This is a genomic window from Nonomuraea polychroma, assembly GCF_004011505.1.
Taxonomy (GTDB): domain Bacteria; phylum Actinomycetota; class Actinomycetes; order Streptosporangiales; family Streptosporangiaceae; genus Nonomuraea; species Nonomuraea polychroma.
This window is the reverse complement of the sequence record NZ_SAUN01000001.1, coordinates 5113508-5228302: the sequence shown is the minus strand read 5'-3', so window position 1 is coordinate 5228302 and position 114795 is coordinate 5113508. Positions and strand designations below refer to the sequence as shown.

At 70.1% G+C, this 114795-nt stretch carries 99 protein-coding genes (2 of these 99 only partly in view); 62 read left to right on the top strand and 37 right to left on the bottom strand.

From position 1 onward, the window contains the following. A protein-coding gene (gene tal / locus EDD27_RS23850; protein ID WP_127934351.1) for a transaldolase crosses the window boundary here: on the bottom strand, positions 1 to 940 show its 5' portion. 152 nt of this gene lie to the left of the window's left edge; the window shows 940 of its 1092 coding nt (coding positions 1-940); it begins with the start codon at positions 938 to 940; its stop codon lies off the left edge, out of view. Positions 941 to 947: 7 nt separating this feature from the next. Continuing rightward, the gene (gene tkt / locus EDD27_RS23845; protein ID WP_277750747.1) at positions 948 to 3041 is read right to left on the bottom strand and encodes a transketolase; all 2094 of its coding nucleotides are present in this window, start codon (positions 3039 to 3041) and stop codon (positions 948 to 950) included. Positions 3042 to 3314: 273 nt separating this feature from the next. Between tkt and EDD27_RS23840 the strand changes: the two genes are divergently transcribed. Next, positions 3315 to 4259: a heme o synthase gene (locus EDD27_RS23840; protein ID WP_127934349.1), complete on the top strand. Its 945-nt coding sequence runs from the start codon at positions 3315 to 3317 to the stop codon at positions 4257 to 4259. Positions 4260 to 4404: 145 nt separating this feature from the next. After that, on the top strand, positions 4405 to 5598 hold the full coding sequence (locus EDD27_RS23835; RefSeq protein WP_127934348.1) for a PrsW family intramembrane metalloprotease: 1194 nt from the start codon (positions 4405 to 4407) through the stop codon (positions 5596 to 5598). On the opposite strand, the gene EDD27_RS23830 is transcribed toward EDD27_RS23835, so the two are convergent. After that, the gene (locus EDD27_RS23830; protein WP_241564216.1) at positions 5574 to 6260 is read right to left on the bottom strand and encodes a SanA/YdcF family protein; all 687 of its coding nucleotides are present in this window, start codon (positions 6258 to 6260) and stop codon (positions 5574 to 5576) included. The two genes, EDD27_RS23835 and EDD27_RS23830, sit on opposite strands and share 25 nt — an antisense overlap. 92 nt (positions 6261 to 6352) lie before the next feature. Continuing rightward, positions 6353 to 7333, bottom strand: a complete 981-nt coding sequence (locus EDD27_RS23825; protein ID WP_127934346.1) for a COX15/CtaA family protein — start codon at positions 7331 to 7333, stop codon at positions 6353 to 6355. 97 nt (positions 7334 to 7430) lie between these two features. Here EDD27_RS23825 and EDD27_RS23820 point away from each other — a divergent pair, with 97 nt between their 5' ends. The 8 genes from EDD27_RS23820 (at position 7431) to EDD27_RS23785 (ending at position 14975) form a co-directional block, all read left to right on the top strand. Further along, entirely contained in the window at positions 7431 to 8573 is a 1143-nt protein-coding gene (locus EDD27_RS23820; protein WP_127934345.1) for an NAD(P)/FAD-dependent oxidoreductase, read from the top strand. Further along, a complete protein-coding gene (locus EDD27_RS23815) occupies positions 8570 to 8821 on the top strand; it encodes a (2Fe-2S)-binding protein (RefSeq protein WP_127934344.1) in 252 nt (83 codons plus the stop codon). Before EDD27_RS23820 ends, EDD27_RS23815 begins: the two co-directional genes overlap by 4 nt. Then, positions 8818 to 10302, top strand: coding sequence for an FAD/NAD(P)-dependent oxidoreductase (locus EDD27_RS23810; protein ID WP_127934343.1), 1485 nt, complete (start codon positions 8818 to 8820; stop codon positions 10300 to 10302). The genes EDD27_RS23815 and EDD27_RS23810 overlap by 4 nt, the downstream gene beginning before the upstream one ends. A gap of 24 nt (positions 10303 to 10326) precedes the next feature. After that, positions 10327 to 11220, top strand: coding sequence for a dihydrodipicolinate synthase family protein (locus tag EDD27_RS23805; RefSeq protein WP_206641625.1), 894 nt, complete (start codon positions 10327 to 10329; stop codon positions 11218 to 11220). After that, positions 11217 to 12218, top strand: a complete 1002-nt coding sequence (locus tag EDD27_RS23800) for a proline racemase family protein (RefSeq protein ID WP_127934341.1) — start codon at positions 11217 to 11219, stop codon at positions 12216 to 12218. The genes EDD27_RS23805 and EDD27_RS23800 overlap by 4 nt, the downstream gene beginning before the upstream one ends. Before the next feature lie 64 nt (positions 12219 to 12282). After that, the gene (locus EDD27_RS23795; RefSeq protein ID WP_127934340.1) at positions 12283 to 13251 is read left to right on the top strand and encodes a proline racemase family protein; all 969 of its coding nucleotides are present in this window, start codon (positions 12283 to 12285) and stop codon (positions 13249 to 13251) included. After that, a complete protein-coding gene (locus EDD27_RS23790) occupies positions 13248 to 14294 on the top strand; it encodes an ornithine cyclodeaminase family protein (RefSeq protein WP_127934339.1) in 1047 nt (348 codons plus the stop codon). Before EDD27_RS23795 ends, EDD27_RS23790 begins: the two co-directional genes overlap by 4 nt. A 12-nt stretch (positions 14295 to 14306) precedes the next feature. Further along, on the top strand, positions 14307 to 14975 hold the full coding sequence (locus EDD27_RS23785; protein WP_127934338.1) for a GntR family transcriptional regulator: 669 nt from the start codon (positions 14307 to 14309) through the stop codon (positions 14973 to 14975). A 318-nt stretch (positions 14976 to 15293) separates the two neighbouring features. Here the strand turns inward: EDD27_RS23785 and EDD27_RS23780 are convergent, their stop codons facing one another. After that, positions 15294 to 16208: an EamA family transporter gene (locus EDD27_RS23780; protein ID WP_127934337.1), complete on the bottom strand. Its 915-nt coding sequence runs from the start codon at positions 16206 to 16208 to the stop codon at positions 15294 to 15296. Between the two features lie 97 nt (positions 16209 to 16305). Here EDD27_RS23780 and EDD27_RS23775 point away from each other — a divergent pair, with 97 nt between their 5' ends. Next, positions 16306 to 17511, top strand: a complete 1206-nt coding sequence (locus EDD27_RS23775) for an MFS transporter (protein WP_127934336.1) — start codon at positions 16306 to 16308, stop codon at positions 17509 to 17511. A 22-nt stretch (positions 17512 to 17533) separates the two neighbouring features. Here the strand turns inward: EDD27_RS23775 and EDD27_RS23770 are convergent, their stop codons facing one another. Then, positions 17534 to 18301: an ABC transporter permease gene (locus tag EDD27_RS23770; protein ID WP_127934335.1), complete on the bottom strand. Its 768-nt coding sequence runs from the start codon at positions 18299 to 18301 to the stop codon at positions 17534 to 17536. Then, positions 18298 to 19206, bottom strand: coding sequence for an ABC transporter ATP-binding protein (locus tag EDD27_RS23765; RefSeq protein ID WP_127934334.1), 909 nt, complete (start codon positions 19204 to 19206; stop codon positions 18298 to 18300). Before EDD27_RS23765 ends, EDD27_RS23770 begins: the two co-directional genes overlap by 4 nt. 168 nt (positions 19207 to 19374) lie before the next feature. Here EDD27_RS23765 and EDD27_RS23760 point away from each other — a divergent pair, with 168 nt between their 5' ends. The 12 genes from EDD27_RS23760 (at position 19375) to EDD27_RS23705 (ending at position 32693) form a co-directional block, all read left to right on the top strand. Continuing rightward, positions 19375 to 20151: a VOC family protein gene (locus tag EDD27_RS23760; RefSeq protein ID WP_127934333.1), complete on the top strand. Its 777-nt coding sequence runs from the start codon at positions 19375 to 19377 to the stop codon at positions 20149 to 20151. Between the two features lie 95 nt (positions 20152 to 20246). Next, complete coding sequence (locus EDD27_RS23755; RefSeq protein WP_127934332.1) at positions 20247 to 21482, top strand: multidrug effflux MFS transporter; 1236 nt, start codon at positions 20247 to 20249, stop codon at positions 21480 to 21482. A gap of 90 nt (positions 21483 to 21572) precedes the next feature. Then, a complete protein-coding gene (locus tag EDD27_RS23750; RefSeq protein ID WP_127940906.1) occupies positions 21573 to 22271 on the top strand; it encodes a helix-turn-helix transcriptional regulator in 699 nt (232 codons plus the stop codon). Beyond that, entirely contained in the window at positions 22268 to 23680 is a 1413-nt protein-coding gene (gene sufB, locus EDD27_RS23745; protein ID WP_127934331.1) for a Fe-S cluster assembly protein SufB, read from the top strand. The genes EDD27_RS23750 and sufB overlap by 4 nt, the downstream gene beginning before the upstream one ends. Beyond that, positions 23680 to 24801, top strand: coding sequence for a Fe-S cluster assembly protein SufD (sufD, locus tag EDD27_RS23740; RefSeq protein ID WP_127934330.1), 1122 nt, complete (start codon positions 23680 to 23682; stop codon positions 24799 to 24801). The genes sufB and sufD overlap by 1 nt, the downstream gene beginning before the upstream one ends. After that, entirely contained in the window at positions 24798 to 25115 is a 318-nt protein-coding gene (locus EDD27_RS23735; RefSeq protein WP_127934329.1) for a Rieske (2Fe-2S) protein, read from the top strand. The genes sufD and EDD27_RS23735 overlap by 4 nt, the downstream gene beginning before the upstream one ends. A 6-nt stretch (positions 25116 to 25121) precedes the next feature. Beyond that, positions 25122 to 25868, top strand: a complete 747-nt coding sequence (gene sufC, locus EDD27_RS23730) for a Fe-S cluster assembly ATPase SufC (protein WP_127934328.1) — start codon at positions 25122 to 25124, stop codon at positions 25866 to 25868. After that, positions 25865 to 27121 (top strand): cysteine desulfurase, encoded by a 1257-nt coding sequence (locus EDD27_RS23725; RefSeq protein WP_127934327.1) that lies wholly within the window; start codon positions 25865 to 25867, stop codon positions 27119 to 27121. The genes sufC and EDD27_RS23725 overlap by 4 nt, the downstream gene beginning before the upstream one ends. 2 nt (positions 27122 to 27123) lie before the next feature. Further along, positions 27124 to 27564: a Fe-S cluster assembly sulfur transfer protein SufU gene (gene sufU, locus EDD27_RS23720; RefSeq protein WP_127934326.1), complete on the top strand. Its 441-nt coding sequence runs from the start codon at positions 27124 to 27126 to the stop codon at positions 27562 to 27564. A gap of 56 nt (positions 27565 to 27620) precedes the next feature. Then, on the top strand, positions 27621 to 27920 hold the full coding sequence (locus EDD27_RS23715) for a metal-sulfur cluster assembly factor (protein WP_241564838.1): 300 nt from the start codon (positions 27621 to 27623) through the stop codon (positions 27918 to 27920). A 306-nt stretch (positions 27921 to 28226) separates the two neighbouring features. Then, on the top strand, positions 28227 to 30071 hold the full coding sequence (locus EDD27_RS23710; RefSeq protein ID WP_241564215.1) for a DEAD/DEAH box helicase: 1845 nt from the start codon (positions 28227 to 28229) through the stop codon (positions 30069 to 30071). Between the two features lie 207 nt (positions 30072 to 30278). Continuing rightward, positions 30279 to 32693, top strand: coding sequence for a glycoside hydrolase family 2 protein (locus tag EDD27_RS23705; protein WP_127934324.1), 2415 nt, complete (start codon positions 30279 to 30281; stop codon positions 32691 to 32693). A 216-nt stretch (positions 32694 to 32909) separates the two neighbouring features. On the opposite strand, the gene EDD27_RS23700 is transcribed toward EDD27_RS23705, so the two are convergent. From EDD27_RS23700 to EDD27_RS23675, 6 genes are all read right to left on the bottom strand, one after another. Continuing rightward, positions 32910 to 33110, bottom strand: a complete 201-nt coding sequence (locus EDD27_RS23700) for a hypothetical protein (RefSeq protein WP_127934323.1) — start codon at positions 33108 to 33110, stop codon at positions 32910 to 32912. Positions 33111 to 33114: 4 nt separating this feature from the next. Continuing rightward, complete coding sequence (locus tag EDD27_RS23695) at positions 33115 to 34071, bottom strand: carbohydrate ABC transporter permease (protein ID WP_127934322.1); 957 nt, start codon at positions 34069 to 34071, stop codon at positions 33115 to 33117. After that, the gene (locus EDD27_RS23690; RefSeq protein WP_127934321.1) at positions 34071 to 34982 is read right to left on the bottom strand and encodes a carbohydrate ABC transporter permease; all 912 of its coding nucleotides are present in this window, start codon (positions 34980 to 34982) and stop codon (positions 34071 to 34073) included. The genes EDD27_RS23695 and EDD27_RS23690 overlap by 1 nt, the downstream gene beginning before the upstream one ends. Positions 34983 to 35038: 56 nt before the next feature. Continuing rightward, positions 35039 to 36265 (bottom strand): extracellular solute-binding protein, encoded by a 1227-nt coding sequence (locus EDD27_RS23685; RefSeq protein ID WP_164903764.1) that lies wholly within the window; start codon positions 36263 to 36265, stop codon positions 35039 to 35041. Positions 36266 to 36508: 243 nt separating this feature from the next. Continuing rightward, entirely contained in the window at positions 36509 to 37525 is a 1017-nt protein-coding gene (locus tag EDD27_RS23680; protein WP_127934319.1) for a LacI family DNA-binding transcriptional regulator, read from the bottom strand. 36 nt (positions 37526 to 37561) lie between these two features. Next, the gene (locus tag EDD27_RS23675) at positions 37562 to 37921 is read right to left on the bottom strand and encodes a transposase (protein ID WP_164903763.1); all 360 of its coding nucleotides are present in this window, start codon (positions 37919 to 37921) and stop codon (positions 37562 to 37564) included. A 129-nt stretch (positions 37922 to 38050) separates the two neighbouring features. On the opposite strand from EDD27_RS23675, the gene EDD27_RS23670 reads away from it, so the two are divergent. Both EDD27_RS23670 and hisG read left to right on the top strand, forming a co-directional pair. Further along, a complete protein-coding gene (locus EDD27_RS23670; RefSeq protein ID WP_020547470.1) occupies positions 38051 to 38314 on the top strand; it encodes a phosphoribosyl-ATP diphosphatase in 264 nt (87 codons plus the stop codon). Positions 38315 to 38373: 59 nt separating this feature from the next. Then, entirely contained in the window at positions 38374 to 39219 is an 846-nt protein-coding gene (gene hisG / locus EDD27_RS23665) for an ATP phosphoribosyltransferase (RefSeq protein WP_127934317.1), read from the top strand. 46 nt (positions 39220 to 39265) lie between these two features. On the opposite strand, the gene EDD27_RS23660 is transcribed toward hisG, so the two are convergent. Together EDD27_RS23660 and EDD27_RS23655 are read right to left on the bottom strand one after the other, a co-directional pair. Next, complete coding sequence (locus EDD27_RS23660; protein WP_127934316.1) at positions 39266 to 40582, bottom strand: aminotransferase class V-fold PLP-dependent enzyme; 1317 nt, start codon at positions 40580 to 40582, stop codon at positions 39266 to 39268. Between the two features lie 55 nt (positions 40583 to 40637). Continuing rightward, complete coding sequence (locus tag EDD27_RS23655) at positions 40638 to 41666, bottom strand: EAL domain-containing protein (RefSeq protein WP_127934315.1); 1029 nt, start codon at positions 41664 to 41666, stop codon at positions 40638 to 40640. A gap of 145 nt (positions 41667 to 41811) precedes the next feature. On the opposite strand from EDD27_RS23655, the gene EDD27_RS23650 reads away from it, so the two are divergent. The 14 genes from EDD27_RS23650 to EDD27_RS23585 all read left to right on the top strand — a co-directional run bounded on the left by EDD27_RS23650 (position 41812) and on the right by EDD27_RS23585 (position 57656). After that, complete coding sequence (locus EDD27_RS23650; RefSeq protein WP_127934314.1) at positions 41812 to 42483, top strand: acVLRF1 family peptidyl-tRNA hydrolase; 672 nt, start codon at positions 41812 to 41814, stop codon at positions 42481 to 42483. Positions 42484 to 42582: 99 nt separating this feature from the next. Next, positions 42583 to 43194 carry a Uma2 family endonuclease gene (locus tag EDD27_RS23645; protein ID WP_127934313.1) on the top strand — a complete coding sequence of 204 codons (612 nt, stop codon included), beginning with the start codon at positions 42583 to 42585 and terminating at the stop codon, positions 43192 to 43194. Positions 43195 to 43415: 221 nt separating this feature from the next. After that, entirely contained in the window at positions 43416 to 44435 is a 1020-nt protein-coding gene (locus EDD27_RS23640; RefSeq protein WP_127934312.1) for a LacI family DNA-binding transcriptional regulator, read from the top strand. A gap of 90 nt (positions 44436 to 44525) precedes the next feature. Then, positions 44526 to 45185: a DUF1961 family protein gene (locus EDD27_RS23635; protein WP_206641624.1), complete on the top strand. Its 660-nt coding sequence runs from the start codon at positions 44526 to 44528 to the stop codon at positions 45183 to 45185. Positions 45186 to 45309: 124 nt separating this feature from the next. Continuing rightward, positions 45310 to 45939: a YesL family protein gene (locus EDD27_RS23630; RefSeq protein WP_241564214.1), complete on the top strand. Its 630-nt coding sequence runs from the start codon at positions 45310 to 45312 to the stop codon at positions 45937 to 45939. Between the two features lie 20 nt (positions 45940 to 45959). After that, complete coding sequence (locus EDD27_RS23625; RefSeq protein WP_241564213.1) at positions 45960 to 47495, top strand: extracellular solute-binding protein; 1536 nt, start codon at positions 45960 to 45962, stop codon at positions 47493 to 47495. A 50-nt stretch (positions 47496 to 47545) separates the two neighbouring features. Beyond that, complete coding sequence (locus EDD27_RS23620) at positions 47546 to 48508, top strand: ABC transporter permease (protein WP_241564212.1); 963 nt, start codon at positions 47546 to 47548, stop codon at positions 48506 to 48508. Between the two features lie 8 nt (positions 48509 to 48516). Beyond that, a complete protein-coding gene (locus EDD27_RS23615) occupies positions 48517 to 49392 on the top strand; it encodes a carbohydrate ABC transporter permease (RefSeq protein ID WP_127934309.1) in 876 nt (291 codons plus the stop codon). Next, positions 49389 to 50009: a rhamnogalacturonan acetylesterase gene (locus EDD27_RS23610; RefSeq protein ID WP_127934308.1), complete on the top strand. Its 621-nt coding sequence runs from the start codon at positions 49389 to 49391 to the stop codon at positions 50007 to 50009. The genes EDD27_RS23615 and EDD27_RS23610 overlap by 4 nt, the downstream gene beginning before the upstream one ends. Further along, positions 50006 to 52588, top strand: coding sequence for an exo-rhamnogalacturonan lyase family protein (locus EDD27_RS23605; protein WP_127934307.1), 2583 nt, complete (start codon positions 50006 to 50008; stop codon positions 52586 to 52588). Before EDD27_RS23610 ends, EDD27_RS23605 begins: the two co-directional genes overlap by 4 nt. A 112-nt stretch (positions 52589 to 52700) precedes the next feature. Further along, a complete protein-coding gene (locus tag EDD27_RS23600) occupies positions 52701 to 54299 on the top strand; it encodes an ABC-F family ATP-binding cassette domain-containing protein (protein WP_127934306.1) in 1599 nt (532 codons plus the stop codon). Positions 54300 to 54412: 113 nt separating this feature from the next. After that, a complete protein-coding gene (locus tag EDD27_RS23595) occupies positions 54413 to 54628 on the top strand; it encodes a helix-turn-helix domain-containing protein (RefSeq protein ID WP_020547488.1) in 216 nt (71 codons plus the stop codon). 124 nt (positions 54629 to 54752) lie between these two features. Next, on the top strand, positions 54753 to 55574 hold the full coding sequence (locus EDD27_RS23590; protein WP_127934305.1) for an enoyl-CoA hydratase/isomerase family protein: 822 nt from the start codon (positions 54753 to 54755) through the stop codon (positions 55572 to 55574). A gap of 195 nt (positions 55575 to 55769) precedes the next feature. Beyond that, the gene (locus EDD27_RS23585) at positions 55770 to 57656 is read left to right on the top strand and encodes an ABC transporter ATP-binding protein (protein WP_127934304.1); all 1887 of its coding nucleotides are present in this window, start codon (positions 55770 to 55772) and stop codon (positions 57654 to 57656) included. On the opposite strand, the gene EDD27_RS23580 is transcribed toward EDD27_RS23585, so the two are convergent. Beyond that, on the bottom strand, positions 57628 to 58509 hold the full coding sequence (locus tag EDD27_RS23580) for a sulfotransferase family protein (protein ID WP_127934303.1): 882 nt from the start codon (positions 58507 to 58509) through the stop codon (positions 57628 to 57630). The two genes, EDD27_RS23585 and EDD27_RS23580, sit on opposite strands and share 29 nt — an antisense overlap. 180 nt (positions 58510 to 58689) lie before the next feature. Between EDD27_RS23580 and EDD27_RS23575 the strand changes: the two genes are divergently transcribed. Both EDD27_RS23575 and EDD27_RS23570 read left to right on the top strand, forming a co-directional pair. Further along, on the top strand, positions 58690 to 59583 hold the full coding sequence (locus EDD27_RS23575) for a S66 peptidase family protein (RefSeq protein ID WP_127934302.1): 894 nt from the start codon (positions 58690 to 58692) through the stop codon (positions 59581 to 59583). Positions 59584 to 59616: 33 nt separating this feature from the next. Continuing rightward, complete coding sequence (locus EDD27_RS23570) at positions 59617 to 60525, top strand: hypothetical protein (protein WP_241564211.1); 909 nt, start codon at positions 59617 to 59619, stop codon at positions 60523 to 60525. A gap of 12 nt (positions 60526 to 60537) precedes the next feature. Here EDD27_RS23570 and EDD27_RS23565 read toward each other — a convergent pair whose 3' ends face one another. Further along, positions 60538 to 62841 carry an ATP-binding cassette domain-containing protein gene (locus tag EDD27_RS23565; RefSeq protein ID WP_127934301.1) on the bottom strand — a complete coding sequence of 768 codons (2304 nt, stop codon included), beginning with the start codon at positions 62839 to 62841 and terminating at the stop codon, positions 60538 to 60540. A gap of 168 nt (positions 62842 to 63009) precedes the next feature. On the opposite strand from EDD27_RS23565, the gene EDD27_RS23560 reads away from it, so the two are divergent. The 3 genes from EDD27_RS23560 to EDD27_RS23550 are packed head-to-tail and all read left to right on the top strand — an operon-like array spanning position 63010 to position 65426. Next, positions 63010 to 64059 carry a glycerophosphodiester phosphodiesterase family protein gene (locus tag EDD27_RS23560; RefSeq protein ID WP_127934300.1) on the top strand — a complete coding sequence of 350 codons (1050 nt, stop codon included), beginning with the start codon at positions 63010 to 63012 and terminating at the stop codon, positions 64057 to 64059. A 33-nt stretch (positions 64060 to 64092) separates the two neighbouring features. Continuing rightward, positions 64093 to 64488, top strand: coding sequence for a hypothetical protein (locus EDD27_RS23555; protein WP_127934299.1), 396 nt, complete (start codon positions 64093 to 64095; stop codon positions 64486 to 64488). Then, the gene (locus tag EDD27_RS23550; RefSeq protein WP_127934298.1) at positions 64485 to 65426 is read left to right on the top strand and encodes a PstS family phosphate ABC transporter substrate-binding protein; all 942 of its coding nucleotides are present in this window, start codon (positions 64485 to 64487) and stop codon (positions 65424 to 65426) included. The genes EDD27_RS23555 and EDD27_RS23550 overlap by 4 nt, the downstream gene beginning before the upstream one ends. Before the next feature lie 6 nt (positions 65427 to 65432). Here EDD27_RS23550 and EDD27_RS23545 read toward each other — a convergent pair whose 3' ends face one another. Then, positions 65433 to 66596: a pyridoxal phosphate-dependent aminotransferase gene (locus EDD27_RS23545; protein ID WP_206641623.1), complete on the bottom strand. Its 1164-nt coding sequence runs from the start codon at positions 66594 to 66596 to the stop codon at positions 65433 to 65435. Between the two features lie 505 nt (positions 66597 to 67101). On the opposite strand from EDD27_RS23545, the gene EDD27_RS23540 reads away from it, so the two are divergent. The 3 genes from EDD27_RS23540 to EDD27_RS55760 all read left to right on the top strand — a co-directional run bounded on the left by EDD27_RS23540 (position 67102) and on the right by EDD27_RS55760 (position 73549). Next, positions 67102 to 69441 (top strand): lantibiotic dehydratase family protein, encoded by a 2340-nt coding sequence (locus EDD27_RS23540; protein WP_127934297.1) that lies wholly within the window; start codon positions 67102 to 67104, stop codon positions 69439 to 69441. 410 nt (positions 69442 to 69851) lie between these two features. Next, positions 69852 to 71603: an ABC transporter ATP-binding protein gene (locus EDD27_RS23535; protein WP_206641622.1), complete on the top strand. Its 1752-nt coding sequence runs from the start codon at positions 69852 to 69854 to the stop codon at positions 71601 to 71603. Next, on the top strand, positions 71603 to 73549 hold the full coding sequence (locus tag EDD27_RS55760) for an ABC transporter ATP-binding protein (protein ID WP_206641621.1): 1947 nt from the start codon (positions 71603 to 71605) through the stop codon (positions 73547 to 73549). The genes EDD27_RS23535 and EDD27_RS55760 overlap by 1 nt, the downstream gene beginning before the upstream one ends. An 8-nt stretch (positions 73550 to 73557) precedes the next feature. Here EDD27_RS55760 and EDD27_RS23525 read toward each other — a convergent pair whose 3' ends face one another. Together EDD27_RS23525 and EDD27_RS54530 are read right to left on the bottom strand one after the other, a co-directional pair. Continuing rightward, positions 73558 to 73878 carry a hypothetical protein gene (locus tag EDD27_RS23525; RefSeq protein ID WP_127934296.1) on the bottom strand — a complete coding sequence of 107 codons (321 nt, stop codon included), beginning with the start codon at positions 73876 to 73878 and terminating at the stop codon, positions 73558 to 73560. After that, entirely contained in the window at positions 73879 to 74028 is a 150-nt protein-coding gene (locus tag EDD27_RS54530) for a hypothetical protein (protein WP_164903762.1), read from the bottom strand. It lies immediately after the preceding gene. Positions 74029 to 74176: 148 nt separating this feature from the next. Here EDD27_RS54530 and EDD27_RS23520 point away from each other — a divergent pair, with 148 nt between their 5' ends. The 5 genes from EDD27_RS23520 to EDD27_RS57900 all read left to right on the top strand — a co-directional run bounded on the left by EDD27_RS23520 (position 74177) and on the right by EDD27_RS57900 (position 83479). Next, on the top strand, positions 74177 to 75073 hold the full coding sequence (locus EDD27_RS23520) for an NAD-dependent protein deacetylase (protein ID WP_338324661.1): 897 nt from the start codon (positions 74177 to 74179) through the stop codon (positions 75071 to 75073). Positions 75074 to 75078: 5 nt separating this feature from the next. Beyond that, positions 75079 to 75456, top strand: a complete 378-nt coding sequence (locus EDD27_RS23515) for a YchJ family protein (protein ID WP_127934295.1) — start codon at positions 75079 to 75081, stop codon at positions 75454 to 75456. Positions 75457 to 75756: 300 nt separating this feature from the next. Beyond that, positions 75757 to 76224, top strand: a complete 468-nt coding sequence (locus EDD27_RS55750; RefSeq protein WP_241564210.1) for a hypothetical protein — start codon at positions 75757 to 75759, stop codon at positions 76222 to 76224. A gap of 79 nt (positions 76225 to 76303) precedes the next feature. Next, complete coding sequence (locus EDD27_RS55745; protein ID WP_206641618.1) at positions 76304 to 76483, top strand: hypothetical protein; 180 nt, start codon at positions 76304 to 76306, stop codon at positions 76481 to 76483. Positions 76484 to 76873: 390 nt separating this feature from the next. Next, positions 76874 to 83479, top strand: coding sequence for an RHS repeat-associated core domain-containing protein (locus EDD27_RS57900; RefSeq protein ID WP_127934294.1), 6606 nt, complete (start codon positions 76874 to 76876; stop codon positions 83477 to 83479). 35 nt (positions 83480 to 83514) lie between these two features. Here the strand turns inward: EDD27_RS57900 and EDD27_RS23500 are convergent, their stop codons facing one another. The 6 genes from EDD27_RS23500 to EDD27_RS23475 all read right to left on the bottom strand — a co-directional run bounded on the left by EDD27_RS23500 (position 83515) and on the right by EDD27_RS23475 (position 89257). Further along, positions 83515 to 83949, bottom strand: coding sequence for a hypothetical protein (locus EDD27_RS23500; protein ID WP_127934293.1), 435 nt, complete (start codon positions 83947 to 83949; stop codon positions 83515 to 83517). Between the two features lie 331 nt (positions 83950 to 84280). Next, the gene (locus EDD27_RS23495) at positions 84281 to 85114 is read right to left on the bottom strand and encodes an SAM-dependent methyltransferase (RefSeq protein WP_127934292.1); all 834 of its coding nucleotides are present in this window, start codon (positions 85112 to 85114) and stop codon (positions 84281 to 84283) included. A gap of 102 nt (positions 85115 to 85216) precedes the next feature. Next, positions 85217 to 86212 (bottom strand): LacI family DNA-binding transcriptional regulator, encoded by a 996-nt coding sequence (locus tag EDD27_RS23490; protein ID WP_127934291.1) that lies wholly within the window; start codon positions 86210 to 86212, stop codon positions 85217 to 85219. Then, positions 86209 to 87072 carry a carbohydrate ABC transporter permease gene (locus EDD27_RS23485; protein ID WP_127934290.1) on the bottom strand — a complete coding sequence of 288 codons (864 nt, stop codon included), beginning with the start codon at positions 87070 to 87072 and terminating at the stop codon, positions 86209 to 86211. Before EDD27_RS23485 ends, EDD27_RS23490 begins: the two co-directional genes overlap by 4 nt. Further along, positions 87072 to 87944 (bottom strand): carbohydrate ABC transporter permease, encoded by an 873-nt coding sequence (locus EDD27_RS23480; protein WP_127934289.1) that lies wholly within the window; start codon positions 87942 to 87944, stop codon positions 87072 to 87074. The genes EDD27_RS23485 and EDD27_RS23480 overlap by 1 nt, the downstream gene beginning before the upstream one ends. Continuing rightward, entirely contained in the window at positions 87941 to 89257 is a 1317-nt protein-coding gene (locus tag EDD27_RS23475) for an ABC transporter substrate-binding protein (protein WP_127934288.1), read from the bottom strand. The genes EDD27_RS23480 and EDD27_RS23475 overlap by 4 nt, the downstream gene beginning before the upstream one ends. 182 nt (positions 89258 to 89439) lie before the next feature. Here EDD27_RS23475 and EDD27_RS23470 point away from each other — a divergent pair, with 182 nt between their 5' ends. The 5 genes from EDD27_RS23470 to EDD27_RS23450 are packed head-to-tail and all read left to right on the top strand — an operon-like array spanning position 89440 to position 94911. After that, positions 89440 to 91467 (top strand): beta-galactosidase, encoded by a 2028-nt coding sequence (locus tag EDD27_RS23470; RefSeq protein ID WP_127934287.1) that lies wholly within the window; start codon positions 89440 to 89442, stop codon positions 91465 to 91467. Next, positions 91437 to 92537 (top strand): glycoside hydrolase family 53 protein, encoded by a 1101-nt coding sequence (locus EDD27_RS23465; RefSeq protein ID WP_127934286.1) that lies wholly within the window; start codon positions 91437 to 91439, stop codon positions 92535 to 92537. Before EDD27_RS23470 ends, EDD27_RS23465 begins: the two co-directional genes overlap by 31 nt. A gap of 34 nt (positions 92538 to 92571) precedes the next feature. After that, on the top strand, positions 92572 to 93222 hold the full coding sequence (locus tag EDD27_RS23460; RefSeq protein WP_127934285.1) for a nitroreductase family protein: 651 nt from the start codon (positions 92572 to 92574) through the stop codon (positions 93220 to 93222). Continuing rightward, positions 93128 to 94039, top strand: coding sequence for a uroporphyrinogen decarboxylase family protein (locus EDD27_RS23455; protein ID WP_206641617.1), 912 nt, complete (start codon positions 93128 to 93130; stop codon positions 94037 to 94039). The genes EDD27_RS23460 and EDD27_RS23455 overlap by 95 nt, the downstream gene beginning before the upstream one ends. 41 nt (positions 94040 to 94080) lie before the next feature. Then, positions 94081 to 94911, top strand: coding sequence for an SAM-dependent methyltransferase (locus EDD27_RS23450; RefSeq protein ID WP_127934284.1), 831 nt, complete (start codon positions 94081 to 94083; stop codon positions 94909 to 94911). 156 nt (positions 94912 to 95067) lie between these two features. Here the strand turns inward: EDD27_RS23450 and EDD27_RS23445 are convergent, their stop codons facing one another. From EDD27_RS23445 to EDD27_RS23430, 4 genes are read right to left on the bottom strand one after another with little or no spacing between them, the layout of a single operon-like run. Further along, positions 95068 to 96459, bottom strand: coding sequence for a GH1 family beta-glucosidase (locus EDD27_RS23445; RefSeq protein WP_127934283.1), 1392 nt, complete (start codon positions 96457 to 96459; stop codon positions 95068 to 95070). Next, positions 96456 to 98771: an alpha-xylosidase gene (yicI, locus tag EDD27_RS23440; RefSeq protein ID WP_127934282.1), complete on the bottom strand. Its 2316-nt coding sequence runs from the start codon at positions 98769 to 98771 to the stop codon at positions 96456 to 96458. Before yicI ends, EDD27_RS23445 begins: the two co-directional genes overlap by 4 nt. Before the next feature lie 26 nt (positions 98772 to 98797). Next, entirely contained in the window at positions 98798 to 100798 is a 2001-nt protein-coding gene (locus EDD27_RS23435) for a beta-galactosidase (RefSeq protein WP_127934281.1), read from the bottom strand. Beyond that, complete coding sequence (locus EDD27_RS23430; protein ID WP_127934280.1) at positions 100795 to 101814, bottom strand: LacI family DNA-binding transcriptional regulator; 1020 nt, start codon at positions 101812 to 101814, stop codon at positions 100795 to 100797. The genes EDD27_RS23435 and EDD27_RS23430 overlap by 4 nt, the downstream gene beginning before the upstream one ends. 111 nt (positions 101815 to 101925) lie before the next feature. Between EDD27_RS23430 and EDD27_RS23425 the strand changes: the two genes are divergently transcribed. Then, entirely contained in the window at positions 101926 to 104331 is a 2406-nt protein-coding gene (locus tag EDD27_RS23425) for a beta-galactosidase (RefSeq protein ID WP_241564209.1), read from the top strand. A 53-nt stretch (positions 104332 to 104384) separates the two neighbouring features. Here the strand turns inward: EDD27_RS23425 and EDD27_RS23420 are convergent, their stop codons facing one another. Beyond that, positions 104385 to 105806, bottom strand: coding sequence for a glycoside hydrolase family 62 protein (locus EDD27_RS23420; RefSeq protein ID WP_206641616.1), 1422 nt, complete (start codon positions 105804 to 105806; stop codon positions 104385 to 104387). Between the two features lie 221 nt (positions 105807 to 106027). Here EDD27_RS23420 and EDD27_RS23415 point away from each other — a divergent pair, with 221 nt between their 5' ends. Beyond that, positions 106028 to 107287: an SGNH/GDSL hydrolase family protein gene (locus EDD27_RS23415; RefSeq protein WP_127934278.1), complete on the top strand. Its 1260-nt coding sequence runs from the start codon at positions 106028 to 106030 to the stop codon at positions 107285 to 107287. Here EDD27_RS23415 and EDD27_RS23410 read toward each other — a convergent pair. From EDD27_RS23410 to EDD27_RS23400, 3 genes are all read right to left on the bottom strand, one after another. After that, positions 107284 to 108486, bottom strand: a complete 1203-nt coding sequence (locus tag EDD27_RS23410) for a hypothetical protein (protein ID WP_127934277.1) — start codon at positions 108484 to 108486, stop codon at positions 107284 to 107286. The genes EDD27_RS23415 and EDD27_RS23410 overlap by 4 nt on opposite strands. A 125-nt stretch (positions 108487 to 108611) precedes the next feature. Further along, positions 108612 to 109826: a PP2C family protein-serine/threonine phosphatase gene (locus tag EDD27_RS23405; protein WP_206641615.1), complete on the bottom strand. Its 1215-nt coding sequence runs from the start codon at positions 109824 to 109826 to the stop codon at positions 108612 to 108614. Between the two features lie 75 nt (positions 109827 to 109901). Next, positions 109902 to 111674, bottom strand: coding sequence for an aldehyde ferredoxin oxidoreductase C-terminal domain-containing protein (locus EDD27_RS23400; RefSeq protein WP_127934275.1), 1773 nt, complete (start codon positions 111672 to 111674; stop codon positions 109902 to 109904). A gap of 82 nt (positions 111675 to 111756) precedes the next feature. Here EDD27_RS23400 and EDD27_RS56850 point away from each other — a divergent pair, with 82 nt between their 5' ends. Together EDD27_RS56850 and EDD27_RS23395 are read left to right on the top strand one after the other, a co-directional pair. After that, complete coding sequence (locus tag EDD27_RS56850; RefSeq protein ID WP_241564208.1) at positions 111757 to 111888, top strand: DUF6203 family protein; 132 nt, start codon at positions 111757 to 111759, stop codon at positions 111886 to 111888. A gap of 58 nt (positions 111889 to 111946) precedes the next feature. After that, the gene (locus EDD27_RS23395) at positions 111947 to 112717 is read left to right on the top strand and encodes an SDR family oxidoreductase (RefSeq protein ID WP_127934274.1); all 771 of its coding nucleotides are present in this window, start codon (positions 111947 to 111949) and stop codon (positions 112715 to 112717) included. A 12-nt stretch (positions 112718 to 112729) separates the two neighbouring features. Here the strand turns inward: EDD27_RS23395 and EDD27_RS23390 are convergent, their stop codons facing one another. After that, entirely contained in the window at positions 112730 to 112990 is a 261-nt protein-coding gene (locus EDD27_RS23390; protein WP_127934273.1) for a hypothetical protein, read from the bottom strand. After that, a complete protein-coding gene (locus EDD27_RS23385) occupies positions 112987 to 113796 on the bottom strand; it encodes a phytanoyl-CoA dioxygenase family protein (RefSeq protein WP_206641614.1) in 810 nt (269 codons plus the stop codon). The genes EDD27_RS23390 and EDD27_RS23385 overlap by 4 nt, the downstream gene beginning before the upstream one ends. A gap of 83 nt (positions 113797 to 113879) precedes the next feature. On the opposite strand from EDD27_RS23385, the gene EDD27_RS23380 reads away from it, so the two are divergent. Continuing rightward, positions 113880 to 114656 (top strand): AraC family transcriptional regulator, encoded by a 777-nt coding sequence (locus tag EDD27_RS23380; RefSeq protein WP_127934272.1) that lies wholly within the window; start codon positions 113880 to 113882, stop codon positions 114654 to 114656. A gap of 10 nt (positions 114657 to 114666) precedes the next feature. Here EDD27_RS23380 and EDD27_RS23375 read toward each other — a convergent pair whose 3' ends face one another. Next, positions 114667 to 114795, bottom strand: the 3' end of a protein-coding gene (locus tag EDD27_RS23375) for a LamG-like jellyroll fold domain-containing protein (RefSeq protein WP_127934271.1). 1731 nt of this gene lie beyond the right edge of the window; the window shows 129 of its 1860 coding nt (coding positions 1732-1860); the start codon falls outside the window, past its right edge; the stop codon is at positions 114667 to 114669.

Below are 114795 nucleotides of genomic sequence, written 5' to 3'. Positions count from 1 at the left end.
AGAACGGCCGGATGGTGTCACCGGTGATGTTGGCGTGGTCGGCGGTCGAGTCGAGCGTCTTCTCCGGCATCGTGTTGACGGTGCCGGGGGCGACGAGCTGGTCGACGTAGAGCGTGTCGGGGTATTCCGGGTTCTTCACACCGGTCGAGGCCCACAGCGGGCGCTGCGGCCGGGCGCCGGCCGAGCGCAGCCGCTGCCACCGCTCGGTGTTCATGACGTCCTCGTACGCCGCGTACGCCAGCCGCGCGTTGGCCACGCCCGCCTGGCCGTTCAGCTCCGGCTTGCCCAGCTTGTCCAGCCGCTTGTCGATCTCGGTGTCGACCCGGCTGACGAAGAACGAGGCCACCGACTCGATCGTGGCCAGGTTGAGCCCCTTGGCCTGCGCGGCCTCCAGGCCGGCGAGCCAGGCGTCCATGACCGCGCGGTAACGCTCCAGCGAGAAGATCAGCGTGACGTTGACGCTGATGCCCTCGGAGATGGCCTGCGTGATCGCCGGCAGGCCCTCCAGGGTCGCCGGGATCTTGATGAACAGGTTGGGCCGGTCCACCATCCACCACAGCGCCCGGGCCTCGGCCACGGTCTTCTCGCTCTCGTGGGCCAGACGCGGGTCCACCTCCAGCGACACGCGGCCGTCCACGCCGCCGGTGGCATCGAAGACGGGGCGCAGCACGTCACAGGCCCAGCGGATGTCGTAGGCCGTGATCGCGCGCACGGCCTCGTCCACACTGACGCCGCGGATCGCCAGGTCGTGCAGCTGTTGGTCGTAGGCGTCGCCCTTGCTGAGCGCGCCGGCGAAGATCGTCGGGTTTGAGGTGACCCCGACGACGTTCTTCTCCCTGATCAGCTGCTCCAGGTTGCCGCTGCGCAGTCGCTCACGGCTGATGTCGTCGAGCCAGATGGCCACGCCCTGGCCGGACAGCTTGTTGAGGATCTCGCTCATGTCTACTTCAGTTTCCCGTCGTCTCGCCTTTTTCCTGACCAAGCTTGGCCAGGCTCGCATGTGCCGCCGCCGCCACGCGCTCGGGCGTCAGCCCGAACTGCTCGTACACAGTCTTGTACGGGGCGGACGCACCGAAGTGTTCGAGGCTGACCACCTCGCCGCATTCGCCGACGAACTGGTGCCAGCCGAGCGCGACGCCCGCCTCGACCGCGACCCGAGCCCTGATCGACGACGGCAGGACGGTCTGCCTGTATGCGGAATCCTGCCCGTTGAACCACTCCACACACGGCATGGAGACGACTCGCGTGGGGATGCCCTGCCCCTCGAGCAGCTCACGGCCCGCCACGGCGATCTCCACCTCGCTGCCGGTGGCGATGATGATGACCCTGGGCTGGCCGTCGGACGCCTCACGCAGCACGTAGCCGCCGCGGGCCACGCCGTCGGCGCTGGTGCCCTCGTACACCGGCAGGTTCTGCCGGGTCAGCGCGAGCGCGGCGGGCCGGTCCTTGTGCTGGAGCACGGCCTTCCACGCGTACGCGGTCTCGTTGGCGTCAGCGGGGCGCACCACGTCGAGGCCCGGGATCGCGCGCAGCGCCCACAGGTGCTCGATCGGCTGGTGGGTGGGGCCGTCCTCGCCCAGGCCGATGGAGTCGTGCGTCCACACGTAGGTGACCGGCAGCTTCATCAGCGCGGCGAGACGCACCGCCGGGCGCATGTAGTCGGAGAAGACGAGGAACGTGCCGCCGTACGGGCGGGTGCCGCCGTGCAGGGCGATGCCGTTGAGAATGGCGCCCATGGCGTGCTCGCGGATGCCGAAGTGCAGCGTGCGGCCGTAACGGTTACCGGGGAACTCCTTGGTCTGGTATTCCTCCGGGATGAAGGACGGCTCGCCCTTCATCGTGGTGTTGTTGGACTCGGCCAGGTCGGCCGAGCCGCCCCACAGCTCGGGCAGCACCGGCGCCAGCGCGCTCAGCACCTCGCCCGACGCCTTGCGCGTGGCCATCGACGCGCCCGCCTCGAACGACGGCAGCGCCCGGTACCAGCCGTTCGGCAGCTCGCGGTGGGAGATGCGGTCGAGCTCCTCGGCGCGCTCGGGGTTGGCCAGGCGCCATTCGGCGTAGCCCTTCTCCCACTCGGCGTGCGTGGCGCGGCCGCGCTGGGCCACCTCGCGGGCGTGCGCGAGCACGCCGGCCGGCACGTCGAAGGTCTTGGCCGGGTCCATGCCCAGGACTTCCTTGGTGGCGGCGACCTCCGCCTCGCCCAGGGCCGAACCGTGGATCTTGCCGGTGTTGCGCTTGTTGGGGGCGGGCCAGCCGATGATCGTGCGCAGCCGGATGAACGACGGCCGGTCGGTCTCGGCCTTGGCCGCCTCCAGCGCGTCGTAGAGAGCCTGCACGTCCTCGTGGTAGTTGTCGCCGGCGGTCCAGTCGACGCTCTCCGTGTGCCAGCCGTAGGCCTCGTAGCGCTTGACCACGTCCTCGGACTTGGCGATCAGCGTGTCGTCCTCGATGGAGATGTGGTTGTCGTCCCACACGACGATGAGGTTGCCGAGCTTCTGGTGGCCGGCGAGGGAACTGGCCTCGTGGCTGATGCCCTCCTCGATGTCGCCGTCGCTGACGAAGCACCAGATGTGGTGGTCGAACGGCGAGGCGCCGAGCTCGGCGTCGGGGTCGAAAAGGCCGCGCTCGCGGCGGGCGGCCATCGCCATGCCGACCGCGTTGCCCAGGCCCTGGCCGAGCGGACCCGTCGTGGTCTCGACACCCGCGGTGTGGCCGTACTCGGGGTGGCCGGGGGTGAGGCTGTCCCACTGGCGCAGCCGCCTGAGGTCGTCGAGGGTCAGCCCGTAGCCGGAAAGGTAGAGCTGGATATAGAGCGTCAGGCTGGTGTGGCCGCACGACAACACGAAACGGTCCCGGCCGATCCAGTTGGGATCGGTGGGGTCATGGCGCATCACACGCTGGAACAGCAAGTATGCGGCGGGGGCCAGGCTCATGGCGGTGCCGGGATGACCCGAGCCCGCCTTCTCCACTGCGTCCATCGCCAGGGCTCGGATGACGTCGACCGCCTGCTTGTCCAGGTCGGTCCAGTCAAGGGCTGGCACGAGTTCGGTGCTCAAGTGCTCGATCTCCGGAATCTAGTTGTCATTGGTCACGCCGGTTGGCTATCCCGCCCACACGGACCCTAACCGAGTGGAGGCGGCGATCAATTCCATATCCACCCGCGCGTGTCCATGTATGGCGCAAGCCCCCCATTGGCCGGACCGGCTCACCCTGCGACTACAGTTTGTTGGGTTCGCAGAGGCGTCACCGGCGCCTACCCATGGATCCGCTCTTATCAGAGGTTACGCGTTGACTCCGCACAGGCTGGAAGCGCCTTGACGGTGCTGACCAACAGGCAGGCGACGGCGCCATCTCCGCAGGTGGAGGCGCCGCGCTCGATCGGCATGATCGTCAAGGCCTACATCGCGCTCACCAAGCCGCGGATCATCGAGCTGCTGCTGATCACCACGCTGCCGGTGATGTTCCTCGCGGCCGGCGGCCTGCCACCGCTGTGGACGTCCATCTCGGTCATGGTGTTCGGCACCCTCTCGGCGGGCAGCGCCAACGCGCTCAACTGCTACGTGGACCGCGACATCGACCAGAAGATGCGCCGCACCCGCCGCCGCCCGCTGGCCAGGCACCAGGTGTCGCCGAGGGGAGCGCTGATCTTCGGGATCGTGCTCGGCGTGCTGTCCACGGTCGGGTTGTGGGTCACCACCAACTGGCTGGCGGCCCTGCTGTCCACCGGGGCGATCCTGTTCTACGTGCTGGTTTACTCGATGATCCTCAAGCGGCGCACGGCCCAGAACATCGTGTGGGGCGGCATCGCGGGCTGCATGCCGGTGATGATCGGCTGGGCGGGCATCACCGAGCGGCTGGACTGGGCGCCGCTGGTGCTGTTCGGGGTGGTGTTCTTCTGGACGCCCCCGCACACCTGGACGCTGGCCATGCGCTACAAGGAGGACTACGCGGCGGCCAAGGTGCCGATGTTGCCGGTCGTGGCCACCGAGCGGCGGGTCATCCTGGAGTCCATCGCCTACACGTGGGCGACGGTGCTGTGCTCGCTGTTGTTGTGGCCGGTGGCGAACACCACGCTGTTCTACCCGGTCGTGGCGGCCGCGCTGGGCGTGATGTGCCTGTGGGAGGTGCACCGCCTGCTGGCCCGGCTCAACGCCGGCAAGACGGGCGTCGATCTGCGGCCCATGCGCTTCTTCCACTGGTCCAACGCCTACCTGGCGCTGCTCTTCCTCGCCGTCGCCATCGACCCGCTGCTGGCCTGATCGCCGCTCTCGGCCACCCCGAGACCGGCACCGGGTCCGGCCTTAGAATCAGTGGTGAAGGCAGTGCACAACGTTCATGTCTGGACGGTGACAGTGGGTATCCTGCGGCACGGTCCCCGGCACTCTGATCCGTTAAAGTCACCCCATGGCGTCCCGTGATCCACGCTGGGTGTTGAAGGACCGCCCCTCGTTCGCGTTGATCACAGGGCTGGTCCTCACCGGCATCTGCGCGCTGGTCTCCTTCTCGTTCGACGTGCTCAACGGCGAGCCGGTGCAGTTCTTCATCGCGCTCACGCTGGCGCTGGCGCCCGTGCCGCTGCTGCTGGCCGCCGTGCTGGCGCTGGACCGGATGGAGCCGGAGCCGCGCAGCAACCTGATCTTCGCCTTCGCGTGGGGCGCGGGCGTCGCGGTGCTGGTCGCGGGGGTGGTCAACTCGCTCAACCTGCACTACATCATGGACACCGTCAAGCTGTCGGAGGACAACGCCCGCAACATCGCGGCCACGTTCGGCGCTCCCGTGGTCGAGGAGACGATGAAGGGCCTGGTGCTGATCGGGCTGCTCAGGTTCCGCAGGGCCGAGCTGGACGGGCCGACGGACGGCATCATCTACGCCAGCATGGTCGGCCTCGGCTTCGCCATGAGCGAGAACGTCAGCTACTACCTCGCCGCGCTCAACTCCGAGTTGGGCGTCAAAGGGCTGGCGGTCACCGTGGTGCTGCGCGGGATCTTGTCGCCGCTGGCGCATCCGCTGTTCAGCTCCATGATCGGGGTCGGCGTCGCCTACGCCGCCCAGCGCAGCGGCTCCGAGCGGGTCTTCTACATCCTGGCCGGCTGGTCGGGCGCGATGGTCCTGCACGGCCTGTGGAACGGCCTGGCCTCCTACGGCGGCTTCCCCGGGCTCGTGGTGGCCTACCTGACGCTGCTCATGGTGCTGATCGTGCTCATCGGCGTGGTGTTCCAGGACCGGCGGCGCATCGTCGCGCTCATCCAGCGTTATCTCCCGCCGTACGAGCCGACCAAGCTCGTCAACGAGGCCGACATCTACATGTTGTCGGCGTTCTCCCGCCGCCGCCAGGCCAGGCAGTGGGCCAAGGCCCACGGCGGCAAGCGCGGGTTGCGCGCGATGCGCGACTACCAGCTGGCCGCCACCGAGCTGGGGCTGCTGCACGAGCGGGCGGCCCGCCACATGGTCGACGAGCAGACCTTCCACGAGGAGCAGCGGGCCCTGCTGGAGTGCATGAGCACCGCCAGGGCCGACTTCCCGGTGCCCGCGGTGCACGCCGAGTCGGTCGCTCGCGGCACCCCGCCGCCCGGCTACGCCCCCGGCGCGCCCGGCTGACTCAGAATGCGGGTGAGGGAGACCTCACGCGGCCCGGGGAAGACGGGATCGGAGTGCAGGATCTTCGCGTCGGCGAACGCCTTGGCGGTGGCGAACAGCTCGCGGGCGGCGTACACGTAGGTGGGCCCGGGCAGCCGGCGGGCCGAGTCGTCACCCACCCCGAAGGTCTCCAGCCCGGCCGTGCGGCACAACGTCACGGCCCTGGGCAGGTGGAACTCCTGCGTGACCACGGTCACCCGCTCGGCACCGAACACCTTGCGCGCCCGCACGCACGAGTCCCACGTGTCGAACCCGGCGTAGTCCAGCACCATCACGGCGTCGGGCACGCCCCTGGCGCGCAGGTAGTCGCGCATGGCGGTCGGCTCGTCGTAGTCCTTGCGGCTGTTGTCGCCCGACAGCAGCAACGCCCGCACCTTGCCGGCGCGGTAGAGCTCGGCGGCGATGTCCAGCCTGCGGGCCAGCATCAGGGTCGGCTGGTCGGCGTACAGGCCGGCGCCGAGCACCAGGGCCGCCTGCGTCTCGGGCACCCGTGCGGGCCACGCCGCCGGAGCTCGGCCCTCGGCCGCGACCCGGTGCCCCGAACTGCTGAGCCAGGCCCACGTCATGGGCACGAGGGCGAGCACGCTGAGCGCCACCAGCCCCTGGTACGTCCGGCGCAGCACCTTCCGAGAGGGGCGGACTTTTCCTAACAAAGCGCACCCCTCTGAGGGCGGGGGAGTGGCGGACCTTTCACCACACACCCTGGCATATCCGCTCAGACGGTGGCGGGCACTTCGGTGGGGGAGTGGGGTGCGGGCACCGGGTCGCGGGTGCGCAGCGAGGTCACCACCCGGAGGACGGCGATCCAGACCAGAGTGGAGCCGAGCACGTGCAGGAGGACCAGGGCGGCGGGCACGGCAAGGAAATATTGCGTGTAGCCGATCACGCCCTGCAGCAGCTCCACCGCGAACAGCGCCAGCGCAGCCCGCCGGGCCGGCCGGGTCGAGTCGCTCACGTGCACGGCGAACAACAACGCGAACGTCAGCCCCACGACGACGTAGGCGATGTCGGCGTGCAACCGCGCCACAGCCTCGATGTCGAGATCGAAGCGCGAGGCCATCACATCGCCGGAGTGCGGACCCGTGCCGGTCACCACCACACCGGCCACCAGCAACGCGAACACCGCGGCCACCAGCACGTGGCCGAGCCTGCGGACGTCGCGGTGCACGACCCGCCGGGCCGGGCCGTCGCCCTCGCCTGCGCGGGCGTACAACATCCAGCACGCGGCGATCAGGCCGATCGAGACGAGGAAGTGCATGCCGACCGTGAAGGGGTTGAGCATGGTGCTGACCACCAGCCCGCCCCACAGCGCCTGGACCACGACGCCCGCCGGCTGCAGCAGGGCCAGCCCCACCAGGGACCTGCGGCGCGGCACCATCCGCCACGCCGCGATCACGCACGCCGCCCCCACGGCCAGCACCAGGAACGTGACCAGCCGGTTGCCGAACTCGACGAGCATGTTGAGCATCGACACCTCGGGGTGCGGCACCGGGATGAAGCTGTCAGGCGTGCACCTCGGCCAGGTCGGGCACCCCAGCCCCGAACCCGTCACTCGCACGCCCGCGCCGGTCACCGCGATGCCCGCGTTGACCACCACGGACGCCATCGCCCAGCCCCGCATCGCCTGCGTGGTCGGCGCCCAGAAGGAGAACAGACGGCGCACGAGAGCGTTGGGGTGGTCGGTGGGTAGCTTCACGTCATCGATGGTACGGGCCGGTACGGTCGGTCCCGCCACTGGGAACGGGCTTCTCAACCCGCTTAGGTATGTGACATATTACTGATGGGAGGTGGGGATGTCCGACGTCATCGTCGTGGGCGCCGGCGTGGTCGGGGCGGCCTGCGCCTACTACGCCGCGCGGGCGGGGCTCGACGTGACCGTGGTCGACCGCGGACCCGTCGCCGGCGGCACGACCGGCTCAGGCGAGGGCAACGTGCTGGTGTCGGACAAGGAGCCCGGGCCCGAGCTGGAGCTGGCGGTGCTGTCCAACCGGCTCTGGCGCACGCTGGCCGGGCACGGCGGGTTCGAGTTCGAGGCCAAGGGCGGGCTCGTCGTCGCCGAGACCCCCGAGATCCAGCGGCAGCTCGCCGAGCTCGCCGCCAAGCAGGACGTCGAGCACGCCGTCGTGCCGGGCGACGCGCTGCGCGACTACGAGCCGCACCTGGCGCAGGGGCTGGCCGGCGGCGTTTTCTACCCGCAGGACGCCCAGGTCCAGCCCATGCTGGCCGCCGCCGCCCTTCTCAAGCACGGCGCGGACAAGTACGGCCGGGGCACGCTCCGGCTGCGTCTGGGGGCCGAGGTGACCGGATTCATCCGGTCGGGGGAGCGCGTGACCGGCGTGCGGACCACGCAGGGGGACGTGCTCGGCGGCGCGGTGATCAACGCGGCCGGCACCTGGGGCGGTGAGATCGCCGCGCTGGCAGGGGTGCGGCTGCCGGTCCTGCCCCGGCGCGGGTTCATCCTCGTCACGGAGCCGCTGCCCGAGCCGCTGATCCGGCACAAGGTCTACACAGCCGCCTACGTCACGAACGTGGCCAGCGACTCGGCGGGGTTGGAGACGTCGGCCGTGGTCGAGGGCACGGTGGCGGGGACGGTGCTGATCGGGGCGAGCAGGGAGCGGGTCGGGTTCGACCGGACGACCTCGGTCCCGGTGCTCGCCCGGCTGGCGGCGCAGGCGGTCGCGCTCTTCCCGGTGCTGCGGGGCGTGCGGGCCATCAGGTCCTACTGCGGGTTCCGGCCGTACTGCCCCGATCACCTGCCCGTCATCGGTCCCGATCCGCGGGCGCCCGGCCTGTATCACGCGTGCGGGCACGAGGGCGCCGGCATCGGGCTCGCCCCGGCCACCGGCCACCTGCTCGCCCAGGTCCTCACCGGCGCCCAGCCGGACCTGGACCTGAGCCCCTTCCGCCCGGACCGCTTCCCCGAGGAGGTTTCTTGACCGTCCGCCCGTTCTCCATCACGGTCGACGGCCGGTCCGTGCCGGTCGTGCCCGGCCAGACGATCGGCGCGGCGCTGCACGCGGCCGGGATCCGGGCCTGGCGCACCACCCGGTTCGGCGCGCGGCCCCGCGGGCTGTTCTGCGGGATCGGGGTGTGCTTCGACTGCCTCGTCTCGGTCAACGGGCAGGCGCCGGAACGTGCCTGCCTGGCCGAGGCGGCGCCAGGGGACGAGGTGACGACCTCATGACATATGACCTCGTGGTCGTCGGCGGCGGGCCCGCCGGCGTGGCCGGCGCGCTCACGGCGGCGCTGGCCGGGCTGCGGGTGGCGCTCCTGGACTCGTCGGCGCGGCTCGGCGGCCAGTACTTCCGCCACACCGCCGTCCCCGGGCGCACGCCGGGGCTGGAGCGGTTCCTGCGGCAGGCGCACGCCCTGAGCGACCGGGCCGAGGTGCTGTCGCGGCACCAGGTGTGGAGTGTGAGTCGCGAGCCCGGGGGCGATCTGCTCGTGCACGCCGGCTCCCCGGACGGGCAGGCGGTCGCCGTGCGGGGACGGCGGCTGCTGATCGCCACCGGCGCGTACGACCGGCCGCTGCCGTTCCCCGGCTGGGACCTGCCCGGCGTGCTCACCGCCGGGGGCGCGCAGGCGCTGCTCAAGGGCGACGGCGTGGTGGCGGGCAGGCGGATCGTCGTCTCGGGCACCGGGCCGTTCCTGCTGCCCGTGGCGACCGGGCTGGCCGCGGCCGGGGCGAAGGTGCTCGGCGTCTTCGAGGCGGGCGGCGCGCTCGGGCTGGCCAGGCATCCGCTGCTCGCCCTCGGCAAGGCCGCCGAGGCCGGCGGGTACGCGCTGAGCCTCGCCCGGCACCGGGTGCCGTACCTGACACGCCACGCGGTGGTCGCGGCCCACGGGGAGCGCGAGGTGGAGGCCGTCACCGTGGCCCGCCTCGACAAGCAGTGGAACGTTCTCGCCACCCGGGTCGTCGAGTGCGACACCGTGGCGGCAGGCTACGGGTTCGTGCCGCAGATCGATGTGGGCGTGCAGCTCGGCTGCGGGACCCGGCACGACGTGGACGGCAGCCCCGTCCTGGAGGCCGACGCCGCCCAGCGCACCACCGTGCCCGGGGTGTGGGCGGCAGGCGAGCCCACCGGCGTGGGGGGATGGCGGCTGGCCGAACTCGAGGGCCGCATCGCCGGCCGCTCCGTCGTCGCGGACGCCCGCCGGAGCACATCTGGTGCGGCGGGGGTCGAGGTGGCGGCGGGGGAGGTCGCCGGGGTGTTGTCGCGGCGGCGGGATCGGTGGCGGGCGTTCGGCGCTGCCTTGCACCGGGCGTACCCCGTCCAGCCCGGCTGGCAAGGGTGGTTGCGCGACGACACGCTGGTGTGCCGCTGCGAGGAGGTGCCGCTGGCGCGCATCCGGGAGGCGCAGGAGCTCGGCGCCACCGACGCGCGCTCCATCAAGCTGCTCGCCCGGCCCGGCATGGGCTGGTGCCAGGGCCGCATCTGCGGGTACGCCGTCGCCTGCCTGGCCGGCGAGCCGCAGCAACCGCCTCGCCGCCCCATCGCCCAGCCCATCACCCTCGGCGCCCTCAGCGAGGCCGCCGAACCCGGCGACGACCTCACCACGAGCGGCCCCGGCAATCCCGACGACCTGGCCACGAGCGGCCCCGGCAATCCCGACGACCTGGCCACGAGCCGTGCCGACAAACCCGACGATCCCCTCGCACACTGAAAGACCCGACATGGAGGACTCCTGATGGAACATCGCAGCAAGCCATGGCACGGCGTCATGGTCGCCACCGCGCTGCCCCTGCGCGACGACCTGTCCGTCGACTTCGACGGCTACGCCGCGCACTGCCGCTGGCTGGTCGAGAACGGCTGCGACGGCGTCGTGCCCAACGGGTCGCTCGGCGAATACCAGACGCTCACCCCGCAGGAGCGCGCCCGGGTGATCGAGACGGCGGTCGAGGTCGTCGGTGCCCCGAACGTGATGGCCGGAGCGGGCGCGTACGGCGCCGCCGAGTCGCGCCGCTGGGCCGAGCAGGCCGCCGAGGCGGGCTGCGGCTCGGTCCTCCTGCTGCCGCCCAACGCCTACCGGGCCGACGAGCGGGCGGTCTTCGCGCACTACCGCGAGGTCGCCAAGGCCGGGGTGCCGATCGTGGCCTACAACAACCCGTACGACACCAAGGTCGACCTGACCCCCGCGCTGCTGGCCAGGCTGCACGAGGAGGGCCTGATCGTGGCGGTGAAGGAGTTCAGCGGAGACCCGCGGCGCGCGTACGAGATCGCCGAGCTCGCCCCCGAGCTGGACTTGCTGATCGGCTCCGACGACGTGCTGCTGGAGCTGGCCGTGGCCGGGGCGGTGGGCTGGATCGCCGGCTACCCCAACGCCCTGCCGGCCTCCAACGTGGCGCTCTACCGCGCCGCGGTCGCCGGCGACCTCGCCACCGCGCTGCCCCTTTACAGGAAGCTGCACCCTCTGCTGCGCTGGGACTCCAAGACGGAGTTCGTCCAGGCCATCAAGCTGTCCATGGACCTCGCCGGCCGGTACGGCGGCCCGTGCAGGCAGCCCAGGCAGCCGCTCACCGACGAGCAGGCCGCCGTCGTGCGCGCCGCGACCGAGAAGGCATTGGCAGAAGGGTTGAGATGAGGACCAAACGGGTTTTCCACGCCGTCGACTCCCACACCGAGGGCATGCCCACCCGCGTGATCACCGGTGGGGTGGGCGTGATCCCCGGCGCCACCATGGCCGAGCGGCGCGTTTACTTCCGCGACAACCTCGACCACATCCGCACCCTGCTGATGACCGAGCCGCGCGGCCACGCCGCCATGAGCGGCGCCATCCTGCAGCCGCCCACCCGGCCGGACGCGGACTTCGGCGTGCTGTTCATCGAGGTGTCCGGGCTGCTGCCGATGTGCGGGCACGGCACGATCGGCGTGGCCACCGTGCTCGTCGAGACCGGCATGGTCGAGGTCGTCGAGCCGGTCACCACCGTGCGCCTGGAGGTCCCGGCCGGGCTGGTCGAGGTGGACGTGGCCGTCGAGGACGGCATGGCCATGTCGGTGACGCTGCGCAACGTGCCCTCCTACAGCGACCGGCTCGACGCCGTCGTCGCCGTGCCCGGGTTCGGGGACATCCGGTACGACCTCGCGTACGGCGGCAACTTCTACGCGATCGTCGACCTCGACGCCTACGGACTGCCCTTCGACCGCAAGGCCAAGAACGAGATCATCGCCGCCGGCCTCGCCACCATGGAGGCGATCAACGCCGCCGACCAGCCCGTGCACCGCGAGGACGACCGCATCCGGGGCTGCCACCACGTCTACTTCACCGCCCCCGGCTCCGACGCGCACCACTCGCGGCACGCCATGGCCATCCACCCCGGCTGGTTCGACCGCTCCCCGTGCGGCACGGGCACCAGCGCCCGCATGGCCCAGCTGCACGCCCGTGGCGAGCTGCCGCTCGGCCGGGACTTCGTCAACGAGTCGTTCATCGGCACCCACTTCGTCGGCCGGCTCCTGGAGGAGACCACCGTGGGCGGCGCGCCGGCGGTCGTGCCGTCGATCACCGGCCGCGCCTGGATCACCGGCACCGCCCAGTACTTCCTGGATCCGCGTGACCCGTTCCCCGCGGGGTTCGAACTGTGAGCGAGCGCAGCGAGTGAACCAATCAACACAGCACTTTGGTCATGGTTCCGGCGGAGCCGGGACCATGACCATTACCACTGTCGACTACCACACGGGCGGTGAGCCGTTCAGGATCGTCACTGGAGGCGTGGCCGAGATCCCCGGCGCGGACGTGCCGGCCCGAAGGTCCGCCGCCATGGAGGACTTCGACGACGTGCGGCGGCTGTTGTGCCACGAGCCGCGTGGCCACGCCGACATGTACGGCTGCTTCCTGGTCCCGCCGAACGACCCCGGCGCCCGCTTCGGCGCGCTCTTCTGGCACAAGGACGGCTTCTCGACCGCGTGCGGGCACGGCACGATCGCGCTGGGCGCGTACGCGGTGCAGGAGGGCCTTGTCGAGGCGGACCCGGACGGCGACACGGACGTGGTGATCGACGTGCCGTCCGGGCGGGTCACGGCCCGCGTGCGCAGCTCCGGCGGGCGGGTGCGGGGAGTCACGTTCGTCAGCGTGCCGTCGTACGTGGTGGCGCGTGACGTGGCGGCCGGCGGCGTCAAGGTCGACGTGGCGTGGGGCGGCGCCGTCTACGCGTCCGTCCCGGCCGGGGCGCTGGGGCTGTCGGTGGAGCCACGGCACCTGACGGCGCTGATCGAGCACGCCCGGCGCATCAAGGCGGACCTGGCCGGCCACCCGGCCTCCCGGCATCCTTCCGACGAGCGGCTGTCCGGCGTCTACGGGGTGATCTTCTACGACGCGCTGCCGGACGTGGACGGCATAACGCATCAGCGGAACGTGACGGTGTTCGCCGACGGGGAGGTCGACCGGTCGCCCTGCGGGTCCGGCACGGCGGCCCGGCTCGCGCTGCTGCACGACTCCGGGCTGCGCGGGACGCTGGTCCACAGCAGCATCGTCGGCAGCGTCTTCCGGGCTCGCGTGGCCGGCGTGGCCGAGGAAGGGGTCCTGCCGGAGATCGAAGGCATGGCGTACCGGACCGGGCGGCATACCTTCGAGCTGGATCCGGAGGATCCGATGGGAACGGGGTTCACGCTGCGATGACCGATGCTCTGCCGTATCTCGACGCCGCCACCCTGGAGCGGCTGCTGCCCGTGGAGCGGGCCGTGGGGATCCTGGAGGACGCGCTGCGGGCCGGACTCGACCCGGAGGCCACGCCGCAGCGGCCCGTCGTGGACGTGCCCGCCGGGCAACTGCTCCTGATGCCCGCCGCCGCCGGGCGGTATGTCGGGGTGAAGGCCGTCACCATCGCGCCCGGCAACCCTGAGCGGGGGTTGCCCCGGATCCAGGGGACGTATCTGCTGCTGGACGGCGACACGCTCGCGCCGCTGGCCGCCATGGACGGCATCGCCATCACCTCCCTGCGCACCCCGGCCGTCTCCGCCCTGGCGGTCCGCCATCTGGCCGATCCGCAGGGCGGGAAGCTGGTGGTGTTCGGGAGCGGGCCGCAGGCGTGGGGGCACGTGCTGGCGTTGCGCGAGGTCCGGCCCGTCACCGAGGTGACGATCATCGCTCGCGACCTGGGCCGCGCCGAGTCCCTCGCCGCCCGCTGCCGCACCCTCGGCCTCCCGTCCCGCGCTCTGGCTTCCACCCTCGAGCCGCATGCGGCCGGTGGCTCGGCACCCGTCGGCCGACGGCGCCAGCAGCCCCTCTCATCACACGAGCCCGCTGCCGCCGCCCACCCCGTTTCCGGAGCCGCCGCCGTGGGGCAGGCGGTGGCCGAGGCCGACCTCATCGTGTGCTGCACGACCGCCAGAGAACCCTTGTTCCCCGGTAAGCTCGCCCGCGACGGCGTCACCGTCGTCGCCGTGGGCTCGCACGAGCCCGGCGCCCGCGAGCTCGACGACGACCTCATCGCCCGCGCCACCGTGGTCGTCGAGGCCAGGACGGCCGCGCTGGCGGAGGCCGGGGATGTGATCATCCCGATCCACCACGGTACGATCACCACTGGTCATCTCGCCGGGAACCTCGCCGAGCTGATCGCCGGGCAGGTGGTCGCCGGCCCGGGGCCGCGCGTGTTCAAGAGCACGGGCATGGCGTGGGAAGACCTCGTGATCGCGGCCGCCGCGTACGAGGCGTGGATTTAGGAGGATGGCCGGATGCCTGCCGAGGACCGGCTCGACCTGCCGATGGTGGGGGAGCGTCAGAGCCTGCGCGAGCAGGTGGCGCACGCGTTGCGCGCGGCGCTGATCACCGGAGAGATGCGGCCCGGGGTGGTCTACTCCGCGCCGGTGCTGGCCGCCCAGTTCGGCGTCTCGGCCACGCCCGTCCGCGAGGCCATGCTCGACCTGGCCAAGGAGGGCCTGGTCGAGGCGGTGCGCAACAAGGGCTTCCGGGTGACCGAGCTGTCCGACCGCGACCTCGACGAGCTCACCGAGATCCGCCAGCTCATCGAGGTGCCCACGGTGGCGCGGCTTGCCGACAGCTCGCGGGCGGAGGAGTTCGAGCGGCTCAGGCCCATCGCCGAGGAGATCGTCTCGGCCGGCGAACGCGGCGACCTGCTCGCGTACGTCGACGCCGACCTGCGCTTCCACGTCGAGCTGCTGTCCCTGTGCGGCAACGCCCACCTCGTCGAGGTCGTCCGCGACCTGCGTACCAGGGCCAGGCTCTACGGCCTGTCGCAGTTGTCCGAGCGCGGCGCGCTGGGCGACTCGGCCAGGGAGCACCTGGCGCTGCTCGACGCGCTCAAGAGCGGCGACGGCGCGGCCGTCGCGCACATCATGGACGAGCACATCGGACACGTGCGCGGCATCTGGGCCGAGCACTGACTTCCGACATTCGGGGATCGAGCACCCGCCGATGGAGGTACCCTCGATGCGGGCCGGTCGAGCGACGCAGACCCGGACTCAGACGCTGACCGTAGTCGCAGTCGTCCGACGGCCGTAGGCCGCCCCGTGGCCCCTCCACCGCGCCGGACCGGCCACGCATGCACGCCGGAGATCCGGCGAGGGACGGCATCAAGCCTGGTCCAGCGGAACCCCGCACTCCGCTGACCTTCCGCGGGCTCGGCACACCCCGCCCACCGAGCCGAGCCCTCCGCCGCGCGCCCCGAGAGACCCCATCCCTGGGCGCGCGGCGGAACCTCTCTACTGCTTGCTCTTCCTGGTCGAGCCCAGGCTGGCGGCCACGATGCACACGATCGCCGCCCACTGCTGCACGTGCAGGATCTCACCGAGCAGCAACAACCCGATCATGGCCGCCACCGCCGGCTCCAGGCTCATCAGGATGCCGAACACGTGCTTGGGCATGCGCCGCAGCGCCTGCAGCTCCAGCGAGTACGGGATCACCGACGACAACAACCCCACGCCCAGCCCGATCAGCAGCAGCTCCGGCTGCAACAGGTCGGCTCCGCCCGTCGTGACCCCGACCGGAGCGATCACCACGGCCGACACGATCATCGCGAACGTCAGCCCGCTCGTGCCGGGAAACCGCTGCCCGGCCGCCGAGGACAGCAGGATGTAAGCGGCCCAGCAGACACCGGCCACCATCGCGAACCCGATGCCGGCCCAGCTCACGGTGGCGGACTCGCCCCACGGGGCGAGCAGCACCACGCCGGCTCCGGCCAGCCCCACCCACAGCAGGTCGATCCTGCGCCGCGAGGCCGCCACGGCCACGCCCAGCGGCCCGAGGAACTCGATCGCCACCGCGATGCCCATCGGCAGCCTCGACAGCGCCTCGTAGAACGACAGGTTCATGACGGCCAGTGTCACGCCGAAGGCGATCCCCACCGCCCAGTCGCGCCAGGCCAGCCCCTTCAGCCTGGGCCTGACGAAAGCCCCCATCAGCAGCGCCCCGGCCGCGATGCGCAGGAACACCACGGCGCTCGGCGGCAACGCCGCGAACAGCTCCTTGGCGAATCCGGCGCCGAGCTGCACCGAGAAGATCGCCAGCACCACCAGTGACGACGGCGGGATCGAGTCGGCGGCCGCCCGCAGCACATTCCCCGGCCTGGGCAGGCCGGAGCCGCGATCGAAGGGATCGTCCAGGGCGAAGGCGGTCATGGAGCTCCTCGGAGAAACATCAGATGTCGGGTGAATGGCGCCGACCGCTAGAGCTTACTGATGGCGGGTGACATTCCTGGATTTAGGGTGGTGCTACATGGAAGCCCCCGCCGCCCCCGTGAGCCTCGCCCGGCCTCCGCTGGGCCTGTCCGTCGCCTCGTTCGTCAGCAGCTTCGACCGCTTCGCCGTGAGCCCCATGCTCGTGATGATCGCCGCCGACCTGCGTGTCCCGCTGTCGGCGTCGGTGGCCGCCGCCAGCGGCTACTACCTGGCGTACGGGCTGACGCAGCCGCTGTGGGGCATGCTGTCGGACCGGTTCGGCCGGGTGCGGGTGATGCGCGGCGCGCTGCTGGGCGCGGCGCTGGCGGGGCTGGTGTCGGCGCTGATGCCGGTGCTGGGAGCGCTGGTGGCGGCGAGGGTCGTGGCGGGCGCCTGCTTCGGCGCGGTGATCCCGACGGGCCTGACGTACGTGGGCGACACGGTCCAGCCCTCGGTACGCCAGCGCGCCCTGACGGACCTCATGGGCGCCGCCGCGCTCGGCACGGCCCTGGCCACGGGGCTCGGCGGTGCGCTGGCAGGGCTGGTGGACTGGCGGGCGGCGTTCATCGTGCCGGCCGCCTGCGCCCTCGTCTGCGCGCTGGCCCTGCGCTCGCTGCCCGAGCCGCCCCGGCTCGGCGGGCGCGGCGGGCCCGGTATGGCACGCTACCTGGGCATGGTGCTCGGGCAACGCTGGGCCCTGCTCGTCTTCGCGCTGGCGTTCACCGAGGGCGCGATCATGCTCGGCGCCATGCCGTTCCTGGCCACCGCGCTGGAGCACTCGGGGATCGCGGCGGCGGTGGCGGGCCTGGGCATCACCGCGTACGGGCTGGGGTTGTGGGGGCTCACGAAGGTGGTCAAGCGGTTGTCGGGGCGCTGGCCCGTGCCCGTGCTGATGGCCGTGGGCGGTGCGCAGATGTGCGCGGGGTTCGCGCTCGTGGCCGTGCACGTCAGCATGGTGACGGTCGCCGTCACCGCGCTGCTGCTCGGCGGCGGCTGGTCGTTCCTGCACTCCTCGCTGCAGACCTGGGCCACGTCGGTGGTGCCGGAGGCCAGGGGGACGACGATCGCGTTCTTCGCCTCGGCGTTGTTCGTGGGCAGCGCGATCGCGTCATGGGTGGCCGGGCCGCTGGCCGAGGACGGCCGGTACACGCTGCTGTTCGGGGTGGCCGCGGCCGCCGTGATCCCGCTGACGGCGGTGGCCGCGCTCACCCGCCGCCGCTACGGCGCGCTCCACACCGAGCGCCCCCAGCCCCAGCCCGAGTGACGCCGCGTCGCTCCCCGTCGGGTCACTCCCAGCGGAACGTGCGCGAGACCAGCGCCAGCGACAAGACGGCCCAGCCGGCGAGCACGGCCAGCGAGCCGAGCGGCAGCGCCACACCCTGGGCGAGCACCGAGCGCAGGCCGCCGGTGAGCGCCGAGATGGGCAGCAGCTCCAGCACCGGCCGCACTCCCGCGGGGAACTTCGACAGCGGGAAGATCACCCCGCCCGCCCCCAGCAACACCAGGTAGACCAGGTTGGCCCCGGCCAGCGTCGCCTCCGCCCGCAGCGTGCCCGCCATGAGCAGCGCGAGCCCGCTGAAGGCCGCCGTCCCCAGCACGATCAGCAGGGCCGCGCCCAGGAACGACCCCTGCGGCCGCCACCCCAGCGCCAGCCCCACCGCCACGATCAACACGACCTGGATGCCCTCCACGGCCACCACGGCCGTGGTCTTGGCCAGCATGAGCCCGGCCCTGGACAGCGGCGTCGCACCCAGCCGCTTCAGCACGCCGTAGCGGCGCTCGAAGCCCGTCGCGATGGCCTGCCCGGTGAAGGCCGTGGACATGACCGCCAGCGCCAGCACGCCGGGGGCCAGGAAGTCGATCCGCCGCCCGCCGCCGACGTCGATCAGCGGCGCCAGTGAGAAGCCCACCAGCAGCAGCACCGGGATGATCAGCGTGAGCAGCAGCTGCTCGCCGTTGCGCAACATCGCGCGGATCTCCGCGCCCGCCTGCGCCAGCACCATGCGGCCGAACGGTGCCGCGCCGGGTGCGGGGGTGAAGTCGAGTGCGGTCATCGCAGCTCCCTGCCGGTCAGCTCGAGGAAGATGTCCTCGAGGGTGCGCCGTTCGATGCGCAGGTCGTCGGCCGTGACGCCCTCGGACGCGCACCAGGCCGTCACCGTGGCCAGCAGCTCCGGACCCACCAGGCCCTCGATGATGTAGTGGCCGGCGGGCGACTCCTTGGCCGCGCTGCCCGCCGGGAGCGCGTTGAGCAGCTCCTCCAGCGCCAGCCCCGGCCGCGCGCGGAATCTGAGCTGCCGCTCCGCGCCGGTCAGCGAGGCAGGCGTGCCCTCGGCCACCACCCGCCCCCTGTCGATGATCACCACGTGGTCGGCCAGTCGCTCGGCCTCGTCCATGTGATGCGTGGTCAGCACCACCGACACGCCCGCGGCGCGCAGCTGGCCCACCAGCTCCCAGCAGGCGTGCCTGGCCTGGGGGTCCAGCCCGGCGGTCGGCTCGTCGAGGAACACCAGCTCGGGCCGACCGATCACGGCCGCGGCCAGCGACAGCCGCTGCTGCTGCCCGCCCGACAGCCGCCGGTACGGGGTCCGCGCGTGATCGACCAGCCCCAGCCGTGTCAGCAGGGCCTGGGCGTCGAGGGGGTGGGCGTAGAAGCGGGCGACCAGGCGCAGCCACTCGCCGCAGCGCATCGCCGGCGGCACCCCGCCCGCCTGGAGCATGATCCCCACCCGGGGCCGCAGCTCGGGCCGCTGGGGCGCCAGCCCCAGCACCTTCACCGTGCCGGAGTCGGCCGTGCGGAATCCCTCGCAGATCTCGACCGTGGTCGTCTTGCCGGCGCCGTTGGGGCCGAGGACGGCGGTCACCGCGCCGCGCTCGGCACGGAGCGTGAGGCCGTCGAGGGCGGTGGCGCCGCCGTAACGTTTGACCAGGTCGACGATCTCGACGGCTGGGGATTCCATGACCACGAGTGTAGGGACTACGCCAGGCGGTCCGGGCCACAGGTGAGCACAGGCGCGGCATTCGGGGAACACGACCGGATATGGACAGGTCTTGACCCGCTCGTTCCTCGGAAACAGTCGGCCGGGGGTGAGAGTCTGACGATGAGCCCCACGTCATAGGAGGTTGCAATGGCGCAACGCAGTGGGTATGACCCCGGAGTCCCCTGCTGGGTGGACCTGTCCAGCACCGACGTCGGCGGATCCGCCCGGTTCTACAGCGAGATCTTCGGCTGGCAGGCCGAGATGGTCGACGACCCGGCGGCCGGCGGCTACGGCATGTTCACCTACGAGGGCAAGAAGGTCGCCGGAGTGGGACCGGTCATGGGCGAGGGGATGCCCTCGTCCTGGAACACGTACATGGCGACCGACGACATCACCGCGCTCGCCGAGCGGATCAAGAACGCCGGCGGCACCGTCGTCATGGAGCCGATGCAGGTCTTCGAGGAAGGCAGCATGACCGTCTTCCGCGCTCCCGACGGCTCCCACGCGGCCGCCTGGCAGGCGGCGAACCATCACGGCGCGGAGCTGGTCAACGAGCCGGTCTCGTTCTGCTGGAACGAGCTGATCACGCGCGACCCGGCGGCCGCCGAGCGCTTCTACTCCGAGGTCTTCGGCTGGCGGCCGGAGCTGCTGGAGATGGGCGGCGTCAAATACACCGAGTGGCACGCGGGCGAGCCGGCCATCGCGGGCATGATGGAGATGGCTTCCGACTACCCGCCGGACACTCCCTCGTTCTGGATGACCTACTTCGCGGTGGACGACCTCGGCGCCACCACCGCGGCGGCCGAGCGGCTGGGCGCGCAGGTGCTCGTCCGGGCGATGGACGCGCCGCCCGGTCCGTTCTCGATGTTGATCGACCCGCAGGGCGCGGTCTTCTCCGCCATCCAGCTCAACGAGCCCGAATGAAATATCTGATAACCGGGAATTAGGAGGACCGAATCCTGGTTTGATTCTCTCGGCCCTCGTGGGCCACCTGGTCTGCGAGGAGAGGGGATTCGCGCATGTCCGTGGCAGAAGCCACGTCCGTCGTCGTCGTTCCGAAGCAGAAGAGCCGTCGGGGATTATTGCTGGTCATCCTCGGTGCGCTGTCGGCGATCGGGCCGCTCTCCATCGACATGTACCTCCCGGCGCTGCCCGCCATCACCTCCGAGATGCTCAGCGCGCCCGCCCAGGTGCAGCTCACGCTCACCGCCTGCCTCATCGGCGTGTCGGTCGGCCAGGTCATCGCCGGTCCGGTCAGCGACGTGCGAGGGCGGCGCATGCCGCTGATCGTGGGCGTGGCCGGGTTCATGGTCGCCTCACTGCTGTGCGCGTTCGCGCCGTCGGTGCCCATGCTCATCGCCTTCCGGCTGCTGCAGGGCATCCTGGGCGGCGCGGCCCTGGTCATCGTGCGCGCCGTCGTGCGCGACCTGTACGACGGCGCCGCCATCGCCCGCATCTTCGCCACGCTCATGCTGGTCAGCGGCCTGGCGCCGATCCTGGCGCCGATCGCCGGGGCGCAGCTGCTGGCGTTCACGTCCTGGCGGGGCGTGTTCGTGGCGCTCAGCCTCGCGGGCCTGGTGCTGCTGCTGGCCGTGCTGGCGGGAGTGCGGGAGACGCTGCCCGCGCAGGAGCGTGAGAGCGGCGGGCTCAAGCACACCGCCCGCACGTTCTGGCAGCTGCTGCGCGACCGCGCGTTCATGGGCTACGCGCTCACCGGCGGCCTGGCGTTCTCGGCGATGTTCGGCTACATCGCCGGCTCGCCGTTCGTGCTGCAGGAGGTCTACGGCGCCACGCCGCAGCAATATTCGCTCATCTTCGGGCTCAACGCCTTCGGCCTGACCGCCATGGCGCAGGTCGGCGGCCGGCTGTCGGGCCGGGTGCCGCCGGTCGCGCTGGTCATGACCGGGCTGGTCACCGCACTGACCGGGGCGGGGCTGCTCATGGGCGCCGCGCTCACCGGGCTCGGCCTGTGGGGCATCGTGGGCGGCTTGTTCGTCATCATGCTCGGCCAGGGCCTGGTGCTCCCCGGCACGGGCGCGCTGGCGCTGGGCTCGCAGCCGGCTCAGGTGGCCGGCAGCGCCTCCGCCCTGCTCGGCGTGCTGCAGTTCGCGCTCGGTGCCCTGGCGGCCCCGCTGGTCGGCCTGGCCGGTTCGGGTACCGCCGTGCCCATGGCGACCGTCATGCTGGGACTCATCGCCTGCTCGGTGGTGATCTTCGCCGTGCTGGCCCGGCCGCCGGCAAGTCAAGTTAGGTAAGGCTACCCTGCGTGACAAATTCCATCCCCGAGCTGCTCAGAACCGTTTGGATGCGGGAAGGAATTACGGCACACTGATGTTGTGAAAAACATGCCCATGATGGAGCCAGGTCACGAGCGCGGGACGCGTGCCCGCGTGGCCCGGCTGATTCTTGAGCATGGTCCCGTCGCGGCCGCCGCCCTGGGCGAGCGGCTCGGGCTCACGCCCGCCGCCGTGCGACGTCACCTCGACGCGCTGGTGGCCGACGGGATGATCGAGCCTCGCATGGTGCGCCCGCGCGGTCAGCGCGGACGCGGGCGGCCGGCCAAGCTGTTCGCCATCACCGACGCGGGGCGCAGTGCCTTCGAGCACGCCTATGACGACCTGGCCGGGAGCGCGCTGCGCTTTCTGGCCGAGCGCATGGGACAGGAAGCGGTGACCGACTTCGCTCGCGCGCAGGTGCTCGGCCTGCTCAAGCGGCTGGATCCGGTCATGCGGACGGTGCCGGCGGATCAGCGCGTTCAAGTGCTGGCGCAGGCGCTGTCGGCGGAGGGCTATGCCGCCTCGGCCAGCAAGGCCAAGTCGGGCGGCGACCAGCTCTGCCAGCATCACTGCCCGGTGGCCCACGTAGCAGCGGAGTTCCCGCAGCTCTGCGAGGCCGAGACGGAGGCGTTCGCGCAACTGCTCGGCACACCGGTGCAGCGCCTGGCCACGATCGCACACGGCGACGGGGTCTGCACGACGCACGTAAGCCCACAGAAGCTGGGTGAATCCGCACATAGAGACAAGAGCAAGGAGACCGGAAGGTGACTGTCACCGACCGCCCGGAGCTGGAAGGCCTCGGGAATTACAAGTTCGGCTGGGCCGACCCGGATGCCGCGGGCGCGGCGGCCAAGCGTGGCCTGTCCGAGGAGGTCGTTCGCAACATCTCCGCTCTCAAGAACGAGCCGGAGTGGATGCTTGACCTTCGCCTGAAGGGCCTCCGCCTGTTCGACAGGAAGCCGCTGCCCACCTGGGGCTCTGACCTCAGCGGCATCGATTTCGACAACATCAAGTACTTCGTGCGCTCGACCGAGAAGCAGGCCGCTTCCTGGGACGAGCTGCCCGCCGACATCAAGAACACCTATGACAAGCTTGGCATCCCCGAGGCGGAGAAGCAGCGCCTCATCGCCGGTGTCGCGGCTCAGTACGAGTCCGAGGTGGTCTACCACAAGATCCGTGAGGACCTCGAGGAGAAGGGCGTCATCTTCCTCGACACCGACACGGGCCTGAAGGAGCACCCGGAGATCTTCCAGGAGTACTTCGGGTCGGTCATCCCGGTGGGCGACAACAAGTTCGCCGCGCTCAACACCGCCGTGTGGTCCGGTGGCTCGTTCATCTACGTGCCGCCGAACGTCGAGGTCGAGATCCCGCTGCAGGCCTACTTCCGGATCAACACCGAGAACATGGGCCAGTTCGAGCGGACCCTGATCATCGTGGACGAAAACTCCTACGTCCACTACGTCGAGGGCTGCACCGCGCCGATCTACTCCTCCGACTCGCTGCACAGCGCCGTCGTTGAGATCATCGTGAAGAAGAACGCCCGCTGCCGTTACACGACCATCCAGAACTGGTCGAACAACGTCTACAACCTGGTCACCAAGCGCGCCGTGGCCTACGAGGGCGCGACCATGGAGTGGATCGACGGCAACATCGGCTCCAAGGTCACGATGAAGTACCCGGCCGTCTACCTCATGGGCGAGCACGCCAAGGGCGAGACGCTGAGCGTCGCGTTCGCGGGCGAGGGTCAGCACCAGGACGCCGGCTCGAAGATGGTGCACCTGGCGCCGAACACGAGCTCCAGCGTGATCTCCAAGTCGGTGGCGCGCGGCGGCGGCCGCACCTCCTACCGCGGTCTCGTGCAGATCGAGGAGGGCGCGCACGGCAGCGCCAGCACCGTCAAGTGCGACGCACTGCTGGTCGACCAGATCAGCCGCTCCGACACCTACCCCTACGTCGACGTCCGCGAGGACGACGTCAGGATGGGTCACGAGGCGACGGTCTCCAAGGTCAGCGAGGACCAGCTGTTCTACCTCATGAGCCGCGGGCTCGATGAGGACGAGGCGATGGCGATGATCGTGCGCGGCTTCGTGGAGCCGATCGCGCGTGAGCTGCCGATGGAATACGCGCTCGAGCTCAACCGGCTGATCGAGCTGCAGATGGAAGGAGCCGTCGGCTGATGGGCCTGAACGAGAAGCCCTTGTCGACCCTGCACGAGAAGGCGTCGTTCGACCTCGGTGACTTCGAGGTCCCGACCGGGCGCGAGGAGTCGTGGCGTTTCACGCCGCTCTCGCGCCTGAAGGGCCTGCACAACGGCAAGGCCGAGCCCGTGGGCCACGTGCGCCTGGACGTCGACGCGGCGCCCGAGGTCACCGTGGAGACGGTCGGCCGCGACGACGCCCGCCTCGGCAAGGCGTTCGCGCCGACCGACCGGGTGAGCGCCCAGGCGTGGCACAGCTTCGAGAAGGCCACCGTGATCACGGTGCCCCGCGAGGCCGTCACGTCCAAGCACACCGTCCTGACGCTGACCGGGTCCGGCGACGGCGCCTCCTACGGCCACATCGTGGTCAAGGTGGAGCCGATGGCCGAGGCCGTGATCGTGCTCGACCACAGGGGCAGCGCCGTCTACGCCGACAACATCGAGTTCGCCGTCGGCGACGGCGCCTCGCTCAGGGTCGTCAGCCTGCAGGACTGGGACGACGACGCGGTCCACGTCTCGCACCACCACGCCCAGCTGGCCAAGGACGCGACGTTCCGCAGCTTCGCGGTGACGCTCGGCGGCGACCTCGTACGCCTGTCGCCCAACGTGACCTACACCGCCCCCGGCGGCGACGCCGACATGTCGGGCGTCTACTTCGCGGATGCCGGGCAGCACCTGGAGCACCGCCTGCTGGTCGACCACTCGCAGCCGAACTGTAAGAGCAACGTCGACTACCGCGGCGCGCTGCAGGGTGAGGACGCGCACGCCGTCTGGATCGGCGACGTGATCATCAGGGTCGAGGCCGAGGGCACCGACACCTACGAGCTCAACCGCAATCTCATCCTCACCGACGGCGCCCGCGCCGACTCGGTGCCCAACCTGGAGATCCTCACCGGCGAGGTCGCCGGCGCCGGCCACGCCTCCGCCTCCGGCCGCCTCGACGACGAGCACATCTTCTACCTGCAGGCCCGCGGCATCCCCTACGACGAGGCCCGTCGCCTGGTCGTCAAGGGCTTCCTCGGCCAGCTCATCGAGAAGATCGAGGTCGAGGAGATCCGCGAGCGCGTGCTCACCGCAGTGGAGGCGGAGCTCACGCGATGAGTTTCCAGAAGGTCTGCAAGCTCGATGACATCCCTGACCAGGGGGCCATCGGGGTCGAGGTCGGGGACACGCCGGTCGCGCTCGTCCGCAAGGGCGATGAGGTCTTCGCCCTGCACGACGTCTGCTCCCACGCCGAGGTGAAGCTCAGCGAGGGCGAGCTCTACGACGGCACGCTGGAGTGCTGGCTGCACGGCTCGTGCTTCGACGTCCGCACCGGCAAGCCGACCGGACCACCTGCGACCAAGCCCGTGAACGTCTACACAGTCAAGATCGACGGCGATGACGTCCTCGTCTCGCTCTCGAAGGAGTCATAACACACCATGTCCACCCTAGAGATCCGCGACCTGCACGTCGCCGTCGAGGACAAGGAAATCCTGCGCGGCGTCAACCTGACCGTGGCGGCCGGGCAGACCCACGCCATCATGGGCCCCAACGGCTCGGGCAAGTCGACGCTCGCCTACGCCATCGCCGGCCACCCCAAGTACACGATCACCAGCGGCAAGGTGCTGCTGGACGGCGTGGACCTGCTGGAGCTGTCGGTCGACGAGCGGGCCCGCGCGGGCCTGTTCCTCGCCATGCAGTACCCGGTCGAGGTCCCCGGCGTGTCGGTGTCGAACTTCCTGCGCTCGGCCGTCACCGCCGTCCGCGGCGAGGCGCCCAAGCTGCGTGAGTTCGCCAAGGACCTGAAGAACGGCATGGACGCGCTGTCCATCGACTCCGCCTTCGCCCAGCGCAACCTCAACGAGGGTTTCTCCGGCGGCGAGAAGAAGCGCCACGAGATCCTCCAGATGGAGCTGCTCAAGCCGAAGATCGCCGTGCTCGACGAGACCGACTCCGGCCTCGACGTGGACGCGCTGCGCGTGGTGTCGGAGGGCATCAACCGCTTCCGCGCCTCCGGCGAGACCGGCGTTCTGCTGATCACGCACTACACGCGCATCCTGCGGTACGTGAAGCCGGACTTCGTGCACGTCTTCGCCGCCGGCAGGATCGTCGAGGAGGGCGGCCCCGAACTGGCCGAGAAGCTCGAGGCCGAGGGCTACGAGCAGTACACGAAGGCGTCTGCATGACTTCCATCAGCTTCGATGTGGAGAAGATCAGGAAGGACTTCCCGGTCTTCTCCCGCGAGCTGCCCGACGGGCGCCCGCTCGTCTACCTGGACTCGGGCAACTCCTCGCAGAAGCCCGAGCTGGTCATCGAGACCATGCGGGAGCACCTGGCGATGCACTACAGCAACGTCGGGCGGGCCATGCACGTGCTCGGGGCCGAGTCGACCGAGGCGTACGAGGGCGCCCGCGACAAGATCGCCGGCTTCGTCGGCACGTCGTCGCGTGACGAGGTGATCTTCACCAAGAACGCCTCCGAGGCGCTCAACCTGGTCGCGTACTCGTTCGGCAACCCGGCCAACACCGATCCGCGCTTCACGCTCGGGCCGGGCGACGAGATCGTCATCTCCGAGATGGAGCACCACTCCAACATCGTGCCGTGGCAGATGCTCTCGCAGCGCACCGGTGCGACGCTGAAGTGGTTCGGCGTCACCGACGACGGCCGGCTGGACCTGTCGGACGACGTGATCACCGAGCGGACGAAGATCGTCTCGGTCGCCCACCAGTCCAACGTGCTCGGCACCGTCAACCCGGTCGCCGAGCTGGCCAGGCGGGCGCACGCGGTAGGGGCGCTCATCATGCTGGACGCCTCCCAGTCCGTGCCGCACCACCCGGTGAACGTCACCGAGCTGGGCGCCGACTTCGTGGCCTTCACCGGGCACAAGATGGTCGGCCCGTCCGGCATCGGCGTGCTCTGGGGGCGGGCCGAGCTGCTGGAGGCCATGCCCCCGTTCCTGGGCGGCGGCGAGATGATCGAGGCGGTCTGGATGGACCGCTCGACGTACGCGCCGGTGCCGCACAAGTTCGAGGCCGGCACGCCGCCGATCGTCGAGGCCATCGGGCTCGGCGCGGCCGTGGACTACCTCACCGGGATCGGCATGGAGGCCGTCGAGGCGCACGAGCGCGAGCTGACGGCCTACGCGCTGGAGGCCCTGCGCGACGTTCCCACCCTGCGTGTCATCGGCCCCGAGACGCTGGAGGGGCGTGGCGGGACGGTGTCGTTCACGCTGGAGGGCATCCACCCGCACGACGTCGGGCAGATCCTGGACGACCAGTTCGGCGTCGCCGTACGCGTGGGGCACCACTGCGCGCGGCCGCTGCACCTGCGCTTCGGAATACCGGCGACCACGCGGGCGTCGTTCTACCTGTACAACACCACGGGCGAGATCGACGCCCTGGTGCGCGGCCTGCATCACGTTCAGAAGGTGTTCGCATAGCCATGATCGGCGAGTCGATGTACCAGGAGCTGATCCTGGAGCACTACAAGCACCCGCAGGGGCGGGGGCTTCGTGAGCCGTACGACGCCGAGGTTCACCACGTGAACCCCACGTGCGGCGACGAGATCACGCTCAGGGTCAAGGTGGGCGACGCCGGCAAGATCCTGGACGTCTCCTATGACGGACAGGGCTGTTCGATCAGCCAGGCCGCCGCCTCGGTGCTGCACGAGCTGGCCACCGGCTCGACGGTCGAGGAATCGCTCTCGGTGGTCGACGAGTTCACCCGGCTCATGCAGGGCAGGGGACAGGTGGAGGCCGACGAGGACGTGCTCGGTGACGCGGTCGCGTTCTCGGGTGTGGCCAAGTTCCCGGCGCGTGTCAAATGCGCGTTGCTTTCTTGGATGGCCTACAAGGACGCTGTTGTGAGGAGTTCAGCCCAGTGAGTAAGCCAGTGGAGACTCCGACCGACCTCGACGGTGAGACCACCGTCGAGGAGGTCATGGAGGCGCTCAAGGACGTCGTCGACCCCGAGCTCGGCATCAACGTCGTCGACCTGGGCCTGATCTACGGGCTCAACCTCGACCCCGCCGACGGCGGGCGGCCCGTGGCCACCATCGACATGACGCTGACCAGCGCGGCCTGCCCGCTGACCGACGTCATCGAGGACCAGGCCCACTCGGCGCTGGACGGCATGGTGTCCGACGTGAAGATCAACTGGGTCTGGCTGCCGCCGTGGGGCCCGGACAAGATCACCGATGAAGGTCGCGAGCAGCTTCGTATGCTAGGATTCAACGTCTGATCTTTTGTGCTGTAACGGCTGACGTCAGACGTCAGCCGCTTCAGCGTGCCATCGAGGGTTTCGGAAGGTCCGGGCCCATCCGGGAAATATCCGATAACATCCCGGCGTTGGAACAGATGCACCTAACGTCTCATTGCGCGTCTCGCGCCACTGCGGTCGGCGCCCCGGGTGTATCCCCCCCATGTGAGTGACCCGCTCCGATGGCGGGTGCCATGAACCCCTGTGCGGCGTGCGCCGCACCTCTTGGCTCGTCCTTTCGCAGAAGTGACGTGCCACTTCGACGGAAAGGCACGATCTTTCGTGACCATGCTTGACGCTGTCATGCCCTCGCTCGACGAGAGCACCTCCGACTCGCCGATCGAGGCGGCCCAGATCCCGGGCCTGTCCGAGTTCGAGCTGCTGGGCCTGCCCAAGCCGCTCGTGACCGGACTGGCCAGGCAGGGCATCGACAGCCCCTTCCCCATCCAGAGCGCGACGATTCCCGACGTCCTCGCCGGCAACGACGTGCTCGGCCGCGGCCAGACCGGCTCCGGCAAGACCCTCGCGTTCGGGCTGCCCACCATGGCCCGCATCGCCGGCGTCAAGCCCGCCCCCGGCCGGCCCCGCGCCATGATCCTCGTGCCGACCCGTGAGCTCGCCCTGCAGGTCCACGACGCCCTCGAACCCCTCGGCCGCGGCCTCGGGCTGCGCATGAAGGTCGTCGTGGGCGGCATGTCCATGGGCAAGCAGATCGAGGCGCTGCGGCGCGGCGTCGACGTCGTCATCGCCACCCCCGGCCGGCTCGGCGACCTCATCCGGCAGGGTGAGTGCTCGCTGTCCAACATCGAGGTGAGCGTGCTCGACGAGGCCGACCACATGTGCGACCTCGGCTTCTTCCCCGTCGTCACCGAGCTGCTCGCCCAGACGCCGAGCGGCGGCCAGCGGCTGCTGTTCTCCGCCACGCTCGACGGCGACGTCGACAAGCTGGTGAAGCGCTTCCTCACCAACCCGATCACCCACTCCGTGGCGCCCGCGACCTCGCCGGTCGACACCATGGAGCACCACGTGATGCAGGTCACGCGCGACGACAAGTTCGACGTCATCGCCGAGATCGCCAATCGCGAGGGCCGCACCATCATCTTCGTCAAGACCCAGCACGGCGTGGACCGGCTGTGCAAGCAGCTGGCCCGGGTCGGCGTCAAGGCCGGCGGCCTGCACGGCGGCAAGCGCCAGAACCAGCGCACCCGCATCCTCGCCGAGTTCCGTGAGGGCTCCGTCAACGTGCTGGTCTGCACCGACGTCGCGGCACGCGGCATCCACGTCGACAACATCAGCCTGGTGCTGCACGTGGACCCGCCGCAGGACCACAAGAGCTACCTGCACCGGGGCGGCCGTACGGCCCGCGCCGGTGAGAAGGGCACCGTCGTCACGCTGGTGCTGCCCAACGAGCGCCGCTCGACCGACGCCCTCACCCGGCGCGCCGGGATCCACCCGTTCCGCCTGAAGGCCACCCCCGGGAACCCGCGGGTCGCCGAGGTGACGGGCGCCCGCACGCCCAGCGGCGAGGCCATCCCGGTCTGGGAGCCGGACGTCCGCAAGCCGCTGCGGCCCCGCCGCGAAGGCGGTCACGGGGGTTCGGAGCGCCGCGGTCGCCGTGGCGGCCGACGGGACTTCGACGGCGACCGCCGCCCGCGCCGCCACGACGAGGGCGAGCGGCCCTTCGGCGGCGGACGGCGGCACGCCGAAGGCGAGCGGCCGTCCGGCAATGCGCAGGAGCCTCGGACGTTCGGCAACACGCAAGAGCCGCGGACGCTCAGTGACGACCGCCGCCGCGACGGCCGGCCGCGCGGCGGATACCGCTCCGACGACCGCCCGTTCCGGCAGGACGACCGTGGCCAGCGGGGTGGCGGATTCCGCTCCGACGACCGCGGCGGCCGCTTCGGCTCCGACCGTAGCCGCCCGGCCGAGCACGACCGCGGCGGTTACCGATCCGACGACCGCGCCCCGCGCGACGGCTACCGTTCCGGCGACAGTGGTGGCTACCGCTCGGGTGACAGTGGTGGCTACCGGTCGGGTGACGGCTACCGCTCCGGCGCCGGCCGTGGCGACGACCGGGCCAACGGTGGCGGATTCCGCCGCAACCAGGGCCAGGGCCGCCGCTTCGAGCGCTGACCCGGTCCGGCCCGCTCCGCTGCGGCGCCGTCACTGATCGACAACCTGCCCGCCGTACCTCGTCCATCGCGAGGTGCGGCGGGCAGTCGCGTTTACGGGCTGAACCGATATGAATCGGTTCAGTAATTCGGGTGCCGGACGCTGTAAGAGGGGAATAGGTGCTGATATCTTGCCTATTGCCTCAATCGACGTCCGGAGAGTTGTTTCATGGGCTTTCAGCGCGCCTTGCATGAGTCATGGACCGTCCAGGCGGTAGACGGCGAGGTGAGCGCCGGAGCTCGGCCCGCCCCTGTGCCCGCCACTGTGCCCGGGTGTGTGCACACCGACCTGCTCGCCGCCGGTCTCATCCCCGACCCCTACCTCGACGACAACGAGGACGGACTGGCCTGGATCGGCCGCACCGCCTGGCGCTACGAGAGCGTCTTCGACTGGTCGCCGACCGGACACGAGCGGACCGACCTGGTCTGCGAAGGGCTCGACACGGTGGCGCTGATCGAGCTGAACGGCAGCCGGGTGGGCGAGACGGCCAACATGCACCGGTCATACCGCTTCGACGTCCGGAATCTCCTGCGAGAGGGACAGAACCGGTTAAGAATCACGTTCACCTCGCCGTACGAATACGCCGAAAGGCTCCGAGAAGAGCTGGGGGAGCGGCCCGGGGCGTACGCGGAGCCGTACCAGTTCATCAGGAAGATGGCCTGCAACTTCGGCTGGGACTGGGGGCCGACGCTGGTCACGTCCGGGATCTGGCGGCCGATCGGCCTGCACGCCTGGAGCGGGGCCAGGATCGCCGACGTGCGGCCGCTGGTCACCCTCGGGGACGGTGCGGCCAGGATCGACGTGCACGTCCGGGTGGAGAAGACCGGATCCGCCGAGGTGACCGCGGCGATCAAGGGCGTGTCGGGACACGCCGTGATCCCCGAGGGCCGCAGCGAGGCCGTGATCACGCTGGAGGTCCCGGAGCCGGAGCTGTGGTGGCCGAGAGGGTACGGCGAGCAGGCGCTCTACGAGCTCGAGGTGACGGCCGGCGACGACGTGTGGCGCCGGGAGATCGGGCTCCGCGAGGTGCGGTTGCGTACCGAGGACGGCGCGTTCACCTTGGCCGTCAACGGCGTCGACGTGTTCGTCAGAGGGGTCAACTGGATCCCCGACGACTGCTTCCCCGCCAGAGTGGACCGTGACCGCTACGCCGCCAGGCTCGCCCAGGCGTGCGAGGCCGGCGTCAACCTGGTCCGGGTGTGGGGCGGCGGCCTGTACGAGAGCGAGGATTTCTACGACCTGTGCGACCGGCTCGGGCTGCTGGTCTGGCAGGACTTCCCGTTCGCCTGCGCCGCCTACCCCGAGGAGGACCCGATCGGGGCGGAGGTGGAGGCCGAGGCCCGCGAGCAGGTCGCCCGGCTGAGCTCGCACCCGAGCCTGGTCCTGTGGTGCGGCAACAACGAGAACATCGAGGGGTACGCCGACTGGGGCTGGCAGGAATCACTCCAGGGACGCAGCTGGGGAGGCGGCTTCTACCTGGAGACGCTCCCGCGTGTCGTCGCCGAGCTGGACCCCACCCGCCCGTACTGGCCCGGCAGCCCTTACTCGGGCTCGATGGACCTGCCGCCCAACGACCCCGGCCACGGCACCATGCACATCTGGGACGTGTGGAACCAGCGGGCCTACACCGTCTACCGCGACTACCGGCCCCGCATGGCCGCCGAATTCGGCTTCCAGGGGCCCGCCGCGTACGCCACCATCCGCAGGGCGATCAGCGACGAGCCGCTGCTGCCCGACTCCCGCGGCGTGCTGCACCACCAGAAGGCGATCGACGGCAATCTCAAGCTGGCCGCCGGGCTCAAGCCGCACTTCCCCGTGCCCGAGACCTTCGACGACTGGCACTACCTCACCCAGGTGAACCAGGCGCGCGCCATCCAGCTCGGGGTGGAGCACTTCAGGGCCCTGTGGCCACACTGCGCGGGCAGCGTCGTGTGGCAGCTCAACGACTGCTGGCCGGTCACCTCATGGTCGGCCGTGGACGGGGACGGCAGGAAGAAACCGCTGTTCCACGCGCTGCGCAGGGCCTACGCCGACCGGCTGCTGACCGTGCAGCCGCGTGACGGCGGCCTGGCACTGGTCGCCGTCAACGACACCGGCCGCCCGTGGCGGGCATCGGCGCGGGCCGTACGGCACGGCTTCGACGGCGCCGCGCTCGCGACGCAGGACCTCGCCCTCGACGTGCCGCCACGTACGGCCGTCACCGTGCCGCTGGCCCCGTCCGTCGCCGAGCCGGGCGACCCGCTGACCGAGCTGATCGCGGTAGAGACGGGTGGCCGGGAGGTGGGGCGGGCGCTGTGGTTCTTCGCGCCCGACAAGGATCTGCACCTGCCCGAGCCGGGCTACGACACGGCGACGGAGCCGGCGCCGGAGGGCCTGCGGCTGACGGTCACCGCCCGTACGCTCCTGCGTGACCTGGCCGTCTTCCCCGACCGGCTGGACCCGGACGCGCAGGTCGACGACCAGCTCGTCACGCTGCTGCCGGGCGAGCGGGCCGAGTTCCTGATCCGCACGGCCGGCCTGGACGAGCGGGCCCTGGTCCGCGCGCCGGTGCTGCGCTGCGTCAACGATGTGGTGGTGAGGTGAGATGCGCCGTTACGGGTTGAGCGGGGGTTCACCGGGGCCGCCCACGAGGCGGTGATCCGCCACCTCGTGGCCGGGCTCACAGGGCCTGACCGAGCCCGGCTATCCCTGCGACTACAAGGGACGGCACTGGGACAGGGCCGGGCTGCGTGACTTCTACGCCCCGTGGCGGGCGGTGGCCGATCGGGGCGTGCCCGTCCACGTCGGCGAGTTCGGCTGCTACGAGCACACGCCGAACGCCGTCGCGCTGCGCTGGCTGTCCGACGTGCTCGGCGTGTTCGCCTCCTGCGGCTGGGGTTGTGCGTTGTGGCAGTTCGACGGGCCGTTCGAGGTGATCGGGCACCGGCGGCCCGGCGCGCGCTTGGAGGAGCTCGACGGGTTCCTGGTGGACAGGGCCTCCTCGAACTGCTCCAGGCGCACCGGGTCAGCCCTTCAGGCCGCTGAGCGCGATGCCTTTGGTGAAGTACTTCTGGAAGATCAGGAAGAAGACGATCGTCGGAACCGACGCGAGCAGCCCGCCCGCCATGATCGCGCCTTGGTGGTCAGGCCCCCCGAAGTAGGAGTTGAGCCTGGCCAGCGCGACGGGGATGTTCGCCATCTCGTCGCTCTGCACGATGATGAGCGGCCAGAGGAAGTTGTTCCACTCCGCCAGCACGATGAAGATCGACATCGCGGCGAGTGCCGGCCGCAGCAGTGGCAGCACGATCCTCCACCAGATCCGCCACTCCCCGGCGCCGTCCACCCTGGCCGCCTGGATCAGTTCGTTCGGTATCGACTGCAGGAACTGCACCAGGAAGAACAGCACGAACGCCTTGGCCAGCGCCGGGACGATGTAGGCCGCGTAGCTGTCCAGCCAGCCCAGGTTCCGCATGATCACGTAGTTCGGGATCAGCGTGGTCTGCCAGGGCACCATCATCGAGGCGATGATCAACAGGAAGATGGTCCTGCGTCCCTTGATGTCGTGCTTGGCGATCACGTACGCGGCCAGCGAGCAGATCAGCAGCGACCCGACGGTGATGCTGGTCGTGATGACGATGCTGTTGAACATGAACCGCCAGAACCCGAAGTCCACCTGGTAACGCTGGAAGATGCCCTGCAGGTGGCCGGGATTGATCGCTTGGGCGCTCCACTCCGGGTCGTAGAAGTTGGCGAACGTGGGTGACTCCGGCACGAACGACGGCGGCGTCCTGGCCAGCTCCCTCGGTGGTTTGAACACCGTGATGAGCAGCCAGTAGAACGGCGCGATCATCGTCAGTGCCAGCAAGTAGAACGGCAGGCGCAGCAAATGCCCGTTGATCCGGGCGCGCCGGCCGCCGCCGGTGTCCTTGCTGTGCGGGGACTGCTGGACCGGGGCGATCGTGTCCATGGGGGCGACGGCCATCACAGCTCCTTCATGGCGCGGCCCACGCGCAGGTTGATGAGGCTGAGCACGAAGATGATCAGGAAGAGCACCCACGCGATCGCGGAGGCGTAGCCCAGCCTGAAGTGGGTGAAGCCCTGGTCGTAGAGATAGGGGACGATCATCAGGCCCGAGTCGAGCACGCCGCCGATGGTGTTGGCGCCCTGACTGAAGACGATGTAGACGGCCTCGAACACCTGGAAGGCGCCGATCAGGCCGGTCACCACCACGTACGTGGTGACGGGGCGCAGCAGTGGCAGCGTGATGTGGCGGAACTGCCGCCAGGTGGAGGCGCCGTCGATCTTGGCGGCCTCGTAGTACTCCTGGGGGATCGAGCCGAGCCCGGCCACGTACAGCACCATGCCGTAGCCCATGCCGCCCCACACCGACATCAGCACCAGGATCGGGATCGTCAGGCCCGGGGTGGCCAGCCAGGCGACGGCATTGCCGCCGAGCCAGTCCACGATCGTGTTGGCCAGGCCGACGTCGCTGGGGTACAGAACCCACTTCCACATCAGCATGAGCGCGATGGAGGAGGTCACCGAGGGCAGGAAGAACACGGTGCGCATGATCCTGTGCAGCCAGCCGGTGCCGTTGAACGCCAGTGCCAGGCCCAGCGACAGCAGCGTGCCGAGCACGACCGATCCGACCACGTACAGGGCGGTGTTGCCCAGCGCGTGGCGGAACCTGGCATCCGACGCCAGCTGTACGAAGTTGTCCACACCGGTGAACGCCGCGGGATTGATCCCGTCGAACTTGGTGAAGCTCAGGTAGAGCGAGTTGGCCAGCGGCCAGAGCAGGAACCCCGCGAACAAGGCGAGGAACGGCAGCAGCATCGCGTACGAGGTGCCGTAGCGGCGCAGCCTGCCGCGCAGGGGGATGGGGGAGGCCATGTCAGACTCCTGGATCAGGGGCCGGGACCGGGCCACGCCGGTCCCGGCGGGGGCGACTATCCGGCGTTGCGCTCCATGATCTTGGCGGCTTCCGCCAGCGCGGTCTTGACGTCCGCCTTGCCGAGGATCGCCGACTGGAGCTGCTTGGTCACGTCCGGCGCGCTCTCGTCCCAGCCGGGGCAGCCCGGCGCGGCCTTGCCGGCCTTGATCGCGGCCTCGAACACCTGGGCCTGCTCAGGAGTGAACACCGAGCCGTTCACGATCTTGTCGGGGCGCGGCGGGATGTAGGAGATGTTCCGCTTTCTGGCCTCGTCCGCGATCGCGGTGATGGCTTCGTCGCTGTACATGAACGTGACGAAGTCCGTGCTCGTCTGGACGTACTTGCTGAAGGAGGTCACGCCGATGGCCCGGCCGCCGATGAACGTGGTCGGCCCGGCGGGGCCCGCGGGGATCGTGGTCATCGCCCACTTGCCCTTCAGCTTGGGCTTGTTGACGTCGAGGCCCTTGGCGATCCAGTTGCCCGCCACCACCATCGCGGTGCCGGTGTCCAGCGCGTCGGCGCCCTCCACGGTGGCGGTGGGCGCGCCGTGCTCGCGATAGAGGTCCACCCAGTACTTCAGCGCCTGCTCGGCCTGCGGGGTGTTGAGCGAGGGCTTGCAGTCGGCGGTGTAGAAGGAGCCGCCCGCCTGGTAGAGGTAGTTGAAGTAGCCGATCCAGTCGAGGTTGCCCCAGTCCTGGCTGTAGGGCTTCTTGACCCCGGCGGCCTTGAGCTTGCCGATGGCCGCGGTCAGCTCCTCCCAGGTCTTGGGCGGCTCGACCTTGGCCTGCTCCAGCAGGTCGGTGCGGTAGTAGAGGGCGAGGGTCGACATGTCCAGCGGCACGCCGTACACCGAGCCGTCGGGGGAGATGGCCGACTCCCACTGGGCGGGCAGGGCCTGTGCCTTGAGCGAGTCGGCGCCGTGCTTGCGCAGGTCCACCATGGCGCCCCTGGCGCCGAACTGGATGGTCCACGTCATGCCGCCGGAGATGATGTCGGGTCCGTTGCGGCTGGTGGCCGCCGCCAGCAGCTTGGCGTACGCGTCGGACCACGACAGGGTCTGTACCTTGACCGTCACGTTCGGGTGCTTCTGCTTATAGAGGTCGGCGGCCTTCTGGAAGGTCGCGGTCTCGTCGTCACCGCCGGTGGACCAGAAGGACAGGGTCACGGGGGCGTTGGTGTTCTGGTCCGCCTGCTGGGTCGGCGTCTGGCCGCTGGTGGCGCAGGCCGCGCTCAGAACCGCCAACAGGACCGTGCTGCAAGCTGCCATTGTTCGTCGCATGGGGCCATCCGATCTATCGGTCGGATGGGCGCCTTCGGGGGGCGTGCGGATGTGCGAGGGCATCCCACGACCGGCGCCCACATTCATATGTGTAGGGATCTCACCACTTAAACGGGTAAGTTACAATAGGTCGACGACAACGTTGTCAGGAGGTTTCCGCTCCACACGGCTCTGACCTGTAGGGAAGCGGCCCATGAAACGGTTCGGTCACATCCGCGCGGGAGCGGTGCTGCCCCGGGGCAGCAGGCTCGCCGGCGGCCCCTCCAGGCTCCCCGTCTCCCCGCTTTCGATCAGCCTGAGCAGGGTCTGCGCGGCGTGCGCGCCGCCGGCGGGGATGTCCCGGGTCACCGCGGTCAGCGACGGCCGCACCACCTGGGAGAGCGGCGAGTCGTCCCAGGCCACGATCGACAGCTCGGCGGGGACGTCGAGGCGCATCTCCTGGGCGACCGACAGGCCCGCCACCGCCATGATGTCGTTGTCGTAGACGATCGCGCTGGGCCTGGCCCGAGAGCTGAGCAGCCGCCGGGTCGCCCGGGCCCCCTGCTCGCCCGTGTAGTCGGTGTGGACGATCGGATGCTCGGTCACGCCCGACTCGGCGCAGATCTCCGCGAACGCCTCGTCCCTGATCCTCGTGTGCAGCAGCGCCGGCAGCCCGGCCACCCTGGCGATGTGCCGGTGGCCGAGCGCCGCGAGATACTCGATCACCTCGCGCAACACGACCACCTCGTCCGACCACACCGCCGGCAGCGAGCCGGTGCCCGACGGGTGCCCGGTCACGACCGCAGGCATGCCGAGCTGCTCGACCACCGGGATACGGGGATCGTCGTCATGCAGGTCGACCAGGATCGCGCCGTCCACCCTGCCCTCGCCCCACCAGCGCCGGTAGACGGCGATCTCGGCCTCGTGGTCGGGCACCACTTGGAGCATCAGCGCGCACGAGCTGGCCGCCAGCTCGCCCTCGATGCCGCTGATCAGCTCCATGAAGAACGGCTCCACGCCGAGGAAGCGCGCGGGACGGCAGAGCACCAGGCCGATGGCGTCGGCCCGGGCGCCGCTGAGCGAGCGCGCGGCGACGTTCGGCCGCCAGCCGATCTCCTGCGCGATCGCCTGGATGCGGGCCCTGGTCTCCTCCGAGACACCGGGCAAGCCGTTCAGCGCGTACGAGACCGCGCCCTTGGACACGCCGGCCCGCTTGGCGATGTCGGCGATCGTCGGCCTTTTCACCCGGCGCCCCTTCCCTGAAACTTTCGCTGAACCGTATCAGCGACATGATGACAGAATTCTTGTCCGATTCGTCCTGAAGGAGTGATCTTGCCGGAAGGTGAAGGCCTGCGAGGGATCCAGCGCCTGCGCGTGCCCTGACCCGCACGTGTGGACCCAGCCTGACCGCGTCTGGTCTCGTCTCATTTCTGGGGCCGGTCCCGGGGACTGGATGGAGGTGCGGACGGTGGCCAGGCTGGCGTCGCCGGTCGAGCCCGCGTAGGAGGAGCGGGACCAGAAGTGCCCGCCCCACAGGTATTTGCGGACGTGAGCGCTGTATTCCTGGCGGAGGTAGCGGGCCGAGACACCTTTGAGGGAGTTGACGAGGGCGAGGGCGTGCGGCGAGTCCGTCCATGCCATGGAGCGGATCATGCGGGCCGTAAGGCCCTGGGCTGACCTGCTCGGTCTCGCGTGGCGGACGCGAGGCGGCGGCACGCCCTGTCGCAGACTAGTCTTGACACGCACGTCAGCCGAGCCACGAGAGAGACCATGAAGACCTTCGAAGAGCTGTTCGCCGAGCTGTCAGAGAAGGCCCGGACCCGGCCCGCGGGCTCGGGCACCGTGGCCGCGCTCGACGCCGGCGTCCATGCCATCGGCAAGAAGGTCGTCGAGGAGGCCGCCGAGAGCTGGATGGCCGCCGAGCACGAGTCCGACGACAGGGCCGCCGAGGAGATCTCCCAGCTCCTCTACCACGTGCAGGTGCTCATGATCGCCAAAGGCATCGGTCTCGACCAGGTCTACAAGCATCTCTAGGGCGCCGAGCGCCCGCCGCCGCCGACCCTGGAGAAGCGAGAGAAAACCGAGGACCTGACATGCTGCGTCTGGCAGTACCCAACAAGGGCGCGCTCAGCGAGGCCGCCCAGCACATGCTCAAAGAGGCCGGCTACCGGTCGCGCAGGGACAGCAAAGAGCTGGTCGTGGTCGACCAGGACAACGGCTGCGAGCTGTTCTTCCTGCGCCCCCGCGACATCGCCGTCTACGTCGGGGAGGGCACGCTCGACCTCGGCATCACCGGCCGCGACATGCTGGTCGACTCCGGCGCGCCGGTCGAGGAGGTCATGCCGCTCGGCTTCGGCGGCTCCACCTTCCGCCTGGCCGCCGCCGCGGGCACGATGACGTCGGTCCAGGACCTCGACGGCCGCCGCATCGCCACCTCCTACGCGGGCCTGCTCGAGAAATACCTGTCCGACCAGGGCGTGGACGCCCGCGTGATCAAGCTGGACGGCGCCGTCGAGACCGCCATCAGGCTCGGCGTGGCCGACGCGGTCGCCGACGTCGTGGAGACCGGCACCACGCTGCGCAACGTCGGCCTGGAGGTGTTCGGCGACCCGATCATGCGCTCGGAGGCCGTGCTGATCAAGCAGGAGGGCGCGCCGGAGACGCCTGCCGCCGGCCAGCTCATCCGCCGCCTCCAGGGCGTTGTGCACGCCCGCGACTTCGTCATGATGGACTACGACATCCGCGCCGAGCGCATCGAGGAGGCGATCGCGCTCACGCCCGGCATGGAGGGTCCGACGGTCTCGCCGCTGCACCGCGAGGGCTGGGTCGCCGTCCGCGCCATGGTGCCGCGCAAGGGCCACCAGCAGATCATGGACCAGCTGTGGGACATCGGCGCGAGGGCCATCCTGGTCACCGACATCTACGCCTGCCGCCTCTGACAGCTGCCGGGGCCGGGCGGCAGGCACGTCCCGCCGCCCGGCCCGTTCATCGCAGCCCCTGCATCGCCTTGATCGCCTGATCCACCTGCTCGGGCGTGGTCACGATGCTGGTCCCGAAGCGCAGCAGCGGCTCGTGGTACGGCGTGACGCTCGCGATCACCTTCTGCGCGTGCAGCCGATTCACCGCCTCCAGCGGTTGCATGCCGCTGATCGCGCAGCACACCAGCCCCGCCGACAGCTCCTGCGACTCGGGCGTGGCCAGCGTGACGTGCGGCAGCTCCCGCAGGCCGCTCTTGAGCCGGGTGGCCAGCTCCTGCGTGCGCCGCTGCACGCGGTCCTTGCCGATGGCCGTCATGAACGCGAACGCCTCCGGCATCGCCCACCGGTGCTCGAACGCCTTGTAACCACCCGGCGTGACCAGCTCGGCCGTGCTCGCGTCCGGCGACCCGCCGCTCTGCCAGGCGGCGAACGCGGCCTGGCTGAAACTCGGGATGATCGGCGCGACCGCGTCCCAGTCCCGGCCCCACACGATGCCGGTGCCGCGCGGCCCGAACAACCACTTGTGCGTGCCGCTGGCCAGGAAGTCGCATCCCAGGTCCGTCACCCCGTCGGCCATCGCGCCGAACCCGTGCACCCCGTCCACGCACAGCAGCGCCCGGTCGTGCTCGTCGCGGCCCTTGTTGACCTCGGCCAGCATGTCGGCGATGGCCCGGACCGGCACGCGGACGCCGGTGCTCGAATGCACCCAGGTGACCGCCACCACCCGGGTCCGCGGGCCGAGCCCCTCCTTGATCGCCGACACCATGCGGTCCTTCGAGGCGGCGGCGGGGTCGTCGTACAGCCGCACCCTGCGGACCTTCGCGCCGGTGCGCTCGGCCAGCAGCCGCAGGCCCTCGTGGGTGGCGAGGAAGTCGTGCTCGGTGGTCAGCACGTCCTGTCCCGGGCGCAGCCGGATGCCGGAATAGAGCAGGCCGAGGCCCATCGTGGTGCTGTCGGTCAGCGCGATGTCGCGCGGCTCGGCGCGTATGCCCAGGTAGCGGGCCGCGGCATCGCGTACCGCCTGGTCGGGGGTTTGGCCGCCGCCGGGCGGGGTGTACTCCGGATCGGCGTCCAGGGCGTCCCGGTGCTTGATGATCGCCTCGCGGACCGGCGCCGGAGCCGGGGCCAGCACGAACGCCGCGAACTGCGCGTAAGCGGGGTCCAGTGCGAACTGCGCCCGGACGGAGGCCCAATCCTGGGGATCAAAGGCGCGACGCTGCGGAGCGTTCTGGGCGTTCTGGGCGTTCTGTGCGGGCGTGGGCGTGCACGCGGCCACCCCGGCCAGCATCCCCGCGCCGAGCAGGGCCCGTCTGTTCAGCGGCATGACTTCTTCATATCCGGGCACCGCGCCGCCGCACAGGACCGGTGGCGAGTCGTTATCAGCTCCTGACCGAGGCCACCTGCCTGATCAGGTCGGAGACGCGGACGATGCCCAGGCAGCGGTTCATCTCGTCGGTCACCACGAGGTCGTCGTAGACGCGCCCGGTGTCGCGCCCCGCGGCCTGCATGGCCGCGATCGCCGGCGTCGTCCGCGGGACCGTGCGCGGTGGGTCGGCCAGCCGCTGAGCCGGTTTCGACCCGTGCAGGGCATGGCCGTAGCGGGCCGCGAACGACAGCAGGAACCGGCTGCGGTCCAGGCTGCCCTTGGGCCGCTGGTACTCGTCCACCAGGATGACGCTCGTGATCGTCGGCTCGTGCCCGAACGCCTCCACGGCCTCTTCCGCCTTGGCCTCCGCCGGCAGCGTCACCGCGGGGATCAGCAGCTCCTGCACGCGCGGGCCCAGCAGCGCGGTGTCCGGCGTGGTGTCGCTGACGGGGAGCGGCACGCGTACCTTGCCGTCGGGGCCGGGGGCGAGCAGGGGGCCGTGCGCGAGGCGCACGCCCAGGCCGCGGACCACCGCCACCTGCGGCTCGCGCTCGACGCCCGGCGCCATCACGTGGGCGCCGATGCCGCGCGCCAGCGTCACCACCGACCGCGCCACCGCGGTCGCCCGGTGGTCGGCCGGGATGCGCGCCACCAGGTCGGGATCCAGGGCCAGCAGGTACGGCGAGGAGTCCGTGACCAGCTCCAGCGACGCGCCATAGGATCCCACATCAGCGAAGCCCAGCAGGTAGCCGATCGATCGCAGGCCGTCGAGCCCGACCTTCATCAGCGGCCGATCCTGCTCATGGCACGGTCCAGTGACGACAAGGATGGCCTCGCGCGGATGCCTGCCCGCCCGGCGCAGCGCCTCGTGCAGCGGCGCCAGCGCGCCCGCGCCCGACAGCAGCACCCGGACGGGGAGCTCCAGAATCATGGGCAGCGGGGTCGCCCGGAGGGTGCCCGCCTGGTCGACGACGGCGGGGTGCGCGATGACCGCCCCGGTGTCGAGGTCAACCATGGGGCTGGTGAGCAGGGAGGACGACACAGACAGATGATTCCGCCCGCAGCTGGAGTCACAGAAGGCCCACGAAACAGAATTTACCGATATTTCCCCTGCAGTTCCCTACTGGCGCGTAGGGGAATGCCGTTCGGTCGCGGGGGACCGGCGGCGGTGGGTTAGCCTTCAGGCCATGAGCGCGCGTCCGGCCAAGGGTGGTGGCCGGTGGGTCATGGTGCCGCCTGAGCGCGTGCACCCGTGGATCGACGGCTTCGCCGATCGGCACGGCCCCTTCACCGCGACGGGCGACGACCGGCTCGTGCGGCTGAGCGCCGCCGACGGGGCACTGGCCGAGCTGCACGTGCCGTTCCCGCCCATGAAGCCGGGGCCGCCCCACGTCACCAGGCTCGTCACGCATGCCCAGGCCGAGCGGCGGGTGGGGGTCTTCCTGGTACGGCTGGGCGGTTACGCGGCCGGCGTCTTCCGCGGCTCCGCCCTGGTGGCCTCGAAGGTGGGGTCGCGGCTGGTGCAGGGGCGGACGGCGGCGGGCGGGTGGTCGCAGCAGCGCTTCGCCAGGCGGCGGCGCAACCAGGCCGACAAGGCGTTCGACGACGCGGTGGAGACGGCGGTGCGGGTGCTGTCGCCGTACCTGGGGGAGCTGGACGCGGTGGTGCTCGGCGGGGACCGCCGGGCGGTGGACGCGTTGCGCGGCGACCGGCGCCTGGCGCCGCTCCTCGCGCTGGAGACCGAGCCGTTCCTGGTCGTGCCCGACCCGAAACTGGCCGTGCTGCGCGACACGCCTGCGACCTTCCGCGCGGTACGGGTCCGCGTGGTGGATCCTCCAGGCCTCAGCTCCCCGGGATGACCTCGCGGCACTTGGCCACGGCCGTCGCTCCTTCGGGCTGCGTAGCTTCCCGACGGTGCGATACTCTTCGTGTCCGTACGAACACGTAGGGAGCCCAACATGGTCCTGGCATCACGCAGCAGCCCCTGCCGGCTCACCCCTGAGACCGACACCGCACGGCTACCCGCCACAGCCCGCGAGCTGTTCGACGCCCTGCCGCCTCTTCCTGGTCTCCGCACCGAAGTCATCGATGGGAGATTGATCGTGAGCCCCGTCGGCACCCCCGAGCACGCGAGAATCGCGATGCTGATCAACGATGCGTTGTTTTCTCTGCGGGTTCAACGCGGCTGGCACGGCTTTGTAGGCAATGTGGATGTCTGCATCGATGGGCCGCGGACCCCGGTCGAGCCCGATTTCGTGCTCGCCCCGCCTGACTGCCCTCGCTGGGGCGACCGGGAATTGCTGTCCTCGGGTCTGCTGATGGTGGCCGAGGTGATCTCTCCGGGCAGCGTCGAAGACGATCGGGTGAAGAAGCCTCCCATGTACGCGGCAGGCGGCGTTCCCGTCATGCTTCTGGTGGACCCGATCGCCGTGCCGCCCACCGTCACCGTGCTCAGCGACGCCAAAGAAGGCGAATACCAGACCATCACCCGCGTCGCCATGGGGTCTACGGTGCACATCCCCGACCCGATCGGCTTCGACCTCGACACCGCCGTCTTCTCCGAGCATTGAAGGCTCTTCGGAGCCGCCGCCTCGCCCCTATAGAGGGTGAACTACCGATCCGGGACGTGGCTGCGAGCCCCGGGGAGCACCTGCGCCTGATGCTCGACGGCACGATGGCCGCCGCCGCACCATCGACCTCGTGACCGTTTTGAGGTTTTGAGACGATTCAAAAGAATCTTGAATGCCGCTATGATGAGCGAAATCACAGCAGCACGGCCTCGTGAGGATCGATGGCGACCAGGAACATCAAGGAGGTCGCGCAGCTGGCGCGCGTCTCAGTGGGCACCGTGAGCAATGTGCTCAACCGCCCGGAGATCGTGTCCCCCGCCACACGCGAACGCGTCTTCGAAGCGATCAAGAAGCTCGGTTTTGTCCGCAATGAGGTGGCCCGCCACCTGCGGGTGGGCCGCAGCAGGACGGTTGGACTCGTCGTGCTCGACGTGTCCAACCCGTTCTTCGTGGACGTGGCCCAGGGTGCCGAGGCGCTGGCCGAGGACCACGACACGATGGTGGTGCTCTGCAACAGCGCCGGCGACCCCGGTCGCGAGCGCCGCCACCTCGACCAGCTCGAACAGCAGCGGGTGATGGGCATACTGATCACCCCGGTCGAGACGGAGACCCCGTGGCTGGAGGAGCTGATCGCCCGGGGCACGCCCGTGGTGCTGGTCGACCGCCCGGCCTCCGGGCTGCAGTGCTCGGTGGCGGTCGACGACCGGCTCGGCGGGCAGATCGCCGGCGCCCACCTCGTCGAACGCGGGCACCGGCGGATCATGTTCGTCGGCGGGCCGCCGTCCATCAAACAGGTGGCGGACCGGCACGCGGGCCTGAGCAGCGCCGTCGCCGCCGCCGACGGAGCGGTCGAACTGCTCACCGCCACCGCCCCCGCGCTGACCGTCGCCGAAGGGCGGGCCATCGGGGAGCGCGTGGCAGCGCTGCCACCAGGGAAACGGCCCACCGCCGTCTTCTGCGCCAACGACATGATGGCGCTCGGCTTTTTACAGGCGATGGCCACCCACGGGCTGCGTGTGCCCGAGGACCTGGCCATCATCGGGTACGACGACATCGACTTCGCCGCGGCGGCCGCGGTGCCGCTGTCCTCGGTGCGGCAACCGCGCGAGCTGCTCGGGCGCACGGCCATCGACCTCCTCCTCGAGGAGGTCGCCGAGCCCGAGCAACATCGCCACAGACAGGTCATCTTCCAGCCTGACCTGGTGGTACGGGAGTCCAGCGCCATGCGCCGCGACGACTGACGCTCCACCGCTTCCCCGCCACCGATTCCGGGCCATGCCATGGCCAGGGGCCGAGGGCCCCTGCCGGCGTGCCCACCGGAAGGAATCCCATTGCCCGAGATCGTTTATCGCAACCCTCTCGCCACCGCCGACGACCTGGAAGGTTTCCGCATGGAGGGCGACGGCGCCCTCTCGTTCCCGCAGGGCCGCATGCGCCTGGAGAGCCGAAGACCCGCCTCCGACGGCCAGGCCGCCAACCTGGTGCTGTGGTGCCCCGAGGACTTCCCCGCCGACATCACCATCGAGTGGGACTTCTGGCCGGTCAGGGAGCCGGGCCTGGCCATCATGTTCTTCCACGCCCGCGGCAGGAACGGCGAGGACCTGTTCGACCCTGCCCTGGCCGAGCGCACCGGCCCCTACGACCAGTACCACCACGGCGACATCGACGCCTACCACGTCTCCTATTTCCGCCGCATGTGGGCCTCAGAACGTGCCCTGCACACCTGCAACCTGCGTAAGAGCCACGGCTTCCACCTGGTCGCGCAGGGCCCGGATCCGCTCCCGGCGGTGCTCGACGCCGAGGGCCCCTATGCCGTCCGGCTCGACGTCAAGGGGACGGAGATCATCTTCTCTATCAACGATTTGGTCTCGTTCCGCTGGGTGGACGACGGCTCGATCGGTGGCTCCGCCCTGGCAGGAGGCAAAATCGGCTTTCGCCAGATGGCTCCGCTCATCGGAGAGTACGGAAATCTCCGGGTCTGGGCTCATTGACTTTGAGTCGATTCAACACTAATTTCGCACCAACCCGCCGTTCACTCGCCTGTAACGGGGCAGGAACTGCGGGGCAACAACCCACCCCCGATCCGTGCAGATGCCACGAAAGGTGGTATGCCGGATGAACCATCCCGCACTGTCGATCAGAATCCAAGCTGCCTGTTCAGAGCTGATCTGGGCGGTCCAGCTGAACCTGATGTGGATCGTCTTCACCCTCGCGGGAGGCGTGATCCTCGGGCTCGGGCCCGCCACCGTAGCCGCCTACACCCTGGCTCGGAGGCACGCCCGCAATGAATCGTTTCAGGCTTGGCGTGAATTCTGGACCGTCTACCGACGGGAGTTCGTCCGGGCCTCGTTGCTGGTCCTGCCGGTGGCGCTCGTCGCCACCGTCCTGATCGGCAACTACCTGTACTTTGCCGCGCAAGGTACGGACTCGGGCGCGCTGCGGATTGCGACGTTCGCCGCACTGCTCGTGCTGGCCGCCGTCGGCGCGTACATCGGGCCGTTGTACGTGCACTACGAGCTGCCGCTCTGGGGCTACATCCCCAAGGCGTCGCTCCTGGCCTGGACCCGGCCGGCCTCCACCGTGCTGTTGCTGTTCGCGCTCTGGGCGATCGTCTACGTGACCATGACGCTGCCCGTTCTCGCACCGGTGATCAGCATCGGCGCATGGATCTATCTCAACACCTGGCTCTGCCTGCGCTTCTTCGAGGAGAACGAGGCGCGCCTGCATTCGAAAGGGAACCTATGAGCGCATCTCGTAATCGGCTCATGGCTGGTGCGTTAATGCTGACGACCGCCCTGCTGGCATCCGCCTGCTCCGGCACCGGCGGTGGCGGCGAGTCGAGCCAGGCCGACGCCAACACCATCACCTTCATGACCCAGCTGTTCGGCACGGCCCCGAACCCGCAGGGCGAGCTGCACCAGGCGATCGAGAAGTTCCTCGGCAAGAAGATCAAGGTCACCTGGGTGCCGAACGCGGACTACCCGGAGAAGGTCAACGTCACGCTGGCCTCCGCCAACATCCCCGACGTCATGGTGGTCGACCCGAAGTCGCCGGCGTTCGGCAAGGCGGCAGAGGCGGGGGCGTTCTGGGACCTCACCGACAAGATCAAGAAGTACCCCAACCTGGTCGGTGACGAGAAGGTCCTGCTCAACTCCTCGATCAACGGCAAGATCTACGGCCCCTACCGGACCAGGCCGCTGCTCCGCTCCGCGGTCATGATCCGCGCCGACTGGCTGAAGAAGGTCGGCCTGGAGGCGCCCAAGACCACCGACGACCTCTACAAGATCGCTGAGGCGTTCACCAAGAAGGACCCGGACGGCAACGGCAAGGACGACACCTACGGCCTCATCATCCCGAAGTGGCCCGGCACCACCTTCGCGGCCTCCAGCCCGTTCAACGTGATGGACGTCTGGTTCGGCGCCCCGAACAACTGGGGTGAGCGCGACGGCAAGCTCGTGCCCGAGTTCGACACGCCCGAGTTCTTCGAGGCCAACCGCTTCATGAAGAAGATGATCGACGAGGGCCTCGTCAACCCGGACTGGAACACGCTCGACACCGCCAAGTGGAACGACCCGTTCGTCCAGGGCAAGGGCGGCATCATCATCGACGTGGACGTCCGTACCACGCAGCTGCTCGACCTGCTCAAGGAGCAGGACCCGCAGACCTACGGCGACAAGGTCCTCACGGTCGGCAACCTCGCCCGTCCTGACGGCAAGAAGTTCTCCCTGCCGTTCAGCGGCTACAAGGACATCCTGGCCGTCTCCAAGCAGCGGGTGAAGACCGAGGCCCAGCTGGACGAGCTGCTGAAGACCCTCGACAAGCTGGCCAGCAAGGAAGGCCAGGTCCTGCTCACCAACGGCATCGAGGGCCGCAACTTCAAGGTCGAGAACGGCGAAGCCGTCCTGATCAACCAGGAAGACCCCAAGGTCAAGCAGGTCCAGGACGACGTCGACAAGGCCTTCATCCAGCTCGGCACCCAGGCCAGCACCGGCACCACCGGTATCGCCTACCCGCGCGTTCCCCCGGAGGCGCCGTACCGGAAGGACCTGGCCGAGCGCAAGGAGCGCGTGGCCGAGGACCTGAAGACGGCCGTGTTCGACCCGAGCCTGCCGGTGGTCTCGCCGACCGCCGTGGCCAAGGGCGCGACGCTCAACCCGATCGTCACCGACGCGCGGATCAAGTACCTCGCCGGCCAGCTCAGCGAGGACGAGCTGAAGGCCGAGATCAAGCGCTGGTACGACGGCGGCGGCACGCAGATCGCCCAGGAGATCAACGACCTGGTCGCCAAGCTCGGCCAGTGATGTGACGCGGGAGGGGCCCTCACGGGCCCCTCCCCTAGAAAGGAGGCCGAGTGGCCACCGACCTGGCGCCGCCACCGGTCAAGGCGGCCAAGGTAGCCGGGCACAAGCCCGACAGAGCCCGCACGCTGTGGCGCTACCGATGGCTGTACCTGCTGCTCATCCCCGGGCTGGCGTACTTCATCGTCTTCAAGTACGTCCCGATGCGCGGCCTGCAGATCGCCTTCCAGGACTTCGTGCCGTTCCTGGGCTACAACGGCAGCGAATGGGTGGGCTTCAAGCACTTCGTGGACCTGTTCACCGGGCCCGACTTCGGCCGCTTGATGTACAACACGCTGTACCTGGCGTTCCTGAACGTCATCTTCGTCTTCCCGGCGCCGATCATCGTGGCGCTGATGCTGAACGAGCTGCGGATCAACATCCTCAAGCGCTCGGTGCAGTCTCTGATCTACATCCCGCACTTCCTGTCCTGGACGATCGTCGCGTCGCTGACGTACATCCTGTTCTCCGTCGACTACGGCGTCCTCGCGGGCTGGGTCCATGAGATTCTGGGCGGGCAGAAGATCGACTACGTGGCACAGCCGGACTGGTTCCGGCCGATCATCATCCTGCAGACGCTGTGGAAGACCACCGGGTGGACCACGATCATCTATCTGGCGGCGCTGGCCGGGGTGAACCACGAGCTGTACGAGGCGGCCAGGATGGACGGCGCGGGACGGTGGCGGCAGCTGTGGCACGTCACGCTCCCGGCGATCCGCCCGACGATCGTCGTCATGGCCATTCTCATGTCCGGCAACCTGCTCGACATGAGCTTCGAGCAGATCTGGCTCATGACCAACAACCTGAACCGCGCCACCGCTGACGTCTTCGACACCTTCGTCTTCTACGTCGGCATCAACCAGGGCGCGTTCAGCTACGCGACCGCCGTCGGCCTGTTCAAGGGCGTTGTGGGAGTCCTGTTGATCTTCGGTTCCAACTGGCTGGCCAAGCGCCTCGGCCAGCGTGGACTGTTCTAGGAGCGCTCATGTCTGTGAACCAATACCGCTCTGTGGGCAGCCGCATCTTCGACGCGATCAACATCGCCGTCCTCGTCGGGCTGGGGATGATCACGCTCCTGCCGCTGCTGTACGTCCTGGCCGGATCGTTCGCCTCGGAGTCGGAGATCTCCTCGCGGACGTTCTTCCTGTGGCCGGAGAAGTTCGTCACCAGCACCTACGAGTACATCTTCGCCACCGACGTGTTCATCAGGGCGCTGCTCACGACCATCGGGGTGACGCTCGTCGGTACGGTCATCCAGGTCGCGCTCACGCTCACCATGGCGTACCCGCTGGCCAAGCGGTACCTGCCGGGCCGCACCCTGGTGCTCAACCTGGTGATCTTCACGGTGGTGTTCAGCGGCGGCATCATCCCCACCTACCTCGTCGTCCGCGACCTGGGGATGCTCAACAGCTACTGGGCGCTGATCCTGCCGCTCGCGATCAACCCCTTCTACCTGATCATCGTCAAGAGCTTCTTCCAGGAGCTGCCCGAGGCGCTGGAGGAGGCGGCACGCATCGACGGCGCCACCGAGATGGGCGTCTTCTTCAAGATCGTCCTGCCGCTGTCCAAGCCGATCATCGCGACGTTCTCGCTGTTCTACGCCGTGGGCATCTGGAACGACTACATGTCGCCGCTGCTCTACATCGACGACTCCAGCAAGTGGACGCTGCAGGTGCTGGTGCGCCAGCTCACCGGCGCGGACGCGCAGAACGCGCTGTCGGCGCTGGAGACGGTGTTCTTCCCCACCCAGGGGCTCAAGTTCGCCGTCGTGGTCATCGCCACGCTGCCGATCCTGTGCTTCTACCCGTTCCTGCAGAAGCACTTCGTCAAGGGTGTGCTGATCGGATCGGTCAAGGAATGACGGCTGCGATCCTGCTGGCCGGGGACTCGACGGTGGCCTCGTGCCCGGCGTTCGAGGCGCCCATGTCGGGGTGGGGCGCGCAGCTCGGCGCCTACGTGGGCCGCCCGGTGCGCAACTTCGCCAAGGGCGGCGCCACCACGGCCGGCCACCGCGCCGAAGGGCTGTGGGCGGCGCTGCTGCGCGAGGTCGTGCCCGATGACCTGGTGGTGATCCAGTTCGGGCACAACGACCAGAAGGATCCCGGCCTGCCGTACCAGGACAACCTGCGCGCCTTCGTGAAGGAGGCGCGCGGGGCCGGGGCGCGGCCCGTCCTGTGCACGCCGGTGCAGCGGCGCCGGTGGGAGAGCGACCGGCTGGTCCCCACGCACGGCGGCTACCCCGACCAGGTCCGCGCGCTGGCCGCCGCCGAGGACGTACCGTTGATCGACCTGACCGCGGCCACCACCGAGCTGTACGAGCGGCTCGGCCCGGAGGGGTCCAAGACCCTGTTCACGCACTTCCCGCCCGGCGTGCACCCGCTCTACCCGGACGGGATCGCCGACGATACCCACTTCTGCTTCCGCGGCGCCGACGAGGTGGCGAGGATCGTCGCGGAGCGGCTGAAGGAGTTCGCATGACAGCATTGCGCTGGCTGGACCGACCGGGGGAGCAGGGGGTGACCTGGGGAGTCCCGTGGCCGCGCGGCGCGGTCGAGCCGGACGCGCCGTTCGCCCTGGCCGGCGCGGACGGTCGCGAGGTGCCCGTGCAGAGCTGGGTGACCGCTACGTGGCCGGACGGCTCGGTCAAGTGGTCGGCCCACGCCATCGGCGCCCGGCCCAGCGCCACTGAGTACCGGCTGGAGCCGGGCCGCGAGCCCGCCACGCTCCCCACGCCTGTCACCGTCGCCCGCGAGGACGGCGTGCTGACTGTCGGCACGGGCGTGGTGACCTGGACGATCGAGGAGAGTGGCGGCACGCTGGCCCGGTCGATCTCGCGCGGGAGCCGCGAGATCGCCAGGGACGTCCGCCTCGTCAGCCTCCGTCAGGCCGAGCCCACTCCCGACGAGGGCGGCCCGGTGGCTCGCGAGCAGGCCACCGGCGTGGTCGAGCGGGTGACGGTCGAGCAGGACGGCCCCGTGCGGGCCGTGGTGCGCCTGGAGGGCCGGCACGGCGACTGGCTGCCGTTCACCGTGCGCCTGTACTTCTACGCCGGCGCCGAGGACGTGCGGATCCTGCACACGTTCGTCTGGGACGGCGACCCCGAGCGCGACTTCCTGGCCGGGCTTGGCCTGCGGGCCGACGTCGTCATGCGCGATGAGCTCCACGACCGGCACGTCCGGCTCGCCGGGGACCAGGGTTTCCTCACCGAGGCCGTGCGCGGCCTGACCGGGCTGCGCCGCGACCCCGGCGAGTCCGTACGCCGGGCGCAGGTCGCCGGCCGGCCGTGCGGCGAGATCGACCCGGAGGTCGGCAACCGCTTGCACCTCATCCCCGCCTGGAACGACTACACGCTCGACCAGAGCTCCGCCGACGGCTTCACGCTGCGCAAGCGCACCGCCGAAGGACACGCGTGGGTGACGATCCCGCCGGGCACCCGCTCGGCCGGCTACGGCTACGTCGGCGGCGTCAGCGGCGGCCTCGGCTTCGGCCTGCGCGATTTCTGGCGGCTGCACCCCACCCGCCTCGACATCAGGAACGCGGCCACCGATCTCGCCACCGCGACCGTCTGGTTGTGGTCGCCGTCGGCCCCCGCCATGGACCTGCGCTTCTACCACGACGGGATGGGCCAGGACACCTTCGCCGAGCAGTTGGAGGGTCTGGAGGTCACCTACGAGGACTACGAGCCGGGCTTCGGCGACGCCCACGGCGTGGCGCGTACCCACCAGCTGACCCTGCGCGCTGTCGACGCCACGCCCTCCTCGGCGGACCTGGCCGCCTGCGCGGCCGCCATGAACGAGCCGGGGCTGCTCGTCGCGACTCCCGAGCGGGTGCGCGAGGCCGGCGTGTTCGGCATCTGGGAGCTGCCCGACCGCTCCACGCCCGCGCACGCGCGGATCGAGGACCGCCTGGACTTCCTGTTCGACCTGTACGTCCGGGAACGCGAGCAACGCCGCTGGTACGGGTTCTGGGACTACGGCGACGTCATGCACACCTACGACGGGGATCGGCACACCTGGCGCTACGACATCGGCGGCTACGCCTGGGACAACTCCGAGCTCTCGCCCGACCTGTGGTTGTGGCTGCAATACCTGCGCACCGGCCGGGCCGACGTCTTCCGCTTCGCCGAGGCCATGACCCGGCACACCGGCGAGGTCGACGTCTACCACCTGGGCCGCTGGAAGGGCCTGGGCAGCCGGCACAACGTGCAGCACTGGGGCTGCAGCTGCAAGCAACTGCGCATCTCCAACGCCGCCTACCGGCGCTTCTACTACTACCTGACCGCCGACGAGCGCACCGGCGACCTGATGGACGAGCTCAGCGTGCCCGAGGAGACGTTCACGATCATCGACCCGCAGCGCAAGGTGCGTCGGGACGTCTACACCCCGGACCCGGCGGCGCTGTCGGTCGGGCTCGGCACCGACTGGGGCTCACTGGCGGCGGCCTGGCTCACGCGCTGGGAACGGCACGGCGACGAGCGGGCCCGAGACCGGCTGCTGGGCACGATGGCCGACATCGGCGCGCTGCCGCAGGGCTTCCTCACCGGCGACGCCCGGCTGAACCTGGAGACCGGTCGCTTCGACACCTCGACCGACAGGATCTCCGTCTCGCACCTGTCGTCGTTGTTCGGCCTGCCGGAGATCTGCGCCGAGCTCATCGCACTCGACCTGGGCATACCCGGGTTCGAGCGGGCGTGGCTGGACTACTGCCGCCTCTACCTCGCCCCGCCGGAGCAGCAGGAGGCCGAGGCAGGGCAGCGGCTGAGCGGCATCTCGCTGATCCAGGCGCACAGCAGGCTCACCGCGTACGCGGCCGCCCGCACCGGTGACGCCGGCCTGGCCGCGTGGGCGTGGCGGAAGTTCGCACTCGACGAGGGCGACCAGCTCAACACGAACCCGTTGCAGCGGCAGCAGAACTGGGAGCTGACGCTGGTGGACGGGCCTGAGGTGCTCTCGCCCGTAGGTGAGGCCCCGTTCGTCAGCACCAACGACGCCGCGCAGTACGGCCTGGCCGCCATCCACAACCTCGCCCTGATCGGCAAGCACCTGGCGGAGCGTTAATCGGAGGTATGGCTCCGTGCGGGGCCATACACTGATCCCTATGCACACTCCCGATTGATCGGCGTCGCACGCCCAAAACCCTCGTTTCCTAGCTCGGGAGTGTTCCGCCACCATGATCATCGCCAATGATATCGAGCTGCGCGCGGGCGCGCGCCTGCTCATCGAGAAAGCCACCTTCCGGGTCAACGCCGGGGACAAGGTCGGGCTCGTCGGCCGCAACGGCGCGGGCAAGACGACGTTGACCAAGGTCCTCGCGGGCGAGGCGCTGCCCGCCGCGGGCTCGGTCACCACCAGCGGCAGCGTGGGCTACCTGCCGCAGGACCCGCGCACCGGCGACCTGCAGGTGCTGGCCCGTGACCGCATCCTGTCCGCGCGCGGGCTCGACGAGGTGCTGCGCAAGCTGCGTGAGGCGGAGCTCGGCATGTCGTCGGCCGATGAGCGCACGCGGGAGAAGGCGGTCAAGCGGTACGGCCGGCTCGAGGACCAGATGCACGTCCTGGGCGGCTACGCGGCCGAGGCAGAGGCGGCCTCCATCGCCTCCAGCCTCGGATTGCCGGACAGGGTGCTGACACAGCCGTTGCAAACGCTTTCCGGGGGGCAGCGCAGGCGCGTGGAATTGGCGCGCATTCTTTTCAGCGGGGCGGAAACTCTCCTTCTCGACGAGCCGACAAACCACCTAGATGCGGACTCAATCGGGTGGCTTCGTGATTTTTTGCGATCTCATCAGGGCGGCTTGGTGATCATCAGCCATGACGTCGACCTTCTTGAAGCGACGGTCAACAAGGTCCTGCACCTGGACGCCAACCGGTCGGTGATCGATCACTACAACGTCGGCTGGAAGGCATATCTGGCCCAGCGGGAGACCGACGAGAAGCGCCGCAAGCGCGAGCGCGCCAACGCCGAGAAACAGGCCGGCGCGCTGCTGGCGCAGGCCGACAAGATGCGTGCCAAGGCCACCAAGGCGAAGGCCGCCCAGGACATGATGCGCCGTGCGCACCGCCTGCTGGCCGGCACCGAGGAGGAGCGCAAGAGCGACAAGGTCGCGCGGCTGCGCTTCCCCGAGCCGCAGCCGTGCGGGCGCACCCCGCTCATGGCCGAGGGCCTGTCCAAGTCGTACGGCTCGCTGGAGGTCTTCACCGACGTCAACGTGGCCATCGACCGCGGTCACAGAGTCGTCATCCTCGGGCTGAACGGCGCGGGCAAGACCACGTTGCTGCGCCTGCTCGGCGGCATCGAGGAGCCCGACACCGGCGAGATCCGCCCGGGCCACGGCCTCAAGGTCGGCTATTACGCGCAGGAGCACGAAACCCTCGACTCCGGGCGGACGCTGCTGGAGAACATGCGCTCGGCCGGCGGCGAGTTCACCGACACCGAGTTGCGCAAGGTGCTCGGCTCGTTCCTGTTCACCGGCGACGACGTCGACAAGCCCGCCGGAGTCCTGTCCGGCGGCGAGAAGACCCGGCTGGCGCTGGCCATGCTGGTGCTCTCGAGCGCCAACGTCCTCCTTCTCGACGAGCCCACGAACAACCTCGATCCGGTCAGCCGCGAGCAGGTTCTCAACGCTCTAAGGTCGTATTCAGGAGCAATCGTCCTAGTCACACATGACGAGGGTGCCGTTGACGCCCTGTCACCGGATAGGGTGATCTTGCTACCTGACGGAACTGAAGACGCGTGGAGCGACGAATTTTCCGATCTTGTGGCACTTGCCTGATCTTAATTTGAGTGGGTACGGATCTTTTCCCGTGGAGTAGGTAGCCGATCCCGCTGAAATGACTGATCATGGCGGAGTAACGCTGCGGAAGTCCGGCACTACAGGAGGTACTCGTGGCCGAGACACTGAAGAAGGGCACCCGGGTCACCGGGGCCGACCGGGAAAAACTGGCCGGCGATCTCAAGAAGCGCTACGCCGCGGGTGAGAGCATCCGCGCCCTGGCCGCTTCGACCGGTCGGTCCTACGGGTTCATCCACCGCATCCTGAGCGAGTCCGGTGTGACTCTGCGTGGGCGCGGCGGGGCGACCCGAGGCAAGTCCAAGCGCTGACGGCCGCCTCGGAACGTGCGACCGCAGCCGCCCGTCCCTAGTCAGCCGGCGTCGCGCCCGAGCCAGAATCATATTCTGTAGGCTCGGGCGCGACGGTCAGCACTGTGGCTGGAAGGAGCGGGCGATGGCGGAAGCAGAGGCGCAGCAGCGTGGGGGGTATGCGGAGGACGTCTCAGCCGAGCGATTGGCGGAGATCGGGCTTCGCTTCGAGGTGGACGGTGAGATAGCGACGATCACGCTGGACCGGCCGGACAAGCGCAACGCGCAGACGTTCGCGACATGGTCGGCACTGGCTCGCATCGGCGAGAGCCTGCCCGAGCAGGTGCGCGTCGTCGTCGTGAAAGGTGAGGGACCGTCCTTCTCGGCAGGTATCGACCTGCGGATGTTCACACCTGAGGGAGTGCCCGGACAGGGCTCGTTCAGCTCGGCGGTCAAGATCGGGGACGCCGAGTTCGAGCAGCGCATCAGGCAGGCCCAGGCGGGGTTTCTGTGGCTGCGCCGCCCGGAGATCGTCTCCATCGCCGCAGTGCAAGGGCATGCGATCGGGGCGGGATTTCAACTCGCGCTCGCCTGCGACCTGCGGATCGTGGCCGATGATGTTGCGTTTTGCATGAAGGAGCCCGCACTGGGCCTGGTGCCCGATCTCACGGGGACCAAGCCCCTGGTGGAGCTGGTGGGCCTGGCCAAGGCGATCGACATCTGCCTGACGGCCAGGACCGTGCACGCGGACGAGGCCATGAGGATCGGCCTCGTGGAGAAAGTGGTCGCCCGGGGCGACCTGTCGCAAGCCGTACGAGACAAGGCCGCGGAGCTGCTGTCGACCAACCGGGACGCGGCTGTCGCGACCAAGCGACTCCTCCAGGGAGCGCGATCACGCACCCTGGAGGAGCAGAGCGTGGCAGAGGGCCTGGAGCAGGCCGCCCGCATCAAGGCCCTCTTCCCCTGACCGGCCCACCCACCGGCGGCTTCCGAACCGCGCACCACGGCGACGGGGGAGGGCGGGACCGAAGGGCGCGGGACCGGCACGGGGGCCGGGCCGGCCGGGGGTAGTGTTCGAGCCGGGGCGGTTTCGCGGTGAGCAGACACGGGAATCGGCCCGCGGCACGGGGCGCTGTCTCCGGCGAGGAGGTGGGATCCCCGCATGGCGATGATGGGCGGAGGCTTCGGGCCCCACGTGATGGCGTCGCTGCGCCGCGACGATTCGGTGACCAAGCAGCGGCTGCGCCCCGGCACGGTCCGGCGCATCGCCGGCTACGCCCGGCCGTACACGAAGCAGATCGCGGCGTTCCTGGCGCTCGTCGTGGCCGGCGCGGTCATCGTGATCGCCAACCCGCTGCTGATGAAGGCGATCATCGACGACGGCATCCTGCCCAAGCGGCCGGACGTCGTGATCGGGCTGGCGGTGGCGATCGCCGTGCTCGCTGTGGTGGACGCCGGGCTGACGCTGGTGCAGCGGTGGTTCTCGGCCCGCATCGGCGAGGGCCTGATCTACGACCTGCGCACCGAGGTGTTCGGCCACGTGCAGCGCATGCCGGTGGCGTTCTTCATGCGCGCGCAGACCGGCGCGCTGGTGAGCAGGCTCAACACCGACGTGATCGGCGCCCAGCGCGCGCTGACGAGCACGCTGTCGTCGGTCGTCTCCAACGTGGTCAGCCTGGTCCTCGTGCTGGGCGCCATGCTCGCCCTGTCGTGGCAGGTGACGCTGGTCGCCCTCGTCCTGTTGCCGATCTTCATCGTGCCGGCCAAGTTCGTCGGCCGCCGCATGTCGGCGCTGACCCGCGAGCAGATGCAGCTCGACGCCGAGCTGAGCTCCGTCACGACCGAGCGGTTCAACGTGGCCGGCGCCATGGTGGCCAAGCTCTACGGCCGCCCCGAGGACGACGCGCACGTGTTCGGCAGCCGCGCGGCCCGGGTGCGTGACGTCGGCGTGACCGTCGGCATGTACGGCACCGTGTTCCGGGTGGCGCTGGGCCTGGTCGCGGCGTTGGCCACGGCCCTCGTGTACGGCATCGGCGGCGTCCTGTCCGTCTCGAACGTCTTCGAACTGGGCACCCTGGTCGCCCTGGCCGCGCTGCTGATGCGCTTGTACGGCCCTCTCACGTCGCTGTCGAACGTGCACGTCGACGTGATGACCGCGCTCGTCAGCTTCGACCGCGTCTTCGAGATCCTCGACCTCCAGCCCATGGTGGCGGAGAAGCCCGGCGCCGTGCCGGTGCCGGACGGGCCGGTGACGATCGAGTTCGACGACGTGCGCTTCCGCTACCCGGCCGCCGAGGAGGTCTCGCTGGCCTCGCTGGAGTCGGTCGCCAGGCAGGACACGGGCCCGTCCTATCCCGTGCTGAAGGGCGTGTCGTTCACGGCCCGCCCCGGGCAGATGATCGCCCTGGTCGGCCACTCCGGCGCCGGCAAGACCACGATCACCTCACTGGTCTCCCGCCTCTACGACGTCAACGAGGGCGCCGTCCGGATCAACGGCCTCGACGTGCGCGACGCCACGCTCGCCTCGCTCCGCGAGACCGTGGGAGTGGTCATGCAGGACGCTCATCTCTACCACGACACGATCGCGGCCAACCTCCGCTATGCCAGGCCGGAGGCGAGTGATGAGGAGATCTGGGAGGCTCTCAGGGCCGCGCAGATCGGCGACCTCGTCGAGAGCCTGCCCGAGCGGCTCGAGACCGTGGTCGGCGACCGCGGCTACCGGCTGTCGGGCGGTGAGAAACAGCGGCTGGCGCTGGCCAGGCTGCTGCTCAAGGCGCCGCGTGTGGTCGTGCTCGACGAGGCCACCGCGCACCTGGACTCGGAGTCGGAGGCGGCGGTGCAGAAGGCGTTGAAGACCGCGCTGGAGGGGCGTACGTCGCTGGTCATCGCGCACCGGCTGTCGACCATCAGGGAGGCCGACGAGATCCTCGTCGTGCACGAGGGCCGCGTCGCCGAGCGCGGGCGCCACGAGGAGCTGCTGGCCCGCGCCGGCCTGTACGCCGAGCTCTACCGCACCCAGTTCAGCACTGGTGATAGCCCAGCCGCTTGAGCTCCTCGCGGGCCACCTTCTCCACCAGCTCCAGGTCGTCCGGGCGCAGGCGGGCCCGCCAGGATCCGCTCTTGGCCGCGTGCCCGTACAACGCGACCTTGGGCACCCGCGTCTCCAGGAACTCGGTGAGCGTGGCCACCGCCTGCGCCGGCTTGAGCACCAGGTCCTCGTAGCGGATCGTCAGCAGCTGCTCCGCGGGCAGCGTCCTGCGCAGCTCGGCGCTCAGGCGCACGGCGCCGCGCCAGCGCAGAGCGCACTTGCCGGCCGCCGGCATGGCCTTCCACCGGTCGAGGTGCTCGTCCTTGTTGACGCCCAGGAACGCGTTGGGGAACTCGGTCTGCTCCGTCAGCATCGCCGGCCGGAACCAGGCCAGGCACGCGGGATCGGCCAGCATGTCGGCCGCGACGTCCCGGCCGTCCCGGATGAGCTGCACGAAACGGGCGTCGGGAAACGCTTGCAGCAGCACGGGGGCGCTGTAGATCAGGTCCGGGCTGCCGTCGCCGAACCGGGTGATGTCGCCGGTGTCCACGCACGGGCCGGCGCCGGTGACGCCGCCCGCCTCCCTGCACGGCTCGGCGCACTGCCGGCAGGAGCCGGGCAGCACCTGCCAGGACTCGGCGAGCGCGTCGCGCAGGACGCGTACGGCACCGGACGTGCGGGCGATGGACGGCTTGCGGGCGAAGGCGTAGACCACGTGCGCCACGCTCGGGCGGCCCATCGTCACGTGGCAGCCGGGCGCCCGTTTGAGGGCGCGGGCCAGCAGGTCCGTGCCGGAATGCGGCGCTCCGAGCAGGAAGACGGGCCGGCGGACCTTGATGCCGTTGACCACGAGGATGTGGGGCGGAAGTCGCATACGGAGGTCAAGTGTGACACCGTTTGTCAGGTGAACGAGCACAGCGCGCCGGAGCTCGCGGCTCCTCGCCCGAGAAGGTCATCGAGCTGCATGGCACCGTGCAGCGCGCCGAATGCCTCTCCTGTGGCCTGATCACGCCGATGCCGGAGACACTGCCCGTACTCGTTCAGGAGTTGATCGATGCAGCAAGGTGACACCGTCGCGATCGTCTCGCCGTCGGGGCCGCCCGACCCCGTCCTGCTCGAACGCGGCGTCCAGCGGCTGGAGAGCCTCGGGCTGAAGGTGACGGTCGGCGCGCACGCCCTCGACCGGCAGGAGCTCGACTACCTGGCGGGCGGCGACGCCGCCCGGGCCGCCGACCTGCAGGCCGCCTGGTGCGATCCGGCGGTCTCCACGGTGTTCTGCTCCCGCGGCGGGTACGGCGCCGCCCGGCTGCTCGACCTGCTCGACTGGGACGCCATGCGAGGCGCCGGTTCCAAGGTCCTCGTCGGGTCGAGCGACATCACGGCGCTGCACAACGCGTTCGCCATCGAGCTGGGCGTGCCCACGCTGCACGGCCCGATGGCGGCCTGTGAGGTCCTGGCCGGCGAGCGGGGCCCCGAGCCGAGCAGCTGGGAGAGCCTGCAGGCGGCGCTCTCCGGCACGCCCGCGCCCGTGCGCGGGGATCGGGTGCTGGCGCCGGGCCGGGCCGAGGGGGTGTTGTCCGGGGGCAACCTGTCGCTGCTGGCGTCCATGTGCGGCACCCGGTGGCAGCCGTCGTTCGCCGGCAAGATCGCGTTCCTGGAGGACATCGGGGAGGAGCCGTACCGGATCGACCGCATGCTGACCCAGTTGCTGCAGGCCGGGGCGTTCGACGGGGTGCGGGGGATCGCGCTCGGGTCGTGGGTGGACTGCGGCGACCCGTATCCGGTTCTCCACGACCGTCTGGGACCGCTCGGAGTGCCCGTTCTGGCGGGGCTTCCGGTGGGACACGGGGCACCTCAGATGAGTGTGTGGCTGGGGAGACTTGGGGTTATCGATACCGAATCGTGCTCGCTAGCTGACACGCTCCGGGATGGGGAGCAGGCAAGGTAGGAGGGACGAATCCGACAGAAAGGGACACGGCGCGTGAGCTTGTTCAGGCGTGATGGAGCCCGCCGGAGCTCGCCGGAGCCGCGAGTTCCAGCGCGCAGGCCCGTCGAGGAGGTCGACCTCGACTCCCTGCTCGCGCTCGTCGCCGAGTCCCGCGGGTTCGCTTGTGAATTCGCCCCCGACGGGTCCGCCGTGACGCTCAGGGGCTCGCTCGCGGGGGACACCGCGTTGGTCGTCCGGCTCACCGGGTTGCGGCGTGAGGCCGGGCGCCGGACCAGGGAGGACTGGCCCGTGCTGGTCTCCGAGCACCTCGCGCACGCCGTGGCCACCGCCGGCGAGCAGGTCGACGTGTGCGACCTGGAGGAGGCCGGACCGCTGCTGCGCACCCGCGTGGAGTCCGTGGACGAGGTGGCCGACCTGACCAAGGTGGTGGGCCGCCACCTCAACGCCGACCTGGTGGAGCTGCTCATCGTGGGCTCGCGCCCGGTGCGCCCCGAGGAGGCCGGGTGCTGGCCCGTGCCCACGGCGCGCGCGATCGACCTGGCCATCGGGAACGTCCGCAAGGACGAGCGGCTGCTCGTGGAGAGCATCGAGTTGTCGGGCACGCCGGTGAGCCGGCTGACCGCTCGCTCACCCTCCGCCGCCACGCATCTGCGCTGGCTGGGCGACTATCTGCCGGTGCCCGCCGACGGTGTGCTGGCCGTCCTGCCCGATCCGTACACGCTGCTGGTGCATCCGGTGGACGGCATCGGGGTGGTGCGGGCCATCGAGCGGCTGCGGGTCCACGCGCTGACCACGGACGGGCTCAGCCCTCAGGTCTACTGGTGGCACGAGAGCCGGTTGACGCTCATCCGGGCCGACATCGTCGTGCAGCGGGGGCAGACCAGGCTCGTGGTCGCACCCCCTCCGGAGTTCGCCCAGGTCCTGGCCCGCCTCGCCGTCTGAGGCCCGCTGCTCCTAGGCGCGTCCCACGTACTCGCGCAGGTGGATCGCGGTGAGCGTGTCACCGGTTTCGACCAGTTCGGCCGGCGGACCGGAGAAGACCACCTGGCCGCCGTCGTGACCGGCTCCCGGGCCCAGGTCGATGATCCAGTCGGCGTGGGCCATGACGGCCTGGTGGTGCTCGATCACGATGACCGTGTTGCCGTCCTCCACCAGCCGGTCCAGCAGGGCCAGCAGCTGGTCCACGTCGGCCAGGTGCAGGCCGGTGGTCGGCTCGTCCAGCACGTACGTCGTGCCGTTCCTGGCCATGTTGATCGCCAGCTTGAGCCGCTGCCGCTCGCCGCCGGACAACGTGTTCAGCGGCTGCCCGAGCCCCAGGTAGCCGAGGCCGACGGCCTCCAGCCGATCGAGGATCGTCTTGGACTGCCCCGTGGGGAAGAACTCGCGGGCCTCGGCAACCGACATGCCCAGCACCTCGCTGATGTTCTTGCCGCGCAGCGTGTACGTCAGCACCTCGGGCGTGAACCGCTTGCCTTCACACTTCTCGCACACCGACGCCACCCCGGCCATCATCGCCAGGTCGGTGTAGATGAGGCCGATGCCCTTGCAGGCGGGGCAGGCGCCCTCGGAGTTGGCGCTGAACAGGCCCGGCTTGACCCCGTTGGCCTTGGCGAACGCCGCCCGGATCGGGTCGAGCAGCCCGGTGTACGTGGCAGGGTTGCTCCGGCGTGAGCCGCGGATCGGCGACTGGTCGGCCACGACCACGCCTTCCAGCCCCGCGACGTACCCGTGGATCAGCGAGCTCTTGCCCGACCCGGCCACGCCGGTGACCACGGTGAGCACGCCCAGCGGGATGTCCACGCTCACGTCCCGCAGGTTGTGCAGGGTTGCGCCGCGGATGGGCAGGTGCCCGGCGGGCTTGCGGATCTGCTCGCGCAGGCGTACCCGGTGGTCGAGGTAGCGGCCGGTCAGCGTGCCCGAGGCGCGCAGCCCGTCGAGGTCGCCCGCGTAGCAGAGCTGCCCGCCGGCCGTGCCCGCGCCCGGGCCGAGGTCCACCACGTGGTCGGCGATCGCGATCGTCTCCGGCTTGTGCTCGACCACGAGCACCGTGTTGCCCTTGTCGCGCAGCTGGAGCAGCAGGTTGTTCATCCGCTGGATGTCGTGCGGGTGCAGGCCTGCCGTGGGCTCGTCGAAGACGTACGTGACGTCGGTGAGGCTCGAGTTGAGGTGCCGCACCATCTTCACCCGCTGCGCCTCGCCGCCCGACAACGTGCCGGACTCCCGGTCCAGGCTCAGGTAGCCGAGGCCGATCTCCACCAGCGAGTCCAGGGTGGACAGCAGCCCGTCCAGCACCGGGCCGACCGTCTGATCGCCGATGTCGCGGACGAAGCCGGCCAGGTCGTTGATCTGCATCGCCGCGCACTCGGCGATGTTCTTGCCGTTGATCCTGGCCGAGCGGGCGGCCTCGTTGAGCCGCGAGCCGGCGCAGGACGGGCAGACCGTGAGCTTGAGCGCCCGGTCGGCGAACGCCCGCGCGGACGGCTGCATGGAATCCCGGTCCTTGCCCAGGTAGGTGCGCTTGACCCGGACGACGAGCCCTTCGTAGGTGAAGTTGTTGGAGCCGTACTTGAGCTTGGTGGCCGGCTTGTGGAGGAGGTCCTCCCACTGCGCGGCGGTGAAGTCCTTGAGCTTGGCGTCGGCGTCGAACAGGCCGGACCCGGCGACGACCTGCCAGGGCCAGCTGTCCACCGCGTACCCGGGGACCTTGATGGCCCCTTCGTTCAGCGACAGCTCCCTGTCGACGAGCTCGTCCACGTCGATCTCGGACGCCTTGCCCAGGCCCTCGCACTCCGGGCACATGCCCTCGGCCTTGTTGAAGCTGAAGTGGGAGGCGGTGCCGACGTACGGCTCGCCGATGCGGCTGAACATGATCCGCAGCATGGTGTGGGCGTCGGTGGCGGTGCCCACGGTGGAGCGGGGGCTGGCGCCCATGCGCTCCTGATCGACGATGATCGCCGCGCTGAGGTTGTGCAGCGTGTCCACGTCGGGGCGGGACAGGCTCGGCATGAACGACTGGATGAACGCGGTGTACGTCTCGTCGATCAGCCGCCGCGACTCCGCGGCGATCGTGTCGAAGACGAGCGAGGACTTGCCGGAGCCGGACACTCCGGTGAAGACGGTGAGGCGCCGCTTGGGGATGTCGAGGGAGACGCCCTTGAGGTTGTTCTCCCTGGCGCCGCGGACCTGGATGAGGTCGTGACTGTCGGCGGCCGTGTGATCGTGGTGCAGGACGCTGCTCGCCCGGGGGTTGAAGTCCACGGAACCCTTCCATCGTCGGCTGACTGTTTATGCCGTAAGGGAATAGCCGGGACAGCCTACCCCGTCCCGCGCGGTTCGCACGGACTTTCGATCCGTTCAGCTGATCCGCAGCCCCTGTTCCGCTCGCGTACGCCCCGGCGTCCCCCGCATGCTCCATGTTGTGGCGACATGAACAGATGGCATGCGGTTGTGGCCGCGATGACCGTGGGTGCGGCGATCCTGGCCGCGCCCGGCGTGGCCGCGGCCGACCGGGACAAACGATTCGACCTGCAGGCGCACCGGGGCGGGCTCGGGCTCGTGGTGGAGAGCTCGCTGCCGGCCTTCGCGGGCGCGCTGGAGCTCGGCGTCGGCACGCTGGAGCTCGACGTGCAGATCACCGAGGACGGCGAGGCGGTGGTCACCCACGACCGGAGGATCAGCAACAGGAAATGCCGCGACACGGCGCCCGCCGTGCCGGGGGACCCCGAGTTCCCCTACGTCGGCAAGTACATCAACACGCTCACCCTGCGGCAGGTCAAGACCATGGACTGCGGGTCGCTGACGTTGCCGGAGTTCCCCGGGCAGCGGGCCGTGCCTGGTGCGCCCATGGCCACCCTGCGTGAGGTGTTCGACCTGGTCAACCGGTACCGGGCCCGCGGCGTCACGCTGAACGTCGAGACCAAGGTCGAGGCCGGGGCGCCGCACGAGACCGCGCCGCGCGAGCAGTTCGTGCAGGTGACGGTGGACGAGATCCGGCGGGCCGGGCTGCTGCGGCAGGTCACGATCCAGAGCTTCGACTGGGGCGCGCTCATGCGCATGCGGCAGGTGGAGCCGCGGCTGCCGCTGGTCGCGCTCACCAACCGCGACTTCCTGCAGACGGGGCGGCCGGGCGCCTCGCCGTGGCTGGGCGGCATCGACATCGACGACTTCGGCGGCGACCCGCTGAAGGCGGTCAAGTCGTTCGGGGCCGACGCGTTCTCGCCGGTGCACGGCTTCCCGCAGAACGGCAAGGTGACCGACCCCGGCTACGTCCCGTACGTCACCAAGGACATGGTCGACCAGGCCCACGCCCTCGGCCTGAAGGTGATCCCGTGGACCATCGACGACGAGCCGACCATGAACAAGCTCATCGACGACGGCGTCGACGGCATCATCACCGACTACCCCGACCGGCTGCGTACCGTCATGGCCGAGCGCGGGTTCAAGCTGCCCCGGCCGCACAAGCTCCACAAGGGCTAGGTTTCCGCGGGCCGAACAGCTCGTGAACGATCGGTGCCCGGCGACTGCGCGATCATCCCGTCCGAGTACGGCCCGTCGCAGCTGCGCCAGGTGGCGCGGCTGCTCGACCGGATGAGCATCGTCGTCATCCGCATCCGTAACAGCGGCAGCTACGACATCGACCCCGACGACTTCGAGCGGCCGCTGTCGTTCACGTTCGGCGGGCGGCTGGTGTGGAAGGCCAGGGTGTCCGACGCCAGCACTGACAAGCTGCGCGAGCAGCCTGCGCTTCTTCCCCGAGGAGGACCAACCCGCCAAGGACGGCCTCGTCACGGTGCGGCAGCGGCTCTCGGACCGGATGGCCCGCTGGCTCGGCGCCTCCTCCGGGCAGGGACAGGACGTCGCCCGAGCCGGCCTGGCACGGTGTGCGGCTGGACGGGCTGCGGATGAAGCGCGGTCAGAAGGCCAAGCTCGTCGTCCTGAGGGAGGCCGATTGCTCAGCCAGCTGTCCACCCCGCGCGACCCCCACCGTCGCGTGCGCCTCCGGCGAGCTGCGCGTCGTGGGTTCGACCGTGTTCATGCCGGCGATGCGGGCCGTGGCCGACGAGTACGAGAACGCGTCCGGCGATGCCCGTATCCTCACCGAGGCCACCGGCTCCATCGGCGGCGTGCGCAGAGTCGTGGAGGCCGGCGCGAACGCGAACCTCATCGCGGTGTCGGACGGCAAGAGCAAGGCCCACCATGACCGGCTGCACGCCGAGAAGCTCGCGATCGTCACCTTCCACGTGGTCGTCAACAGCGGCGTCGGCCTCGCCACGCTCAGCGTCGATGACCTCCGCAAGATCAACAATGGCGACCACGCCGACTGGAGCCGGCTCCGCGACGACAAGACGCCCTTGCCCATCCGCATCGTCAGCCGCGACCAGGACTCAGGAACCCGGGATCTGTACGAGCAGCAGGTGCTGCGCACCGGCGAGAACGTGCTGTCCTCCAACGAGTGCCTGGACAAGGACCGCAACCCGAGCGCGCCCGTCATCCGGTGCGAGCGGCAGGACAACGCCGAGGTCATCCACAAGATCAGCACGATCCCGGGCGCGATCGGGTACGCCGACGCGCCCTCTCTCGCCGAAGCACGCAAGGCAGGCATCGTCACGGCGCTGACCCTGGACGGCAAGGCGTTCGACCCCGACACCGCCGTGCAGGCCGGGTACCCGTTCTGGACGGTCGAGTACCTCTACGCCAAGGAGCGGCCCGGCGCCGGCTCCCTGGCGGTTTCCTTCATGGACTTCGCGCGGTCGCACGCGCTGGCCGAGGTGCGGCTCGCGGAGGTGGGCTTCGACCCGTGCGTGACCAAGGAGGGCCTCGAAGTGGCGTGCGAGCTGCGCTGAGCCGTCTCAAGCGGACAGCGGGTTGGCGTGCCGGTGGTGCAGGCCGATCACCGGGATCTCGTGCAGGCTGCCCGAGTACAGGAACTGCGTCATCCCGATCAGCAGCCGCCGCACGTCCTCCTGCGGCCGCACCACCAGTCGCAGGAACTGGCTGGTGGTGCCCAGCTTGTTGCCGCACTCGCGGACGTACACGCCGTGCTCGGTCAGCAGGTGGTCGCGCAGCGGTACCCCGTCCTGGCCCGGCGGCAGCTTCACCAGCAGGAAGTTGCCCTGCGAGGCGAACACCGACAACCCCGGCATGGTGCTGAGCTGCTGGAACATCGCCCGCCTGTCGTTGGCCAGCCGCTTGAGGCTGTCCTGGTACTCCACGACGAACTGCTTCATCATGAACACGATGACCTCGGCGAACGAGTTCAGGTTCCACTTGGGCAGCGCGTCGCGCACCCGGCCGGCCAGCGCCGGATTGGCGACCATGTAGCCGAAGCGGATGCCGTGCAGGCCGAAGTTCTTGCCCAGGCTGCGCAGCACGATCACGTTCGGCCGCACCGCGGCCTCCGCGGCCACGCCCGGGTACGGCTCGGCGTCCACGAAGTCGCCGAACGACTCGTCGATGATCACCAGGTCCAGGTCGATGAGCTTGTCCATGAGCCGCACGACCTCGTGTTTCGGCAGGTAGCCCCCGTCCGGGTTGTTGGGGTTGCAGATGACCGCGACGCGGGAGCCGCGCATGCGGATGAACGAGACGTAGTCGTTCACGTCGAGGGCGAAGTTGCGGCTCTCCAGCAGCGGATACATGTCCACCCGTTTGCCGGTCTCCAGCGGCTGGTCGGTCCAGCGGCCGAAGGTGGGGATCGGCACCGCGAGGCTCTCCCGTACCAGGAGGTGGTCGATCCAGGTGATCAGTTCGGTCGACCCGTTGCCCATGGCGACCGTCTTGGGGTGCAGACCGAGCGTGGAGCAGAGCTCCTCGGTGATCGTGCCCGCGTCGCTCGGATAGAACTTCAGTATCGTCTCCAGATTCCTCCCGAGGTGCTCGAAGATTTCCGGCGTCGGGAAGTACGGGTTGCACGGTATGCAGAAATCCACTGGGGCGCGCTCTCCGGACGAGCTGCGCATCAGTGAGAAGTACGACGGGCTGTGCGCCTGTGTACGCAAGAGGCTGAGCTCCACGACACCTCCATGGAACACGTGTCCGATGTGTGTAGGTACGCGCCGATGGAGTGACCGGTTCACGGCGATGTGCACCTGTTCGCCGGGGCGCGCTGCGAAAGGGCCGCGATAAACGACGACGGCCACGGGGAAGGCAATTCGCAGGCGCGCCGGAACGGTCATCGTGCGGGCGGCGGCCGGACGCCTGCCCTATATTCGCCGGTGAGAATTCTCCGCCATTCTGCGAGAGAGAATTCCCCGTCTCTGTCTGGACGTCTTCCTGTTCGCCTCTCACGCGTTGTCCAGGCAGGATGGGTTAGTGACTACGCAGAGTAAACAGGTCGTGTCCCAATTGGAGGCATTTGCTGTTGTTGGCGGGAGATTAGCCGTGAGTTGCATTTACGTTCGGTCACCACCCTCTTTTACCTTGCGTGCGACAATGCATTGACAGAAGAAAGTGATCTTGCAAGGCTCTGGTTTGATCGTGCTTTTCTGAATTCGCCGCGGGAGAAAGGGAGGCGCGTACATGGCAGCCGAATGGACCCTGTTGCCGGCCGTGGTCGTCCGCAGCGCCGGGTTCCCCTGGGAGCTCGTCCTGTCACTGGCCTACCCGCGGGCGGCCGAGACGGCGGCGACGGTCGTACGGCTGGAACGGCAGGCCCTCGACCTGCTCGCCTGCCCGCAGGATGGCGGACGGCTGCCGCGCGGGCTCCGCGCCCGCCTGCGCCGGCTCCGTCCGCTGCCGCCCGGCACGCCCGGCTCCGCCGACTGGCTGGCCGATTGGAACCGGGTCACGGGCCTGCTGGAAGAGGCGCGTCTCGCCCTGGCCGACGTGGTCGCCGCCGACGCGGCGCGGGTAAGGACGGCCGCCGCCGCGGTGGCGGCCGACGAACGCTTCCTCGACGCCCTGGTCGGCTCGGCCCCCGCCGCCTACCGAAACCTGCGGCGACGGGCAACGCCGCCCTCCAACCCGGCCGAGGCCGCCCGGCGGCTCGCCCCGTACCTGCAGCGGCTGGCCGCCCAGTGCGCGCGGACCGGCTTCTACGCCCCGATCGACTTCGCCCGCATCGAGCCCGGCCGGGACAGCGGATACACCTGGGCCGGGCACCGCGAATGCGCACGGCGGATCGCCTACCCCGCCTCCCACATCGGTGAGGCGCTCCAGCAGCGCATCCTGACCGACCCCGCGCTCGTCGGCGCTCTGGTGCCGCGGCGGCGGACCGGGACGGGCGCCGCGTACGACGGCGCCGCCTTCGCCGGACACTGCGACGGCCGCCGCACGCTCGCCGAGATCGCCGCCGAGACCGGCACGGGATTGGAACGGGCCTCGGCGGCGCTCGCCGTGGCGGTGCGCCGCGGGCTGCTCACCCACGACCTGTGCCCGCCCGCCACCATCCCCGACCCGCTCGCCTGGCTCCGCGACCGGCTCCCTGGCGAAGAGCCCCCCGCCGTGCCGGAGCCGGGGCTCCTACCGGCGCGAGGCGCGCCCGCGCAGCGGCGGCGGGCGTTCATCCGGCCGCGGTCCGCCGCCGGGGCCGACCTGTCCGTGGGGCAGCGCGTCAGGGAGATCGCCGACCTGCTCGAGCGTTATCCCGCCGCCTCGCCCGACGTGAAGCTGGCCGTGCAGAGCAGGATCGAGGCCCTCGCCGGCGGCCGGCGGACCGGGCGCGAGGAGCGGGTCGTCGTGTACGAGGCCGCGGCCGGCACGCTGCACGTCACCATCGGCGACCCGCTCGCCGCCGACCTGCGGGACCGGGTGCCCAGGGCGCTCGGCCCGCTCGCCGAGGACGCCGAGCTGACCAGGCTGCGCACCAACCGGCTGCTCGCCGGGCGGCTCGGCCCGGGCACGTTCGATCTGGCCGAGGCGCTGCCCGCGGCGGGGAATCTGGCGATCCAGCGCGGCGACCGGATCGCCGGGCTCGTCCGCGACGCGGATCCCGACGCCGTCGCCCTGGACCTCGCCGAGCTGTTGGGGGAGCCCGTTGCTCCGGCCGCGCCCGTGGTGTGCGCGGCCGACGTCATGGTGGCCGCGCCGTCGCTGGAGGCGTACGAGCCGGGCGTGACCCCGCTGGTGCTCGACGGGCTCGACGACGCGCCGCTGCTCACGCCGTGGGAACTCCGCTTTCACCGCGAGGGTGCCGGCTCCGCGAGCCCGCGGAGCTCGGCCGAGGGGGACGGAGCCGGTGCGGCCATCGCGCGGGCGCTGCGCGGGTTCACCGCCCTCACGATCATCTCGCCCGGCGCCGACGGCCTGCCCTCGCTGGAACTCCCGGGGCCCGTCCTGGAGTCCGGGGGCGCGGCGGCGGACCCGCGGCGGCGCCGCGTCGGCATCGACGACCTGTACGTGCGGAGCGACGGCCACCGGGCCGTCCTGCACGCCAAGGGCACCGACGAGCCGCTGATGTTCCACAACGGCGAGCCCGGGCACGCCCTCCACACCGCGTTCGGCCTGCCGAGACTCCGGCCTCCCGTCCTGCAGGACCTGCCCCGGACACCCCGCCTGACGTGGGGAAACGTCGTCATCTCGCGGCGGCGGTGGCGGCTGGGCAGGCTCGCGTTCGACGCGCTCGGCCGGGCCGGGGGAGATCGCGAGCTGCTGCTGGCCATGGCCCGCCTGCGCGACCGCCACGATCTGCCCCGCACGTTCTTCGCGGCCGCCGAGCGAAGACCCGTCTACATCGACACCCGCGCGCCGGCGCTGATCGAGGAGCTGGCCCGCCTGGCCGGCAAGGCGGAGCGGCTCACCCTGACCGAGACGCTGCCGGGGCCTGAGGAGTGCTGGCTACGCGACGGCGGGCAACGCTTCGCCGCCCGGCTGCGCTGCGTCTACCTGCGGCCGGCCGCGCGTGCGGGGGAGGACGGCTGATGGACCTGCTCGTCGTGCCCCCGCTCACCGACTCCACGACCGAGGTCGTGCCGCCTGCCGGAATGGAGCTCTCGACCTCAACGAGCAGCTGGTGACCCGCCCGCTCCCCGGCCTCCTGCCCGGCCGGCTCGCCGCCGACCCTCACGCCCTCGACGGCCTCGCCGCCCTCACCCGCTAACGCCTCACGGCCCAGCTGGCCAGAGCCGGCATCCTCAGGGACTGCTGAATGCTCCCCGGGTCCGCAGTGCCCCGGGATCGCGGGACGCCGATAAATCGGTTGCCCCGGGACGCGGCCGGCTGCTGTACTCACCCGCAGCGGAAACCCGGCGATCAGAGGAGGCCCCAGATGCGGGAAGCGTTCATGTCCCCCCAGCACCCTGACTCCTTCTCTGCAAAGGGCATGACGCTTCTTGAGACGCCGCACGACCGACCGGGGGATTCCCCCGCATAGCAATTCCGTCCTGCGCCTGCTCCGGCCGGGACCACGCCCCGCCGCCGCGCTCGCCGCGGCCATCGCCGCCGCCACCGCGCTCCCGCTGGCGGGGCCCCAGATCACCCGCCGTTTCGTCGACGACGCGATCGGCGGCGCGAGCATCCGCCACCTGAGCCTGATCGCCGTCGGCTACCTCGGGTTGGCCGTCGCCGGACAGGCCGCCAGGATGGTGACCGCCTGGCTGGCCGGCCGGCTCGCCTGGGACGGCACCAACCGCGTGCGTGAGCGGCTCGCCGGGCACGCGCTCGGCCTGGACATGGCCTTCCACGGCAGGCACACGCCCGGCGAGCTGATCGAGCGCGTGGACGGCGACGTCGTGGCCGTCGCCGACTTCGTCGTCGCGTTCCTGCTGGACGTCGTGGCCAGCGTGCTGCTCCTGACCGGGGTGGTCGTCGTCGTGTTCGGCGTCGACTGGCGCATCGGATGCGTGCTGCTGGCGTACTGCCTCCTCATCGGGTACGGCATGGCCCGCGCCCAGCGGGCGGCCGTCCCGTCCGCCGCCCGCTCACGCGCGGCGTCCGCGACCCTGTTCGGCGCCCTCGAAGAGCGGCTCGCCGGCGCCGAGGAGATCAGGGCCAACGGCGCGGGAGAGCACTCGGTACGGCGCTTCCACCAGGTCAGCGCCGCTCTGTTCCGCGCCGAGAACAGCGACGCCCGCGTCGGGACGATGCTCCTGGCCGGCACGTCGGTGGCCTTCGCCGCCGGAACGGCGATCATGCTCGGCCTGGCCGCCTGGGCCATGAGCTCCGGCACGCTCACCGTCGGCACCGCCGTGCTGCTCTTCCAGTACACGCTGATGGTACGGACGCCCTTCGAGCGGCTGATCGACCAGATCAGGCAGTACCAGGCCGCGCTGGCCGGCCTCGCCCGCATCGGCGGCCTGCTGGCCGAACGCCGCACACTCCCCGAACCCGCCCGCCCGCGCCGGCTGCCCTCGTCCGGGCCACTCGCCCTGCGCCTCGACGGCGTCAGCTTCGCCTACCCGGACGACGACGAGCAGGTGTTGTCCGGCATCACCCTCGACCTCGCCCCCGGCGAGACGCTGGGCCTGGTCGGGCGCACCGGCAGCGGCAAGACCACCCTCGCCCGCCTCGTCCTGCGCCTCTACGACCCGGTCGAGGGTGTCGCGCGCGTGGGCGGGCTGGACCTGCGCGAGGTGGACCAGGCGTCCCTGCGCCGCAGGATCGGCGTGGTCACGCAGGACGTTCAGCTGTTCGCGGCCAGCGTGCGCGACAACCTGACGCTGTTCAGGCCGTCGCCGGGGGACGACCGGCTCCGTGAGATCCTCGACGGCGTCGGCCTGGGGGAGTGGCTGGCCGCCCTGCCCGACGGGCTCGACACCGAGGTACGCGGCGTCTCGGCGGGCGAGGCCCAGCTCATCGCGTTCGCGCGAGCGTTCCTGGCCGACCCGGGGCTCGTCGTGCTGGACGAGGCGTCGAGCCGGCTCGACCCGGCCACGGAAAGCCGCATCGAGCACAGCGTCGGCCGGCTGCTCGACGGCAGAACCGGCGTGATCATCGCGCATCGGCTCTCCTCACTGTCCCGCGTGGACAAGATCGCCGTACTGGACCAAGGCAAGATCATCGAGTACGGCCGCCGCGCCGACCTCGCGGCCGACCCGCGCAGCCGCTATGGCCGCCTGCTCGACCTGGCGGGGGTGAGCCGGTGATGAAGCCGGTGTTGCTGGTGGCCACCCGGCTGGCCACGTTCGACCTGCGCCGCTACCTGGTCGGCGCGCTGTTGTGGATGCCGGTCCACGTCATACCGCTGGCCGGCGGGCTGGTGTTGCGGCAGGTGTTCGACCAGCTCAGCGGGCACCGGCCGGCGAGCCTGGAGCTGTTGTTGTGGTGGTGCGCGGCGTTCGTGGGTGTCGAGATCGTCCGTGGCGTGATGATCGTCATCGCGTGGACGTACGGCGTCTACTGGTGGTGCGCGGCGGCGACCCTGCTGCGGGCCAACGTGCTGCGTTCGATCCTCACCGCACGCGGCCCCGCCGCCTCCCGCCTGCCGCACTCCTCCGGCGAGTCGGTCGCGCGGCTGCGCGACGACGTGGCCGGGGCGGTCGACTTCACCGACGAGAGCGTCACCCTGGGCGGCACGACGGTCTTCGCCGCGGCGGCGTTGGTGATCATGGGGTCCATCGACCCTGTGATCACGCTGGTGCTGGTCGTGCCGATGATCGCCGTCGGCGTGCTGAGCAGGACACTGCGAGGGACGGTCGCCCGGCTGCACCGGCGCTCCAAGGTGCTCGGCGCGGCCGTGACGGCGTACGTCGGCGAGCTCTTCGGCGGCGTGCTCGCCCTCAAGACCGCCGGTGCCGAGGAGGCGGCGTTGGAGCGGCTCAGGGAGCACAACCGCCGCCGGCGCGACGCCGCCGTCAGGGACCGGCTGGCGACCGACCTCCTCGACGCCGCCACCGGCACGACGATCGAGCTCAGCATCGGACTCGTGCTGCTGCTGGCCGCGCCGGCGATGCGCGGCGGGGAGTTCACGGTCGGCGACCTGGCGCTGTTCACGAGCTACATCGGCTGGCTGACGGCCTTGCCCCGGTCGATCGGCGCAACCCTGTACGGGCTGCCCCAGGCAGCGGTCTCCGTGGACCGGCTCACCCGCCTCATGGCGGCCCACGAGACCGCCGACGACCTGTCCCGGAACAACGGCGTCTGGCTTCACCACGACCCGCCCTCACCGGCGGCGGTTCGCCCAAGAGACGCGGACGGGCTCTCACAGGTCGGGCACCGATTGGCCGTCCTCGAGGCCTCCGGCCTGACGGTCCGCCACGACGCCCACCACGACGCCCACCACGACGCCCACGACGATGCCAGCGATCACGACGACCGCGACAGCCGCGGCGGACGTGGCGCAAGACGTGGCGGAGGTGGCGGCGGACGTGGCGCAAGACGTGGCGGAGGTGGCGGAGGCGGCGTCTTCGACGTCGACCTGCGCCTCGAACGCGGCACCTTCACCGTCGTCACCGGCGCCGTCGGCTCCGGCAAGACGACCTTGATCCGCGGCCTGCTCGGCCTCTTGCCGCTGCACTCCGGCACGATCTCCTGGAACGGCACCCCGATCGACGACCCGGGCACCTTCCTCGTCCCCGACCGTGCCGCCTACGCGGGCCAGGTCCCGCGCCTGTTCTCCGAGACACTGCGCGAGAACCTGCTCCTCGGCCGGCCCGCCACCGACGACGAGATTCACCGGGCATTGGACCTGGCGGTCTTCGAGGCGGACCTGGCCGAGATGCCGGACGGCCTGGAGACGGTCGTCGGCCCGCGCGGCGTGCGGCTGTCCGGTGGCCAGGTCCAGCGGGCCACCGCCGCCCGGGCGCTGGTGCGCGATCCGGAGCTGCTGGTCGTGGACGACCTGTCGTCCGCGCTGGACGTCGAGACCGAGCGCCTGCTGTGGGAGCGGATCGCGAGCCGCGGGCCGGCGACCGTCCTGGTGGTGTCGCACCGGCAGGCCGCACTCGAACGCGCCGACCAGATCATCCTCCTCGACCGCGGCCGGGTCGCCGGGCGCGGGCCGCTCCGCGAGCTGCTGGAGAATTGCCCGGAGATGCGCCGCCTGTGGACCGCCGAGCGCATCACGGAAGCCGAGGAAGGAGCGGGCGACTGAGTCCGTGCCTACCCGCCCGTCTTGCCGAGGGCCGCCAGGACCTGGTCGAGCTTGGCATCGAGCGACTGGAGCTTGGCGTCAACCGACTCGAACCTGGTGTCGACCGACTGCAGCTTGGTGTCGACCGTCTGGAGCTTGGCGTTGACCGACCGGAACCCGGCGTCAGTCGACTCGAACCTGGCGTCAACCGACCCGAACCGCTTCTCCATCAACTCGGTCAGCCGCCGCTCGAGGTCGTTCAGGTCCTCCTTCGTCGCGAGGGTGGCGCGACCGGCCATGATGTCCTCGAACACCGGCTCCGTGTAGGTCAGGATCTCCTGACGGATCACTTAGGTCAGGATCTCCTGACGGATCACTGCGTGAAGTTTCTCCACAGCCGCTTTGATTTCCGCCACGTCGGCGCCAGTGCGGAAGGCCCATGCCTCCAGGCGTTGGACGCGGTCGGCGATGTGGGCTCGGTTCTGTGGTGGTGCGGTCACGCCGTCATGTTAGACCGCTCATGTCATAGGGAGGGTCGAAGCCGCACGATCTGTGGACAGGCCGGAGACCGCTCTGGCCGCAGACGAAAGGCCATGGACTCAGCCCAGGCGGGGGCGACCGGGCGGCTGAGTCGGGCACCATGGACATGTGACTCCAAGCACGACGAAGTCCCCACTCGCGGACCCGGTAGAGGCGGCCGAGGCCAGCGATCCGCGCGAGCCGGCCGACATCGCCCTGCTGGCCGAGCTGGTCGCACGGGGAAGCGTGGCGGTCTTGAGCGGGGCCGGGCTGTCGACCGAATCGGGCATCCCCGACTACCGCGGACCGACAGGCCGGGCCCGGCGCGCCGAGCCGATGACGTACCAGCGCTTCGTCGGCAGCGTGGAGGCCCGCCGCCGCTACTGGGCACGCAGCCACGTCGGCTGGCGCCAGATCGGCCAGGCCCGGCCCAACGCCGGCCATCGAGCCGTGGCCGCAATGGAACGCCACGGCCTCCTCGCCGGCATCGTCACCCAGAACGTCGACGGCCTCCACCAGGCCGCCGGAGCCCGGCGCGTGATCGAGCTGCACGGCGGCCTCGACCGCGTCGTCTGCCTGTCATGCCGAGTACGCACCCCACGCGCGGACCTGGACCGGCGCCTGCGCGAGGCCAACCCGCACTGGCACGCCACCGGCCACCAGATCAACCCCGACGGCGACGCCGTACTCACCGACGAACAGGTAGAGGGCTTCCACGTGGTGGACTGCACCAGCTGCGGGGGCCTGCTCAAACCAGACGTGATCTTCTTCGGCGAGAACGTGCCCCGGACCCGCGTCGACGAATGCTTCAGTACGGTGACCCGAGCGCGAGCGCTACTCGTCCTCGGATCCTCACTGGCGATCAAATCAGGCCTGCGCTTCGTCACCAAGGCCGCCACACTCGGCATCCCGATCGCCATCATCAACCAGGGCCCGACCGGCGGCGACGCCGACGCCACACTCACCCTGGACGCCCCACTCGGCGCCACCCTGGCCGACCTGGCCACCCACCTCGGGGCACAATAGTCGGCATGCCTCCTCGATCATGTCCCTGCGGCCTGCCCGCCTCCTACGAGGAATGCTGCGGCAAGCTCCACCGCGGCGAGGCGGCCGCCACCATCGCCGAGCAGCTCATGCGCTCCCGCTTCACCGCCTTCGCCGTGGGCGACACGGCCTACCTGCTGCGCACCTGGCACCCTGCCGACCGCCCCGCCCGCCTCGACCTCGACAAGCGGATCCGCTGGACTCGGTTGGAGATCCTGGAGACCACCGGCGGCAGCGTCGTCCACGCCGAGGGCACGGTCCGCTTCCGCGCCCACTACAACGACCGCGGCCGTCCGGGGGAGATGGAGGAAAACAGCCGCTTCGTCCGGGTGGATGGCCGCTGGCTCTACGCCGGCGCGATTTAGCGCCCGCGATCAGGAGTCGGCATCTGGGAGGCAGGACCCAGGCCGTAGCCTGGGGTCATCGAGGACCAACGACTCGAACGTGTAGGGCCTGCTCATGCGCGATGCTGATACGCGATCGGGATCCCCGGCCAACGAAGAGGCGATCGGCCGGCGCATCGCCGCCGCCCGCAAACTCCGCGGCCTGACCCAGCAGCAGCCTGCCGACCGCATTCCGTGCTCCAAGAGTCTGATCGCCCAGGTAGAGCGCGGGCACAAACCAGCGACGCAGGCGCTGTCACAGCCGCCGCTCGCGTGCTACGGGTGCCGCTCGGCCGGCTCACCGGGCAGCCATACCGCGACCCCGACGACCACGGAGACCGCGTCCACCAGCAGATCCCCGAGATACGTCGGGCCCTGCTGGCATGGGACCTGCCCGATGAAGACGTACCGGCACCGCCGATAGAGCAGCTCCGCGCCGACGTGCGGCGCGCTTCCGAGCTTGGCCGGCGTGCCCGCTACATCCAGCTCGGCGACATGCTGCCCGGCCTGCTGGAAGAGCTCACCCGGGCAATCCACGCGAGCCCAGGCGCGCGGCGAGAGGAGCTTTGCGGGCTGCTGTCGGAGGCCTGCACCGGGGTGACGGCACTGGCCTACGCGCTCGGCTACTTCGACCTGCGCAGCCTAGCTAGGGACCGTGTGGCCACTGCGGCGCAGGCGTCGCAGGACCCGCTACGGGTCGCCCGCACCCAATGGCAACGCTCGACGCTATTCCTGGCCGCCGCTTCCTAAGACAAGGGCCTTCTCCTGCTCGACCGCGTGCGACGCGACATCGGCGAATCTCGACCGGCTCGCCCCGCCGGCGCTGAGCATGTACGGCGCCGCGCACCTGCGCTCCGCGGTGTTCGCCGCCCGCGTGAATGACCGTGAGGCCGCGTTCAACCACATCGAGCACGCCCGCCAGGCCGCCATCGTGCTCGGCGGCGACGCCAACCACTATGGGATGGAGTTCGGGCGGTCGCCGTCGAAATGTACGACGGCACGCTGGTGAGCTCGCTCTACGGCCGCGGCGATCCGCTCTGGAGGCGGCCGCTTGAACGCCCGGCCTATCCTGAACCGGTTCCACGTCCTAAATGGTCAACCACTCCGAGGATGATCGATCTATACCTGTGAATTGTGCCGAATGGCACCTATGTCAGTGATGTGATGTAAATCACGCTGTCCTGCTTACGGGTAAGACCCAATTCCACAAGCAGATTGACCTGCCGTGGACATCAGAGTGAATCGTGAAAGCGGCATTCCGTAACATCTGCCACGAAGTCTGGGCATTGACCGCCGCGTGATCGTCGATCAGCATCCAAGCTGATCGTCTTTAGCAAGCCCTTATGTGTGTGAGGCCCCTTCCCGGGGCCTGCGTCAGCGTGCCTGGAGAGGTGGCGACATGCGGGTCTGGCGGCGGCGGATGCGGCTGATGGTGCTGGCCATCGCGGTGGCGATGGCGGTGTTGATCTCCGGGTTGGGAGTGCCGGACAATCTTGTCGGTCCGGCTGCCGCGTCGGTATCCGCGCCGGATCCGGAGACGTCGGTGGAGGGCCGGCCGGTCTCTAAGGCGAAGGTGGCCAAGGGCGCGGAGGGGTCTCAGCCGAAGGCCGAACGTAGGGATCCGGTGTGGCCGAAGCCCGGGACGGCGGTGGTGGATCCGCCTGCCGACCACAAGCTGGTCGCGGCGGGTGAACTGCCGGTCCGGGTCGCCGCGGTCAAGGACGCCGCGGCTGAGGGCAAGGTGAAGGTGGAGACTCTGCCGGTGGAGACGGCGGCCAGGCTGGGCGGGGTGGGCATTGCCGCGCGGCTCTCGGGTGACTCTCCCGGCAAGGTGCGCGCGGAGTTTTCGTATGCGGGCTTCCGGGACGCCCACGGCGGCAACTTCGCCACCCGGCTGCAGTTGCTGAGGCTCCCGGCATGCGCCCTGACCAGTCCTCGGCCGCGGGATTGCGTGGTGCGGCCACAGCCGGTAAAGGCCCACAACGACGTCAAGAAGGGCACGCTGACCGCGGAGATCGACATCGATCCGGCAAACGGCAAGGCGGCGGCGCTGTCGTTGCCCAAGAGCCAGACCGGCAAGGACGCCAAGGCGGACACGTTGGCTGCGCAGGCGTTCACGTCCGGCTCCGTCTACCTGCTCGCGGCGGGGATGACCGGTCCGGACGGCAACTTCGGCGCCACGGATCTGAAGCCGTCGGGTACGTGGCAGGCGGGTACGTCGGGTGGCGGGTTCTCCTATGACTATCCGCTTCCGGAGGCGCCGTCGCCGGTGGGTAACGGGCCGAACCTGTCGTTGCAGTACGACGCCTCCTCCGTGGACGGCCAGGGCCACTGGACCAATAACCAGTCGGGTGTGGTCGGCATCGGGTGGAGCCTGTCGAGCGGGTTCATCGAGCGCAAGTACCGCCGATGCACGGCGTGGAACGAGTACGACCCGGAGACCGCGGCGCTGATCTGGTACGCCGACGAGAACGCCACCTGGGGTCATGCGGTGTGCTGGGAGTCCCCGGACGAGAACGCCACCGACGTCACCAAGGACTACACGCAGTCGGAGCTGGTGCTGAACCTGGCAGGCCGGTCGGCCTCGATCGTCAAGGACCGCGCGTCCGGGTTGTGGAAGACGGTGCCGGACTTCGGCTGGAAGATCGAGCAGCTCACCGGGGGCGCGGACGGCCTGGAGTACTGGAAGGTCACCTCCTCCGACGGGCAGGTGCATCGCTTCGGCTACACCAAGGACGCCCAGTGGCAGTTGCAGTACATCGGTAACCAGCGGGGCGAGCCGTGCTCGGACCGGTACTTCAACGACGCCATCCCGCCCACCTGCGCCGGAGTGTGGCGGTGGAACCTGGACCAGTCGATCGATGCCAACGAGAACGTCATCGACTACACCTACGAGCGGGAGACCAACTACTTCTGCATGCCCGGCTGCGACTACGAGACCTACAAGGTGCTGCCGTACGACCGGGGCGGCTTCCTCAAGCAGATCAGCTACGGTCACAACACCCAGGTTGCGGGGAGTACGCCGACGGCGCGGATGACGTTCACCACCTCCGACCGCGGCGGGCTGGACGTGCCGAGCGACCTGACCTGCGGCCCGACGTGCGCCACCAACGACGCGATCGCCTTCTACTCCACCCGCAAGCTGGACTCGGTCCTGACCGAATCGCGCAACCCGAGCTCGGGGGCGTGGGAGCCGAGCACTCGACTGGACTTCCGCCATCAGTGGATCTACACCCGCACCGACTTCGGCCCGGCCTATGACCCGGTGTTGTGGCTGGACAGCGTGCAGCAGACCGGCTTGGCCGGGAGCACGCCGGCCAAGCTGCCGCCGGTCGACTTCGACGCCGCGATGGTGGCCGGGCGGATGGACTACGACAACTGGTCGGACTGGACCGACTTCCTGTCCTGGCGGATGGTGCCGCGAGTGGCCGGGATCGGCAACGGCATGGGCGGCCGGATCGAGGTCACCTACGGCCAGGCCGACCCCTGCGGCGGCGCCAAGGGCCGCGACGGCAGCAACTACTTCGCCGACCAGGTCGGCGACTGCTACAAGGTCGACTACGACTACAACCCCGAGACGGGGTATGAGAGCTGGGCCCGCTTCTACAAGCAACTGGCGATGAAGGTGGTCGAGCGGGACCTGGTCGGCGGCTCGCCGGACATGGTCACCAGCTACGACTACGTCGGCAGCCCGCTGTGGGTGAACCGGGTCGAGTACGCGCAGCCGGACTGGGCGCCGGCCGCCAGCGACTGGCGCGGCTACCAGACGGTGCGCACCATCCGCGGCTCCGGCAACGACCCGAACGGCTACACCGTCACCTCCGACACCTTCTACCGCGGCATCGACGCCACCATCACCGACTTCGAAGGCAACACCGTCGCCGACTCGCGCGCCCTGCAAGGTCAGCTGTTACAGGAGCAGACCTGGAAGCTGACGGCCACCGACCCGCGCGCCTACACCGAGGCCGAGTCCACCCGCTACGAATACCAAGTCGCCTCGACCGGCACCGGCCCCGGCATCCTCGACCCCGCATTCGTGCACCGCACCCGAGAACGCACCCGCGAGCAGGTCACCGGCGGCACCTGGCGATGGAGCGACCAGCGCACCGCCTACAACAGCGACGGCCAGCCAACCACGGTCAACGACTACGGCGACACCTCCATCAGCACCGACAACACCTGCACCAACACCACCTACGCCCGCAACCCGGCCAACGGCATCACCAGCCTGCCGTCCGTCGTCGAGAAACGCGCCGGCGACAGCTGCACCACCGGAACGCTCATCGGCAAGACCGTCACCTTGTATGACGGCGGCACCGACCCGGCCACCAACACCCCCAGCGACGGCAACATCACCGAAACCCGCTCCTACGCCAGCGCCACCACCATCTCGGTCACGAAGAACACCTTCGACGACTACGGCCGGCCGCTGACCGCCACCGACGCGATGGGCAAGGTCACCACCACCACCTACACCCCAACCGTCGGCTGGCCCCATCAAGGCGTCGCGGTGAGGAATCCGCTCGGCCACACCGTCACCACCTTCTCCTCCCACCGCAACGGCCTGCCTGCCAAGCTGATCGACGCCAACAACAAGACCACCGAGATCGACTACGACGCGCTCGGCCGCGCCACCACCCTGTGGGAACCCGACCAACCCCGCAGCGCCGGCACCCCGACGGCGACAGTCGCCTACGACATCCCCTTCGACGGCAACCTCGGCCAGCCCACCGCCCCGGCAAAGACCACCATGCGCCGCCTGCTGCGCGGCACCACCTACCTCACCTCCTACAGCTACGACGACGGCCTCGGCCGAAGCCGGGAGGAGCAGACCGCCTCCCCATCCGGTGGGCGGATCGTTACCGTCACCACCTACGACGCCCGCGGTCTGATCGCCGCCACCTCTCAGCCTGCGCACAACGGCGACGCGCCCGGCAGTGGCCTGCTCAACCCGGCCCTGACCACGCTGCCGTCGTGGACCAAGAAGGTCTATGACAGCATGGAACGCCCGACCGCGGCCATCGACCACCACAAGTCCACCGAATATCGGCGGACCACCACCGCCTACCCGGGCCTGGACCGCGTCGAAGTGACGCCGCCGGTCGGCGGCAAGACCGTCACCGTCTCCGATGTCTACGACCGCACCGTCAAGACCGAGGAGTGGAAGGACGCCTCCACCCACCACGACACAACCTACGGCTACAACGCCGCCGGCAACCTCACCAAGATCACCGATGCGAACGGCAACGTCCGTACCTACACCTACGACTGGCTCGGCCGCCGCACCGCCGCCACCGACCCCGACGCAGGCTCGGCGACCTATGGCTATGACGCTGCCGGTCGACAGGTGTGGGGCGTCGACGGCAACGGTGCCAAGGTCTCCAACCTCTACGACGAGCTTGGGCGGCGTACCAGCCAGTGGTCCGGCGAGCCGCAGACCGGCACCAAGCTGGCCGAATGGACCTACGACGGCGTGGCCAAGGGCTACCTGGCGGCCTCCATCCGCTACGTCGGTGGCAACGCCTACACCGATACGGTCATCGCTTACGACAACGCCTACCGGGCCACCGAGACCAAACTGACTATCCCCGCTACCGAAGGCGCATTAGCCGGCGAGTACGCCTTCACCACGAAATACGACAACGCCGGCAACATGATCGAACAGGGTCTACCCGGCAAGGGCGATCTCGCTGCTGAAACGCTCACCCTGACCTACACCGAGCTCGGCTTAGCCCAGGGCCTGACCTCAAACTACGGCGGTGGCACCACCTACATCAAGAACACCGCCTACTCGGCCACCGCTCGGCTCAACGAGCGCTCCTATGGCGCCAACGCACAGGTCAAACGCACCTTTACCTGGGATGAGGGCACGGGCTGGCTCAACCGCCTGACCACTACGGCAGGCGCCCAGGTGGCACAGGACGACCAGCTCACCTACAACCCGGCTGGTGAGATCACCCGCATTCTGGACGCCGCTTCCGCGGCCGGTGCCAGCCCCGGCCAGTCGGAGTGCTTCACCTACGACGGACTGTCCCGGTTGAGCAGCGCCTACACCACCACCGGCGCTTCCTGCACGGCAGGTGCCGACGGCCAGGGCGTCGACCCCTACAGGCAGTCGTTCACTTATGATCCGGTTGGCAACCTGGCCAGTGTCACGGACAACGGAGCCACCGCCACCTACACCTACCCGGCCGCCGGCGCCTCTGCCGTCCGGCCGAACGCTGTCACCTCCATCAGCAGGCCCGGCCGCACCGACACGTACGGTTACGACAACGCCGGCCAACTGGTCGCCCGCACTGTCGACAACAAACAAGCCACCTTCACCTGGAACGCCCTCGGCCAGATGGACAAGGCCGTCGTCAATGGTCAAGAGACCTCCATGGTCTACGACGCCGACGGCGAACGACTCATCCGCCGCGACCCCGATGGCACCGCCACCCTCTATCTGGGCTCCATGGAAGTCCAGGCCACCGCGGCTGGGGTCAAGGCCACTCGCTACTACACCGGACCCGACGGTGCGGTCGTCGCCATGCGCACCGGCACCAGCCTGAAATGGATGGCCTCCGGGCTGCACGGCTCCACCCAGCTCGCCATTGACGACGCCACCGGCCAGATCTCCCGCGAACGCTACCTCCCATTCGGCCAGCGCCGCGGCAACGACGACCTGCCCTTCACCGACCATGGCTTCCTCGGCAAGACCGAAGACGCCTCCACGGGACTCGACTACCTGTCGGCGCGCTACTACGACCCGGCCATCGCCAAGTTCATCTCCACGGACCCGCTGCTGGACCTGTCCAAACCGCAGTGGACCAACCCCTACTCCTACGCAGGCAACAACCCCATCGGCGCCTCCGACCCGAGCGGCCTGAAGGTGATCGATGATGCCCGGCCGGCCGACCCCTGCGCCAAGCCCAAGAGCACGGCGTGCAAGCTCAAGCGCAAGCAGCAGGCCGAAGCCAGCGCCAAGGCGGCCCAGGCTGAGGTGGATCGCCAGCTCAAGCTCCTGTTGAACGCGATCCTGGCCATCGCGAAAATCGCCGCAGACGAGCTCGGCATTACCGCCGGAATCAAGTGCTTCACCACCGGCGATATGGGCGCGTGCGGTGAAACCGCACTCAATATCCTCGGCTCACTCGCCGGCGGCCTGGCGGGCAAACTCGCCGCGAAATACGCGCTGCCGTGGAAATGGAAGAAGGCATACGAGCTCGGCAAGGCCGTCTGGAAACACGCTGGGGATGCCATCAGCGCCTTCAAGAACTGGCTCGCGGCCAAGGACAAGTTGAAGGTGGCGGAAAAGGCGAGGGAGGCGGCACAGAGAGCTTACGAAGCCTGTGCCAAGCCCAGCAGTTTCGTGCCGGGAACCCTTGTCGTGATGGGCGACGGATCCAAGAAACCCATTGAAGACATACAAGTCGGTGACAAGGTCCAGTCCACTGATCCGGTCACGGGCAAATTAGAGGCCAAGACCGTCATCGCCTTGATCTCGAGCAAGGGCGCCAAGAATCTCGTCCAGATCAACGTCGACACCGGTGTGATCATCGCCACGGATCACCACCCATTCTGGGTCCCAACCCTGCAGGACTGGGTGCCCGCGACCAGATTGCAGGCCGGAGCGTGGCTGCAGACCAGCGCCGGAACGTACGTGCAGGTCAAGTCGGTCGCGAAGTGGACGACCTCCAGCCAGCAGGTCCACAATCTCACCGTTTCTGGAGCGCATACCTATCATGTCGCGGCCGGTGCCGGTGACGTTCTGGTCCATAATTGCGGCCCTGAGCTTCCGCGCCTGGACGGGACCGGAAAAGTCCACGGCGATCTGCCGAAGTATGTGCCGAAGGAATGGGCGAGGGAGGAGTTAGAAGAACTGGCGGAGGATCTCAGGAAGAGCATAAAGTTCCGGAAGGATGAGCAGGCTCGTATGGGAGAAGACGGGCCGCACCGCAGGAGGATCAATGAAGAACGGAACCTGCTGCGCCAGATCGAGCGGCGGCTACGCGATATGAGATGAGGGCCGCGTTCGGAGTCTGACGGTATCGCCCCCGCTCAACGAGACCGTCTGAGCTCCACCAGCCAATCCACAGCATGGGGCCAGCCGCGGGGACGCTTGGCCCCATACTTGACGCTCTTCAGACCGAGACTCCTGTCACCGATCAGAAGTTCGTAGGCGGCGATCCCGTGGTGATCGGCAGTGAGTTGGATCGTACCCGCGATAGGTTCCACCCATTGTCCTCGTCCCTCACCCCAGATCAGGACGCCATGGAATGCGATCGTATCCGGGCGTACCTCGTGCGCCTCATCCGGTACCACGTCATCGATCCACCGGTACGGTCCCCAGAATTCCTCGGCGGAGAGAAGAACCCCTGAGAACCGGGCCAGTCGCTCGCCCACCTCGCGGAGGCGATCGGCGTTGGCGGGCTCGCTCAACCACAGCTTCAGATCACCTGCCAGCCCCGACTCTGCCTCGTCGATTTCTGCCACGTCGCGATTGTGACACGATACTGAGCACGGAGCGGACGGCGCCGCGGAACGATGCGACCCGGAAGGATCACATTTCAATGTCTGTGGTCACGTGGTGAATCACGCCGAACTGGGCCAGATCTGCTCTGACCTCGTTCTGGCGGGCACGAGGCGAGTCGAGCCCGCGAAAACCGTCGAGGAGCTCGGCAGGGCCGGCGCAGGCGCGGTTCCACGATGATCTTGTCAAGAACCTGAGGGAGGACGACACGGAGGCTGAGGGAGCCATGCATGTGCCCTCTCAGAGGCTCACAGCGAGCCGCCGCAGCCCCCGGGTGAGGCGTGGGCCGGGTCGCTAGCGCGGCTTGCGCGCCACTGCCCCCACGAACGTGTGGTACGTGATTCCGGGCTCGGCTCGATCGTCGGCGTCCGGGCGCCACTCGGGCAGCGGCACCAATCCCGGCTCCACCAATTCAAGTCCGTCGAAGTACGCGAGGATCTCCTCGCGCGTCCGCCACCGCCCCGTCCCCAGCGACTCATTGAAGATCTTCTCCGCGGAGTACGCCTGCTCGGACACCTCGGGCATCGCCTCACCCGGGTTGTGGAAGTGGGACACAGCCAGGTAGCTGCCGGGGGCCAGGTGGTTCATGATGCGCCGGGTGATTCCGCCCGGGTCCTCGTCGTCGGCCAGGTGGTGCAGGATGGCGAACATCAGCAGGGCCACCGGTTCGGTGAAGTCGATCAGGCGCTTCACGTCCGGGTGGGCGAGGATCGCCTCGGGGTCTGTGAGCTCCGCCTCGACCACCGTGGTGGTGTCGTCGACGGCCAGGAGGGCGCGGCCGTGGATCAACACGATCGGGTCGTGGTCCACGTAGACGACGTGCGGGTGGGTGGTGACGGACTGGGCGATTTCGTGGACGTTGCCTTGTGTCGGCAAGCCCGAGCCGAGGTCCAAAAACTGGCGGATGCCGGCCTCGCCCGCCAGGTAGCGGACCACGCGGGCGAGGAACTCCCGGTTGGCCCGGGCGGCCTCGGGTCCGTCCGGGGCCACTTCCAGCACCCGGCGCGCCACCTGGCGGTCGATCTCGTAGTTGTCCTTGCCGCCGAGCATGAAGTCGTACACGCGGGCCACGCTGGGCTTGGTCGTGTCGATTCCCTGTGGTGCGCGCGCGTGCTCGCGGTCGTCCACGGACGGCTCCTCATGGGTCAATGTGGATTTGTGTGATCTTACTTCGCCGAGTCCTGAAAAATGGGCGTCTTTCGGGGATGGGCCACAGGGGTCCCATGAAGGTCAAGCCGAATCTCTGATCACCAATTCGGTCGGCAGTATCACGGGGTCGACGTGTTTCGCTCCGTCCAGGAGCGCGAAGAGCAAGCGGATGGTTTCCTGTGCCATGTCGGCCAGTGGCTGCCTGATCGTGGTCAGGGGCGGATGCGTCGAGAGCGCCACGGACGAGTCGTCGAAGCCGCCGACCGCCACGTCGTCCGGCACCCGCCGCCCCGCTGCCCGCAGGGCGGCCAGCGCGCCGGCCGCCATCAGGTCCGAGGCGACGAAGACCGCGTCGATGTCGGGGGCGCGCTCCAGCAGCCCCGTCATCGCCCGCTCGCCGCTGGCCTGCGTCCAGTCGCCGTGCGCGATCAGCTTCGTGGTCGCCTTGCGGCCGAGCACCTCGGCGAAGCCCTCGAGGCGCTGGATGCCGCCGGGGGTGTCCATGGGGCCGGTGATCATGGCGATGCGTTTGCGGCCCTGGCTGACGAAATACTCCGTCATCTGGCGGGCGCCGAGCCGCTCGTCGGCGGCCGCGTACGGGATGACGTTCTCGTGGCCGATGACGGCGCCGCAGGAGACGGCGGGTGGCCCAGAGGTGAGCGCCTCGACCAGGGGGTCGCCGGCGTGCGTCGAGACGAGCAGCACGCCGTCGGCATGGCCGCCGCGTACGTAGCGGACCACCCGCTCGCGGTCGCCCTCGTCGCCGGCCAGCATCATCACCAGCGACATGTCCCGCTCGGCCAGCATCCTGATGGCGACCCGGATGAGCGTGCTGTAGTTGGGGTCCTCGAAGAGCTTCTGGTGCGGCTCCGACAACACCATCGCCACCGACCCGGTCCGCTGCGTGACCAGGCTGCGGGCGGCCCGGTTGACGACGTAGCCGGTCTCCGAGATGGCCCGCTCGATGGCCACGCGCGCCGCCGGGCTCACGTACTTGTCCCCGTTGAGCAGGCGAGACACCGTGCCGCGGGACACGCCCGCGGCGGCGGCGACATCATGGATCGTAGGGCGCTTCATTTAACGGCTCCGGAGGACAGGTCGGTCCTCCAGTATCGCTGCATCGTGAGGAAGAGCGCGATCAACGGGACCAGCGACAGGAACGCCCCGGTCAGGATGAGGTTGTACAGCGACGGCTGGTTCGCCCCCGACTGCAGCAACGTGAACAGGCCGACCGTGAGCGGGAACTTGCCGTCGTCGCCCAGCATGATGAACGGCAGCAGGAAGTTGTTCCAGATCGCCACGAACTGGAACAGGAATATCGTCACCATGCCGGGCACCATCAGCGGCATCGCCACCCGCGACATCAGGCGCCATTCCGTGGCCCCGTCGATCCGCCCCGCCTCCAGCAAGGAGTCGGGGATGGCCGCGGCGGCGTAGATGCGGGCCAGGTAGATGCTGTACGGGTGCAGGATCTGCGGCAGCAGGACGGCCCAGTAGCTGTCGGCCAGGCCGATCTTGGAGAACAGCAGGTACTGCGGGATCGCCAGCACCACGGCCGGGACCAGGATGCCGCCGATGAGCAGGTTGAAGATCAGGTTCCTGCCGGGGAAACGGTACTTGGCCAGGGCGTACCCCGACACCGCCGAGACCGCGGTGGACAGCAGCGCGCCGCCGCCCGCGTAGATCAGCGTGTTGGCCGCCCACAACCAGAACACCCCGTCGCGGTAGGCGAACAGCTGCGTCACGTTGTCGAGGAAGCCGGTGCCGAAGGCCAGCGTCCCGGTGCTGAACAGCTCGGCAGGCGACTTGGTGGCCGCGATCAGCACCCAGAACACCGGGAACAGGCAGTAGATCGCGCCGATCAGCAGCAGCGCCGTCGGCGCCAGCCCGCCGAACGCCGCCTTGCCGCGTGGCCTGCGATGCGAGATTGCGGTCATCAGCCCTCCCCGAAGGCGCGGTTGCGGACCACGCGCAGGAACCCGAACGACAGGACCAGCGAGATCCCCGCGATGACGATCGACGTGGCGGCGGCCGAGTACAGGTCGCCGGTGACGAACGCGTCGCGGTAGACCTTCATGAGCGGGCTCCACGTGGAGCTGATCGTGTTGGTCAGCGGCCGCAGGGTCGTCGGTTCGGTGAACACCTGGATCGTGGCGATGATCGAGAACACGGTGGTCAGGATGATCGCGGGGACCAGGATCGGGATCTTGACCCGGATCGCGATCTGGAACTCGGAGGCGCCGTCGAGCCGCGCGGCCTCGTACAGGTCGCGCGGGATCGCCCGGAGCGTGGTGTAGAGCACGAGCATGTTGAAACCGACCCCACCCCACACCGCCACGTTCGCCATGGAGTACGTGACGGTGGAGGCGCCCAGGAAGTCGATGTCCAGGATCTCCCTGATCGGGCTGAGCGAGGGCAGGTAGAGGAACCCCCACAGCAGGGTGGCCGCCACCCCCGGCACGGCGTACGGCAGGAAGATCGCGATCCGGGAGAACCGCGCCAGCCGCACCCGTGCCGAGTCCAGCAGCAACGCGAACAACAACGCCAGCCCGAGCATCACGACCAGCACGAGCGTGCCGTAGCCGAGCACCCGCAGCCACCCGTTCCAGAGCTCCGCGTCCGCGATCGCGGCGGCGAAGTTGTCGAACCCGACGAACACCTCGCGCCGCGAGCCCTTCCCCAGGCCGAGCCCCGACACCTTGGTCCTGAGCATCGCCAGGTAGACGGTGTAGCCGATGGGCACGGCCAGGAAGAGCGTGAACAGGACGATCGCCGGGGTCAGGAACAGGTAGGGAGCCGAACGCTTCATGACGCGATCTGGAAGCCGGACTTGCGCATGTCGGCGACGGTGGCGTCCTGCATGGTCTGAATGGCGTCGGAGAACGGCGACTTGTTCTGCACCGCCTTGTCGAAGGCGTCCTTGAAGGTGTTGTACGTCACGCCGACGTTCGGCCCGAAGGTGAAGCCGCGCGCCCCGGTGGACACGGCGGCAGCCTGCTGCCAGAAATCGGGCTGGTTGGAGAAGTACTCAGGCGCCGTGCCGAGCGCCGACTGGGCCTTGGTCGAGGCCGGGTAGATCGCGGCCTCCTTGACCAGCAGCTCCAGGGCGGCCGGGTCGGTGTTGAGCCAGGTGGCGAACTGCGCGGCGGCGGCCTTGTTCGGGGTCTTGGCCGACACGGCCACGGACGAGCCGCCCCAGAAGCCGCTGAAGCTCTCGCCGGCGTTCCACTGCGGCAGCGGCGCGACGGCCCACTTGCCCTTGGCCTTGGGCGCGTTGGTCGACAGCACGCCCGGCGCCCACACTGCCGACGGCCAGCTCAGCAGCTTGCCGTCGTTGAGCGCCTTGTTCCACTCGGGGGTGAAGTACGGCATGTCGTCAATGGCGCCCTCCTTGACCAGGCCGCCCCAGTAGTCGGCGACCTTCTTGGTGGGCTCGTCGGCGATGTTGACCTTCCACGACTCGCCGCTGATCGACCACCACTGCGCGCCGGCCTGCTGGGCGAGCCCGGTGAAGGCTCCCGGGTCCTTGCTGGAGAAGGTGCCGAGGTAGGCCTTGGGGTCCTTCTTGCGCACCGTGCGGGCCGCGTCGGCGTACTCCTGCCAGGTCTTCGGCACCTCGATGCCGTACTTGTCGAACAGGTCCTGGCGGTAGAAGAGCATCATCGGGCCGCTGTCCTGCGGGACGCCGTACACGCCCTCGGTGCCGAGCGTGACCAGGTTCCACAGGCCCTCGGAGAACTCGCCCTTGATCGCGGCGGTCTCGGCCTTGAGGTCGGCCACGGCGTCGGCCGCGATGAATGAGGGAAGGTGCTGGTACTCGGCCTGCACCAGGTCCGGCGGGTTGCCGGCCTTGCTCGCGGTCAGATACTTGGCGGCCGCGTCGTCGCCGCCGGCCTGCTTGCTGACCGTCACCTGGATGTCCGGGTGGGCCTTGTTCCAGACGTCGACGATCTTGTCCATGTTGGGGGCCCAACTCCAGTAGACGAGCTTGACCGGTCCCTGGGCGGCGGCCGTGGGGCTCTGCGCCGCCTCGGTGCTTTGAGCGGGCTCGCCCGACCCACAGCTTGCGAGGGTGGCCGTGAGGGCGACGGCCAGGGCTGCTCCAAGGCGGTTGGCGCGCATTGCGTACCTCCGTAGGGGGTTCTGTGAACGTGCACAGAGTGGAACAGTCGGGAAATACCCGTCAAGGGGTCGTTACGGTCTCGTTAACCTCCAGGCGAGCAGGAAAATTCGGGGTCACTGTTCCCTCAACGGCAGGCCGGGCGTTACTGTGCACGTTCACAGAAGCTTCTCGAGGGGGATGGATGTATCCGGAGCGTCCTGCTGGCATCGCCTACGGCGGGGACTACAACCCAGAGCAGTGGCCGCGCGAGGTCCTCGAAGAGGACGTGGCCCTGATGCGCGAGGCCGGGGTCAACCTGGTCAGCCTGGGCATGTTCTCGTGGGCGCTGATGGAGCCGGCCGAGGGACGCTTCGAGTTCGGGTGGCTGGACGAGGTCATCGACCGGCTGCACGCCGCCGGGGTCGCGGTCGACCTGGCCACGCCGACGGCCGCCCCGCCTGCCTGGTTCGTCGCCGCGCACCCCGACGTGCTGCCGGTCACCAGGGAGGGCACGCGGATCGGCTTCGGCGGACGGCAGAGCGCCTGCTCCAGCGCCCCGGCATTCCGTGAGGCGACCGCGCGCCTGGTGCGCGCGCTGGGCGGGCACTACCGCGACCACCCCGCCGTGGTCATGTGGCACGTGCACAACGAGTACGGCGCCCCGCTCGGCGAGTGTTACTGCGAGCACAGCGTGGCGGCCTGGCGCGAGTGGCTCCGGGCGACATATCGCGACATTTCAGCTTTGAACGATGCCTGGGGCGCCACCTTCTGGGGCCAGACCTACACCGACTGGTCCCAGATCGACGCCCCCCGCTTCAACCACACGGTCGTCAACCCGGCCCAGCGCCTCGACTACGCCCGCTTCAGCGACGCCCAGCACCGCGAGCACTACGCACTCCAGCGCGACATCCTGCGGGAGCTCACCCCGGGCATCCCGGTGACCACGAACTTCGCCGGCACCGTCAACTGCAAGTCCACAGACCTGTGGCAGTGGGCCCGTGAGCTCGACGTGATCGCCAACGACCACTACCTCGCCGCCGAGCGGCCCGACAACCACATCGACCTGGCCATGTCCGCCGACCTGGCCCGTTCGGTGGCGGGCGGCGCGCCGTGGATGCTGATGGAGCACTCGGCCGGCGCGGTCAACTGGCAGCCGCGCAACATCGCCAAGCGGCCGGGGGAGATGCGCCGCAACAGCCTGGCGCACGTGGCGCGCGGCTCCGACAGCGTGCTGTTCTTCCAGTTCAGGGCTTCGCGGTTCGGGGCCGAGAAGTTCCACTCGGGCCTCGTCCCGCACGCCGGCACTGACTCCGAGCAGTGGCGCGAGGTGGTGCGGCTCGGCGGCGACCTGCGCAAGCTCGCTGATCTGCAGGGCAGCCGGGTCCGGGCCGACGTGGCGATCGTCTGGGACTGGGAGTCGTACTGGGCGCTGGAGCTGGACTGGCGGCCGTCGGTGGACCTGACGTTCAGGGAGCGGGTGGACGCCTTCTATGAGGCGTTGTGGCGGGAACACGTCACGGTGGACTTCGTCCACCCTTCCGCTGATATTTCGGGATATCGGGTGGTGGTGGCGCCGAGCTCATACCTCCTCACGGAGGCCTCCGCCAAGAACCTCCACCGGTACGTCGAGGCAGGCGGCAACCTGCTCGTGTCGTACTTCTCCGGCATCGTCGACGAGCACGACACCATTCACCCCGGCGCCCACCCCGGCGCGCTGCGCGAGCTGCTCGGCCTGTCGATCGAGGAGTTCCACCCGCTGCGCGCGGCCGAGACCGTGACGTTGACCGGCGGGGACACCGCCCGCATCTGGTCGGAGCGCATCCGTCCGGCAGGAGCCGTGGCCGTGCGGGACTTCGCCGCCGGCCCCGACGCGGGCCACCCCGCCTTCACCCGGCACGACCTCGGCGCCGGCACCGCCTGGTACCTCGCCACCGCCCCCGTCACCGGCCTGCGCGACCTCCTCGTGCAGGTCCTCGACCATGCGAACGTCTCCCGCCCGCGCGGCCTGCCCGACACCCTCGAACTGGTCCGCAGGGGCGCCCACACCTTCCTGATCAACCACGGCGACGAGCCCGTGACGGTCGAGGGGGTGACCGGCACGAGCGTGTTCGACGGCGTACGCCACGACGGGCCGGTCACCGTCGCGCCCGGCGCGGTCACGGTCGTCGTGGAAGCCCCCCAACCCCAGGGAGAACCCCGATGGAACGCATCCTCACCGCACTGCTGTTAGCCGCCGCCCTCGTCGTCGTGGCGCAACCGGCGCAGGCCGGGGCCCGCCTGCAGATCAGGGGCGCCGACATCTCGAGCCTCGCCAAATCCGAGGCCTTCGGTGGCGTCTACCGCGACGCCCGCGGCCGCCAGGGCGATGCAGTGCGCATCCTGTCCCAGGCCGGGCTCAACTTCATCAGGCTGAAGGTCTGGGTGAACCCGGCCGACGGCTACAACACCAAGACGCAGGTGCTCGCGATCGCCAAGCGGGCCAAGGCCCAGGGCGTGAAGCTGCTGGTGGACTTCCACTACTCCGACACCTGGGCGGACCCGGGCAAGCAGTTCAAGCCCGCCGCGTGGGAGGCGCTCCCGTTCGACCAGCTCAAGCAGGCCCTGTACGACCACACGTACGACGTGCTCGACGCGCTGCGCCGCCAGGGCACCACGGCCGACATGGTCCAGGTCGGGAACGAGATCAACGGCGGCCTGCTCTGGCCGGACGGCTCCAACTCCACCTGGGCCAACACAGCCGCCCTGCTGAACGCCGGCTACGACGCGGTCAAGGCCGTCTCCGCCTCGACGAAGGTCGTGCTGCACCTGGCCAACGGCGGCGACAACGGCCTGTACCGGTGGTGGTTCGACAACGCGAACGCGAACGGCATCCGGTACGACGTGATCGGGTTGTCGTACTACGCGTACTGGCACGGCACGCTGGAGGCGTTCCAGGCCAACATCAACGACGTCGCCACCCGGTACGGCAAGCCCGTCGTCGTGGTCGAGACCGCCTACCCGTTCACCACGGCCGACGACGACGGCTGGGAGAACATCATCCTGTCGCCGGAGCCGTACCCCGGTTACCAGGCCACCCCGCAGGGCCAGGCGGCGATGCTGGCGAAGGTCGCCGACATCGTCCGCCAGGTGCCGAACGGCCTGGGCCTCGGCCTGTTCACCTGGGAGGCCACCTGGACCGGCGTCAAGGGCAACGGCTGGGACCCGGCCGACCCTTCGTCCGGCAACGGCTGGGAGAACCAGGCCCTGTTCGACTACGCCGACCGGGCCCTGCCGGCCATGCGGGTCCTCGGCCACGGCTGAACCAGGCGCGGGCTGAGGTTGACATGATGGTCGCATGGCGATCAAACCCTTGGCCCCGGACGAACTGCTCACCACCACCCGCAGCGTTCGCAAGCGCCTCGATCTGACCAGGCCCGTCCCCATGGAGCTCGTCCGTGAGTGCCTGGAGGCCGCCCTCCAGGCGCCCACCGGCGGCAACCGGCAGGGCTGGCACTGGATCGTCGTCACCGACCCGGAGCTGCGCAAGACGATCGGCGACTACTACGGTCGATCGCTGCGGGCCTACCTCGAGTCGGGCACGTCGGCCGGGTCGTTGTTCCAGGAGGACCCGGTCCGGGCCGCGACGCAGCGGCGGGTGTCGGACAGCTCCGCCTACCTGGGCGAGCACATGGGCGACGTGCCCGTGCTGGTGATCGGCTGCATCGCCCTGCCCGGCGGCCGGCTGCCGGAGGGCAATCAGGCGGGCTTGTGGGGTTCGCTGCTGCCCGCCGCGTGGAGTTACATGCTGGCCGCCCGCGCCCGCGGGCTCGGCACGGCCTGGACGACCCTGCACCTGGCCTACGAGAGCGAGATCGCCGAGTTGCTCGGCATCCCGGCCGACGTGCGCCAGGGTGTGCTCATTCCCACCGCCTACCACACCGGGGAGACGTTCCGGCCGGCGCGCCGCCAGCCGCTCGACGACGTGCTGCACCTCGATCGCTGGTAGGAGGAGAGCCCGTGAGAGCTACTCCAATCACTTCGCTGCCGCGCTGGAGGGCGTCGACCTGGACAATCCGGGTACGGCACTGGACCGCAGCGGCCACCCCAACCCCGTCCCGCGTATCGTCGGCCCCATCCGCCGTCCACGCCCGGTCGAGGTGGACGACCTGCGGTTCCTGCGCGCCCACACCGCCCGTCCGGTCAAGATGACGGTGCCGGGACCGTTCACGATGAGCCAGCAGGCGCAGAACGACCACTACCCCGACGCCGAGGCGGCCGCGATGGACTACGCGGCGGCGGTCAACGCCGAGATCCGCGACCTGTTCGCGGCCGGGGCCGACATCGTGCAGATCGACGAGCCGTACATGCAGGCCCGGCCGGAGGCGGCGCGGGCGTACGGGCTGGCCGCGCTGAACGCCGCGCTGGACGGCGTGGACGGCACGACGGCGGTGCACATCTGCTTCGGCTACGCGGCGATCATCCACGACCGGCCGGAGGCGTACTCGTTCCTGCCGGAGCTGGCCGGCTGCCCGGTCCGGCAGGTGTCGATCGAGACCGCGCAGTCCGGGCTGGACCTGGGCGTGTTGTCCGACCTCAAGGACAAGACGGTCATCCTCGGGGTGATCGATCTCTCGACGCCGGACGTGGAGCCGGTCGAGGTGGTGGCGGGGCGGGTGCGCAGGGCGTTCGACCGGGTGCCGCCCGAGCGGATCGTCATCGCGACCGACTGCGGCATGAAGTATCTGCCGCGGCGGTCGGCCGAGGGCAAGATGCGCGCCATGTCCGGCGCCGCGCGGCTCCTCCGCGCCGAACTGGGCGGCTAAGATCATCAGCGTAGCCCCTGACCCGTCGCAAGGAGCCGCCAGTGCCCGAGAGCGAGCAGGAAACCGCGCCCCCAGGGATCGACACCACCAAGCCGAGCGTCTCGCGTGTCTACGACTACATGCTGGGCGGCAAGGACAACTACGCGGTGGACCGCCACGTGGCCGAGATGGCGTTGAAGATCGCGCCGGATGCGCCCGAGGCGGCCAAGGCCAACCGGGAGTTCCTCCGGCGCACCGTCCGCTACCTGGTGGGCGAGGCCGGGATCCGGCAGTTCCTGGACATCGGCTCGGGCCTGCCGACGCAGGGCAACGTGCACGAGATCGCTCAGTCGGTCGCTCCCGGCACGCGTGTGGTCTACGTCGACCATGACCCCATCGTGCTCGTCCACGGCCAGGCGCTGCTGGCCGCGGACGCCACCACCACGGTCATCGAGGCCGACGCCCGCGAGCCCGAGAAGATCCTTGGCGACCCGCAGACGCGCGCCCTGATCGACTTCAGCCGGCCGGTCGGGCTGCTGCTGTTCGGTCTTCTGCACCATCTGTCCGACGAGGAGGACCCCGGCGGCGTCCTGAGCCGGTTCGTGGCTCCGCTCGTCCCGGGCAGCCACGTGGTGATCTCCCACTTCCACAACCCGGGCGAGGCCCATCCCGAGGTGTCGAAGCAGGCCTATGGCGCGGAGAAGGTCTTCAACGAGCACCTCGGCACCGGCCGGTGGCGCACCCGCGACGAGCTGCTCGCCTACTTCGACGGCCTCGAGTTGGTGGAGCCCGGCCTGGTGCCGCTCCCGGAGTGGCGCCCGGAGGAGGGGGACGCGGCCACGCCGGGCATCACCTACCACACCTTCCTCGGGGCGGTGGCCCGCAAGCCCTGACCTCGAACTCCACCCGTCACCGCGACCGCCCGCGCCCTTCCGCCCCACCGCACTCCGGCGGGGGTCCTTGAGGAGAAGGGCCCGGGCGCGAGGTCGGGGAGGCGGCGTGAGGCGGCGGCTGGGCGGAACGCCGTGGGCGGCCGGCCCGCCGACGCTCTAGCCGGGGAGCTTGCCGGAGGCGACCACGTCCCGGTACCAGTGGGCGCTGTCCTTCCAGGTGCGCTCCATCGTGTCGCGGTTCACGCGGACGATGCCGAACCGCTTGGCGTAGCCATGCGCCCACTCGAAGTTGTCCATCAGCGACCACACGAAGTAACCACGCACGTCCGCCCCCGCCTTGATCGCCTCCGCCACGGCGGTCAGGTGCCGGTGCAGGTAGTCGACGCGGTCCACGTCGTGCACGAGGCCGTCGGCGCCCACCGGGTCGGGGAACGCGGCGCCGTTCTCGGTGATCATCGTGGGCATGGACGGGTAGTCGCGGTGCAGGCGCACCAGCAGCTCGGTCAGGCCGGTCTCGTCGATGTTCCAGCCCATCTCGGTGTACGGCCCGGGCTGCTTCACGAACTCGACGTCCTCGCACGCGATCCACGGGGACGCGGCGCCGTCCTGATGCCCGTCGGCCATCTCCCGCACGCCGGCCCCGTCCCACTGGCGCACCAGCGTGGGGTTGTAGTAGTTGACCCCGAGAATGTCCAGCGGCCGGCAGGCGGCGGCCTCGTCGCCGTCGCGCACGAACGACCAGTCGGTCACCGCGGCGGTGTCGTCGATCAGGTCGCGCGGGTAGGCACCCTCCAGCATCGGGCCGAGGAAGGCCCGGTTGGCCAGCCCGTCCGCCTTGCGCACCACGTCCGCGTCGGCCTCGGACACGCCGCGCACGTGGTGCAGGTTGAGCGTGACCGACATCTGCGCGGTCGGCGCGGCCACCGAGCGCAGCGCCTGCACGGCCAGGCCGTGGGCGAGGTTGAGGTGGTGCACGGCGGCCAGCGCGGCCGCGGGCTCGGTCCTGGCCGGGGCGTGCACGCCGGAGGCGTAGCCGAGGTAGGCCGAGCACCACGGCTCATTCAGCGTGATCCAGGTGTGCACCCGGTCGCCGTACGCCTCGCCCATGAGGCGGGCGTACTCGGCGAAGCGCAGCGCGGTGTCGCGGTGCGGCCAGCCGCCCGCGTCCTCCAGCTCCTGCGGCAGGTCCCAGTGGTAGAGGGTGGCCACCGGGGCGATGCCGCGCGTGAGCAGGCCGTCGATCAGCCGGTTGTAGAAGTCGACGCCGGGCTGGTTGAGCGGTCCGCTGCCGCCCGGCTGCACGCGCGGCCAGGAGATCGAGAACCGGTACGCGCCGACGCCCAGCTCGGCGAGGATGTCCAGGTCCTCCTCCAGCCGGTGGTAGTGGTCGCAGGCCACGTCACCGGTGTCGCCGCCCGCCACCAGGCCGGGCGTGTGGGAGAAGGTGTCCCAGATCGACGGGCCGCGCCCGTCCTCGTTCCAAGCGCCCTCCACCTGGTAGGCGGCGGTGGCGGTACCCCACAGGAAGTTCTCGGGGAAAGTGGTCATGCTGCTCCTTGAAGAATGATCTCGATCTCGTCGGTGCCGGGCTCGGCGGCGACCCGCACGCCGCCAGGCGTCGTCTCCAGCTGCGGGTGCCGGGCCTGGTGCACCCAGGCGAGCAGCAGGCTCCAGCGCGCGGGCGCGCCCTGCAGGCGGCGAGCGCGGATCCGGTCGCCGGTGCGGGACACCTCGAACACGGCGCTCACGCCGCCGTCCAGGGCGGGCACGGTGACGGTGCGGACGTCGCCGTCGGCGAGCCGGTGCGCCTGCAAGGTGACGTCGTCGGCGTAGTCGTAGTCGGGCCGGTCCTCGCGCGACCCGATGGGCAGCACCGCGCCGGGCCGCACCAGCAGCGGCAGGCTGTCGAAGCCGTGCCGCTCGTGCCGCCACCCGGGGCCGGTGACGGTCTCGCCGTCCAGCAGCCGGGTCCACACGCCCTCAGGGACGTAGTACGAAATGTCGCCCTCTGTTGACATCACCGGCGCCACCAGCAGGTCCGGCCCCAGCATGTACTGGGCGTCCAGGTAGTCGCAGCCCCGGTCCCCGGGGAACTCGAGCTGCATGGCCCGCATGACCGGCAGGCCGTCCGTCGCAGCCTGCACCGCGACGCCGTACAGGTAGGGCATGAGCCGGGCCTTGAGCCGCGTGAACGACCGCAGCACGTCCACCGACTCCTCGTCGAAGATCCACGGCACCCGGTAGGAGCTGCTCCCGTGCAGCCGGCTGTGCGACGACAACAGCCCGAACGCCACCCACCGCTTGAACACCGCCGGATCGGGCCGTCCCTCGAATCCGCCGATGTCGTGGCTCCAGAACCCGAATCCGGCCATCCCCAGCGACAGCCCGCCCCGCAGCGACTCGGCCATGGCCTCGTAGGTCGACTCGCAGTCGCCGCCCCAGTGCACCGGCAACCGCTGCCCGCCGACCGTGGCAGAGCGGGCGAACAACACGGCCGCGCCCCGTTCGGCGAGCACGTCATGCACGGTCTCGTTGTAGAGCAGGGTGTAGTAGTTGTGCATGCGCTCGGGATCGGAGCCGTCGGCGTAGACGACGTCGGTCGGGATGCGCTCGCCGAAGTCGGTCTTGAACGCGTCCACCCCCATGTCGAGCAGGCCGCGCAGCTTGCCCGCGTACCACTCGCGCGCGGCCGGTGAGGTGAAGTCCACCAGCGCCCGCCCGGCCTGCCAGTGGTCATCCTGCCACACCGTGCCATCCGGGCGACGCACCAGGTGACCGGCCGCCATGCCCTCGTCGAACAGCTGCGACGCCTGCCCGATGTACGGGTTGATCCACAGGCACACCCGCAGGCCGCGCTCCTTCAGCCGCCGCAGCATGCCCTCCGGGTCCGGGAACAGCTCCGGGTCCCACTCGAAGTCGCACCACCGGTACTGCCGCATCCAGAAGCAGTCGAAATGGAACACGCTCAGCGGCAGGTCCCGCTCGGCCATCCCGTCCACGAACGACGTCACCGTGGCCTCGTCGTAGTCCGTGGTGAACGACGTGGACAACCACAACCCGAACGACCAGGCGGGCGGCAGCGCGGGCCGGCCGGTCAGCGCCGTGTAGCGGCGCAGGATGTCGGCCGGCGTCGGCCCGTGAATGATCAGGTATTCGAGGTCGTGGCTCTCGACGCTGAACTGAACCCGCGACACCGTCTCCGAGCCCACCTCGAACGACACCCGCCCGGGGTGGTTGACGAAGACTCCGTAACCGCGGTTGGTGAGGTAGAAGGGGATGTTCTTGTACGCCAGCTCGCTGGTGGTGCCGCCGTCGTCGTTCCAGATGTCGACGGCCTGGCCGTTGCGCACCAGGGGGCCGAACCGCTCGCCCAGCCCGTACACCAGCTCGCCGGCGCTGAGCCGCAGCTGCTCCACCATGAAGTGCCGGTCGTCGGGGTCGCGCACGACCCCGAGGCCCTTGCCGTCGCTGCGGGTCAGCTCGCGCCCGCCCGCGCTGAACGTCATCTCCCACGGCGTGTCCCTGCGCAGCCGCACGGTGAGCGCGCCGCTGGTCAGGGCGGCCGTCTCCGCGTCCACGGAGATCGTGACCTCGGGCGCGTCGTCGCGCACCTCGAAGGCGGGGGAGTCCGGCACCGCCCCGGCGAAGTGCACCGTGCGGACGCGGATGACGTCCGGCATCGGGGACGACACGTCGACCCGCAGGACCGGCCCGTCGATGGTGTTGCCGCGGCGGACGATCGGCCGGGTCGGCGCGAGCACCCGCAGCGAGGCGGCATCCGCGGCCACGTCGTGGGCCGCGACGGCGTAGTCGGCCCGCACCCCGGGACGCATCCGCCAGTAGCCGTCTTTGAACTTCATGCCAGTCCTTCTCGAGGTGGGTGTGATCAACCGTGGGGGCGCAGCGCGACGACCGCGCGGGGCGTCAGCGTGACCGTGCCGTCGGCGACGGCCCCGGTCAGCAGGTCCTCTGCCGGGTGGGGGATGGGCACACACACCGGCTCGGTGCCGTGGTTGAGCAGGAACAACACCTCGCCGCGGCGGACCGCCTCGACGCCCGGCGGCAGCCGAGCTCCGGCCGGCAGGACCCCGCGCACGCGGGCGTCGGCCAGCGCCCGCGCGGTGATCTCGCCGAGCGCGGCGGGCTCGGGCATGGTGGCGACGTACCAGGCGACGCCGTCGCCGGTGCGGTGCCGCAGCACCGCGGGCCGCCCCGTTTCGCTGAAGACGGCCACCGCTTCGGCGCCTTCCGCGGCCATCACCTCGGTCCAGGTGTGCGCGGTGAACTCGGGACCGCCGTTCCACCGGCAGAGCACCTCGCCCGCCACGGGCTGCCACTCCTCGCCGGACGCGCCGAGCACCGCGCGCAGCGGCGCGGGGAACCGGCCGGTACGGATGTGCGCCCGCTCGTCGGCGATCCCGGAGAACGGCCCCACCACCAGCACCCCGCCGCCACGCACGTAGTCCGTCAGCGCCGCCGCGTCCGCGTCGGTCACCAGGAACAGGTTCGGCACCACGACCAGTGCGTATCCGCTCAGATCGGCGGAGGGCGGCACGAGGTCCACGCTCACGCCGCGCTCCCAGAGCGGCACGTAGTAGGCGAGCAACTGGTCGGCGGCGTTGAGCCGGTCGCTGGGCCGGCCGCGCTCTTCCAGCGCCCACCAGCTCGCCCAGTCGAAGACCATCGCCACCCGCGCCGGGACCGGCTGCCCCGCCACGGAGGCGAGTGCGCGCAGCTCCTGGCCATGTGCGCGGACCTCGGCGTGCAGCCGCGTGTCCGGGCCCGCGTGCGGCACCATCGCGGCGTGGAACCGCTCGGCGCCGAAGCGGGAGGCCCGCCACTGGAAGTAGCACAATCCGTCCGCGCCGCGGGCGAGCGCCTGCAGCGACTCCAGCCGGAACTGGCCGGGCGGCTTGGGCAGGTTGTGCGCCCGCCAGTTGACGGCGCTGGTGGACTGCTCCATCAGCAACCACGGCCGGCCCTGGCCGAGCCCGCGCATCAGGTCGTGGGTGAGCGCGGTCCGGGCGGGGGAGAGCGGGTCCTCCGGGTCGGGGTAGCAGTCGTTGGAGACGATGTCCTCCTCGCCGGCCCACGACCAGGAGTCCACGGGCTTGAACAGGCCCATGAAGTTCGTGGTGATCGGCACGTCCGGGGTGCGCTCGCGCAGGACGTCGCGTTCGGCCCGATAGTGGGCGAGCAGCGCGTCGGAGCAGAACCGCTGCCAGTCGAGCTGCTGCGTCGGGTTGATCATGTACGGGGCGCGGCGGGGCGTGAGGATCTCGGCCCACTCGCTGTAACGCTGGCTCCAGAACGTGGTGCCCCACGCCTCGTTCAGCGTGTCCAGATCGCCGTACGCGTCGTGCAGCCAGGCGCGGAACGCCGCGGCGGACGCGTCGCAGTGGCAGATCTGGCCGTACTCGTTACCGACGTGCCACAGGGCCAGGGCGGGGTGGCCGGCGTACCGGTCGGCCAGGTCGGTCACGATCGCCAGCGCCCGCTCCCGGTAGACCGGCGACGACGGGCAGAACTGGTTGCGCGAGCCGTACCAGAGCCGGTGCCCGGACTCGTCCACCGGGAGCGTCTCCGGCCAGCGGTGGCCCAGCCACGGCGGCGGCGAGGCCGTCGGCGTGGCCAGGTCCACCGCGATCCCGGCCCCGGCCATCAGCTCCATCACCCGGTCCAGCCAGCCGAAGTCGCGCGCGCCCGGCTCCGGCTCGAGCCGTGCCCAGCTGAACACGCCGATCGTGACCAGGTTCACCCCGGCGGCCCGCATGAGCTCGGCGTCCTCGGCCCACACCTCCTCCGGCCACTGCTCGGGGTTGTAGTCCCCGCCGAACAGCAGCCCGCGCCCGCGGGTGAGCGTGTGCATCCCCGGCCGCGCCGTCATGACAGGCTCCGGGGCGGGGCGGAGCTCTCGCCGAGCACCAGGCGGCAGGGCACCAGATGCCGCTGGGGCGGCCCGTCGCCCTGCAGCCGGTCGATCAGCATCTGGGCGCCGAGCCTGCCCAGCTCGGTGCTGGGCGGCTCCAGCGTCGTCAGCCTCGGGTTGAACATCTCGGCGACCCTCGCCGACGACAACACCAGCATCAGGGTCAGGTCCTCGGGGATGCGCCAGCCGCGTGCCGCCACCGCCGCGATCACTCCGACGGCCGCGTGGTCGTCCATCACCGCCAGCGCCGTCACGTCCGGGTGCGCCTCCAGCAGCCGCTCGAACGCCTCCCGGCCCTCCTCGGCCGACCCCGGCCGGTAGCCGTCCACGTAACCGATCCCTGCCGCGCGGGCCGCCGCCGCGAACTCCTCGCCGGCCCGGGTCGCGGGGCCGTAGCCGTCGGCGTACAGGTCGGTGGAGAGGTTGAAGAACGCCAGCGTGCGATGCCCCAGCCCGGCCACGTGCGCCACCGCGTCGCGGGCGGTCGCCGCGAAGTCGATGTCGGCGTAGTCGATCGAGCCGGGCTCGCGGGTGCGCCCTATCATGCTGAACGGCACCCCGGCCGCCGACAGGAACTCGGTGCGCTCGTCGTCGAGGCGCACCTCCATCAGCAACACGCCGTCCACCAGCCCCAGGCCGGTGATGTGGCGCAGCTCTTCGATCGGATCGGCGCTCTCCGGGGAGAGCAGCAGGTGATAGCCCAGCTCGCCGGCCGCCTCGGCGGCGCCGGTCGCGAACTGCATCTCGGTGAGGCCGAAACCGCTGCGCGGGGCGGGGAAGAGCAGCGCCAGGATCCGGGTGCGCTTGCTCTGCAACCCGCGTGCCAGCAGGTTGGGCCGGTAGCCGAGCTCGGCGGCGGCCTGCTCGATGCGCAGCTTGGTCGCCGCGGCCACCGGGCGGGTGCCGTTGAGCGCGGCGGAGACGGTGCTGACCGCCACCTGGGCCCGCTCGGCCACGTCACGGAGCGAAGGCATGCCCCTCCCGCGATACAGTAGTCGAAACGTTTCGCATACCGTAGGGTCGGTTTTGCGGAGATGTCAATGGCCTTAAATCGGACGACCGGAAACGCCGCTACGATCAGGCGCGTGCTGAGAGTCTCCGTGCCAGGACCACCAGAGCCGCCGATCACCGGTCATCTCGCCATGGGGGAGGAGCCGGGCCGGCCGGACGCGATCACCGCCGACTCGCGCACCCTGCGGCGCGGCGGGCGCCCGTGGTTCCCGGTGATGGGCGAGTTCCACTTCGCCCGCTACCCGGCCGCCGAGTGGCGGGAAGAGCTGCTCAAGGTGCGGGCCGGCGGGGTGACGGCCGTGGCCACGTACGTCTTCTGGAATCTGCACGAGGAGCGGCGCGGCCGCTACGACTGGAACGGCGACCGTGACCTGCGCCGCTGGGTGACCACCTGCGCCGAGGCCGGGCTCGACGTGGTGGTGCGGGTCGGGCCGTGGGGGCACGGCGAGTCCCGCAACGGCGGCTTCCCTGACTGGCTGCCGGCCGTGGATTGCGTGCCGCGTACCGACGACCCGCGCTACCTGGCCCTGGTGCGGCCGTTCTTCGCGCAGATCGGCCGGCAACTGCGCGGGCTGACCAGGCGCGACGGCGGGCCCATCGTCGGCGTCCAGCTGGAGAACGAGCTGTACGACCAGCCCGGCCACCTGCTCACGCTCAAGCGCCTGGCCAAGGAGTCGGGCATCGACGCGCCGCTGTGGACGGCCACCGGCTGGGGGCACGCCCAGTTGCCGCCCGACGAGGTGATCCCGCTGTTCGGCGGGTACGCCGAGGCCGCCTGGGACACCCCGCACGACGGCTGGCCACGGCAGAGCCGGGCGCACTACTTCTTCGGGCCCGGCAGGGACGACGACTCGATCGGCGCCGACCTGCGCAGCGACGGCCCGTCCGGCGCGGATGAGAGCCATCTCGAGCGGTACCCGTTCGCCACCTGCGAGCTGGGCGGCGGCATGTACACGTCCTACCACCGGCGGCCGATCGTCGCCGCCGCGGACGTGGCCGCGTTGTCGCTGGTGAAGCTGGGCAGCGGGTCGGTGTGGCAGGGCTACTACATGTACCACGGCGGCTCGCAGAAGATCGGCGAGCTCAGCACGCTCCAGGAATCGCACGCCACCGGCTACCCCAATGACTGCCCGGTGATCAACTACGACTTCCAGGCGCCGCTGGGGGAGTCCGGGCAGTTCCGTGAGTCGTACTTCCGCCTGCGGCTCCAGCACCTCTGGCTGGCCTCGGACGGTGCCGACCTCGCGCCGATGACGCTCACGATGCCACCGGACGCACCCGCCGACACCTTCGACCGCACTGCGCTGCGCTGGTGCGTGCGCTCCGACGGCCGCTCCGGCTTCCTGTTCGTCAACAACCACCAGCCCGTCGAGACGCTGCCCGCGCACGAGGGCGTCCAGTTCGCGGTCACCCTCGGCGGCCGTGACCTGGTGGTGCCGAGCCGTCCGGTCACGGTGCCGTCCGGCGTGTATTTTGTCTGGCCGCTCGCCCGCCCGGTGGGCGCGAGCACGTTGCTGACCGCCTCCGCCCAGCCCGTCTGCACGCTGGCGGGGCCGGTCGTGGTGCTCGCGCAGGTCGCGGGAATCCCGGTCGAGCTGGCCTTCGACGGCGCCACCGTCGCGGCGATCGACGGCCCGGGGGCCGGCGACCACGGTGGCGAGCCGGTGATCGTGACGCGGGACGGTCACGACGTCGTGGTGAGCGGCCTGCACCCTGGCCCCCGCTGCCTGCTGCGCGTCACCGCCGCCGACGGATCCGTGGCGCACGTGCTGGTGCTGGACGAGGAGAGCGCGCTCACCGCCACCCGCGCCCAGGCCTGGGGCGCCGACCGGCTGATCCTCAGCCCCCGGCCCGCCGTCGTGGACGGCGACCGGCTGGTGCTGTACGGCGGCGGCGAGTGCGGGCACGTGCCGGACGGCGGTGGGCAGGCCGGTGACAGGCTCCGTGTCTTCCCCGCCCTGACAGCGGCCGACGACTCGCCGCATGCCGCGACCGAGGGCGTCTTCGGCGTCATCGAGCTGCCCGTTCCGGACGCGGGACCGGTCGCGGCCGTCGCCGAGCAGGTGGCCGCGGCCGGGCCGCCCAGGCGGACCGTCATCGACGCGAAGTCCGGCCGCGCCTCGGCGCCCGCCGACGCGGACTTCGACGCGGCCGCCGTCTACCGCGTCACCGTCCCCGCCGACCTCCTCGACGGCGACGACGAGGTGCTGCTGCGCCTCGACTGGACCGGCGACGTCGGCCGCGCCTTCATCGGCGGCCGCCTGATCGCCGACCAGTTCTGGCACGGCGAGCCCTGGGAGATCGGCCTGCGCCGCTTCCGCCGCGACCTCCTCGAACACGGCGCGGTCGAGCTGCGCCTGCTGCCCTTCCCCACGGACGTGCCGGTCTACGTCTCCCCGCAGGTCCGTTCCGGGAAGGGACTCCTGGAACTGCGCGAGGCGACCTTCGTTCCGGTGCCGCGCACCACGCTCACGATCTAGCCCGCATCACCCGCCTCGGCCTCGGCATCGAGATCGGGGCGGGCGATGACCTCTCAGCAGGTGGAGTTCGTCTGCGTGAGCAGCGCCAGCCTCCACGGCAACGCGTTGTACTCGCCGCTCGCGTTCGGATCCATGCCCTGGTAGAGGTAGCGCATCTGGCACGGGCTGATGGTCAGCGTCTGGTCGTTGCTGTCGCGGATCATCTCGCCGTGGCTGATGTCCCTGGTCCATGCCGTGCCGGTGAAGGTGACGTTGTTCGAGCGGGCGAACGGGTTGCTCTCGGTGTCGGCCAGCGGCGTCCACGTGCCGCCGATGCTGGTCGAGGTCCAGGAGCGGAAATACCGCTTGCCGTCGGAGCCGATGGCCTCCACCAGCAGCAGGTACTGGTTCGTGCCCTTGACCTTGTAGATGTTGCTGGCCTCCCACAGCCGGTACTTGTTGGAGTCCTGCAGGACGATCTGCGTGTTGGTGAAGCCGTTGGGGAAGTTCGCCACCGTCGTCTCCGAGCGGTAGAGGTGACCGTTGTCGTCGGAGGAGAACAGGTAGCACTTGGCGGTGTCGCAGATGACCCACATGTCGACCCAGTAACCGGAGCCGATGTTCTGCCGGATGATGTCCGGCATGCTCGAGTAGAAGTGCTGCGGCGCGCTCCAGGACCGCGGGTTGGAGATGTCGGTCGTGGTCGAGTACGACGCGTTGCCCGTCTGGTAGACCAGGTACCACCTGTTCTGCGGCGCGAAGTAGAACACCTGCGGCGCGGCCCGATAACCGGTGCCGATCGCGCTCTGGTCCAGATAGTGGTGCTGCGCGGCACCGGCCTGGCCCCAGTCGGTGAAGTTCATGTAGACCAGGTTGTAGCCGGCGCTGCTGGCGGTGCTGGCGAAGACGTGCCAGCGGCCGTTGTGGTAGACGACCGACGGGTCCTTGACCGCCGCGATGTTGGCGTGGGAGGCGTCGGGCTTGGGGCCGATCAGCGCGCCGGTGGAGCTCCAGCGGAAGCTGCTCGGCAGCGTGCCGGTGCCGCCCGTGGGCGTGACCGTCGGCGTCGCGGTCGGCGTGCTGCCGCCGGTGCAGGCGGTGCCGTTGAGCGCGAAGTCCGCCGGCACCGGGTTGGCGGAGCCGTTCCACGTGCCGTTGAAGCCGAACGACGTGCTCGCCCCGGTGGCGAGCGAGCCGTTGTAGCCGGCGTTGGAGACGGCGACCTGGGCCCCGGACTGCGAGACGGTGCCGTTCCACAGCTGCGTGATCGTCTGCCCGGCGGTGAACGACCAGGTCAGCCGCCAGCTGGTGAGCGGATCCCCGAGATTGGTAACGCTAACATTCGTGCCGAAACCATTCGACCATTGGTTGGTCACCGTGTACTCCACGCGGCAGCCGGGCGCGGCCTGCGCGGTGGGGGCGGTGAGTAAGGCGAGGACGACCATCGCGGCGGCGGCCGCCGCGACGATCCAGGACCGAGGGCGGTTGAGTTGCACTGCGTCCTCCGTGTCGTAGCCGGTGGTGGACGAGCGTCTCAGGAACGTTTCAGGCGAATCAATCAGAAACTTTCGGCCCGGATCGCTCCCGCCGCCAGCCTGGGACATCGTGGCAGTTGCAGAGGCCGCGAAGTGAAAGTTTCACTTCCGGGTATGATCCCTTGCCGTCCGCTTGGAAATGTTCGACACTCAGCGGAAATGTTTCGAGGAGCGGGGCGGCCATGGGCAGAGGGTTGAGGCTGATGGTCGTCGCGGCTCTCGGGGCCGGGATGCTGACGGCCTCGCCCGCGATCGGTGACGGGAACGCGCCGAATGGGCACTGGGTGGACACCTGGACCGCGATGCCGCAGCTCACCGAGCCCCACAACATGCCGCCCGCGCCGTACACGACAGGCGATCTGGTCATGGCCGACAGCACGCTGCGGCAGACGGTACGGGTGTCGGCCGGCGGGCAGCGGGTGCGGCTGCGCTTCTCCAACGCCTTCGGCGGCGCGCCGCTGCCCATCACCCGGGTCACCGTGGCGTACCCCGACGGCGGCAGGGCGGGCGTGAGCGCGATCCGGCCGGGCACCGCCCGGCCGGTGACGTTCCACGGCCGTCCGGCCACGATCGTCCCCGTCGGCGCGCAAGTGGTGTCGGATCCGCTGGACCTTCCGCTCCCGCCCGGCTCCGTGCTGGCCGTGACCGTCTACCTCGCCGAGGGGCAGGCCTCCAGCGCCATCACCTCGCACCCGGGCTCGCGCACCACCTCCTACCTGGCGAAAGGCAACCAGGCCGACGCCGGGGACCTCACGGGGGCGACACCCGTCGACCACTGGTACTTCCTCAGCGCCATCGAAGTGTGGTCCAAGCGCTCCACCGCGGCGCTCGTCCTGCTGGGCGACTCCCTGACCGACGGCAGGGGCTCCACCACGAACCTCAACAACCGCTGGCCCGACCAGCTCTTCGACCGCCTGGGCCGCTCCGGGCCGGCCATCGCCAACCAGGCGGCCGGCGGCAACCGGGTGCTGAACGACGGCCTCGGCCCGGCCGCCCTGGCCCGGCTGGACCGCGACGTGCTCGCCCGCAGCGGCGCCGAATGGCTGATCGTCTTCGAGGGCGTCAACGACATCGGCACCGCCCAGCCCACCCAGGACGCCCAGAAGAAGGTCGCCGACGAGCTGATCGCCGCCTACGACCAGATCATCGTCCGGGCACAGGCGCGGGGCCTGGTCGTGTACGGGGCGACGCTCACCCCCTTCGGCGGCCACTCCTACGACGACCCCCAAGGTCTCAGGGAAGCCACCCGGCAGGCGGTCAACGACTGGATCCGCACCAGCGGCAGGTTCGACGGCGTCATCGACTTCGATCAGGCGGTCCGCGATCCCGCCGACCCCCGGCGGCTGCCGGCGGCCTACGACGTGGGCGACGGCCTGCACCTGAGCCCGGCCGGCTACAAGGCGCTCGCGGACGCCGTGCCCGCCCGCCTGTTCCGCCGCTAGCGGTGGAGCGCCAGGCTCGGCACCGGGTGCTCGCCCTCGGTCTCCAGCCGGTACTCCCGGCCCGACCTGGCGCGGTTGTCGTTGATGACCCGCTCGGACGGCGGCTGGTCGCCGTTCATGAGCGCCGCCTGCATCCTCTCGAACCGCTCGTGGGCCTCCTGCACGTACCCCGTCCCGAGGGTGGTGTAGTCGATCTGGGTGGCGATCAGGTCGCGGATGAACCGCTTGTTCGGCTCGAACGTGACCGGGGCGGGCAGTTCGGGGGCGCACACCTGCTCGGGGTCGCGCCCGTCGTGCTTCTTGAACAGCTCGGCGGCCAGCCGCAGGTGCTCCAGCTCCATGCCCAGGTGCAGTTCCCAGATGTTCTTCACCTTGGGGTCGGACTCGGTCTCCATGAACGAGTGGTACAGGTAGCACTCGTTGTACTCGTGGTTGAGCAGCATCTCCCACCAGCTCTCGCCGGGGTCGACGAGCGATTCGTAGTGGGTGACGTGCTCCTCCTCGATCAGCCCGATCTCCTGATACAGCTGGCGGGCGATCGGCTCCATGTACATGGGGCCGACGTTCATGTAGAAGTTCATGGTCTGCTGCTCCGCCGACATGATCGTCAGCGCGTGCAGCTTGGAGACGGGGGCGGTCGTGTTCCGGTCGTACGGCTCGCGCACGTTGTCCATCGGGTGCCGGTGGTGCCGCACCGTCGGCCGTCCCGGCATGACCTCGGTGAGGTTGTCGACGATCTTCTCGGCCTTGCGGTGCTCGATCATCTCGTACAGGTTGGCGTAGCGGTAGAGGTGATCGAAGTCCTCCAGCACGCCGAACTCGTAGGCCTGCCGCAGGTATGGGTCCGGCTCCATACGCGCCACCCACGAGGTCAGGTCCACGGCGACCTGCTCATACGCGATGGTGGTCTCCAGCACGGAAGACACGCCGGGCAGCAGCCAGTTGACCGCCTTCTGCTGCTGCGCCTCGAGGTAACGCACGCGGGCCAGCTGCTGCTTCAGCTCGATGTCGGGGCAGTGGCGGGCCAGCTGGTGGCTGAAGAAGATCGCTTCTGTCTCGATGCCGTTCATCGTGATGATCCGGCACCGGGTGTACGGGTCGGCGCGATCGGGATCGATCGGCGTGACGTTCAGCTCGCGCCAGTCGCGCACCTGCTCGTCCAGCGGGATACCCCGCTCCTGCAACGGGTTGAAGGGCATGTGGCCGCGCTCCTTTGCGCTGACGGGAAACGTCCGGGATGCGGCCTACCCGGCGATCCCGCGGACAACCTCCCCGCCACACCGCCGAAAGCCCTGGACATGGCAATGCCGCCGGACCGGCCCTCTCACAGGGTGAGCTGGTGCCGGCGCTCGGTGCGCCACTCGACCGTCATCACGGTCGCGTCGTCCTGCAGGCAGCCGCTCTGGTGCCTCAGGATGGCCTGGATCAGCCGGCGCAGCGTCTCCGGCGCCGACACGCCGTCGGCCTCCTGGCGGATGATGAAGTCGACGAAGCGGTCGAGACCGAAGGTCTCGCCGTCCGGGCTCTGCGCCTCGATGATGCCGTCGGTGTAGAACAGCAGCCGGTCGCCGCGCTGCAACTGGTAACGGAGCAGGCCCGTGGAGAACCCCAGACCGAACCCCATCGGCGGGTCAGGGATGGGGACGCTCTCCAGCGTGGCCACGCACTGCCCGCCGCGGATCACCAGCGGCGGATGGTGGCCGCGGTTGACCCAGCTCAGCAGCCCCGTCCGCAGATCCAGGCAGGCCAGGATGCCGGTGGCGAACCGGCCGGTGAACTGCTCCTTGATCGCCGCGTCGACGGCCTCGCTGATCGCGGGCAGCTCCATCCCCTGGCGCCGGTTGTGCCGGCACGACCCCATGGCGACGGTCGCGGTCAGCCCGGCCGACGTGTCGTGCCCCATCGCGTCGAACAGCGCCAGATGCAGCACGGAGCCGTCGACCGCGTAGTCGTAGGCGTCGCCGCCCATCTCGTAGGCGGGCTCCAGCGCGGCGCTGACCACCACGTCGTCGTTGGCGTACGTGCCGGGCGGCAGCAGGTTCCACATCACCTCGGCCGACAGGGCCATCGGCCGGACGCGGACCAGCCGGGCGAACGAGTCGCTGTGCGGCCGCTTGCTGACCACCAGCACCGACACCAGGGACGCGAGCTGCTTGATCCGCCATTCGGCCAGCTCGTCGTAAGCGGCCACGGTCGTCCCCAGCACCCCGACCCGTTCGGTGCCGTCGAGCAACGGCACCCACACCCGACGCTCCTCTCCGGCCGGCGAGGGCTTGGCCTGGACGATCTCCACGGCGCGGAACGCGCGGCCCGGCATCGTGGTGTCGATCCTGATGGGTTCGAGCGGCTCACCTGACTCCTCGCGCTGTCCGGGCAGCGGCACCAGGACCTGCTGCTGCAGGTCGGTCACGTAGATCACGGTGTCGGAGCAGCCGATCAGCCGGGCGTGCGCGGACACCAGGGCCGGCAGGTCCTCCATCGCCGCCAGGTGCGTGGATTCGAGCAAACCGCCCAGCGCGCGCTCACCGTCACTTTGCACCGGCCTCCCCCTCCCGTGCATGTGACCCATACCCACCCCCACCACCCCTCATCCGGCCAGGCCAGGGTGGACCGGTCAGCGCCAGCGGAGCTCGTCGTAGAAGGCGTCGCGCGCTCGCGTGAACGCCTCCCGGTCCACGACAGCGCCCTTGTACGGTCCTTCGGCGACCGGCTCGTCGTGCATCCGCGCGGGCAGCTCGTCGCGCCCGCCCATGCCCTCGCGCTCGGCGTACGCCCGCATCTCGTCGAGCCGCCGCTGACCGGCCGCCAGCAGGTCCTCCAGCGTGAAGTCCCGGCCGAGCACGGCGGTCACGAGCGCGGTCAGGTGATCGATGGTCAGCGGCCTGGTCGGAGAGGAGGCGAACACGCACAGGTTGAGCGCGTCCAGCCCGCTCCACAACCGCAGCAGGCGGGCGCTGCGCCGCCCCCGCTCGGCGTCGAGCTCACCGGCGGGCGCCGGTGCGGCGCCGATCCTGGCGGCCTCAGGGAAGCTGTAGGCCAGCCCCGCGACGGGATCGAAGTCGAGATCGTGCTCCAGGGCGTCGTAGCGGGGGCCGTTGGGGGCGATGGCGTACCCGAGCCCGATCCCCGGCTGAATGCGCGGGTCGAAGCAGGGCAGCTCGGCGCCCTTGACGGTCATCGCGTACGGCGCGGTCTCCGGCCCGAGCCGCGCGGCCGCCCGCGCCGCCCCCTCCGCCAGCAGATCGCCGAGCTCCGCCGCACGCCGCGCGACGTCCCTGATCAGCCCGGGCAGCGCCGCCGGGTCGCCGAACGCCGGCCCGCCCGGCAGCAGCCCACGCTCGGCGCACTCCATCGCGAAGGCCAGCGTCCCGCCGAGGGAGACCTGGTCGAGCCCCAGATCGTTGCAGAGCGCGTTGGCGTCCAGCACGGTGTCGAGGTCGTCGATCCCCAGGTTCCAGCCCAGCGACAGGAACGCCTCCTGCCCGAGCCCGCCCGAGCGGCGCTCGGCCGCGGACGGAGAGGCGTACACCTTGAGGCAGTCGTTCGGGCACCCGGGACAGGCGCCCCTGAGCGCCACCGCCCGGCCGTCGTAGTCCCGTACGTGCGGAGTCCGCAACCCCCCTGGCAGGGTGAAGTTGCGGACGGAGGCGTAGCCGGGGGCGGGGGGCTCGCCGGCCCACCCGGCGAACCCGGGCTCGCCGGCCTGGAGCGCGGCCAGCGGGTTGGCAGGCAGCACGTCACGGTAGTAACGGTCGATGGCGGCGACCGCCGCCGGATCGGCGACCTCGGCCGGCGCGTCGCCCACGCACACGATCGCCTTGAGGTTCTTGGCCCCGAACACCGCGCCCACCCCGTACCGTCCGGCGGCGTAGGCGTAGTCGGTGACGACGCTCGCATACCGGACGAGGTTCTCCCCGGCCGGCCCTATCGCCGCGACGTGCGCGCCCTGCCCGTGCCGCTCCCTGAGCACGTCGGTGGCGGCGGCGGTGCCCAGCCCGCGCAACTCCCCGGCCTCGTGACACGAGATCTCGCCATCCTCGATCAGCAGATAGGAGAGCCGCTCGGCACGCCCGGTCACGGCCAGCGCCTGGACGCCGGCGCCCCGCATGCCGGCGGCGAACGGCCCGAGCGCGTGCGCCTCCCCGGCCACCCCGGTCAACGGCGACTTGGCCAGGAAGACGCCCTTGGCCAGGCCGGGCGCGCGCGTCCCGCCGAGCGTCCCCGCCGCCACGAACACCAACGCCCGCGGGTCATAGGGGTCGAGCCCGGCGGGCGTGCGCTCCGTCAGCAGCCGCAGCCCGAGTATGGACCCGCCGTAATGCCCTGACGCGCCGGCGCGGTGCTCACGCTCGACGGTCCCGCTGGTCAGATCGACGATGAACGGCACGGCACGACCTCCCTTGGATGCTGCGGCACACCATCACACAACACCGGCGCGTCGCAAGCCCCGTTGCGGGCAGGGGAAGCGGATGAAACGCTTCTTCAAGGCCATGCTGCTGCGCCGCCTGGCACGTACGCCGATCGGCGCGGTGTTCCTCGCGGTGGGCTGGGTGCTGGGACGGCGGCGCAGACGCCGCGCGCAGCGGCGCGGCAGACGATGACCCGTTTTGACACCCCGCGCGCCGGTCACCGTGGGGCGTGCGAAGGAGGGACGTCCGGATGACCGGCACCGTCGCCGTCGTGACCGGAGCCGCGCGTGGCGTGGGCCGCGGCATCGCGCTCGTCCTCGGTGAGACCGGGGCGACCGTCTACGTCACCGACCGTGAGAGCCGCGACCGCCGCCACTCCGACCTGCCGGGCACCGTCGAGGACACCGCCGAGCAGGTGGACGAGCGCGGCGGGCGCGGCGTGCCGGTCCGCGTGGACCACGCCGACGACCAAGCCGTCGAGGCGCTCTTCCAGCGGGTCCGCGCCGCCCACGGCGGCCTCGACCTGCTGGTCGCGAACGCGTTCGACGGCAACGCCTTGCCGTTCCACGGCGGGCCGTTCTGGACGCTCCCGCTCGACCACTGGCACAACATGATGCACCTCGGGGTGCGCAGCCATCTCGTGTCCGCGTGGCACGCGGCCCCCCTGTTGATCGAGCGGCGCGGCCTCGCCGTGCTCACCGGGTACGCCGACCCGCCGGCCGAGGTGATCGCCGGCCACGTCTTCTACGATCTGGCCATGACGAGCATCGCCCGGCTGGCCCGTACCCTCGCCCACGACCTGCGCCCGCACGGCGTCACCGCGCTCGCCCTGTCACCCGGCCTCACCCGCACGGAGGCGATCGTCGCCGTGCTCGGCGACGACCTGCCGGGCAGCGACTCGGTGGAGTTCCCCGGCCGGGCCGTCCGCGCCCTGCTGGAGGACCCCGACGTGGCCCGGCACTCGGGCCGCACGCTCACCGTCGCCGCCCTGGCCCAGGAGTACGGGTTCAGCGACGCGTGACCGTCCGCCGGGTCAGGAGAGCTTCTCGAAGAAGAACTCGTGCTTCAGGAACGACGTGTCGTATTCGCTCCCGGGATACGGCGGGATGAGCTGCGACGCCTGGAACAGCCGCCAGCCGTCCCGCAGGGCGTCCACCCCGGTCTCGTACGGCGGCTCGTCCCCGTCCCCCGCGGTCGGGTGGGTGCGCCCGGTGCCGTCGTAGGAGGACCAGCCCACCACGGGGGCGTCGAGCGCGGAGGTGGCCAGGTAGAGAACGAGGACCTGCTGCTTCATGCGACGGCCCTCCCGGGGCGGTTGTTCACGCGTGTCGTCCAGTAGTCGATGTCGAAAGCCGCGTCGGCGGTCATCGCCCGCCACAGGCGCACCCGGTTGTGGATCTCCAACCGTCCGGTCGCCGGCTCGTACCAGGGGAAACGCCGGTCCAGCTCGGCGACCACGGCCGGGTCGGCCAGGTCGGAGGTGTCCCAGAGGCGCACCTGCGGCACGGTCGGGTTGAACCGGATCTTGAACATGTACCGGCGCTGGTCGCTGTCGTTGCGCCGGCCGCCGTGCCAGATGCCGTGGTGCAGCAGCATCACGGTCCCGGCCGGGCAGGTGAGCCGCGTCTGCCCGCGCAGGTTCTGGTAGCGGCCGGTGTCGCTCTCGTTGATGCGGCGCAGGTGACTGCCCGGCACGACGAGGGTGCCGCCCATGTCCGCGGTCACCTCGCGCGGGTAGTACATGAGCTGCACGTCGAAGGCGTCCATGCGGGTGTCGATGATGGCGTCGGCGTGCAGCGGCTGGGCCTCGCCGCCGCGCGGCTCGCGTACGTGCACGGCGTGGTGGTCGACGGTCGGGTCGGGGCCGACGAGGGAGCGCAGGGCTCCGGCGACCGCGGGCACCTGGACGAGCCTGCGGGCGAAGGAGCCCTCGGGGAAGGCCAGGTCGAGCGGGGTTCCGTACGGCACCGGGGGGATGCCCGCCTCCAGCACGTCGACGGCCTGGTCGTTCAGCTCGTCCGGGACGATCCCGTCGAGCCGCAGGTAGCCGGCCGCCACGAAGCCGGCCACTTGCGCCGAAGTCAGCAAAGTGGTTCGCATGCCACGAACGTATGATCACCCGTATGTCATGTAATGGGTCGTAATCATCGACTAGTGGTCTGTTTTCACCTATATATGCACCCATGCACCGAGTCACCCTCGCCCTGTCCGACCCACCGGCCGTGGCCGGGGCGGGCGTCGGCGTGCACGGCGTCGTCAGCGCGCACGACGTGTTCAAACTGCCCGACCTGTGGCAACTCCACCTGTACGGCTACACCGCCGAGCTGGTGCTCGAAGGCACCGCCCACCCGATCCGGCCCGGCCACGTGAGCCTCATCCCGCCGGGCGCCGAGGTGCACTACCACTACCGGGGCAGGTCGGCGCACCTGTACGCGCACTTCCGCCTGCCCGGCGCGGGGGAGCGGCGGGACGTGGCCGTCATGCGTGATGCGGGGGACCAGGCGCCGCTCATCGCGGCCTCGCTGCGGCAGGCCATCGCGGCCGTCCCCGACACCCGGGCCCGGGCCTCGGCCGAGGTGTGGACGGTGCTCTGGCGGGTGGCCGGGCTGCCCGTGGCCGGCAGCCCGGACGCCGTCGTGGCGGCCGCGATCGAGCACATCGAGGCGGATCTGGCCGCGCCGCTGAGCGTGCCCGGCATCGCCCGCGCCGCCGGGGTCTCCCACAACCACCTCACCCGGCTGTTCCGCGCGCACACCGGGCACACCGTCGTCGGCTACATCCGCCGCCGGCGCCTGGCCCGGGCGCTGCACCTGCTGCGCGAGTCGACGCTGGCGATCCCCGCGATCGCCGCCGCCGTGGGCATCCCGGACCTGCAGGCGTTCAACAAGGCCTGCCGCCGCGAGCTGGGCGCCTCGCCCCGGGCCTTACGCGCCCAGGGCGGCCCGGCCGGCGATCGGTGAAGCCCGGGCATCACTCGTACGGCGTCAGGAACTCCCTCGGCCGCAGCGCCCGCGCCACGATCCGCACGTCGCCGATCCAGCCGTAGTAACCCTGCCCGTACTTCAGCGCGAACTGGGTGCCCCCGATCGCGAACGGCCT

Excerpts from the sequence above, each read along its gene's own strand:
- EDD27_RS23675 (WP_164903763.1), bottom strand. The coding sequence starts at position 37,921 with ATGGCATGGACGGACTCGCCGCACGCCCTCGCCCTCGTCAACTCCCTC.
- EDD27_RS23735 (WP_127934329.1), top strand. The coding sequence starts at position 24,798 with ATGAGTTTCCAGAAGGTCTGCAAGCTCGATGACATCCCTGACCAGGGG.
- EDD27_RS23835 (WP_127934348.1), top strand. The coding sequence starts at position 4,405 with ATGGCGTCCCGTGATCCACGCTGGGTGTTGAAGGACCGCCCCTCGTTC.
- EDD27_RS23485 (WP_127934290.1), bottom strand. The coding sequence starts at position 87,072 with ATGACCGCAATCTCGCATCGCAGGCCACGCGGCAAGGCGGCGTTCGGC.
- EDD27_RS23755 (WP_127934332.1), top strand. The coding sequence starts at position 20,247 with ATGTCCGTGGCAGAAGCCACGTCCGTCGTCGTCGTTCCGAAGCAGAAG.
- EDD27_RS23415 (WP_127934278.1), top strand. The coding sequence starts at position 106,028 with ATGGGCAGAGGGTTGAGGCTGATGGTCGTCGCGGCTCTCGGGGCCGGG.
- EDD27_RS23710 (WP_241564215.1), top strand. The coding sequence starts at position 28,227 with ATGCTTGACGCTGTCATGCCCTCGCTCGACGAGAGCACCTCCGACTCG.
- sufD (WP_127934330.1), top strand. The coding sequence starts at position 23,680 with ATGGGCCTGAACGAGAAGCCCTTGTCGACCCTGCACGAGAAGGCGTCG.
- EDD27_RS23760 (WP_127934333.1), top strand. The coding sequence starts at position 19,375 with ATGGCGCAACGCAGTGGGTATGACCCCGGAGTCCCCTGCTGGGTGGAC.
- EDD27_RS23670 (WP_020547470.1), top strand. The coding sequence starts at position 38,051 with ATGAAGACCTTCGAAGAGCTGTTCGCCGAGCTGTCAGAGAAGGCCCGG.
- EDD27_RS23765 (WP_127934334.1), bottom strand. The coding sequence starts at position 19,206 with ATGGAATCCCCAGCCGTCGAGATCGTCGACCTGGTCAAACGTTACGGC.
- EDD27_RS23480 (WP_127934289.1), bottom strand. The coding sequence starts at position 87,944 with ATGAAGCGTTCGGCTCCCTACCTGTTCCTGACCCCGGCGATCGTCCTG.
- EDD27_RS23625 (WP_241564213.1), top strand. The coding sequence starts at position 45,960 with ATGGCTGGTGCGTTAATGCTGACGACCGCCCTGCTGGCATCCGCCTGC.
- EDD27_RS23695 (WP_127934322.1), bottom strand. The coding sequence starts at position 34,071 with ATGGCCGTCGCCCCCATGGACACGATCGCCCCGGTCCAGCAGTCCCCG.
- yicI (WP_127934282.1), bottom strand. The coding sequence starts at position 98,771 with ATGAAGTTCAAAGACGGCTACTGGCGGATGCGTCCCGGGGTGCGGGCC.
- EDD27_RS23600 (WP_127934306.1), top strand. The coding sequence starts at position 52,701 with ATGATCATCGCCAATGATATCGAGCTGCGCGCGGGCGCGCGCCTGCTC.
- EDD27_RS23580 (WP_127934303.1), bottom strand. The coding sequence starts at position 58,509 with ATGCGACTTCCGCCCCACATCCTCGTGGTCAACGGCATCAAGGTCCGC.
- EDD27_RS23470 (WP_127934287.1), top strand. The coding sequence starts at position 89,440 with ATGTATCCGGAGCGTCCTGCTGGCATCGCCTACGGCGGGGACTACAAC.
- EDD27_RS23790 (WP_127934339.1), top strand. The coding sequence starts at position 13,248 with ATGACCGATGCTCTGCCGTATCTCGACGCCGCCACCCTGGAGCGGCTG.
- hisG (WP_127934317.1), top strand. The coding sequence starts at position 38,374 with ATGCTGCGTCTGGCAGTACCCAACAAGGGCGCGCTCAGCGAGGCCGCC.
- sufC (WP_127934328.1), top strand. The coding sequence starts at position 25,122 with ATGTCCACCCTAGAGATCCGCGACCTGCACGTCGCCGTCGAGGACAAG.
- EDD27_RS23785 (WP_127934338.1), top strand. The coding sequence starts at position 14,307 with ATGCCTGCCGAGGACCGGCTCGACCTGCCGATGGTGGGGGAGCGTCAG.
- EDD27_RS23540 (WP_127934297.1), top strand. The coding sequence starts at position 67,102 with ATGGCAGCCGAATGGACCCTGTTGCCGGCCGTGGTCGTCCGCAGCGCC.
- EDD27_RS23640 (WP_127934312.1), top strand. The coding sequence starts at position 43,416 with ATGGCGACCAGGAACATCAAGGAGGTCGCGCAGCTGGCGCGCGTCTCA.
- EDD27_RS23795 (WP_127934340.1), top strand. The coding sequence starts at position 12,283 with ATGACCATTACCACTGTCGACTACCACACGGGCGGTGAGCCGTTCAGG.
- EDD27_RS23630 (WP_241564214.1), top strand. The coding sequence starts at position 45,310 with ATGAACCATCCCGCACTGTCGATCAGAATCCAAGCTGCCTGTTCAGAG.
- EDD27_RS23460 (WP_127934285.1), top strand. The coding sequence starts at position 92,572 with ATGGCGATCAAACCCTTGGCCCCGGACGAACTGCTCACCACCACCCGC.
- EDD27_RS23810 (WP_127934343.1), top strand. The coding sequence starts at position 8,818 with ATGACATATGACCTCGTGGTCGTCGGCGGCGGGCCCGCCGGCGTGGCC.
- EDD27_RS23615 (WP_127934309.1), top strand. The coding sequence starts at position 48,517 with ATGTCTGTGAACCAATACCGCTCTGTGGGCAGCCGCATCTTCGACGCG.
- EDD27_RS23435 (WP_127934281.1), bottom strand. The coding sequence starts at position 100,798 with ATGACGGCGCGGCCGGGGATGCACACGCTCACCCGCGGGCGCGGGCTG.
- EDD27_RS23380 (WP_127934272.1), top strand. The coding sequence starts at position 113,880 with ATGCACCGAGTCACCCTCGCCCTGTCCGACCCACCGGCCGTGGCCGGG.
- EDD27_RS23390 (WP_127934273.1), bottom strand. The coding sequence starts at position 112,990 with ATGAAGCAGCAGGTCCTCGTTCTCTACCTGGCCACCTCCGCGCTCGAC.
- EDD27_RS23645 (WP_127934313.1), top strand. The coding sequence starts at position 42,583 with ATGGTCCTGGCATCACGCAGCAGCCCCTGCCGGCTCACCCCTGAGACC.
- EDD27_RS55745 (WP_206641618.1), top strand. The coding sequence starts at position 76,304 with ATGTACGGCGCCGCGCACCTGCGCTCCGCGGTGTTCGCCGCCCGCGTG.
- EDD27_RS23475 (WP_127934288.1), bottom strand. The coding sequence starts at position 89,257 with ATGCGCGCCAACCGCCTTGGAGCAGCCCTGGCCGTCGCCCTCACGGCC.
- EDD27_RS23465 (WP_127934286.1), top strand. The coding sequence starts at position 91,437 with ATGGAACGCATCCTCACCGCACTGCTGTTAGCCGCCGCCCTCGTCGTC.
- EDD27_RS23605 (WP_127934307.1), top strand. The coding sequence starts at position 50,006 with ATGACAGCATTGCGCTGGCTGGACCGACCGGGGGAGCAGGGGGTGACC.
- EDD27_RS23385 (WP_206641614.1), bottom strand. The coding sequence starts at position 113,796 with ATGCGAACCACTTTGCTGACTTCGGCGCAAGTGGCCGGCTTCGTGGCG.
- sufU (WP_127934326.1), top strand. The coding sequence starts at position 27,124 with ATGATCGGCGAGTCGATGTACCAGGAGCTGATCCTGGAGCACTACAAG.
- EDD27_RS23770 (WP_127934335.1), bottom strand. The coding sequence starts at position 18,301 with ATGACCGCACTCGACTTCACCCCCGCACCCGGCGCGGCACCGTTCGGC.
- EDD27_RS23650 (WP_127934314.1), top strand. The coding sequence starts at position 41,812 with ATGAGCGCGCGTCCGGCCAAGGGTGGTGGCCGGTGGGTCATGGTGCCG.
- EDD27_RS55760 (WP_206641621.1), top strand. The coding sequence starts at position 71,603 with ATGAAGCCGGTGTTGCTGGTGGCCACCCGGCTGGCCACGTTCGACCTG.
- EDD27_RS57900 (WP_127934294.1), top strand. The coding sequence starts at position 76,874 with ATGCGGGTCTGGCGGCGGCGGATGCGGCTGATGGTGCTGGCCATCGCG.
- EDD27_RS23490 (WP_127934291.1), bottom strand. The coding sequence starts at position 86,212 with ATGAAGCGCCCTACGATCCATGATGTCGCCGCCGCCGCGGGCGTGTCC.
- EDD27_RS23550 (WP_127934298.1), top strand. The coding sequence starts at position 64,485 with ATGAAGCGCGGTCAGAAGGCCAAGCTCGTCGTCCTGAGGGAGGCCGAT.
- EDD27_RS23705 (WP_127934324.1), top strand. The coding sequence starts at position 30,279 with ATGGGCTTTCAGCGCGCCTTGCATGAGTCATGGACCGTCCAGGCGGTA.
- EDD27_RS23780 (WP_127934337.1), bottom strand. The coding sequence starts at position 16,208 with ATGACCGCCTTCGCCCTGGACGATCCCTTCGATCGCGGCTCCGGCCTG.
- EDD27_RS23515 (WP_127934295.1), top strand. The coding sequence starts at position 75,079 with ATGCCTCCTCGATCATGTCCCTGCGGCCTGCCCGCCTCCTACGAGGAA.
- EDD27_RS23750 (WP_127940906.1), top strand. The coding sequence starts at position 21,573 with ATGCCCATGATGGAGCCAGGTCACGAGCGCGGGACGCGTGCCCGCGTG.
- EDD27_RS23725 (WP_127934327.1), top strand. The coding sequence starts at position 25,865 with ATGACTTCCATCAGCTTCGATGTGGAGAAGATCAGGAAGGACTTCCCG.
- EDD27_RS23715 (WP_241564838.1), top strand. The coding sequence starts at position 27,621 with ATGGAGGCGCTCAAGGACGTCGTCGACCCCGAGCTCGGCATCAACGTC.
- EDD27_RS23560 (WP_127934300.1), top strand. The coding sequence starts at position 63,010 with ATGAACAGATGGCATGCGGTTGTGGCCGCGATGACCGTGGGTGCGGCG.
- EDD27_RS23660 (WP_127934316.1), bottom strand. The coding sequence starts at position 40,582 with ATGCCGCTGAACAGACGGGCCCTGCTCGGCGCGGGGATGCTGGCCGGG.
- EDD27_RS23800 (WP_127934341.1), top strand. The coding sequence starts at position 11,217 with ATGAGGACCAAACGGGTTTTCCACGCCGTCGACTCCCACACCGAGGGC.
- EDD27_RS23820 (WP_127934345.1), top strand. The coding sequence starts at position 7,431 with ATGTCCGACGTCATCGTCGTGGGCGCCGGCGTGGTCGGGGCGGCCTGC.
- EDD27_RS23590 (WP_127934305.1), top strand. The coding sequence starts at position 54,753 with ATGGCGGAAGCAGAGGCGCAGCAGCGTGGGGGGTATGCGGAGGACGTC.
- EDD27_RS23690 (WP_127934321.1), bottom strand. The coding sequence starts at position 34,982 with ATGGCCTCCCCCATCCCCCTGCGCGGCAGGCTGCGCCGCTACGGCACC.
- EDD27_RS23445 (WP_127934283.1), bottom strand. The coding sequence starts at position 96,459 with ATGACCACTTTCCCCGAGAACTTCCTGTGGGGTACCGCCACCGCCGCC.
- EDD27_RS23395 (WP_127934274.1), top strand. The coding sequence starts at position 111,947 with ATGACCGGCACCGTCGCCGTCGTGACCGGAGCCGCGCGTGGCGTGGGC.
- EDD27_RS56850 (WP_241564208.1), top strand. The coding sequence starts at position 111,757 with ATGAAACGCTTCTTCAAGGCCATGCTGCTGCGCCGCCTGGCACGTACG.
- EDD27_RS23585 (WP_127934304.1), top strand. The coding sequence starts at position 55,770 with ATGGCGATGATGGGCGGAGGCTTCGGGCCCCACGTGATGGCGTCGCTG.
- EDD27_RS23430 (WP_127934280.1), bottom strand. The coding sequence starts at position 101,814 with ATGCCTTCGCTCCGTGACGTGGCCGAGCGGGCCCAGGTGGCGGTCAGC.
- EDD27_RS23805 (WP_206641625.1), top strand. The coding sequence starts at position 10,327 with ATGGAACATCGCAGCAAGCCATGGCACGGCGTCATGGTCGCCACCGCG.
- EDD27_RS23610 (WP_127934308.1), top strand. The coding sequence starts at position 49,389 with ATGACGGCTGCGATCCTGCTGGCCGGGGACTCGACGGTGGCCTCGTGC.
- EDD27_RS23575 (WP_127934302.1), top strand. The coding sequence starts at position 58,690 with ATGCAGCAAGGTGACACCGTCGCGATCGTCTCGCCGTCGGGGCCGCCC.
- EDD27_RS23775 (WP_127934336.1), top strand. The coding sequence starts at position 16,306 with ATGGAAGCCCCCGCCGCCCCCGTGAGCCTCGCCCGGCCTCCGCTGGGC.
- EDD27_RS23410 (WP_127934277.1), bottom strand. The coding sequence starts at position 108,486 with ATGCCCTTCAACCCGTTGCAGGAGCGGGGTATCCCGCTGGACGAGCAG.